Here is an 86936-nt window from a genome sequence, read left to right on the forward strand (position 1 = left end):
AATAACTAAATAAACCAATGCCTTCCAACTCTATTGAGGAAGGTTATTTGATATACCCTTTTTTAAGTATAACAAGAAGTATTTCATGTTTCATTGAAAATTGTTGACAAACTATTAGCTGGTTTAGTTGAAGAAGAAAGTGAAGCTTTAACATTCGCACCCGATTGTTGAATCTCTAGCTATTTTTTAGAAAGTTTATATACGGAGAAAAAAAGAAAAATCGTTCCTAGCGAAAATAAAATTCCACCTATAATCATGTGCGATATCATATATTTGGACTGGATTGTATTAAATTCCGCCAAATTTATGCCATACGTCCCCTTAGATTTAAAATAAGCATATGCTGCCCTTGAGCCAAAATCCACACTAAACTTTAATGTCAGAAAACCTATTAACATGAAAATCATTGGTAGTATTAAAAAGCCATATTTCTTGATAAATTGCATCAAACTCCCCCATTCATTTTTTCGGATTGTTGAAAACAAGTCATACAACACACTTAAACTTAACTGTACCGTTAGTTCAATAAGAAATGAGCCCCCAGCAGCTCAACGTTCTTCAAGTAAAGCTACCCGTAAGTTGAAGAAGAATTTTCCAAGTAGGGACACCCTACTAATAACTACTTCTCTGATAACTCTTTGTACTTCTTATGTTCTTCCCTAACAAAGACAATAGCCTTTTCAACAGTCAATATATTTTCCTTATGCCAATTTTTACCCATTTCTCTTACCAACGGGTGAACCATTCCGATTCTACTAAAAATTTCAACATAATCAAGTAATACATTTATTACGCCATCTTTTAATCCCAATAACTGCAAATCCTTAACAAGCTCTATATCATCCTCGGAAACAGTACCATAGCGTTCTTTAATAAAATTAAAAGGTGTTGTAGTTTTAACCTGTTTTATATACCATTCATCGGGTGTCATTCCAGTTTTAGCTTTGAATTGTTGTTCGGTCCATTCCTCTATTGTCATCCCGTGTATTTCTTGAAATCTTTCTTCAGGTGTCGTCCCATGTATTACTTTACGGTGTACTTTTTTCCTTCCTTTTTTATCTTTGGTCATTTATTCCCTCCTTATTATTCCCATCTACTCTTTTTGTTCAACTAAATGCTCCGTTAGTTTAAGTGTAACACTTCACAAACTATAAAAAATCCCCATCATCTTTAACATAGCCTGTAATTATTGCACCTGTATCTGATCTTCCTGCACTGCAGAAAGCATAATTGTCCGAATGTCCTTTTTCGGTAACTTTTAAGAAAGAAGTCGTCGATGTTCTTGCACCACACGAAGTTAGTAGTATTAATATACATAGTAGTAAGAAACCAGACGTTTTTTCATTGTTCCTCCCTTCTCCCTTCTAATCCACATTACTTATTTAATTCAATAAGAAGAACCACTTCTCCTGTTCTCCTACACTCATCAATCAACTCATTGTTTGAATAGTCTTTCCTTTATAGGTTTAATATAATGGAGGGAGTTAATTATAGGTAACGAAGGCAAATTCAAATTATGAGGTGGAGAAACGTGGGAGCATTTGAGGAACTTACAGTAGAAGCAACTGTTCAGGCACCAGTGGAAAAGGTTTGGGATTATTGGACAGATCCAAATCATATAAAAAAATGGAACAGTCCATCGGATGATTGGCACACACCATTTGCTGAGAATGATCTTAGAGTCGGTGGGAAATTCGTTTCAAGAATGGAAGCAAAAGATGGTAGCATGGGTTTTGATTTTGGTGGAGTCTACGATGAAGTGAAATTACATGAGAAGATTTCTTATACAATGGGAGATGGAAGAAAAGTCAACATCACCTTTACAGGTCAAGGAAACGAGACTGAGGTCATTGAAACATTTGAGGCTGAAACTGAAAATCCAGTCGAATTTCAACGACAAGGTTGGCAAGCTATTTTGGATAATTTTAAACGATACGCAGAACAAACATATCAATCCTTCTAATACTAAATGGCGACATCTGTGTTAATTCCAATCCCACAGATGCCGCCATTTTATACTAACTTATTCATCCTTCTTTAATTCTGCAGACCACTTTTCTTTCCACGCTTCCACCTTCGCGTCGATCTCTTCCTTCGCCTGTCTCGCTTCTTCACTTTTCCGCTCTATTATTTCACTGAAATGTACTGATCTCATCTCGCCCATTTCCTTTGCGATCTCTATTACCTCGTTCGCTATTTCATCGTCAATGATCTTCTTTTTCTTCAATTCAGCGACTGCATTTGAGATTCGCACCGTCTCTCTGTCAGATAGATTTGTGAGTGGATCATGGATTGCAATGAGCGCTTCCTTTTGATGAACCAACTCATGGAGCTTGACACCTTGCTGGTTCATCACTTGCATCATGCTCGGCTTCCATTTCTTAATGAGAACTCCTTCAAACTCGGACGGGTTTCGCACTGTCGCATATTCACCACCGCCAGCTTCCGCCACTGTTTTCAGCTGATTTTGCCCTTCATCATCGACGTCGAAGCCGATAATATTCACCTTCGCCTCGATCTCGCTGTCATGCAGCTGTTTCGCAGCGGCAACAGGATTTCCGTCACACGTCTCAACGCCATCACTTACGATATAGACGATATTCCTGTACTCCTCTTTGTCATATGAGGAAAGGTACTCATGCGCCATTTCCATCGCACCGGCTAATGGCGTCCAACCGCTTGCCTCGAAAGAATCCATTGCTTTTCGGAATGAATCCGCGCTATACGCACCGAGCGGGTAAAGTTCGTCAATGGAACTGCAAGAAAGTTGTTTATCCGCCGCCGTCCCTGCACCTTTATGGCCGTACGCAAATAGGGAGACGTTGACATCTTCTGGCAACTGGCTAGTGAAATCCTCGATTGCCTGCTTCGCAAGAGACATACGCGACTCGCCACCAATTTCCGCCTTCATGCTTCCGCTCGCATCCATCAAGATGACGACATTTGTCTGTTGTCTCTTGGCAATCTCAATTTCATCCTCGCCTTCCGGCAACTCCGGCATGACATATCCATGTGCATATGCCGTTAACAGGTCATAGAATGTCGAATATTGCCCCGAACCCAATTGATAGACAAGATAATCATATATCTCGTCCGCGCTCAAATCCGGATGCTCCTCAAAATATGTAGGCAACTCTTTCTCCATAATCCCTTTGAACGTATCTTCATAGAACCGATGATAATAAACCCAATTGACAGTCCTTGCCGCTTCGATTTCGGGGTCCATATGCGCTTCCACTAACTTGCCGGCAGGTTGGGTAATCATATCCTCGACTGCGCGTGCCGCTTTTGGAATTTGCTCATCGGCGGCGACCGGCTTTGTTTCGCCTTCATCTGCTGCTACTGTGACCTCCGACTTTACTTCTGGCTCCGGCTTATCACTACATGCAGCTAGCATTAGACAACCAATCAACGCCAGTGCGAATTTATTGTTGTTATGCTTCATCTCACACACCCCTTTGCTTGATCTATCTTTTATACGAATACGAGTCACAACCGTTCCTATGTGTAAACGACTATATTTATAAAATAGGTGTAAAGACTGAAAACCAATAGAGGACGAAGCATAACAATTGGTAGCTTTATTATTGGGCGAATTTGTATAGCTCGCAAATAAAAAGGGCCGAATCCTATAGGCAGTTGAATAGTGTGCACCGAAATATCAACAACTCAATGATTTACTTTTATTCGGTAGTACCCCCTGCAAAACACAGAACTATTTGGTTTTATTAAAATCAAAAATGAATTAACTATATCGGAAGCAGAAATTATTAAATTAAACCAGCTGACAAATAAAATGAGTGCTTTGAAATCGCCCGATACATAGAACGACGTAATAGCTGGGATAATCGTTAATACGATAAAAGGCAAGCTCATAAAGATCCAAAATCTCTTTTTAGAAAGTACTGCATTTGTATTGAGCCAAAAATAGATTCCTTTGAACGTTAAGCTCATATCGCCTTTCTTGTTTATGACAAGTATATGAAGGGCTTCGTGACTAACAAAAACCAACATAACGATGAAAAGTATGGGGAAGTTTGTCATATGAGTAAAACTTCCTTTGAAGAACCAATATGGCCCAAGAAAAAAAGCAGCCATTAGCAGATAAACAAACTTCATATAATGCTTTCGAAACCATGCATTTTCAATGAAAGGTTTCCATTCTGTCAAATCCAGTCTTGGCTGTGGTAATTGCCGAAACCACAATATCATAACCGTTCCTGCCTTTCCTATCATCTAGTTTTGAACGAGTAACATTTTCAATTTTTACTTGGTTAGTTACAAAAGTTACTAATTTGTCAAACACAATATCAAACCAATCTGTTACGATAAAACATACAACAAGCACCTACAGATAACGGAGTTGATAGGAAATGATATGGACGATTATTGCTATAGTGATCGGAGCATTTATTATATTTATAACGAGTCCCACAAGCGCACTTGTAGGATGGTTTTTGAATAAATTTACAACTCATCCAAAACTTGACCCGAAAGATATAACTATCACATTTAACGGAACACACTTAGAAAAGGAAGAAAAAAATCGATTTAGTGAATTTTATAATGAAGCTCAATACGTAAAGAGAAATCACATATTCCCAGGTACTGAAAAATTGTTTCTATATCCAGAGACTGCTGTGATTCCATATGTCATTAACATAAAAAGAAGGAAAAAAGAAATGAATTTCTATCTTTACCATTACGATGACCACGTTGATGTAGTCAAGCAGTGGAAGAAAAAAGTTACTTCTTTTAGACTTAGTTCCAAACATCTACAAACCTTCACTATCGCCGAAAAGGCTTGATTCAGGTGCCTGTGTATCACACATTTATGACAATTCAATAAATAGTATATAAATACGAGAAGAAGTCAACCGGCATTCCATTTGGTTGGCTTCTTCATTTGTTTTATGCAATTGTAGTGTATTTACTGAATAGTGTGCTGCACAGGCACTCAAACAATTCCCAAACAATTCGTTTTTCAGAGAACGTTCGCTTGTCTCAACATGAAGGAGCGCAATACTTTCGCTCCAACCATCAGCTGTTCCATTGACGTATATTCGGCCGGGTTATGGCTGATGCCATCCTGCGATGGGACGAAAATCATGCCAGTCGGACAAAGCGATGCCATATTCATGGAGTCGTGCCCTGCGCCGCTTGGCATTTTGAGACAAGTCACTCCTTTTTCTTCGCAGATTGCTGTTAATTCGGCTACGATTTTGCTGTCCATCTGAACAGGTTCCTCACGGGACATCTCGTCCATCCAAATGTTCAGGCCTCGTTTTTTCGCGGTGTCGTTCACCGCTGTAGCGAGGGCATCGACGACACGCTGGCGTGACTCAAGGTTCGTGCCACGAATATCGACGTAGAGATCCGCGGCACCAGGCACTACATTCATAGCACCTGGCTCTATGGAGAAGACACCGACTGTGCCGACTGTACCGTACGCAAGCTCGGCGAGTGCTGCCTTCTCGACGGCAAGTGCGATTTCCGCGCCTCCTAGTAAAGCATCATGACGGTAATCCATCGGCGTAGTGCCGGAATGGTCAGCTGTGCCGCCAACATGCACATGAAAACGGATTGGAGCAGCAATAGCAGACACTATGCCGATTGCCGCCTCCTGCTTTTCGAGTACAGGGCCTTGTTCGATGTGGAGCTCGACAAATGCTTTGATTTCATCCCGAAAGCGCTCCGCCAAATGTACCTCGTCCAAATCTAGACCGTTTTCTTCAAAGGTCCGCATTAGCGTAATACCGTTTTTGTCAGTCAACGACCTCGTATACGCAGGATCTAGCCGGCCAGTCATTGCTTTGCTTCCAAGCGTCGATGCCCCGAAGCGTGCAGATTCCTCGCAAGCAAAGATGATGACTTCAAGCGGGTGCTCTGTCTCGACGCCTTCATCCGCCAAGGAACGCATGACTTCAAGTGCAACAAGGACACCCGCCGTCCCGTCAAATTCGCCCGCCGCATAGACGGAGTCGATATGCGAGCCAGTCGCGACAGCCGGCAGGTCAGGAGAACGTCCCTCCCGCCGGGCAATGACATTTCCTGCATAGTCGATCCGCACTGTCAGCCCCGCAAGTTCTAGCTGCTTCATCAGGAAGTCCCGTGCATTCCGCTCGGTCTCGGTGTAGGCCAGCCGATTGATGCCCTCCCCGTCATCTGTAAATCTTGCAAGCTCTTCAAATGACTGACGCAAACGTTCCAGCTTCATGGCGATCCCCCCGATTCATTTACTTATCATCTCTTCTACTAATCCGTCTTACAAATTCCTCAAACTTTCTTTACGAAAAAACTTTTCTTAATGCTTGTCAGTCCACTGACAAAATTGTTTTGCTCACTCTCAGAAGGCGTATGCGAGCCGTATCGAACAGCATTGTACACCGACAAGATATTTTCATTCTCCCAACCATTGCGTGAAAACCACTCCATGACTGTCTCCTCATGATACCGATGCAGTTTATACTTTTGCGCTTCCTTCTCGAATTGTTCGAAAGATTTTCTCACTTCATCTCTGGCTATTGAGTAATCATACAACATCTTTCCTTGCTCTTTTTCACGTTCCCTTTTTCCTTTAAATGAAAAGAAGTAAGCTTCCTGTCTGTCATTAAATCGTTTGTTGTTATTCAGCACAATCAGAGCGACAGTCAACATTATAAGAACAACTACAACAAATACGAGCAACGAGTATTCAAATATGGAGGAAGTGGCTTCCCGTTCTTCGAAATCGAAGAAACGAAACCCACTTTCTACAGTGTTGTCGTCGTTGATTCTTTCGGCACCTTTTCTAAAGAACTCCATTAGCGGATCGATTCCTTTTAAGAAGATCATGAATACCCCGCCAAATAGAAAGCCCGTTATCTTGATAACTAGTGCCCTCACAGGTTCCAGCCCAATCAGCACAATGAATAAGGCAGTGGCACCTAACCCAACGATGACGCTGAAAACTTTTCCAGCTTCCCTTACTTGAAAATTGCCTAACCGCCTACTATTTATCACTATTGTGACCAAGCGAATAAAATAAAACAGGAATGAGGTTAGCAAGTAGAGAATTAGCTGTTGTTGCAGTAATTCCTCATGATGATCATTGACAAAAAGCAGTCTTGCCAGGAAGCAGGAAGAGACGAAAACCGCTGTGTTACCAACAGTTATAAATGGCCAGCCATGAATTCGAGACCCGCTAAAGTTAGCTTGAATTCTCCAGTACACGTATACGAAAAAAATCAATGTATTCAACAACGGTGCTCCGAATAGAAACAAGGGCACCGTTACACCTGCTGCTAGTCCAACACCGAGTCCTACTGAATACTCGCGGGAATAAAATATAAAATAGGACACAACACCGCCTTCTATTGAGATAAGAAGCCAGATATACGGAATCGCCGAACCTGTTTTCCCTAGGATGAAAATGAAAATATAGGATAGAAGAAACATGTCTGCAACTAGATATTCAGAGAGGTTAAATCGGTTGCGGTCATATTCAAACCATTCTTGCCCCATCCATATCCTCTCCTAACACTTTCGCTGCATTAATTATACCAACATTCAGACATCAATTGGTATGCATTTTATTGGGTGCCTGTGTGACACACATTTATGACAATTCAAGATATGTAATAAAAATACTAATAAATGCCGACTCAATGTTGCAACTGTTGGCTTCTTCATTTATTTTATGCAATTGTAGTGTATTGTCAGAATTGATTGGGTGCCTGTGCGATACACATTTATGACTATTCAACAAAAAGTATAGTAATACAAAAAGAAGCCACCTCATCGTTAATTTGGTTAGCTTCTCATATTTCATTTATGCAATTGTAGTGTATTTACTGAATAGTGTGCTGCACAGGCACCAAAAAAACAACCTCACTCATTCAACTTCTCATAAATACGGAGCATTTGCTGTTGCTCTTCGAATGTTAGCTTTTCAAATAGATTTTTTCTCAATGCTTGGCCTTCGAGGTTTGCTCGTTGTAAAATTTCATTCCCCGCTTCTGTAATCGTCAAGTAAACAATACGTCTGTCTTCTTCATCAGTAGAGCGGACGGCAAGTTCCTTTTTCACAAGTTTCTCTGTTAAATGAGTAACAGTGGGAGGGGTCAGTCCAAGTACTTTCGCGATATCAGAAGGCCGGCTTTTCCCATTGGACGCTAGATGGCCGAGAAGGAGTATATGGGATACACCCAAATCTTCATTGAATAATTTATTCCATTGAATGATCAAGTTGTTCGTGAACTTGTCCATATTGTGTATGATGTCAAAGATTGTTTCTTCCTTCATTTTTTCTCCTACTTTCTAAATAAGCAATACCATTTTATCATATACGGCCCCTGTTATAGAAAAAGAACCTAAATTCGATGATTTAGGTTCTTTCAAAATTCCCTTATTCAATTACTGTGCAGAGAAGCCGCCGTCGATGACAATTTCTGCGCCTGTAATATAAGAAGAGTCATCACTTGCCAAGAAGAGCGCTGCATTGGCGATATCAGCCGGCTTGCCAAGACGTTGCAAAGGTGTTGCGCGAACGAGTTGGTCAAGCAACTCTTTAGATGCGCTTAGGTTTTGCGTCATTGGTGTTTCAATAATTCCAGGGAATAGCGCATTTACACGCACGCCTTGACGCCCGAATGTTGTCGCAGCTGCCTTTGAAATTGCGCGGACAGCCCCTTTGGATGCGGAGTAATGGTTGAACCCTTGTCCGATTTGCGCCGTGTACGATGAAATATTAACGATTGAACCGCTCTTTTGTTCAGCCATGATTGGCGCTATATGCTTCATTCCTGCAAAAGGACCGAAGCTGTTAATTGCCATCATTTTTTGCCAATCATCCATGCCGATTTCCATATACGCTTTCTCAGAGGAAATCCCTGCGTTGTTCACAAGAATATCAATGCGGCCAAATGTTTCTTTCACTTCTTTTGCGAACGCAGCCCACTCTTCGTCGGACGCTACATTCAACTTCATGCCATGCACATTTTTCTTTTCACTCGCTTGTTGTATTGCTACTTCGTTAATATCCGCTGCAATGACAATCGCGCCCTCCGATTGGAACAGATCGACCATTCCTTCTCCGATACCAGAAGCTCCACCTGTTACAATCGCTACTTTTCCGTCTAATTTACCCATGTTGAGCATCTCCTTAGCGTAATTTAATAGAACCGCCGTCAACCATAATTGTTTGTCCTGTAATGTAGTCCGCATCGTCGCTCGCCAAAAACACAGCTGTACGGCCGATATCACCTTCCGGATCGCCTAGACGGCGCAATGGAATGCGGTTGATCATCGCTTCATACATATCCGGCGCACTTTGAGCCCACGCTTCCACGCCTGGTGTCAAAGCGATCGGTGAAATCAGGTTCACATTGATGCCTTCCGGACCCCACTCATTCGCCGCCACACGTGAAATCGCGCGGATCGCTTCTTTCGCTGCTGCGTAAGATGCTTGTGTCGGCTGGCCATCCAAACCTGCGCCTGATGCGAAGTTGATCACTTTCCCCTTTGTCTTCTTCAACTCAGGATAAGCAGCTTGCATGAAATGGAATGTCGGATAAAAGCCTGTCCCGAAAGACAAGTCAATCATATCCATCGTCGTCTCCGCGAATAACGCTTGTCGGGATGCATGTGCGTTATTCACAAGGATGTCCAACTTACCGAACTTCGCTACGACAGCTTGTACAATTTCAGTAACGTTTTTAGGCTTTGAAATGTCTTTAATGAACAGCATGCTTTCCGTAAGCTCGGTCAATTCTTTTAACGTCTCTTGCCCTTTTTCTTCATTAATATCAATAACTGCAATATGTGCGCCTTCCTTCGCCATGGCAAGCGCGATTCCCCTGCCGATCCCTGATGCGCTTCCTGTAATGATAGCCACTTTTCCTTGTAATCTCATGCTAACCCTCTCCTTAATGATTAGAATGAACACATTCCTAATTGTTGGATAGCTCCCTGTCACATCGTCATTCATATAGTTAGACATCTAATTGTTTCTTAACTAAATATTAATACACAAGTAGGGAACAAGCAACTAAAAAGACTCAAATCAGGTGCCTGTGCAACACACATTTATGACTATTCATTAAAATTTATATAAATACCAAAAGAAGCCACCAGGGTATTGAAACGGTCAGCTTCGTCCTTTACTTTATGCAATTGTAGTGTATTGTCAGAATTGATCGGGTGCCTGTGCGCCACACATTTATGACTATTCGATAAAAAGTATATTCATACAAAAAGAAGCCAGCTGTTCGTTCACATAGCTGGCTTCTTAAAATATTTTATGCAATTGTAGTGTATTAACTGAATAGTGTGATGCACAGGCACCTACTTTACTACGGTTACTGGGCAGTTGACGTGTTTCATTACTTTGTGGCTGACGCTGCCGAGGATCATTTCTTGGAAGGTGCTTAGGCCTCGGCTGCCGATGATGAGTTGGTCAATGGATTCGGCGTTTACGTATTTTATGATTTCCAAGCTCGGATCGCCTTTTAGCATTGTCAATTTCGCTATCACGCCGGCATTACGTGCCAGCTCCAAAACTGGATCGACTTTCTGCTTTCGTTTCAGCAGGAGGCTCTCTTCACTTTGCGATAAGAGACGCTCGTCTTTCGCCTTATTATAGTCCGCTACAAAGATGAACTCCAATTGTGCTTCCGGGAAGTGCTGGGCGAGCGTAATGGCATGTTTTGCGGCGCGCAGCGCGTTTTCCGATCCGTCGATGGCTACAGCAATTTTCATAAACATTCCTCCCCTATAATAACTTTTCATACAGTTGTTCACTTGAAGAATTCAGCCCGCGGATGGTTACCGCCACACCTTCTTCCTCAAGCTTCCCCTTCACTTTACTGATTGCACCGACAGAAGATTCGTCCCATAGCTGGCTATCTCTAAAATCGATAATGATTTCTTTTTCCTGTACATCCTTGAATGACTCGATGAACTTTGTCGTGGATGCGAAAAACAGCGGTCCTTTCACCTTGTATATACCCGCGTCGTTCGTCACAGTCACCCGAGATATTTTGGAGACAAAAAATAATGAGCTTAAAACGACGCCAATGACAACGCCGATCGCAAGATTATGGGTGTACAGAATGATTGCGACGGTGATGAGCATGACGATTGATTCCGTTTTCGGCGCTTGCTTTAGGAACTTGAACGAGCCCCAGTTGAACGTTGTTGCAGCGACCATGATCATGACGCCTGCAAGCACGGGCATCGGAATTTTGACGACGATATCGCCCAACACAATGATCAGAAACATGAGGAAGACGCCCGCTGTAAATGTCGATAGACGTCCTCGCCCGCCTGATTTGATATTGATGATCGATTGCCCGATCAACGCGCACCCTGCCATTCCACCGAAAAAGCCTGTCAAGAAGTTCGCGCCCCCTTGTCCGCGCGCCTCCCGATTTTTATCGCTCGGCGTATCCGTCATATCATCGAGCACTTGGGAAGTGAGCAATGATTCGAGTAGACCGACAATCGCTAACGCCAATGAATACGGGAAGATGATCTTCAACGTTTCCAAATTCATTGGAATATCCGGAAGAAAAAACGTCGGCAGTGAACTTGGCATCCTTCCTAAATCGCCGATTGTTTGCAGCGATACACCGCTTATAAGTGCAATGCCCGTCATGACGACAATCGCAATGAGTGGTGCGGGGATTGCTTTAATAAAACGCGGAACCGCGTAAACCAATACCAGTGTCGCGATTGCAAAAATAAAGGTCATTGTGTCATGCCCTCGCAAGTATGGCAATTGGGTCATGAAGATCATGATGCCGAGCGCATTTACGAAGCCGAGCATGACTGAGTTCGGGATGAAGCGCATCAGATTCGCAACCCCGACCCCCCCGAGAATTAATTGAATGATCCCGGTTAACACGGTTGCTGCCAGCACGTACTGCAAGCCATGATCCGCCATCAAGTTGACGAGGACTAATGCCATCGCGCCGGTTGCCGCGGAAATGAGACCCGGACGGCCGCCGACAAATGAAGTGATGACAGCGATTGTAAATGAAGCGTAGAGTGCGACACGCGGGTCCACTCCTACGATGAACGCAAAGGCTAACGCTTCAGGAATGAGCGCTAGTCCTACGACGATTCCTGCTAATATATCGGCCCGGATATTCCCGAACCATTGTTGTTTCAATGTATGCATATGTTGTTCTCCTCTAGTTGCATTATAAATCGTTCCAATTATAACAGAAGGCACGGTTTAGGTGGTCTTCTATAACACATTGAATTATCGTTACCTTTACTAAAATCTAAATATATAGTACATTTACTTTTACACAATTCGAAACGGGGTGTTTTTCCGATGATTAAAATGGATGAAATTGAGTAAGATATATAACGCACACGAAACAAAGCAGCCAATTGGATTTATCCGCCATGATTATAAGTTGGACGAAGAGACCGCTTATTTCGTGCAGGAAGAACTCATTAAGAGAAAAATCGACTTACATAACGCTGAAATTGCCGGCTATAAAATCAGTATGACGAGTGCTGAAACGCAAGCAATCGCCAACACGGATGAACCGGCATACGGCACGCTGCTTTCAACACATATTCAATATAGCGGAGATACGATTGAGCTTTCCTCATTATTTGATCCGTTGATTGAACCGGAAATCATGTTTATTTTGCAGGAAGATTTGTCACCGAATGCTAGTGAAGAGGAAATCATTCGGAAAAGCAAAGTTTGTGCAGGCATCGAAATTCCGGATGCCCGTTATATCGACTGGTTCCCGAATTTCTCTTTAGCGGACTTGCTTTGCGATAATACCGCGACTGGACTTGTCGTTTTATCCGACCCGATTGAACCGTTGACATTCAACCAATTTGAAAACGTTGAAATGGAGCTGTTTCATGACGGTGAAAAGATTAGCGAAGGGTTTTCTTCAGCCGTACTCGGCAATCCCGTTTCCTCTGTCGCTTGGCTGTCTGGGAAACTAGCGAAGAAAGATATAGTGCTGCGGAAAGGCATGGTCATCTCTTCGGGGACGTTCATTTCGCCGCTCGTTGCAAAGGAAGGAACGTATAAAGTCACGTATTCGGCAATTGGCGAGGTTGAAATTACGTTCGTGTGAATGAGTTGCCGCAAATATCCCGTGACGATTGACTTAGTCAAATCTAATCATTATTCGGATGGCCTGAAACTATAACGCCCCTCCCCCGTATACTCAACTACTAATCAATTTTGTATACACAGAAAGGGGATGCATGATGAGATCAGCGAATCCGAGTTTAGGGGAAGATACGTTTAAGGGGTTGCGGGCAGACGATGGGATGTCGATGACCATTCAAGGGACTGTGAACAAGACGTTCATCCTGTTTTTATTGCTATGTGCGACTGCCGTTTTCACGTGGCATCAGTATTTTGCAGGGAACGATATTCAGGCGCTCGTCTGGATTGGCCTCGGTGGCGGGTTTGTCGTTGCGCTTATTACGATTTTCGTGAAAAAAGTGGCACCGTACACAGCTCCGCTTTATGCGCTTTTGGAAGGCTTGGCGATCGGCGGGATTTCAGCGATGTTCGAATCCCAGTTTGAGGGGATCACGACGCAGGCGATTCTGTTGACGCTCGGGACTCTGTTGTCACTGTTGCTCGCGTACCGGTCGGGGTTCATCAAGGTGACTGAGAACTTCAAGTTGGGAGTCGTCGCTGCGACAGGGGCCATTTTCTTTGTGTACTTGGCCGATTTCGTTCTCCGCTTCTTCGGCATGGAAGTTCCGTTCATTCATGAAACGGGGCTTGTCGGCATTCTGATTTCGGTCGCAATCGTTGTTGTTGCGGCATTGAATCTTGTGCTCGATTTTGATTTCATCGAAAAAGGAGCGGAGCAGCACGCACCCAAGTATATGGAGTGGTATGGCGCGTTCGGTCTGATGGTGACGCTAGTGTGGCTGTATTTTGAGATTTTGCGGCTGCTGTCGAAGTTGCGGAGTAATAAATAGGAGAGAACCCAGACCTTTGTGGTTTGGGTTCTTTGTTTGTTGTTTGTGGGATGGGGTTTGAGCGCGGATCCACTCGCTTTGGACGCTGAGCCTCACACTTTGGACGCGTAACCACTCGCTTTGGACGCACAGCGGCCTGCTTTGGACGCGAGAGACGGCTCTTTGGACGCATAGAACGACTCTTTGGACGCGGAGGACGACTCTTTGGACGCGGGATGCCTTACTTTGGACGCGAACCTCCTCGATACTAAAAAAGAACCGCCACCAAAAGTCATTTTCCGACTTTCAGCGACAGTTCCTACCTCTCTAATCAATCCAACGTCAACAGCGCGACGAGTTCCACGTGCACGGTGTGCGGGAAGAGATCGACCGGCTGCACGCTTTGGAGGGTGTAGCCGAATTGCAGCAATTCCGCTGTATCCGTTGCGAATGTGTCCGGGTTGCATGATACGTAGACGATCCGCTTCGGTTGGGCACGGCCGATCCGGCGCATCACTTTGCCGCCAGCACCGCTCCGAGGCGGGTCAATCAATAACATATCCGCCAAGCCCCAGCTTTCGTGTATTTCATCGATTCCTTTACGTGCATCGCGGGCAAGGAATGTCGTGTTATGCAAATCATTGTCTACCGCGTTCCGTTTTGCGGATTCAATCGACGTCTCGACAATTTCAATGCCGGCCAATTCCTTCACGCGCGCAGCAAACGGGAGTGAGAATGTCCCGACGCCGCAAAACAGGTCGATCATTTTTTCGTCTTCCTGCGGCTTGCCCATTTCCAGTGCAAGCTCAACTAGTTTCTGCGCTTGGACAGGGTTCGTCTGGAAGAATGTATCGAACCATAGACGATATCGATAACCAACCATTTCATCATAGATGAAGTCGCGGCCGGCCAATACGAATGTCTCTTCGGATTGTGTGCGGTCCGCCAAATCCGTGTTCACAAGCCACATCAGGCTCTTCACGTTCGGATAGTTCTTCGTGATCCGTTCAATCAAGTTTTCCGCCGCAGCCGCCAACTTACCTGCAGGCGCTTCCGTCGCAAACAATGCAAGCATAATTTCGCCCGTTTCAAACGACTCACGCACCATCAAGTGGCGCAGCAGCCCTTCACGAGTATCTTTGTTGTAGCCTGGCAAGCCAAACTCTTTCACCCACTCGCTCACTTCCATCGTCGCGTCGACCATATTCCTGCCTGCGATCAGGCATGTTTCGAGCGGGATGATGCTTCGGAAATTCCCTTGTTCATGCAGCCCGAGGTTCCCTTCAGGCGAAAAGGTGAATTCCATTTTATTTCGGTAGTGCCAATGGTCGTCCATGCCGATTGTGTCCTGGACAAGCTCCGGATTCATTCCCACGCTTTCCAACGCTTTCTTCACATGATCCGTCTTATGCTTCAGCTGGCCATCGTAGCTCCAATGCTGCCAGACACAGCCGCCACATAGCTCGAAATGCGGGCAAGGCGCCTCGATACGGTCCGGATTCGCGGCTAATATCTCTTCAGGCATAACCTTACTCCATCTCAAGGTCGGATCCTCCACAGTAACTTGCACGGTCTCTCCCGGCAATGTTTGCGGAACGACGAGCTTCAATTTTCTCTTGTTGCCCAATTCATTCTCACGCCAAATGGCTGCCTGCCCATTTCCTTTTCTGTCCAAATGGTCAATTTCCGCAACCATTTTTTCTCCTATGATAACGGTCAAGTGATGATTCCCCTTTCAAGATTTTCTTCATCTATAGTACGGCTGCCGTCAAACGGCTCGCCTGTTTCTTCAACTGTCCTATTATAACGGAATTTGAGCGGAATGAAAATGAATCTTCATTACTCGAAAATGAGGTGCCTGTGCACCACACATTTATGACAATTCATCTAAATCTATATACATGCATGATAACGTCATTGTTATGCCGATACGATCGGATTCTAAATTTATTTTATGCAATTGTAGTGTATTATCTGAATTGTGCGCTGCACAGGCACCCAAACAATTCCGGAACCTTTCCTCAAACCAGCCGTATAAATGGGTATGTCCATCAGCTTAATGAGAGGAGGTTTTTACTGTGGCATTATTGGATACATATTCCCAATACATAAGAGCAGTGCGCCTGAAGCAGGAAGAAATACCGCATGGCACATTTCCGTTCACCCTTCCCTTCGTCCGGAATTTGCACGAATTGGAGCTTCATCCGAGTATAACGTATGTGATTGGTGAAAATGGAATGGGAAAGTCGACGTTGCTGGAGGGGATTGCAATTGCATACGGGTTCAATCCGGAAGGGGGAACGTTGAATTTCAACTTTTCCAGTTTTGATTCCCACTCGGAGCTCGACGCGTATATTCGCCTCGTAAAGGGGACGGAACGCCCGCGGGATCATTTCTTTTTCCGGGCAGAGACGTTTTACAATATGGCGACGAACATCGAACAGCTTGACCAGGAGCCATACGGACCGAGGATCATCGATTCCTTCGGGGGCACATCCCTCCACGAACAATCGCATGGGGAATCCTTTTTCGCTGTATTCAGGGAGCGCTTCAGAGGGAACGGGCTGTATATTTTGGATGAACCCGAAGCCGCCCTGTCCCCTCTCCGTCAAATGTCGTTGCTAGCGCGTATTAACGAACTCGTCAAGGAAGGTTCCCAGTTCATCATCTCCACCCACTCGCCGGTCATCATGGCTCATCCGCACTCCAAAATAGTTCAGATCACGGAAGACGGAATCCATGAAACGACGTTGGAGGAAACGGACCATTACTCCATCATGAAACAGTTTTTCGACGATCGGGACAGGTTGTTGCATCATCTTTTTCTAGATGAGTAGTGGCGTACAAATAGAAAACGACCGGATTACCAGCATCCGGTCGTTTTCTATTCTACCACTAGACAACCTACCCGCCATAAACACTTTCACATGTCCCTGCGATCGGTTCATAAAAACAATGAAGTTTAAATTGGCCAGTAAAAGGTTGGTTGTACCACGTTGGAGGACAAGGACCAAATGGATTGAAGTACCAAAGGGCAAATTTTGCTGGATGTTGTCTCCAATTTTCCAAGTTCCGTCTTGCTAGTCTTCTTTCAGTTTCTCTCGCTCGTTGATAGAATAAATTCCCCTTTTGAACAGCTTCAAAAGAATAATTTCCTCCTTGCACCTGAAAAATGACGTCATTAATTGTTCTTACATCTCGAAAGTCCAAGCAATCTGCAACAGCGCGGTTCACAATTACGTTGCCGACGTATAACATCCCCTGCTGTCCTTCACCCTCGGCTTCAGCCCTCATCATCCTGGCCATTAAATCAACGTCTGTATCTCTGTATTTAACTCTTGGCATCTATTCACCTCAACTATATTGTATGAGAGAAGGCCTGGACTAATGTCATTTTTCACGAAATAAGAATGCAGGTGCAGCTCCGCAGTTTGCAAGAGCGAAAATACAAAAGTGCTCACTCGATCCCTCCCGTTTCCTTTAATAGTTTTGGGGGAATAGTCAGATATAGTGAGAGGTTATTTTGCAGTGCCGGGACATGCGTCATTACTGGGCACAATCGGACCGGCTTTAACATTCGGTTATTTGGCTGGGATGCATATTGGCAGCGCACCAGCGCGTACTATAAGCAGCGAAGAGATTGTTTTAGCACAATAAAGGAGGAATAAGAAAATGCCTAGCGGAACACATACGACGGAATTGGACATCCCGATTGAAAAGGTATGGGATTTTGTAAGTGACATGAACAGGTGGGCACCCCTCGTCCCAGGATATATTGAACATGAAATTTTGAATGACAAGCAAACCACGTGGACGTTTAAAGGCGACATCGGCATTATGCAAAAGACCGTGAAGCTGCAAATCGACATCACGGAATGGAGCGAGCCTTCACTCGTCACATTCGACTTAACGGGATTGAATGAAAACTTCGCGGGCAACGGTTATTTTAAAGCTGTCGCGATCTCGGACTCAAAAACGGAAATGGTCGGGAACTTGGACATCACCGCTAAAGGGGTAATGGGACCGATGGTAAATGCAATCCTGAAATCATTCGTCCCCAAAACAGCAGCAGACTTAACAAAAGCCATTGCGGAGGAAATTACGAGTATTGAGTTGAAGAGAATTTAAACGCAAAGAAGGCCGAAAGCTCTTTCTACAATGGAGCTTTCGGCCTTTATTGTGCACCATCTATCGTGTTACTTCCCTTCGGACCACTGCCCCCGATGACGTTGCAATCCTTCTTCTCCATAGAGGGTGACCACAAAATGTTCTTCAGCCCTTTGCGTCCGTATCTGAATGTCAGAATGGCCTTCGCACACATCACAGTTTCCGTACTCCGGGTCACTCTGAGATCTCAAGTAAAAATAATCATCTTTCACTTGTGAAAAGTCCCCTTGCAGCCATTTATCCAAGATCGCCTCTAACTTTGAATCCTTTTCTACAAAACGTTTCAAGTATAGGATGTTTTCCTTTGCCATTTGTCCGGATGAATGGCCAGCGGGGTAGCTATTCACTTCCGCCCACCCATGCTCCAACTTTTCTGTAATGAGATAATCGGCTGGATACCTCGTCACTTTCTGGGCAAGCATCGACAACATTGTTTGAGCCAGCGTCATGGAACTACTCTCCAGCCGTTGCGCAGAAATTCCTGCAAAATGCCCGGGTAGTCGCATCGCAGCTGCCGCTGGATCGATAGGATCATTCATATGCAGCAATCGATGCAGAAATACCGCATAATGCACTCTTGTAACGGGTTTATCGGGATTGTAGAATCCCCAATCTCCTGTTGTTATGCCATTCGAATAAAGCGCACGGATGTACTTGCTAGCCGGGTGATTTTTCGGCACATCTAAGAATTCCAATTCCACTTTCACTTCCAGGTCATAAGCGATGGACAGCACCTTCGCCATCTCCGCACGGGTAATCGGTTTATTCGGATAGAAGTTGCCTTTCGCATCCGGTTCAAAAATACCGGCTTGTTGTAATTTCTTTATGTCATTGAAGAAGGCGTTCTTTGTGGATACGTCCTTGAACGGAACAAAAGGCTTTCTTGCCGGTAATTTCGTCGCACGGTTGACGAGCGCTGCCGCATGTTTTCTTGTAATGACTTCAGTCGGTCTGAATTCCCCGTTTTCGTAACCGCTAATAATATGCCGGTCGCGCATTTCATGGACCATTTCATAATATGGGCTGTTCTTAGACACGTCTTTAAACGGACTCTTCACTGCCGCCTCTGCATGTACCTGCATCGGAGTAACGAAGGCAGGAATAGCAATCGCCGCTGCTAATGCCATGTTCAACATCTTGTTTTTCTTCACTGAAACTTCCTCCATTTTCTATGTACACTTTCATTCGCATCGTACAGACGGAGATTTTCGGGAAAAGTTTCAAGGTATTTTAAATTACTATTTAAAGTCCACTTCGGTTCAAGCGAATTGATGTTTAGCTAAGGAAGTCAACTGGTTTTATTTACTTGTGTTACTAGTTTGGTAAATAGACTAAAATTGTTTTTGTGTGAGAAAGAGGTTTATATGATTTTGAGGACAATTATTGTACTATTACATATTGTAAGATGGTTATTTATTGTTGGATTATGCAGTGCTGGTATCGTTGTAGGTGCTGTCATATTAGGTATTATGGGTATTGATGTGCCTCACATGGAATTAATCATAAATGCTGTAGCACTACCTCTGTTGTTTTTCGACCTTACAATTGTCAAAATAACAATCAGTATACTTTGCTTGATTATTTCTGTCTTCGTGTATTTTCAATTAAAATAGATGAAGGAATAGCAAGCAACTGAGCTGCTTAGACGGCTCTTTTTTCTTGTTCATCTAACTTAAGGCAACTGGCGGAAAGAGGTCATAAACTTGAATATATCTATTGGATATTTACCGAATAAATACTACGATTTCACACCGGATGCTGGAGGATGTTTTCCGTTTGCAGTAGATATAGAAGTTCCCTCTGTCGTATCGATTTGTGATATTTACTTACCAGAGTGTGATGAAAATTTTGTACCGAGTTGGATGGAAAATATAAAAGCATATCCTCTATATTTCTGTGCAGATGTACCTAATTATTTCAAGGATGAATATGAAGAGATTTTGAGTGCAGCGCAAATTGAATATCGCTATCTAACAGAGGGTAAAGTACAGCACAGATCCGTCGCAAAGATTCAAGATGAAAAGCAACTAGTAGCAGCTTTTCCTTTTTATATTACACTTGGTTGTGGAGGAGAAACTGTGGTTTGGGGTACAAAAAAGGATGTTTTTAGTGTGGAATCAAGAAAGTGGAAATGAAACTGGGATGGTTTAATTGAAAAAACAATAGTCATCAAACCGAAAGTAGATACGAGTATTTTTTGGATTGGCTACGATGGGAACAGTATTGACGTTCTTTCGAGCCAGAGATGCTTTTCAACTTACGACAATATAATAAAAACTCTTCCTGAATTTGTAACACCAAGCTTATGTGAATTCGGATAAGTGAACCATCTTGGCACTGAGGAGGTGTAGTTGGTGAGAAAGATTTACATCGGTGTACTACTGATGCTAGTGATTGCAACCAGTATGATTTTTTATCATCAACATCAAGTAATAAAAGATTATCGAGAGTCCATTTATGGGGAGTTAGCTATCATACAAAAGCCGATTGAACGAATTTTGGCATTCCAGGAAACTGCAGAGAAATATGATGATGAGCAAAGAGCTCAATTATTTGAGCCAATATTTAATGCGTTTGCAGATGTCTATAATTCTACAGGTGGAATTGTACGAGTAGAGCCACATATTGAGGAACAGTATCTTGACGAGTACTTGGATACAAAGAAACAATATATTCAAATTGTTATTGCTTATGAAGAGGCAACGACATCCCAAGAGCGTGCTCAGGCACATAAGCGTCTAATAGAGCAGTATAAAGTGTATGAAGGGTTTTTAAAGAAGGTGGAAACGGAGTTTGTTGAACCCTTCTAAGCAACGGAATTAATATTTGGGTCATTAACATCTCCAATTTGTTTATTGGGGGAGTTCCAAAATTGGACTAGGTTAATGGCAGATTGAGGATGAGTAAAATTGGCCCTTTTAAAAATAGGTGATGTCTTTGGGATTGAAACTTCAAATGGAATTGCATATTTTCAATACGTTCATAAGAACGAAGTTATGGGTTCGTTAATTCGAATCTTACCGAATTTATATCAGGACACTAACAAAGATCTATTAAACACATTAGTAAAACAGAAAGAATTATATCAAATTCATTTTCCTTTAGGTGCTGCATTTACACGGAAAATAGTTAGTAAAATGGGTAATTATCCGCTACCTAAGGATTTTGTATTACCGGAAAAATTTAGAGTTGACCATATAATAAAAGGTGAATTTATTTGCTGGCATATTGTTGATTATGCGAATTGGCAAAGAGAAAGAGTTGAAAGATTAAACGATTACCAAAAGCGACTATCACCTTGGGGAACGTGGAACGATACTCTTCTCAGGAAAGATTGGCTGAGGGCTGGACTTTAGATCAATGGAATTAAGCTATTCAAATAAGGTGCTGTACAGCGTAAGAGGAGAAGTAATGGATCAGGTAAAACTCTATTTAAAGTATCGAATAAAATCATATCTTTTATATACCGCCATTTTCATTTCAGGGTTTATTATTGCTATGTTTATATTTGGTCCACCGAAGCATTATGTCGTTCCTACTCTATCAATGATTACAGCTTATGGTTCTTTGGAATATGTAGGGTTTAGACGTTGGCAAAAAGATAAAAAGGGTGTTTTTTATTAATAAGAAAATTGCTTTGGCTTTAAAACGAATAGAAAAGGATATAGAAAATGATGATTTGGGAAAAGCGAGAGATCGATTGCACGGGTTAATCTCAGCCTATCCGAATGAATTGGAACTTCGTAAAATGTTGGGAGACATTTATTTTCAATTAAAATACCCTGCGATGGCTGGCCGATACTGGTATTTAGAAAAGATTAAGACTCCCCAAATGAAAAAAGCGTGTATGGAATTCGAAAACTCTATGGGGCATGACATGAATAAAATTGCGCAGGCATTAAAGTATAAAGGTGATATTGAGCTTTTAGAAGGACTGGACGTAGACCCCGAACTTTTATCTAGTCAATATAAAGTAAAAGATAAATTAGTAGAAGAACAAGATGTTCCAATAGGACCTACATACAAATTGATTATTTTTGGGTGTCTTTCAGTAATACTTTCAATAATTATCTTTGCATCAGTTGGAGTTTATACGTTTTTTAAGTGGATGTTTTAATGATTGGTGTGATAATGGTCGGAGTTTTATCCTTAGTTGCAGGAGTGATATGCATAGTCATTTCTTTGCTTATTTACATACGCGATATGAAGAAAGCCAATTCTGTTAAGGAGAAGTGGTTGGAGTTTTTAGATTTTGTTTTAGATCCTTTTACCGGAATAACAGCTTTATTTTATTTAGGGTTTCTTCTAATGTTATATGGCTTATTGAGGTTATTAAATTAACTTTGAGAATTATGCTAACGGAGATGAAAAATAGTGGAAATCTCATTTATTAATGTAAGCGAGGACTATGAAGAAGAAGTAAATTTCGGTATTAAAACAAAGGAAATACCTATAAGCATTTTCGAAATTAAGTGTGAGGACATCGAGCAGTACCACGATATTTTTAGAGGTGTCATATCCATTCTCGTTGATTATTCAACTAGGCTGATTACAATCATATCGGAACCTGTTCCATTGAAAATCCCTCTTCCTTATAAACAGACTGTTTTAAAAGGGAAAAAGATGATTCAAACTGACTTCATAGATTCCTCGGCAAGTGGTTTCCTTGAAATCTATTTTTCCGAAAGTGAGTATCGGAATTCTAATGATTTTCTTTGCATAGGTGAAGTTCAGTCTTGGGAAGTAAAACCTCGACCTGAATTTACCCCAATATCTTTTATCGATTTAAAAGGTCTGTTTGCCTTTTCTGAAGACCTGAAAATAATTCAGTGTGTAGTATATCAAGCAGGCTTTCACTCGGAATTTTTTGCAAAGTTAGAGGAGATTGAGTTCTAATCTTTATACTTCTCTTCTTCCATGTTTATACGAATGCCACCTGCCGGCCTCGGTGAACCGTATGATGAGGAATCCTTCTGGTTTGTTGTCCATAACCGACGACCGGGACTGTGTATCAACAGCAAAACCCCTTCAAGCCTTTTCACGGCTATGAAGGGGTTCTTCTTTGCTATTTCACCGATACAAGTCGTCTTATCTAAGCCCAACCGGCATTGATGCCATTACACTTTCCGTACAACAATCTCTTCATCCACAACGTCAACATGGACTTTTTCAATCTCGTCTTCTTCCAAAATGAGGTCTGTTAATGGGTCTTCGATTTTGTCTTGGATGACTCTACGAAGTGGTCGCGCTCCGAAACGTTTGTCGTAGCCGAGCTTCACCAATTCCCTTTTCGCTTCAGGAGAAATTGAAATCGCGATGTCGTTTTCTTCAATCGCTTCTTCCAAATCAACGAGCATCAGGTCGACGATTTCGAGCAGATTGTCTTCTGTCAATTCGTTGAACGACACGATTGCATCGAAACGGTTCAGGAATTCAGGTTTGAAGTAGTCTCCGAGTGACTCCAGCATGGAGACGGATTCATGTGCGGTTTGATTGAACCCGACATTTATCCTTTTCTCCCCTGTCCCGGCGTTGCTTGTCATAATGATGACCGTGTCTTTGAAGCTCACTGTCCGGCCGTGCGAATCAGTCAATCGACCATCTTCCATAATTTGAAGGAACATATGTTGAACGTCCGGATGCGCTTTTTCGATTTCGTCAAGCAGCAAAATCGAATAAGGTTTGCGGCGGACTTGTTCCGTTAATTGACCTGCTTCTTCGTGACCTACGTACCCTGGAGGGGAGCCTATGATTTTGGACACGGCATGTTTCTCCATGTATTCACTCATGTCGAGGCGAATTAACGTGTCACGGGAACCGAATAGCTCTTCCGCCAATACTTTCGTAATTTCGGTTTTACCGACACCCGTAGGACCGACGAATAGGAATGATCCGATTGGACGAGTCTTCGATTTCAATCCTGCACGGCTTCGGCGGATTGCTTTCGCGATTTTATCAACCGCTTCTTGTTGTCCAATTACTTTCGTACGTAGATTTTCTGCAAGGTCGTTCATTTTTGCTTGTTCGGATGCTTGCAGTTTCGTCACTGGAATGCCTGTCTTTTCTTCTACAATTTCCTGGATCTCTTCAACAGTCACTTCGATTAATGATTTTCCGCCTTGTTGGGCTTCTTCTAATCTTTGACGCAACTGAATTTCTTCTTCGCGTAACGCTGCCGCCTTTTCATAGTCTTCCGCTTCTGCAGCTTGTCCTTTTTCCAGGACGACTTCTTCCAACCGTTTTTCGATTGAATCTGCATCTGCAGAAGAGTGTTTAAGATTCAAGCGTGCCCCTACTTCATCCATTAAATCGATTGCTTTGTCCGGCAAGAACCGGTCTTGGATATAGCGCTGTGATAATGTGACAAATGCTCGGATCGCTTCATCCGAATAACGTACTTCATGGAACGCTTCATAGCGGTCTTTAATTCCGTTCAAGATGGTAATCGCGTCTTCCATGGAAGGCTCTTTTACGATGATAGGCTGGAAGCGGCGTTCGAGTGCAGCGTCTTTCTCGATTTGACGGTATTCTTTCAACGTTGTCGCCCCGATGAGCTGCATGCTGCCACGCGCCAATGCTGGTTTCAGGATATTCCCTGCATCCATCTTGGAGCCTTCGGTTGAACCCGCCCCGACGAGAAGATGGATTTCGTCAATGAACACGATGATATCTTTCCGATTTTCGATCTCCTCGATCAATTGTTTCATCCGCTCTTCGAATTGACCACGGATTCCGGTGTTCGTCACAAGTGAAGCGACGTCTAACACATAAACTTGTTTGTTCAACAGTTTTGCAGGGACATCGCCTTCATGAATTTTTACTGCAAGTCCTTCTGCAATCGCTGTTTTACCGACACCAGGCTCCCCGATGAGCACCGGATTATTTTTGTTTCTTCTATTTAATGTCTCAATAACACGTTTCACTTCTTGATCGCGGCCGATTACCGGGTCGATTTTACCTTCCTTCGCATCATTCGAAATGTTTTTGCCAAGTTGGTCCAACAACCCGTTGCCTTGATTTCCATCGACTTCCCTAACTTGCGTATGAGCTTGAGGGTTCCCATTCGCTTGGAAAAACTGATTTGCATCCTGACCAAAGGATGGCAACTTCATTTGCCCCTGAACTTCTTGGAAACATGTATGACATAAATTTATCTGCATTCGTTGATGATTCACTTGAAGGCGAAAGCTCATTGTCGCTTCGTTCTTACCACAATTTTGACATTTCATAAGCCATTTCCTCCTTTTAGTTCTCATTCGTTTATGTTATCTGACCTTGACTATCTTTGACTTATATACTTATTATACACTGACCTTCTTTGACTTTCAACATTTTTGTTTGATGTACAAAACATAAAACCGCAAATTCGGACAAGATGACAGCCTTCCCTTTTCCTATAATTAGGTGGAGGGGGATAATCATGAGTACTTATAACAGAAAAGATCCATATGTAGTTTACTTGTTCACTTGCTTCTTATCACAGCTGTTTTTCACTTTCATCTTCACGGTGAATTTGTTATACCACGTACAAGTCGTGAAGCTCGATCCGCTCCAGCTCGTTTTGGTAGGAACCGTCTTGGAGCTGACTGTTTTCCTATTCGAAATTCCGACCGGCGTATTAGCCGACCTGAAAAGCCGAAAGCTTTCACTCATCATCGGTTATTTCTTAATCGGATTCGGATTTATGATGGAAGGGATATTCCCTTTATTCGCCGCTGTCATCTTCTCGCAAATTGCATGGGGCATCGGGTATACGTTTACGAGCGGTGCGCAGCAGGCGTGGATTGCGGATGAAATCGGGGAAGAACGGGCGTCGCTCGCATTCATTAGAGGAGCAAAATTCGGGAAGCTTGGCCAGATCATTGCAATTCCGCTTAGCATCCTAACCGGTTATTTCATGATTAACCTACCGATCATCATCGGGGGCATCTGCATGCTTGGACTGGCGATCTACTTACTGTTTTTCATGGAAGAGAAAAATTTCAAACCATTGCGGACGGGTAAAAGGGTTTCTACGTGGGAAAGCATGAAAGGAAATATGCAGAAGATCATTGTTTATTCCAAAGCAAGTTTCGTCATGAGGATGCTGCTTCTGATTGCGTTATTCATCGGATTGTACAGCGAAGGCATCGACCGGTTATGGATGAGGCACTTCATTGACGTATCCGCTTTGGCTTCAATTTCGAATGAACAATTGGTTCTCTTCATGGGCGGACTTCAATTCATCGTCGTCATACTTTCCTTCACCGTGCTTCACTTTTTAAACCGAAGTTCAATCCATTCGAATTTGAGGCATATTTACGTTGCGCTATTCATAGGTGCCTCCCTTATCGTCATTTCACTCATCGGTTTCGCATTCTCAGGTCATGTCGTCAGCTTGCTCGTCTGTTATGTCGTAATCCAAGTGACAAGACAAGTCATGTACCCGTTGGAGGATATTTGGTTGAATAAAATCATTCCTGACTCCTCGACACGGGCAACCTTCTTTTCAGTCAAGGGCCAAGTCGATGCCATCGGTCAAATAGGCGGCGGTCCGATTATTGGTGTGATTGCTACACAATTCGCGGTGAAAACGGCCATCCTTGTAAGTGCTTGCTTCATCATGCCTGTATTGTTTTTATACACAGCCGTCATAAAAAAAGACAAAGCGTGAGTCTTTCACACTTTGTCTTTTTCTTTGATTGGCACATAAATTTCCATTGTGATTTTCTCATAAATCCAGTCATGGCAACGTTCATCGTAATACTCGAAATCATAGCCTTGCTCATCGACTTCGTATGACGACTGCGGCAGCCAATCTTCCAATATGAATTTCCACGTCCCTTTGATCGCCGGGACAAACCGTTCCACATCTACTGGGGGAATGGTAAACACTGCATACGTCGAGGGGTTTATATGCAGCTTCGTTAGTCCCTCAGGGAGTTGACCATCTTCATCATCACAATCGACTGCAAATAAATATGTGAACGTCCGATTCAATTCTCGATCGTTCAGATTTACACAGTACTCCCCATGTTTCTTCGGGGATAGCTTTTCATACAACATCGTTTCGATCGCCTCTTCCGGCGCGATGCGCTGATTCCAGAAAGCAGGGGCATCCCTCGTATAAAATACGTTATCGATCGTACTTTCATACGTTTTCCCTGCAATCGTAAAGCCTTCCCTCTGCACGATTTTCGGTTGCATGACAATGCCGCCAACTTCCTTTTGACGCAAGTTCAGCAAATCCAATTTAGGTGGCAATGAAGTCGGGCAATGCAACCGGTATAGACTTGGTGGACTTCCAAAAACCCGTTTAAACGCTTTAGTAAAACCGGAATGGGTTTCAAATCCATAGTCCAAAGCGATTTCAATCACTTTTTTCCCGTTCACCAACTCATATAACGCGTACTGCAACTTCCGTTTCACGACATAATCCATAACGGTATAGCCGATATGCTGATGAAACAGCCGATAGAAATGGAAGGGAGAATATCCGGTCGCTTTTGCCAGTTCCTCAGGTTTCATCTCTTCCTTTATATGTTCTTCTATATAGTCGATGACCTTTTGCAATAAATGGATCTGTTGAATTGAAAACGCCCGCCTTTATGATCTGTCTTTTAGTCAAGACTTCTTTTTCATTCGTTCCGCCACTTGTTGTGATTGTGGATTTCCTGCCTTTCGAAGCTGCTCAATGATGTTTGCATAATCCTTTTCATTTCGGTTCTGGCTTAATTTATAGGCAGCTTGGGCCTCCTCCACCTTTATCTTGAATCCGACAATGCCTTTCAGTTCACTTTCCAAGAGTTCGGGAGAAAGTGTGTCCCATAACACTGGGTTTTCACGGTTTCCCTCGTATTTTTCCAGCATCCTCTTCAAGTCTTCTACTAATTCTTCTCTTGGTAGAATGCTCGCCTTCCCGTAAAGATGGACTGACTGGTAATTCCACGTCGGAACATTTTCACTGGAGTACCACGAAGAAGAAACATACGCATGCGGTCCCTGAAACATGACTAGGGCTTCCTCGCACGTTTCAAGCGTCCTCCACTGCGGATTGCCATAAGCCATATGCCCAGTAATATACCAATCATCGTCTTTTTTACGAAACCCGAAAGGCAAATGCGTCGCTATCGGTCTCCCCTTTTTTGTCGTAACAAGCGTTCCAAAGGAGTTTTCCCGAATGAACCCCCTGATTTCCTCGACATCAGTAACCTTAAAGTATTTTGGAATATACATAGAAAAATCCCCCATTTCTCATGTTAATTATTCCAAATTTCCGTCATTTGCACAAGGTATAATTGTTGGTGCCTGTGCGCCAACCAATTATGACTAATCACTACTACTTATACTAATGCAAGAAGAACTCAACCCATTAATGAATCGGTTGAGTTCTTCATTTATTTTATGCAATTGTAGTGTATAGTCTGAATTGTGTCATGCACAGGCACCGGAACTATTCAGAAAGTTCCTAGGATGGATTTGCCTTTCTTTCTACTATTCCCATGAAGTTTTTTCTGTAGGAGAACAAGAGATAGCTAATAGCAAGGACAAGTAGGACGGCTAGTGGAAGTAATGAATGATCGAGAAATAGATGGAGTAAAAGAATATTGGTGACAATCGGAGCTAATATTGCAATAGCCAATGGGACGAATCGATTTGATAAGAGTAGAATTCCACAGATGATTTCTAATGATTTTTCTGTAATCAATAGATACTTGAATTCAAATAATGCCATTGCTTCCGGACTTGTTGCGATAAACGGCTCCCACCCGAAGATCACGAAATAGCCATTGATGCCCGCGACTAAAAACATGACACCCAAAAAGATCCTGCTACAATGCAATGCCATCTTTGCCAAATCGCCCAGCTCCTTTTTCCTCATTCTCTTCTATCCTACGAAAAGTGAGCACGTAAAATGAAGTGAAATCCAGCATTACTTCATTTCTCCGCCAACGCCAAGGAACCGGATGGTGAGTATAAACCAATTACCCGTTAGCTCGGCATCCATGGTTCCATTCATTTTTTCAACGAGTTTCTTAGATAGATAAAGGCCTAACCCGCTTGCTTCGGTGTTCGTCCGACTCGACACTTCCGTATAGAAACGCGTGAATACTTTTTCCACGGCCACTTTACTATCAGCCTTCACGTCATTTTTTATGATGAAAACAAGATCGCCACCTTCATTCCGATAGCTGATCACCGCTTTGCTCTTCGCATATCGAAGGATGTTTTGAGCGATGTTTTGGAGGACGCGGATCAGCATGAACTTATCAGCAATGATGTGCGTGTCTTGCAGTTGTTCGGGAAATTGGAGTTCGATGTTCTGTTCCTCAAATTGTTCATAAAACGAAAGGAAGATTTCTTCGACGACTGTGGAGAGCGAAATGGAGGCTAATGCCATTTCCTTTTGATTCGTCTCAATTCGTGCCAAGTCATAGAAGTGGTCGGTCATGTCGATTAATCGTTTGACGGATTGCTCGATGATTTTCACATAATGCACCCTCTTTGTTTCATCCCGCGTCTCATTTAACAGCTGCACATAGCCGTTGATGGACGTGAGTGGCGTCCGCAAATCATGGGATAGCCCGGCAATGGATAACTTCACATTCTCTTCCATCTGCTTCGCTTGACGGTTTTTATCTTCAAATGCATCGATCATATGATTCAGTTCATCGACCAATTGCATTAATTCCTTCTCGCGGAAATCGAATGATAGCCGACTGCCAAAACTGGCGTGCTTCGGAATCTCCTTCACCTGCTGCCGCAATTTCCCCAGCTCCCGCTTTGTAAAATAACTATAAAAAAGAAGCGCGACTGTCAAGAAAGCAAATACGATTGCCCACATAACAAATCACGCCCCTTTTCGTTTAATCAAATTTGAAGCCTATGCCCCATATTGTTTTAATATAGTTTGTCTCATTACCATTAAGCTTATTTCTCAAATTGCTGATGTGCATATTAATCGTTTTATCGCCGTCAAAGTATGGTTCATTCCAGACGCTTTCATAAATATTAGCACGACTGAACACCTTCTTCGGATTCTCGAGGAATAGAAGGAGGATTGCATATTCACGCCCTGTTAAATGGAGCGTTTCGCCATTGACCTTCACTTCGCGTGTATCTACATTCACACTGATTTCATTATAATGGATCTCTTTCATTCCACTGAAGGAAGCTTTTGCTGCATGGCGCAATTGGATGTTAACCCGGACAAGCAGCTCCTGTACATCGAACGGTTTTGTAATATAATCATCCGCCCCATTCGACAAAAGTTCCAATTTCGATTGTTGGTCAGTTTTCGCTGAAATAACCATGACCGGAACGGTTGAATTCTGCCTGATTTCCTGAAGAAACTCTTCCCCGTTCATCCCTGGGAGCATCAGATCCAAGAGGACAACATCCACTTCGCTTTGTTCAAACAACAGTTTCCCTTCCGTTCCTGAGTACGCACTCAATGTGTCAAATCCATTCAACATCAATGCTTCCTTGATCAGCGAATGAATTGCCATATCATCTTCTATAATTAATATCGTCGCCATCGTTATCGACCTACTTTACATCTGATCGTGAAAACAAAAGAATTCCTACTGCTGATGATAGCACAATCGTAATGAGGCTGACTAAAATCATCTCAGGGTATTGGGCCACAGTCGCTGGTTGGGCAAAATCCCAGTAAAATAAAAACGTTTGCGAGAACCAGTTTGTCATATGCTTAAAATGTTCGGTTTGTTGGAACAGTGACGGAAGAAATCCTGTTGCGATCGTATAAAGAAAACTCCAGATCAATGAAAAACTGCTATTTTTCGTGAGAAAGCTAATCATCACGTAGATCGATACACTAGACAATAGTAATAAGGTGAGCGTACCGAATGTTTTTATAGCGTAACTCGTATAATTTGTAATCTCCGCGATGCCACCAAAGCCGAAAGCGATTGAATAGCTGATCATACCAATTAGCGTCAGCCCAATGACACTGACGATGGAAACGGATGCAGCGACAGCAAGTTTAGATAAATAATAATGTGTGCGGCTCCGACCTAACGACAACGCATTGCGGATTGTTCCATTATGGAACTCTTCACCAATTAAAAAACTTATAAAAGCGCTTAATACAAGCAAAATTGTGAGGCCGTTCTTTTTAATCATTAAAATTGCTGTCGCTCCATTGATAACTGTCTCAATGATTTGGACAGGCTCTTTTCCATTTAGCACCTCGAAATGAAAACTGACGGCTTGCATAATCGGCAGGAAAAATAGAATACCGAGGACAATATATAATTTTTTACTACGAAACAGCTTTATTCTTTCAGCTGCTAACAGATTAAGCATGAGGAATCCCTCCTGTTACTTGTAAGAAATAATCTTCAAGTTTTTGTCGTGACGTACCGATGCGTGAAACGTCCACATCCCCTGCGACCAAAGCCCGGTTAATGGCAGCTACATCGTCCAGCTTTTCATAAATATTGATTTCCGTTCCATTAATCACTTCGTAGTCTTTAATTCCAAGCTGATCGAGGATGACGACTGCTTTTTGCGCGTCATTCGTTTCCAATTCAATGAATTGGCGAGTTTCACGCGCTAACTCTTCCTTCGAAAGCTCATTAATGATTTTCCCGTCATGCAAAATACCATAGTGGGTCGCAATCTGTGATAGCTCATCCAATAAGTGACTTGATAGCAAGACGGTCATTCCGCGCTCTGTTACTAGTCGTTGAATAATTTCCCGCATTTCCACAATCCCTGAAGGATCGAGACCGTTCGTCGGCTCGTCCAAGATTAGGAATTCAGGGTTCGTAATAAGTGTGGAAGCAATCGCTAACCGTTGACGCATCCCTAAAGAGAAGTTCTTCGCTTTCTTATCATTCGTGTGACTGAGGTTCATTAAGTGAAGCAATTCTTCAATGTTCCGTTCACTGACCCCGCCATTGGCCGCTTGGACCCTTAAATTCTGACGGGCTGTCAATTCTGGATAAAGCGCCGGCGTTTCAATAGACTGGCCCATTTTACGGCGGGCTTGCTGCAATCCCTTCATGCTCGTTTCACCAAGTAGTTCGATATTCCCTTCGTCGATTGTAATCAATCCCATAATCGTACGCATGAATGTTGACTTCCCCGCACCGTTCTCCCCAATTAACCCATAAATCATCCCGCGTTTAATTTCAATCGAAACTTTGTCGAGCACTTTGTGTTTACCATATATCTTAGATACATTCGTCGCTTTTAAAATAGTTTCGGACATACACGATCATCCTTTCAATACTGATAATCTAAGAATAAACGGCAAGTATAAATAATTCGACCGGAAAAGTATAAAGAAAGCGTAAAGAACCTTTCACGGTGTCCTTTCACGGTGCCTGTGCACCACACATTTATGACAATTCAATAATAGTTATATAAATACACAAAGAAGCCAACTAAATGCTGATATTGTCGGCTTCTACTTATTTATTATGCAATTGTAGTGCATAATCTGAATAGTGTGCTGCACAGGCACCCACACAATTATCATTTCACGTACAGCTCTCCCTGTATAAGCTTCCGCTTTGTCCAGACTAACGATGTCAGCAAAATCAGTTCAAATAAGTTGGTAATCGCATTGCTTCCAACGTCAAGCGGGACGGCACTGCCGATTGTCATGATGACTACACCTATGAAAAACACGGCCCATCCTGTCTTCTTCCATAACACTCCACCGGCAATGAGCATAGCTATAGTGACGAAAAGAATCATAACGGGAGGACCACTTGGCGGGTCTACTGATCCATAACTGACAACCCCATATTCTTTTTCAGCTTGTAATCGTAGATCTGCAGTGACAAATATGATTTCGAGTATGATGGCGGCAATAGTGTAGAGGACAGAAAGAATCGTTACCCACGTTTTTCTAGCCCATGAAACGCCGCTTTCGCGCAACGTTCCTATCGAGTAAGTCACTAATAATGGGGTAACAATCGCATGCGTCCAAAACCTAACAGCATTTAAGCTTTCTAAAATTGCTCCTTCACCGATCCAATGACCGATCGCTAAAATCCCGTTGTCGTAAATTAGAGCCATGACGACAAGGTAGACAACACTCGTCCACTTTCTAACCTCTTGTGCATTGATACCTTTTAATCCCCAAATGAGTAACGCGATATAAGCGAAGGTGAATAGCATATAGAGTATCTGATCCATAGCTGGCTCCTCTCTTTGTTTACCTTGTTTTTCCCATATCAGTCAGTTGTTAACCTCATTCCATGACACCCCAATCTCGGTGCCTGTTTAAATAGTTACCGTAGAGGGAAAAATACTTCTACAATATGACCGAGGTGATGTGTAATGAAACAAGAAGAAATACAAACATTAAGAGAGTTAATAAAAGACATTGATACAGCAATGCTCACTACGCTATCTGAAGAAGGGCTTGTTTCTCGCCCTATGAAAACACAAGAAGTTGAGTTTGATGGTGACTTGTGGTTTTTCACGAAGAAAGAAACCAATAAATATGAAGAAATTTCACATGACCAAGATGTGAATGTGGCTTATGCAGGTAAGTCCTATGTTTCCGTACGCGGAAGAGCAGAAGTCGTTGAGGATATAAACAAGAAAAAGGAATTATGGAGCAAAGCTTACGAGAAAATAATGCAAACTTCTTATGATGATCCTAATCTTGTCTTGATAAAGGTGAAAGCGGAAGCTGCCGAATACTGGGAAACCGGCAATTTGACGAAGAAAATCGCCTTTTTCTATAAACGCATGACAGGGCAAAGTTCTAAATCAACAGATGTGAATGAAACGATTGAATTGAAGAAATGACAACAAAATGGATTGTCTCGTTCAAGGGACAGTCCATTTTGCTATGTTGATGTGGTATATATAAGTCGAAAATACGATCCGATATATTTTCAGATTGCATAAATGTACGGCGCAAAGACATTTACACATACTGATTAACAATAGCCAATAAACGCTCCCTGCTTTCCGAGACCACATTCTCAGCTAATCTTGCTCCCGCGATAATCGGTAACCATTGCAAAATATCTTCTTTCGCCAATCCGCTTTTTTCACAATACAACCGTAAATAGAGTTCTGCCACATCAATCGATCGTTCGGAATACAATAGATACGTCCGGCAAACATCAGCGCGGATATCTCCCGCACTCGCATCCACCCAATCGATAATTGTTACTACACCGCCTGACATTATTAAATTTAATAAATGAAAATCTCCATGGCAAAGCCTGTTTTCATATGTCATTAAATTTAACTTTTTCATCAATATTTCTTTTTGAAATTCATCCACAGAAGAATCCTCGAGTTGCCGTTGAATTTTTTCGGACATCAGCTCAAGTGATTCCGTGCGCATCTGGTGAATTTTCTGCTGGATGTCAATGGAAAGCCCGATGTAATACTCCGCCCGCTCCATGTCCTCAAAAAACAACTCCCCGAGTGTCTTCCCTTCGATAAACTCCATGATGATCGCCTGTTTCCCATCAATCTTTGTAACATCTAAAACGTTAGGAACAGGAAGTCCGCATGCATAAGCAAACCGTTGTTTATTTGCCTCGTAAGCAGATTCGGTATCCGGCAAGTGATCTTTAAATACTTTGACGATTTTATTATCGTAAAGATAAATTACAGCGGTATTCCCTTCTCCAATTGGATTCCCTAATATCATTTAATATCTCCTAAATACGTTAATGATTTCCCGTGATCACTTTATGAAATCATCTAACGTCTGTTTTTTGCGGTATAAGCCCTCGACCGATTGCGCTAGCGGAAACCGGCTTCTTCCCAATCTCCCTCGCCCACACCGACAACTGCCCGATATGATGAATTTCATGTGCAATGATATGCCGCATTACCTCGCCCCAGGCATCTGTTACAATCCTGCCATCGGGCAACTTACTCTGAATCAGATTATGCTCCATGCTCTCCTCCCAATCCCGGACAAACGCTTCCACTTCCGGTTTGAACCGTGCATCTAGCTCCCGAACTTTCCCCAGACTTTTAAAGTCTTCAAAGTTCTCTAGGGGAGCGGGCTTTCCTTCCAACACCCGGACCCAACTCCATTCTACGTCGATTACGTGGAACAGCGTCTCTAGAATGCAGCCAACTCCGCCAGTCCGCGTTCGAAGCAACTCTGCCTCCTCCACCTCTTCACACCAGCGATACCAATCCTCTCTAACTTGCCAGTTATACGCAAAAAATGTCTTCATAAGGCATCCTCCCGATTAGTTGATTCGTTTTTCAACACCGAGAACACCCGTGCATCATGCGATTGTCCGTTTTGGAAGAGATAGCTGCGCAGGATTCCCTCTTGTACAAATCCGTGCTTTTCTAACAGCCCAATGGAAGCTACATTATCCAAGAACGTGACAGCTCCCATTCGGTGCAGACCCAACTCTGTGAATGAATAGTGCAATACCGCCCTTAATGCCTCCGATGTCATTCCAGTTCGCCAAAAATCCGGGTGGATCTCAAAGCCGATTTCCGCCCGTTTCATTCCTTTCGAGAGGTTATTTAAGCCGATCGTACCAGCGAAACGGTTGTCCTCCTTCCGAATCATGGCCCACCTAATGCTGTGACTCGATAAAAAGGAATTCCTAAAATGCTCTACCAGCTTTTCCGCCTGCTTCAATTCAGTCATCGGATCCATTCCGTAATATTGGAGGACTGCAGGATTTGAGAAGTTATTGAATATCCCTTGGGCATGCTCCTTATTCACTTCTACCAGATGTAGCCGTTCTGTTGCTAGTTCAGAAAATATCATGTCGGCAACTCCTTTTGCTTTTATTTAGAATAGCACAACTCTTCCAATTGTCATTAAGAGATTCTGTGTGTGGTCCGGTGCCTGTGCACGTGTATTATCTGAATCCAACTTTCCGGCACCCATAACCCGCACGGAAAACAGCCGTTGTCAATAACATAGAGAAAGGCTTGCTTACCAAAGGAGAGAGACCATGCATATTACGACAACAATTCCGTCGCATCCACAGTACATCCACCGAGCTTTCAATAGATGGCATCCTACAAAAAAGCTATTATTCATGGCATTGATGGCTGCACTCACGGCCATTCTGCAATCAGCCGGTGGATTGCTGCCCCCAATTGGATTTGCTATCAGCCCCTTTGCCACTGCTTCTATAATGATCGCCACCCTACTGTCCTTACGCTCTGGCATCTTCGTCTACACAGTAACAATCCTCCTGTTGTTCTTACTGCAACCTAGCGAGTTAATCATCTTCCCCTTTACAACAGGATTACTTGGCCTCGGGTTAGGATGGACGCTCCGCAAACTGAATAAGCGTCCTCAAGTAATCCTGACGAATGGTCTTCTATTAACGATCGGCATCGGCGTCCCCCTGTACGCACTAGGCTTCCCTGTACTTGGCCCAACTGTCTCATCATCAATCAACCCGCTCACCTTGCTCCTAATTTTCACCTTCTCCCTGCTCTACAGCTGGATCTGGACGGAACTCAGCCTCTTCATCCTCCGCAAAATCAAGCCAATTCTCAAAGCGGTGCCCCCTCTTTAAACGGTGCCTTTTTAACGGTGCATTTTAACGGTGCCTGTGCATCACACATTTATGACAATTCAACATTTTTCATATAAATACAGAAAGAAGCCAACGAAATATTGATAACGTTGGCTTCTTGGTTTTACTTTATACAATTGTAGTGCATTGCCTGAATAGTGTGCCGCACAGGCACCGGAAAGACTCTGAAAACTCCACTCTAAAAGATTATGAAACCTTTATTCCACTACGCCACATGCGATGCGGTCACCGGAATCGCCGGATGGCTGGGTTTTTCCATCGTCAGCTTCTGCATGGATGATGAGGGCTGTACCGCCTTCATGGTATAGTGAGTTTTCCTCACCGGCCAATAGTGTGAGGTTGTCAACGAAGAATTCCTCCTTCACTGTTCCATCAGGACCGACTTCGAGGTTCGGTAAGTCGCCGGCATGCGGTCCATCCTCATGGTCGAGTCCATGGCTTGCTCCCGTCGGATTGAAATGCCCCCCTGCCGATTCAAAGTCAGGCGCTTCACAAATCCCTTTTTCATGGAAATGAAAACCGTGAGACCCCTCAGGTAAATTCTCTGCTTCCACCATGATCCGTAATGCGTCTTCTTCCTCGGTCAATTCTGCCGTTCCCATCGGTTTTCCGTTGCCATCCATCAGATTGACAGTAAGAGACGGCAATTTATTGTCTTCGACTAAATCCAAGTCAGCCGAGTCGTTATTATCTTCCTTATTGACTGAAGCGGCCGAGTCATCCTTCCCATCGGCGCATGCTGCGAAAACAAAAGCGCAGGTGAGAACCATCGTGATCCATATCCACTTTTTCATATCCACACGCTCCCTCTAGTAAAGTATTGACATCTATATAATTCACTATTTTCCGTGTAGTAAACGAAAATCAGGAAAAAGAGCCCTTACCGACCACCTTAAATAGGATGTATTGACAACAATCTAAGTAGGAATTCCCACTAAAAACATAAAAAAGGAACAGGTCCATACTAATGACCTGTTCCTCTTCAATCTATTGATGTTCCTCAATTAATTCCGAACGAGATAGTCAAACGTGCCTAATGAAGCAGTCGCGCCTGAACCCATGGAAATGATGATTTGCTTGAACGGGCTATCCGTGCAGTCTCCCGCAGCAAATACGCCAGGAACGTTCGTTGCGCCGCGCTTGTCGACGAGAATTTCGCCGAATCTATTGCGCTCAACCACGTCACCCAACCAGTCCGTATTCGGGACAAGACCAATCTGGACGAATACGCCGGCTAGTTCAACATGCTTTTCTTCGCCTGAATCACGATCAACGTAAGTGATGCCGTTCACTTTATCCGTACCGGTAATCTCTTTCGTTCGAGCATTTGTAACGACAGTGACATTCGGCAAGCTATGCAGACGCTTTTGCAAGACGGAATCAGCTTTCAACTCATCATTGAATTCAAGCACAGTCACATGGTTGACGATCCCTGCAAGGTCAATCGCCGCCTCGACACCGGAGTTCCCGCCGCCTACGACCGCAACGTCTTTTCCTTCAAATAAAGGACCATCACAGTGAGGGCAATACGCAACGCCTTTATTCCTGAATTCCGCCTCGCCAGGAACGCCGATATTACGCCAGCGTGCACCCGTTGAAAGGATGACGGATTTACTCTTCAGAACAGCACCGTTTTCCAATTCGATCTCAATAAGGTCTTTCTTCTCCAAACGCTTCGCACGCACCAAATTCATCACATCGATATTATACTCTTTCACGTGCTCCTCAAGGCTAGCAGCTAGTTTAGGACCTTCCGTGCGATTCACGCTAATGAAGTTCTCGATCGCAGCCGTATCCAAAATCTGACCGCCGAAGCGCTCCGCAACAATTCCTGTGCGGATCCCTTTACGAGCCGCGTAAATCGCCGCACTCGCACCCGCCGGACCGCCGCCGACTACGAGTACGTCATACGGATCTTTATCAGCAAACTCAGATGCATCAGGACCGCTTCCAAGTTCAGCAAGGATCTCTTCGATCGTCTTACGGCCGTTCGTGAACGGTTCACCATTCAAATAAACTGTCGGGACAGCAAGAATGTTTTTACTTTCCACTTCTTCTTTAAACGCCGCGCCGTCAATCATCGTGTGCGTAATATTCGGGTTCAACACGCTCATGAGGTTAAGTGCTTGTACAACTTCAGGGCAGTTTTGGCAGCTCAAGCTTATATAGGATTCAAAGTGAAGCTCGTCCTTGATTTTTTTCACTTGCTCGATCACTTTCTCATCCACTTTTGGAGCCCTGCCGCTCACTTGCAATAAAGCAAGGACCAATGAAGTGAATTCATGCCCAAGAGGAATGCCTGCGAAAGTGACGCCCGTATCCTCACCGATGCGATTGACGCTGAAGCTCGGCGTTCTTTCCAACTCCGCGTGCTCCACTTTAATGCGAGATGACATTGTCGCCAGTTCATCCACAAGTTCCGCCATTTCACGAGAAACTTTATCTTCCCCAACGCTCACTTTAAGTAGTACATCGCCTTCCATCAACTCTAGATATTGGGCTAATTGTTGTTTAATATCTGCATCTAAAATCATGTAATCTACTCCTTAACTTGTATTTTAACCATAGAAAACTCGGCATGATTGCCTTAAATTTTGAATCAAGAATGCGATGATTCACTTCAAAATCTAAGACAACTGCCGAAAACTTTTCAAAAATAAAGGGAGCCCCTATCCAAGAAAGGAAGGGGCCATCCCCGTTAGCCTGCTATTGGGTACTTAAATCTTACCTACAAGGTCAAGGCTAGGCTTAAGTGTTTCTTCGCCCTCTTTCCATTTTGCAGGGCAAACTTCGCCTGGATTGTTGCGTACGTATTGTGCAGCTTTGATTTTATCGACAAGCGTGCTCGCATCGCGACCAATTCCGCCAGCATTGATTTCAACTGTTTGAACAACGCCGTCTGGATCGATGATAAACGTACCGCGATCCGCTAGGCCGGACTCCTCGTCCAATACATCGAAGTTGCGGGAAATCGTTTGTGAAGGGTCACCAATCATAATATATTCAAGCTTACTGATTGTCTCAGAGTGATCGTGCCAAGCTTTATGCGTGAAGTGCGTGTCCGTAGAAACGGAATAAACTTCAGCACCCAGCTCTTTTAGAGTTGCATATTGGTCTTGAAGATCTCCAAGCTCAGTCGGGCAAACGAATGTGAAGTCTGCTGGGTAGAAGCAAACGATGCTCCATTTCCCTTTTAGGTTGTCATCAGTTACCTCGATGAATTCACCTGTACCGCTATGGTAAGCTTGCGCTCTGAATGGTAGTATTTCTTTTCCGATAAGTGACATAAAAAAATTCCTCCTAATGTGATTTTTCATAGTTAGTCTAGGTTAATTCATTAAAACCTAAACCGCAGCAAGAATTATGTTGTATTCTCAACTGCTTAACTATAATAATTCTAATTACATACTCATTATCATATAGAACTGTGCTTTTGTCAACAGATACACTTCTGTTTCCACAAACCCCTCTACATCAACCGTTACAGGGGTATTCCATCATTATTGATTCCATATTATTTACAACATAATAAGATTCTTATCCAAACCATCAATTCTCAATTACCTCTACAGGTTATCGTTTATTAATTATTTTAAAGATATTGAATACATATAATATAATAATCCCTTGCAAATTGTTTTTAACGGTGCTCTTTAACGGTGCCTGTGCACCACACATTTATGACAATTCAATAAGAACTATATATATACAGTGAGAAACCAACCGGATATTGATTTGGTTGGTTTCTTCAATTCTTTTATGCAATTGTAGTGCATTATCTGAATAGTGTGCTGCACAGGCACCCAAACAATTCCCAAACAATTCTCACCCACATATTATCTCTTCCTTATTGTTGGCGGAATCATAATAGTGTACGATGCATAGTATAAGAACACGAGGTGACAACTATGGAGCCATTGATGGAATCATTCACGACAGAATTACGGAGAGGAACGTTGACTCTTGCTGTATTGAGTCAATTGCGGACGCCTCAATATGGATATTCATTAGTCCAACGTCTTGAAAAGGCAGGCGTAACCATTGAGCAAAGTACATTGTACCCGCTCCTTCGCCGATTAGAGAAACAGGAACTCTTAACGAGCAATTGGGATACAACGGAAAGCAGACCCCGGAAGTATTACGTAATTAGTGAGTACGGCAGTGATATTTATGAGCAATTGAAAAAGGAATGGGAAACGATGACAGCGGAACTGAAAACATTATTGGAAGGAGATGAGAATGATGAAACTGATTGAAGCCTATATATATGAAGTAACGCGAAGACTGCCGGAAAAATTACGGGAAGATATCGCCCTGGAACTCAGATCCACGATCGAAGATATGCTGCCCGAGCATTTTTCAGAGGATGAAGTAAAGGAAGCCCTTTTGAAACTAGGCGATCCCGCTCGCCTCGCCGCAAGCTACCGCGACACACCGATGCATGTAATCGGCCCGAAAGTATACGATGCTTATATATGGACAATGAAAATGATCGTCCCATGGGCAATCTTAATTACCATATTAGTTCATGTCGTTGAAACGATTGTCCTCTTTTCTGGAGAAGAAAGCATACTCTCGGTTGTGATAAAAAGCATTGGAATCATCATCGCAAATATTATACATGTGCTGATCCAGACGTTCTTCTGGGTGACCATCGTATTTATTTTCATTGAAAGAATCGGTTTGGCAAAAAGTAACGGTGCAATCACAAAGTATGGAACCGAATGGACTCCCGAACAATTGAAACATGTTCATGTCATTTCGAAGAAAAAGTTGATTCCAAGAAGTGAGGTCATTTTCGGATTGGCCTGGACAGCGATTTGGATCGTTCTTTATTTCAATGCGGACCGTCTTGCAGGCGTCTATCGATCAATAAATGGTGACGGGCTGCAAATGGTAATGCCAGCCCTGAATCAATCGGTATTGCTGTCGTATTTGCCTATCGTTTTACCAATTGCCTTGCTCGAAATTGGATTGGCTCTCTTCAAATGGAAAGAACGACAATGGACAATGAAGCTCGTAACGATAAATGCGGTCATGAAAGTAGTCAGCTTGATCGTCTTCATTGTTATTGCCAGCAACCCCGCCCTCATCAACGAGGCGATGATTCCATACTTGGCAAATGTACTGGAAATCAATTCGTCCTCCGTCCAGAATTTCACCGATTGGGCGGTGTGGACGATCATCGCAACCATCATCGTAACCGTGGCCATCGAAATCTACGACAGCTACCGAAAAGCAAAAGCATAATTGTGTCGGTGCCATTTGTGTCGGTGCCTGTGCACCACGCATTTATGACAATTCATTATATGTCATATATATACAGAAAGAAGACGACCGGGTCTTGATTCGGTCGGCTTCTTCATTTCTTTTATTCAATTGTAGTGTATTGTCTGAATAGTTTGGTGCACAGGCACCCAAACAAGTCTGCATTGTTTCAGCTTGTTCACTTGCATATGATTTGTTGCTGTCCTCTTTCAGTCCTTGAACTCCTGTATCTTTTCATGGGCTTTCGCTTCGATCTTCTCGACATAATGATCTGCCAATTGTTCTCTAGGGTGTGGACGGAACCAATTAATTTCTCCGTCATTATACAATCCATGATAATCGTTGCCGTCAATGCTTACACTAAATCTGACATGCTCATGAATTTGCCCTTTAAACATTTCCTTAATTTTAATATCTTCCAACACACTCTCCTCCTCTTCATCCATACAGTACCCACTCTGCGAAGAACAACACTATTTCATCCACAAAACCTCAGAGAGGAGAATGGGTCAGGCGTGCCTCATCATCATCCGTGCACCAATAAAAATCGAAGTGCTCAAAGCGAACGGCATTGTCAAAGCCGGTAACCCATACGGTAACAGTATGGTATCGACACTGCCTATAATGACAACCGTCAAAACGCTCGCAATGACTGCGCTGAATACTGAAATCCGAGTTCCCCCGGCCTGGAAAACGACTCCGACAGCGAGTGCGGTCAAGATGGCATTATAGCCGTACAGCCCTGCATCGATGAGTGTATGTTCGCCGCCAAGTATGTAGGCAGTAATCATTCCAATGAAATTCCCGGCGAGCGCATAAACCCCCATCCTCCTATTCGCAATGAAAATTCCTAAAAAGAGCAGCAAGCCCGCAGCGAAGCCTTGCAGAAAGAAAATCTGGCCGGCCCCATCTAGAAAAGCACTGGACCAATGAATCTCGCCGGCACTCTCCAGCTTCCAGTGCGATAAGCTCTGCGGCACTATCTCTTCCGTCAATCCGAACGTTTCAAATCTATACGACGACAACATGAGCAGCCATGTTGTTACGATATACGGAAATGTCAATGTCGGCATACCGGCAGGCTGCAGAAACCTCATAACAGATGCGGTGAATGCAGCCGCAATGACCGCTCCAAATATAGCGACCAGCCAACTTGCAGGCCCTTCTAAATACAGAATGAGCGCCATACCTGTCAACATCGGATTATATCCATATAGCCCCCGTTCAACACTCAACGGATTCCCGCCGCCTACCCGACCGAAAAGTGTGCCGATCGCCGCTGAAAGGAATGCGATCAAACCAAGCTGTAGGGAGGTAATCGAGATCGCAGTCAATATGAGCAGCCCTGTCACCCAATTTTCGATGAGAAGCACCATGGAGATACCTTTCATCGTTGCCATTAGAAAAGGAAATCTCTTTCCGCTTCCTTCAGTTCCGCCACTTCCCATACCGACGCTCCCCTCTTGACCCTTTTTTGTTCTCATACCCTATGCCGAAACATAGTATTCCCAGCGGCATTGCTTTTTACTAACAACTTCTAAATTGTGTCGGTGCCTGTGCACCACACATTTATGACAATTCAACAATAAGCATATTCATGCAGAAAGGAGCCGACCAAAGATTGATCTGGTCGGCTCCTCCATTTATTTTATACAATTGTAGTGCATTGTCTGAATAGTGTCTCACACAGGCACCCGAAAGATTCTAATAACTTTGTATCCTTCTCCCCAATGGGATGGCTTGCAACCTGAGCGCAACGACGACCCCTATGACTGCCCCGCTTGCGCTGGAGACGAGGAAAGGCGGCATGAAGAAGAAGGCGGTTACGGTTGTTCCCATCAGGACGGCCGCATATGGGACCGCGAAGAGGGATGCCATCACTCCCGTCCCGATGATTTCCCCGAGTGCCGCCAACCACACCTTCCCCGACTTCTTATAGAGCAGCCCGGCAAGCGCGGCGCCGATCATCCCTCCCGGAAAGGCGAGCAAGGACCCGGTGCCTGTCAGGATGCGCACTAAGCCGGTCAAGAATGCAATGATGACAGCAGGAACCGGCCCAAGCAGAATCGCCGCGATGACATTGACCGAGTGCTGGATTGGATATGCGCGGGCAATCCCCGCAGGAAACGAGACGAACGCGGATCCCGCCACCGCAATCGCCGTAAATACAGTCATCAGGACTAACTTTCGCGTACTCATCGCAGCACGCCCCTATCACGGCTCCATTTCAAAGACACTTCCGCCAGCCGTCTCGCCGCCAATTCAGGATCAGTAGATGAAGCAATCGCCGAAATGACCGATATTCCGCTTGCCCCTGCACGGAAGACAGGTTCGGCATTCTCTGCCGTAATGCCTCCGATTCCAACAATCGGCAAGTCAGGATACACCGCCGCGACTTCCTCAATCATCGCTGTACCCGCAACCGGTTTCGCATCAGCTTTCGTTATCGTCGGATAGACAGGCCCCATGCCGACATAATCCGCCCCATCCGCAATTGCCTTATTCGCTTCATCTACTGTATGAACGGAAACACCCACTATCTTTTCAGATCCAATTCTTTTTCTTACAAATCGCGCCTCCATATCGTCCTGGCCGACATGGACACCATCCGCGTCAATCTCAACAGCAAGATCCACATCATCATTAACGATAAACGGCACTCCATATTGCGCACACAACCGTTGACAGCTCACAGCAAATGCTCTCTTTTCCATTCCAACAAGTGCACGCTTCCCCTTCTCCCGCAACTGAAAGCAAGTGATCCCGCCTTTTAACGCATCCTCCAGAACGGATAGCGGCTTCTCGGCATTTGGCGATCCCATAATGAAATAAAGTGTAACATCAACGTTTTCCAATCAATTCAACATCCTTCCATTCCACACTGCCCCGATTCCGTAATGCCGCATGGTTTGTCGGTCCGTGTCCATTGCCAAGATAAAGCCCATCCTCAATCGCCGCATGGATAAAATGCTTCGCGGTAACGACGGCATCATGCATCGGAGCTCCTTTCGCAAGCTCTGCCGTAATGGCAGCGGCGAACGTACAGCCTGTACCATGCGTGTCTTTCGTGTCGATCCGCTTGCTTCTCATTAGAAAACACTCGCCATCCGCCGACAAGAATAAATCTTCCGCGTCAGGGGTATCCATCCGATGCCCACCTTTCAGCAAAACGGCCCCGGCTCCCATCCGAAGCAATTGATTAGCGGCATTCTCCATATCGTGCATTGACACAACCGTCATTCCGGTCAGCACTTCCGCTTCAGGTATATTGGGCGTCAGAAGGGTCGCCGACGAAATGAGGCGCTCTTTCAAAGCCGCAATCGCTGCCTCCTGAAGAAGTGAAGCTCCGCCTTTCGCAATCATTACGGGATCGACGACTAAAGGGATCCTTTCATATCGGCTCAATGTATCCGCGACCGCCTCGATAATTTCCACTGAAAACAGCATTCCCGTTTTAGCAGCACCAACTGTGAAATCATTCAGCACTGCATCAATCTGCGCGATGACGATGTCCGTCTCAATCGGTTGAACTGCATGAACGCCAAGCGTATTCTGTGCAGTTACTGCCGTCAATGCGGATGTTCCGAACGTGCCAAGCTCCTGGAATGTTTTCAGATCGGCTTGGATCCCTGCCCCGCCGCCACTATCCGAACCTGCAATCGTCAGAGCAACTGAAGTCATTTCACAACCCCCTCTTCAACAATGAATCGGTCGGCATCGATTGCTTCATCGCCCAATTGGTGTAAAGCATTCAGGAAATAAACCGCAAAATCCCCCGGACCCGAAGCTGATTCAGCCGCCAATTCACCCGCTCTTTTGTAAAAGGCGAGACTGTAAGCAACCGCGTCAATCGGCGAATGTGTACCGACGGACAGGAAAGCGGCGGAAACCGCACTTAACAGGCAGCCCATACCTGTAATTTTACTCATGAGCGGATGCCCTCCTGTGATCCTGATGATTTTTCCACCATCTGTCACGATGTCGGTCTCGCCGGTAACAGCGACGAGGCAACGGTGGCGGCGGGCCACATCTTTCGCCGCCTCCTCAATATTTGCCGATCCGTCTCCTGCATCGACACCTTTCACTTCCCATTCAACACCTGCAATGGATGCAATCTCACCGGCATTTCCACGTATGAGCGTAATCTCCAGTTCCCCCAGAAGTCTCGTGACCGTCTGTTTTCGGAAAGCGGTCGCCCCAGCTCCGACCGGATCCAATACGAGCGGCCGCCCTTTAATAGAAGAAACTTTTCCAGCAGCAATCATTGATTCAACAGCCGAAGGATCCAACGTCCCGATGTTGAGCAATGTACAGGAGGAAACGGCAGCAACTTCCGCGGCCTCCTCGATCGCATCCGCCATAATCGGAGAAGCACCCAATGCCAGCAGACCGTTCGCTTGAAAGTTTGCGACGACGATATTCGTGATGCAATGGACTAACGGGTTTTGCGTACGCAGTTCTTTCAGCAATGAAGATTGAGCCATTTATGCATGCACCTCGCTTGTTTCAAGAGACCATGATTGCTGCGTCCAAGCCATTTCCCAAAACTGCAATTCATAGTGGACGCTTTTAATGAAATGAGCTTTTAATTGTCCGCGTCTTTTATCCGAAAGATCTTCCGTCAATTTATTCAAACGGTCGATCTGTTCACGGGTTGCCTGTTCGAACCATTCAGAACTGTACGTGGCAATCCATTTGTCGTAAATCGGGTGGTCCGGTTTCGCGTCCTTCAACCTCTCGCCGATTTCGTAATACAACCAATAACATGGAAGCAATGCAGACAACGTCGTGGCCAAGTCACCTTCCAACGCCGCCCGGTATAAATGCGAAGTGTACGCATACGCTGTCGGCGCCGGCTCAAAGTTTTCAATGTCCTCATCGGTAACTCCCAACAATCCAAAAAAGCCTTCATGCAATGAAATCTCCGCCCCGCATGTTCCATCCGCATGTTGAGCAAACCGCTGCACCGTCAATAAATCCGTTGCCTGGACTGCTGCCATTGCATGCACTTTCGCAAAGTGCTTCAAATAGTACGAGTCTTGCAGGACATACTGTTTGAACACATCCTCTGGCAAAGTCCCTTCAGCAAGCGCTGCGATAAACGGATGATGGAAGCTTGCCTCCCAAACATCGTCACATTCCTTCCGTACCTCTTCACAAAACGTCATTCCGACCACTCCTTCAAAGTTTTGGAAAACCAAAAAAGCCGCTTCACTCAACACAATCGTTGAAGAAGCGGCTCGCATATCGGCGTAAGATAACCTTTGGAAGACGTGCGACCCACTTCCCTACGCTGGTATGAGCCAGATCAGGTTCGAAGGGTCCGCATATCGATACACGTCTCAGTCTTTCACAAAGACTCCCCAGTGGTTAACTCTTTTCAGTTTTCTACTACACTATAACATAGATTACTAGTCACGCAAGGTCTATGTAATATTTAGTAACATATAACGTTAGACCATTCAGACCATTCATTTTACGTGTTAATAAAGTAACGGGGCATATACGGTGAGCACGATTTACGCATTTTATCAATTGGAATAAAATGGTTTATAAGGGACGAACCGATTAGTTTTTACCCTCTTTTTAGTCTTTCTTACGCTTTTTTATTATTACAAAGGTTAATATTTCCATGAATACTTGTTAATTGGTTGTCACACTACTGTTATTTACTTTTGTTATTGTTGGTAATGTGCAGATGGGGCGCTGCCAACCAATCCGAGTGAAACTATTGCTTGGATAATAAAAAACGCTCCTACATGCTTGAGAAGGAGGCGGATGTACATAACAACTTACTAAACTGAGTGTTATTTTTCGCTTCATGATCTGGTAGTCGAGTTAAAAAAATCAAAAAAAGGGAGTTTGATCATTCTTGGTTAACGAAACGAATCGTAATGAGAAGAACACGAAAAAGAAAATTTTGCCGTTTGTCATGTCGACGTCAATGCTAACTGCAGCTATTTTTGGAGCTGGCGGTTCAGCTTTAGCAGCTGAAAATGGTGAAAAAGAGTTCAAAAACCACGGTGAAAAAGTTTCCTATTATGCAACAAGCATTCCGGGTTCACCTGAAAAAGGGAAATTCATGCGTACGATTGCAAATAAAAACTTCGTAGCTGCAGAGCCGGGTGAAGATGATACAACAGATGAAGATGACACAGACACACCTAATAACGATGACGAAGATACAGATGCACCTGTAGATGAAGAAGGTACAGACGCACCAGCTGATGAACAGGAAGAAGTAGAAACTCCAGCTGATGAAGAAGAAGTTGAAGAAACACCAGCTGACGAAGAAGAAGCTGAAGAAACTCCAGCTGATGAAGAAGAAGCTGAAGAAACTCCAGCTGACGAAGAAGAAGCTGAAGAAACTCCAGCTGACGAAGAAGAAGTTGAAGAAACACCAGCCGAAGAAGAAGTAGATGCTGAAGTGCCTGCTGAAGATGAAGTAGATGCTGAAGTACCTGCTGAAGAAGAAGTAGACGCAGAAGCGCCTGCTGACGAAGAAGTAGATGCTGAAGTGCCTGCTGACGAAGAAGTAGATGCTGAAGTACCTGCTGAAGAAGAAGTAGACGCAGAAGCGCCTGCTGAAGAAGAAGTAGACGCAGAAGTGCCTGCTGAAGATGAAGTAGATGCTGAAGTACCTGCTGAAGAAGAAGTAGACGCAGAAGCGCCTGCTGACGAAGAAGTAGATGCTGAAGTACCTGCTGAAGAAGAAGTAGACGCAGAAGCGCCTGCTGAAGAAGAAGAAGAAGCTGTCGACGGAGATGAAGCTGTAGAGTCACCTGCTGACGAAGAAGATTCTAATGAAGCACCTGTAAATGAAGATGATGCTACAGACGCACCAGCTGAAGAAAATGCTGAAGAAGATGCTGAAGTAGATGCTGAAGAAACAGAAAAGCCAGCTGACGAGAATATCACTGAAGATACGTCGTCAACTGACCAAGCCGATTCAATTATAACAGATGACCAAATTAATGAGTACAAATCTATCTTACAAAATTATGTAAGTTTGATTGACTACTATAACCTTGCAATCCAAGATCACCTCGGAATTGTCTTGCCAGGTGAAGAAGCAGAAGAACTACCAGTCGAAGGTGACGATGTAGTAGAATTACCTGCTGGCGATGACGCTGTTGAAGGCGACGACGCTGTTGAAGGTGACGACGCTGTTGAAGGCGATGACGCTGTCGAAGGTGACGACGCTGTTGAAGGCGACGACGTAGTTGAAGGCGACGACGCTGTTGAAGGCGACGACGCTGTTGAAGGCGACGACGCTGTTGAAGGCGATGACGTTGTTGAAGGCGATGACGCTGTTGAAGGCGATGACGCTGTTGAAGGTGACGACGCTGTTGAAGACGAAGAAGTTACTGAGCAACCAACTACAGACGCTGTTCAAACAACAGTTTGGGACAAGCTAGTCGGATATTACAACCAAGTTGTTACAGCTTACAGCTCATTCTTCGGATTGCTCAAAAAGTAAAATAGCAACAAAATAAAACTGAATAACTGCATCCCATACTAACAGGAAATGTTATCATTGCCTGCCCTGAACCGTATGCCTTACGGTTGATCAAAATAAGATATCAATAAACTATACAGCCCTTGAGAACTCCGATTGGAGTTTTCAAGGGCTTTATTCTTTTCGGTGCCTGTGCACCACACATTTATGACAATTCAACAAATTTTATAATAATGCAGAAAGAAGCCGATCAAACGTTAACTTGATCGGCTTCTTTAATTATTTTATACAATTGTAGTGTATTGTCTGAATTGTACGCCGCACAGGCACCCAAACAATTCCCAAACAATTCACTCGCCTTTTACTTCATGGCCCAGCGCTTTCAAGTCACTGCCCGTCGGATTTTGAAATACGCTAAGTCCAAATTCCCCGGCAACGGCAAAAAGATGATCGAAAATATCAGCTTGTACAGTTTCATATACGGTCCATTTAACACTATTTGCAAAGGCGTAAATTTCAATTGGCAGTCCATGCTCCCCCGGTGCCAATTGCCGCACCATCAATGTCTTTTCCTGATGGATGCCTGGATGGCGTCGAAGGTATTCATTAATGTATGCCCGGAAGACCCCGATATTCGTCATCGCCCTTCCGTTCACATGATTATTCCGATCAATCTTGTTTGAAACATTGTACTCCTCAATCTCCCGTTCCCGTTCAACAATATACTCCGAGAGAAAATGAATCTGTTTATAATGCTCAATCATGTCCTCCGTGCAAAACTGGATACTGGACATATCGATATACAACGCACGCTTGATTCGCCTGCCGCCGGATTCCTGCATTCCGCGCCAGTTAATGAAATGATCCGAAATGAGCGCATAGCTCGGAATCATCGTCACCGTCTGATCGAAGTTCCGCACCGCCACCGTATTCAAGGAAATATCGATGATATCCCCGTTTGCGCCATAATTCGGCACTTCAATCCAATCGCCCATTCGAACCATTTCGGTTGCCGACAACTGGATTCCCGCCACTAATCCTAATAAAGAATCCTTAAAAACCAACATAAATACTGCAGAAAGAGCACCAATCCCACTCAGCAGGATAATCGGACTTTCGCCCATCAGATTGGCAGTCACCAAAATGGCACCAACAACTACAACAGTGATTTTAGCAACTTGCACGTATCCCTTAATCGGCTTCGTTTTTGCGATCTCGTATGTCTGATAAATGTCATTGAACACGCTTAGTAGTCGATTGATAACACTAAACGCCACAATCATAATATACGTCAGCGCCAACGTTTCGATCACCTTTTGATACGTCGGAAAAGTTGCAGCGAAATAATAAATGATAAGTGCAGGCACAAAATGGGATAATCTGCGAAGCACTTTCCGTTCCAACAGAATACTGCCCCACTGGATTTTATGCTTTTTCACAATATGAGCGATGAATCGGATAATCAAATGTTTCGTAATAAAATTTGCGATGATGCAAAGAAGTGTGATGACAGTAACCAGGATGACAAAGGACAGCGGGTCAACCAAGGTATCATCCACTCCGTAACCTAATAGCCGATTACGAATAAAGTTCATTTGTCTCCTCCACTATGCGTAGTCCTTCCCATTATACCAGAACCAAGAGGTCCCCACTTTCTTCAGCCTCCTGTGCAGGCAACGATACGATTTAGTGGAATATGATACAATCGAGAAAATACCAAACAAATGAGGTAAATGATATGTGCCGAAACATTAAAACACTGTTTAATTTTTGCCCTCCAGCTACTACGGATGAAATTTATTCCGCTTCGCTCCAGTATGTGCGGAAGATTTCTGGTTACAACAAGCCATCGAAGGCAAACGAGGATGCTATTAATCTTGCTGTTGAGGAAGTCGCGATTGCTACACAAAAATTACTCAACACATTGGTAACAAATGCCGAACCTCGTAATCGGGAAATTGAAGCTGAACGGGCTCGGGCCCGCAATGCAAAAAGATTTGGATTGAAAAATCAGGAGTAGGTGCTACGGAAAATGACTAATTCCAAGGGGGAATTCTATGTCTATGAAAAAAATACATATTCAAATTGTTTTATTGCTATGCCTGCTTTTAGTAGGCGCATGCACAAATGATTCTGCTCCTATCAAAGAGTCCCAGCATAAGACAGAGCAGCCACAAGAGCAAAAAGTTGATTATCAAGCGGCAGTTGAATCAAAAAATACAGAACTTGAAATGACTCCTTTGGAATTAACATCCTACAGCGAGGAAGTCGGCGCTGCATTACTCGAACCAACCCACACAAACTTCGCGGTAAATGAAATTGTCACCGTTGAAGGAACGGTCGAAAATACGGACCAATTACAAGAAGACTATGTATGGATCAAAATCAGATATACAGGAGAAGCGCTTTCTGCTGACTCGATGGAATACTATGCGCCAATAAAAGATGGTAAATTCAAACAGGACGTAAGGCTGTTCAATGGAGAGGGAGAATACCAAGTAACTGTGATGCTCCCAAGTACGAAACAGAAAAATTATTACTATGACCTTGCAAAATTCACTGTCTTCAACGTCAACCCTGCGATCAAGAGGGACCTTACATACACCCCCTTTGCCCAGGAAGCTGGATTGACACTTGAGGCACCGGCTAGCGGATATGTGAATGAAAACGAGATTTTCACCCTCAAAGGGGAAATCCCTTCCATCAAGGGACCAAACGAACAACTGATGCTTGAACTCAAAAAAGACGGGGAAACGTGGAAGCACATAATAACAGTTAAGAACGGCAAATTCGCGTATGATGTCCCTTTATTTTACGGAAAAGGTGTCCATCAATTAAAAGTCTACGTTCCTGACGAGGAGAGAAACAATTATTTTCAAGAGGGAACGATTCTTTATATCGATAATGAATCCGACCTTGTCACTGAACCGATCAAGTACATGACGACATATGAGGAACGAGGCGTCAAACTCACCTATCCGACAGCCGGCGGCGAAGAAACCAATTTAACGTATCGCGTAAAAGGCAGTATCGACAAAGATGCCCCATTTGCAAAAGAGACGACACATCTATATATTACGACGAAAAAAGATGGAGACGAGGCACTATCCGTTATTCCAGTCGATAATTACAAATTCGACGATGAATTCTATTTACGCTTCGGACCGGGAACCTACGACGTAACCGTTAGTGTTCCGAAAATAAAAGAGAAAAACAGTGCTAAGTTTTATTATTATGATGTAGCCAAATTCACAGTCAAAAGTACAGCCACGGAGGACCAACGTGATCTATTGCCATCACGGGGAGTTCAATCCGATGCCCCTGAAATCATCGCGATTGTGAAAGAGCTCATAACTGAGGATATGTCAGATCGCGAGAAAGCGAAGGCCGTCTATGAATTTACGGCTAAGTCAATTGCCTATGACGTACAAAAACAGAAAAACAGCGAGTTTGAATGGGATGATAGCGCGTTAAAAGTGCTGCAGCTTGAAAAAGGGATCTGCCAGGACTACACATATCTCGCCCTCGCCTTGCTCCGCGCGTCCGGCATGGAAGCAAGATATATAGCAGGAACGGCCGGAGCGGGCTTCAACTGGTCCCGCCACGCCTGGGTTGAAGTGAAAGTCGACGGCGAATGGCTCACAATGGACCCGACATGGGGCGCAGGCCACATTGCCAATGGTGAATTCGTAGCGAAATACACGGAAGATTACTTCGAGCCGGATGAAGAAGCATTCAAGACACACTCCCGGCATGGCGTGCAGTATTGATCAGCCCTCGTCGTGAATGGACCTTGGACTCGAAAGAATGGACCCTTGCTAAAAATGAATGGACCCTGGAACATGAAACAGCGAAAAATCCCCTTCCACTTCTATTAAAAGAAGCGGAAGGGGATTTTTTATTGGCGTTCAGCCTGTGTATTGAATCAGTTGAGCGACCACTAATGTGACAATCCCAATTGCTGAAAACACAAGGAATAGAGGCATATAGAAACGAATCCATTTTTGCCAAGATACACCGGCGATAACGAGTGCAGCCATAAAGTAACCAGATGTCGGGAATAGAATATGGGCAAAGCCGTCTCCGAACTGGAACGCAAGTACAGCTGTCTGTCTTGTTACGCCGAGCAGGTCTGAAAGTGGCCCCATGATCGGCATCGTGACTAAGGCCTGTCCACTTCCGGACGGGATAATAAAGTTAATGGCCAACTGGACCAGATACATCCCTACTGCACCGAGAACAGATGGCATCTCACCGACCATTGAACCGAGGCTGTAAACGATCGTATCCATAATTTGTCCGTCTTCAAGCACAACAGCGACAGATCGGGCAAGCCCAATAATAATGGCTCCCATAAGCACATCTCGGAATCCTTCCGTGAAAGCGTTTGAAATCTGGGTAGCGTTCAGTCCGGCAATCACGCCAACAACAATCCCCATAAAGATGAATAATCCTGCCATCTCAACCATGAACCAACCGTGCTGAAGCACACCATACACTAAGAAGCCAAGGAAGAGGAGTGCAGCAACTGAAGCATATTGCTGTCTTTTGTTCATGCTTTTCGCTTCAATTTTATCTCTCTGCTTGTAAAGTTGCCTTTTTTCTTGGTCATCTTCATACACGTAACTGTGTAAAGGATTCTGCTGAACCTTTTTTGCATAGCGCATGATGAAGAAGATTCCCACCGATACACAAACAATAAATAGAGCTAAACGAAGCGGCAATCCTGAAAACACCGGGATACCGACAATCTTTTGCGATAATCCTACGTTAATCGGGTTTAAAACCCCAGTAGTAAACCCGACGACCGTACCGACAAGAGCAATCGATGCAGCCACTATGGAATCATACCCCAAAGCGATGATTAACGGCATGATCACAGGGATATAAACGAGCGATAGCTCAGGGGTTCCAATTAATGTTGCCCCAATCGCAAACACTGTTGTTAAAATCGGTATGAGCAAAATACTGTTTTTCGCAAAACGGTTTGCCATCCTGTCCACGACCACTTCAATGATTCCAGTCGTCTTCAGCACCGCGAACATACCACCGATAATAAACGTGAAAAAGACAATTTCACCCGCATCAATCAGTCCCCGCGGAATAACAGTAAGGAAATCAGCTATGCCAATTGGTGCAGCGTCGACTTCTGTAAATGAGTTCGGGTCAATCGATGTTCTTCCGTCAGGACCTGGCACACGGTCAAACTGACCTGCAGGAATAAAGTACGTCGAAATGGCTGCAAGCGCACTGAATGTAAAAAGAATGACATAAATATGGGGAAGTTGAAACTTCTTTTTATTACCCTTTTCCTTTGTCATATTGAAACCTCCAAACTTAGTTTGTGTTTTACAGACTACTAATGAATCTACTAGTATCCCGTAGTTTTGTTGTTTCATGTATCTCAGCCTTATTATACAAGCTCCTTACGTAAGAGTCGTTAGACCTTGTAGCCAATAAAATACAATTACATTGTTGAAGTAACACAACAGAAATTTCCGATTTGTCAACACTGCACAAATGCTTGTGCATGAATTACGCAAAATTACGTTAATTTATGTAAAATACATACTTGAGAATAAAAAAAGAAGCTCCTCAAAAGTCAATATGACTAAAGAGAAGCTTCTTCATATTTGATAAAGCTAATTTGGAAAGTGGATTATCTCTTCCCTTTATCATAAATTTCGCCCAACGCTCTTGGAGCTCGATTTGATTTAGAGAAAAAGATCAATAACAATAACGTTACTACATACGGTAAAATCATGAATAAATCTGTGAAGCTACTTGGTAATGCCATCGACTGAGCAATAAACATGCCACCCGATTTAGCAAAGCCAAATAACAGACAGGCTCCTAAAGTAGGGAGAATCCTCCAGTTGCCAAAGATTAAAGCTGCAATCGCCAAGAATCCATATCCCATATAAATACCTGAAGAAAATTGGGCTGAAATGGAATAGGCAAAACACATGCCGGCTAGACCTGATAACAGTCCTGATATAAGGACCGCAGAAAACCGTATTTTCGATACACTTACACCTGCTGCATCAACGGATTGAGGATTTTCCCCACTCGCTCGTAGACGCAATCCAAACTTTGTTTTATATAATACATACCAAGCAAAAATGGCAATCACAATGATGATTACTTGGAACGGATACACATTCGTAAATACCGCACCAATCACAGGTATATTGGCTAAACCGTCAATCGTAAATCGCTCCGATACACCTAATCGGAACTTGTCCGAAGCCGCTCCGAATACGAGGGCATTGATCTGTGTTGTTAAGAATGTCGTTAGCGCTAACGCCAAAATATTAATGACGACACCGCTGATGACTTGATTTGCCTTAAATTTAATACTTAGTACAGCATGAATAATGGAAAAGCCCATTCCGCCAATCATCGCAAACAGTAACGCCACGTAGAACATATCCTCAATAGCTGCTCCTGAAGCATTTGCGATCAAAACAGCTGACATGGCTCCGATGAATGCACCGAACCCTTGAAAACCTTCAAGCGCTAAGTTGGTAATTCCGCTTTTCTCACTATAAATACCGCCTATTGCCATGATAAAAAGTGGCAGAGCAAAGGATAATCCATCAATAATAATCGTATCCATTTATGATTCACTGTCCTTTCGATCCACTTCTTTATCCTTCAAGCGGCTGACTTTATATTTCACGTACGCACTACATGCACTAAACAATAAGATTAACCCGATGATCACAGAAGCAATTTCTTGTCTGATGCCAGCCTGTGAACTCATATACGTGCTTCCTTGGTCAATAATTGATATTAAGAAGGATGAAAAAATAATCCCGACTGGATGAGCGTTTCCTAATAGTGCCACCGCAATGGAGTCAAAACCGATATTTGTTAACACTTTTGGCTGTATGGAACCAAAATAGCCTAAATAATACGTCACACCTGCAAGACCAGCCAATCCGCCTGAAATGACCATGGCTAAGACCGTATTGCTTCCGACCTTTATTCCTGTATACTTCGCCGCATTCCGGTTGGATCCTACTGCTTTAATTTCAAAACCAACGACTGTTTTATCCATCAGAAACTTGATGAAAACCGCGATTGCGATGGCCAAAATAAAGCCCAATGGAATATTCATTTTCATGTTTGCGATTTCAACATTAACTAACGTCAATCGCGCTGCTTCCGTAATATATTTAGACTGTCTTGAAATCGGGTCAATATAATACATATGAATAAAGAAGCTGATAACGTATTGGGAAATGTAATTCAGCATAATCGTAGTTACGACTTCATGGATGTTGAATTTATATTTTAGCCACCCGACTAATCCGCCCATCAAGCCGCCGGCAACCATTCCGACAAGTAATACAAGCGGTTTTGCAATAAAAGCATCTAACCCACTGTAACCAACAATAATGGTCGCTAAAAACCCGGAGGCGAGCATTTGACCGGAAACCCCAATGTTGAATAGTCCTGCTCTAAGGGCAACGGCCACCGCTAGACTGGCAAATACCATTGGCGTCATGGCGTTCAGCAATTGCAAAAAGTCGGTCAGCATGCTCTTGTAGCCGGCGTACGTTGGCTTCGGCAAGATTCCCGCTCCTTGGAACAAGTTGTAAAATGCTTGGAACGGATTTTTGCCGAGCAAAAGGATGATAATCGCCGCAGCTATGAAACTGACTAGTATAGAGGCAACCGGAATGCTGATTGGTTGCCATTTTTCATTTCTTAGTGGCCAAATCAGACGATAACGTAGACTTGTTTTCTTTTTATCCTTACTCATGCTTTGCCCCCATCATATATTCGCCGACTTCATTCGTCGTTAATGATTCACTGCTTGCGATCTTTTGAAATTGGCCATTATAGATAACACCGATTGTATCCGCTACATTCATAATTTCGTCCAGCTCTAACGAAACAAGTAAGATCGCTTTTCCTTGATCGCGTTGTTCGATGATCATCTTATGAATGTTTTCGATTGCACCAATATCTACTCCCCGTGTTGGCTGAACGAAAATCATTAGCGGCGATTGCAATTCGATCTCACGGGCAATTATTGCTTTTTGCTGGTTGCCGCCACTCATCGAACGAACTTGCGTCTTAATCCCTTGTCCACTTCGAATATCATATTTATCAATCAACTGACTGCCAAATTGGTCGAATTCCTGTTTATTCAGAATTCCTTTATTCGAAAACGGCTCTTTGTAATACTGCTTTGAAGCTAAATTCGTCGCTACATCAAAATCCAAAAACAGTCCAAATCGTTGACGATCTTCAGGTACATACGAGATTCCGGATTCAGTTCTGTTTCGTATACTGTCATTCGTAATGTCCTGTCCATTGAGGAAGATATTTCCGCCGCTCGCCTTTACTAAACCGGCAATGGCATCCGCTATTTCAACTTGGCCATTATCTGCGACCCCTGCAATCGCGAATATTTCGCCACTGCGTATCGTAAAGGAAACGTCTTTGACTACTTCAAATCCGTCCTCATTTTTCACGGTTAACTGTTCTACTTTCAATACTTCTTCTTTAAATTGAGCAGGTGCTTTTTCAGATTCAAAGCTTACTTCCCTACCGATCATTAATTGAGCCATAAGATTCGTCGATGTTGTCTTCACATCCAACACATCAATCAATTTACCTTTGTTCAATACGGCACATCGGTCGGCCACTTTCTTAATCTCTTCTAACTTATGTGTGATGAGGATGATTGTTTTTCCACTGTTTCGGAGACCTTCGATAATACCGAGGAGAAAATCAATTTCTTGTGGCGTTAGGACTGCCGTTGGTTCATCAAAAATAAGGATTTCAGCTTCACGGTAAAGTACTTTTAAAATTTCAACACGTTGTTGCATGGATACTGTTAGATCGGCGATTCTTTTCGTAGGATCCACTTCTAAACCAAAGTTCTTGGACAGTTCTTCAATTTTACGATTGGCATTTCGAATACCGACATATGGAAAGAGACCGGCAAATTTGCTGATGGGCTCAACCCCTAAAATGATATTCTCTGTAATCGTATAATCCTCCACTAGCTTAAAATGCTGATGGACCATTCCGATGTTAAGGTTAGCCGCATGGTTCGGCGAACTGATTTGTACCTTCTCTCCCCGAATATAGATTTCTCCTTCATCGGGTTCGTACATCCCGCACAGAATACTCATCAATGTTGATTTTCCTGCTCCATTTTCACCAAGCAAGGCAAAAATTTCACCTTTCTTAATGCCAATGGATACGTCATCATTTGCTACGATTCCAGGGAAACGTTTCGTAATATGTTTCATTTCAACGATATAATCAGACATCATTCATTCTCCTCCCTCGGAAATCGGAAAAATAATAGAAGTTCATCATTCCCTAAACATTTAGTAGGGAACTGATAAACTTCTATTGTCATTGTGTCTTTACTTACTTTTATAGTCCTGGAAACTTTTCTGGAGTATGTTCATTAAAATTGGATGCAGGTACGATTGTGCCATCTTTCACTAACTCATACGCCTCATTCAATTTGCTTAGCGTATCCTCAGATAATTGATGACGACCTTCTTCTTTAATAAAACCTGTGGAATCTGTATCTGCATGAAGAACTACATTTCCGCCTGTAAAGGATCCATCAGCAACAGAATTCAATGCCTTTTCAATATTCATCGCCATGAATTTCACGCCGGATGTTAACACGATATTTTTAGAGCCAGTTGCACCGTCATCATATTGGTCAACATCCACCCCAACTACTTTCACGTCGCCCTTCGCTTCCTTAACTGCTGTGAAGACACCATTACCAGTGCCGCCTGCAGCAACGAAAATAATATCAGCACCTTGTTTAATCAATGCATTGCCGATTACTTTACCAGTCGCTTCATCCGCAAAGGATCCTGCGTAGTTACCGCCAACATTAGCACCCGTTACATCAGTTCCTGCATAACCAGATAGTTCAACAAGTTCAACATTTTTTCCATAAACCTTGTTCGCGTAATTTACGCCTGATTCAAAACCGAATTGATAGTTTACATTCGAAGGATAAGCGATCCCATTTACAACCGCTACTTTGTTTGTCTTCGTTTCAAGTGCTGCAGCCATTCCTGCAAAGAAACCACTCTCTTGCTCGGCGAAATTCATTGCATAAATATTGTCGAAATCAGTTTGGCCATCTACAGGAGCTGGCTCAGTGTCATTCATGATAAAGATCTTATCCGGATTTTCTACAGCGATGCTGGAAACCCCAGCAAATTGGAAACCAGGTGTAACAATTACATCATAATCCGCCACGATATCGGCAACTGCTTGTACAGCAGCTGCTGGATCGCCTGTTGGCTCTTTAACAGACTTTACTGTTGCTGTTGGATTGTTTTTAATAAAGTTCAAAATACCGTTATAGTTATCTTCATTGAAGCTGCCATCATCAACACCAGAAGGACTTGTTACGATGGCAATTTTCAAGCCTTCACCATCAGTTCCCGCCTTGTCTTCTTTTTTATTAGCCGTGTTATTTCCGCACGCGGCCATAACAACAGTCATGAAAGCAAGGAATAATACCATTGCTATTTTCTTTGTGCTGTTCGTCATTTGAATGATCCTCCCTGTGGTGTATTGTCTTGTAAAAATTAAAAAAGCACCGTGTAGATACCGGTGCTTGACTTCAGGAAGGTAGACAATAGAAATAAATAAGTCATTTATCTCTATCGTTATATATACTACCTCGTAGTCAAGCTATTTACGGCAGCTTGGTAGAAACTTTTGGGCCTATCCCCAATATTATACGAGAATATTATTCAATTTTTACTACCCAATAATAACACCTGAAAATCAAGGTGTCAATAAAAAACCGAATGATTAATTTAAAAAACGTTATATCGTTCGCTAATTGTGCGAACGACTAGAATTATCAGCCAAAAGTATAGGTAATATTCGCCTTCTTAATGTTTTAAATGTTTGCAACTAGCCAACTGAATTTGTACAATTAGAGAATGCTTCAGAGTAGAGGTAGCAATGAAGTAGTAAATTGGTATTGTCAGAATAACAATTGGAGGTAGTTAAAAGTGAATAGCCATAATGCACAATTTTTCATATCCAACCTTGGATTAACTCCACATCGAGAGGGCGGTTATTATAAACAATCATTCCATTCGACCGAAACGATTTCCGATCAGGAAGTAACGATGAATTTCGAGGGGAAACGCATGCTATATACGAGTATTTACTTTCTCTTAACTTCGAAAGACATCTCCCATTTCCATCGTTTGAAATCGGATGAAGTATGGTATTATCATGCGGGAAGTCCTCTAACCATTCATGTGATTGAGGAAAATGGGGAGTATAAAGAAATTAAATTAGGATTGAATTTGGATAAAGGAGAAGTCCCACAGGCGTTAGTTCCAAAAAACACTATTTTCGGATCATCAGTGATGGATCCGGATACTTTCTCTTTAGTCGGATGTATGGTTTCGCCTGGTTTTGAGTACAAGGACTTTGAGTTGTTTACACAGGAAGAGCTTTTACTGAAATATCCTCAATATGAAGACGTCATCTTAAAGATGGCTTATGAGAAAATTCCAGATTAATGAATCGAATGAAAAAGAAGCTCCCCACAGGTCTGGGAAGCTTCTTTTTATTTGGTAAAGCGTATCTAAGTTCAATTATTTTTGCTTAGATAGGAACGATTCATATCTCTGAATAAACGCTGAAATATGAGCACGCGTTAAAATTTGGTCAGGTTTATACTCAACGCTTGAAGTCATTGTAGTAAGCCCATTATCTATGAAAAATTGAATCGCTGTCTCTTCACTTACTGTTTCCCCATAGTGGTAAGACGCCATTAGTTGTGCCAATTTACCACGTTTAATGCCTATCTCCGCTTTAGCTCTAGAAGCTTTCGAACTTTCATTTGCTAGTACCGGCATTTCATACTTTTTCGCCATGTTGTATATGCCACTTCTACTCCAAGATGATGTAGGTTTTACATTAGCCAATTCATCTTTTTCAGCGTAACGGAAAAAGATTGTCAGGAAGTGGTATTCAGTTAATTGACTGTTTGGTTTTAGATGCGTTTCGGCTTTCTTTGTTTTTGAATTCCACACTGTTCTGTCACCTTGTATTAAACCCTTGTCGATTGCCCAAATCATATCATCTGTCCACCAATCTATCCTGAAGTCTGCAAACTTCTTAGCGTAAGCTGAGTAGTCCACTGGAGGTGTTGGTGTTGGTGTTGGCGTTGGTGTTGGCGTTGAAGCTGAGTCGGTTAAGTAACTTGATGCTACATACCCCTCTGTCCCGTCACTTCTTTTCACAGGATACCAAACAAAATGGTTTTTCTTTGTTGATACTTCATCATATACAAATGGTCCCGTTATGGTAACAATTTCGCCCTTACTTAACGTACTGATTGAAGTATCACTACCCGTAGTTGGTCTTGACCTGAATGTTGGATTATTTGTAGCACTAACTTTTTGATTTCTTTCAAAAAAATGCTTTGATTTTGTTAATGGTAAACTAAAATCATAGTTCATCGTTGAAAATTTAATATTTTCTGTGCTGTTAGAGTCATATTGAAAATGTTCGCTTGAAAAAGGCAGCTCTGTTAAGTCTATCAATCCCAACTTCTCAATAATCCGGAGAATTCTTTCTTGATAGGCAGTTGCATTTCTTTCACCAGTTGCTTGGAAAATTGGACTATTAACTGGCTTCGTACCGTTATAAGCCATGATAGCGAAGTACCAATGTTCCAGTACATCTCTTTCCCCACCGTTGATGCTAGGCAAATCCTTTCGCTTAAACATCGCATCTAGAATCTCTACACCAGCTTGAATATTGTAGAGGATATCGCTCTTTAGGCGATCTTGATTGTAGCCAGCCTGATTTGTAATCTGCATAATGCCAATTCCATTATCAGCTGTTACAATCGCTTCACCGTTCGAATCAAAATGACGCCAATTTCCGCTTTCACCTTCCGCTATTGCCTTCACAATTTCAGGAGGAACATCGTAACTCAGTGCTGTTTCTGTTAACAAACAGTTCATTGTGGAATAATCAGGATTTACTTTCGATGCCGAATCATACTCACATGTATTTGCAATATTATTAGCTAATACATTTTCATCTATATTTAAAGATAGAGAGAGGGCACCAATGGCAATAACACTAATCAATGGTTTCAATATCTTCTTCATATCTGATTATTACACTTCCTTTCATATTTTCTAAAGTTAAAAGATTCATATATATGTTATCACAAACCATCTTCTTTATGTAACTTAACTCTACGAGTTGTCAGCTAAGAAATCTTGATATGCAAATTTCATAATCAAAAAAATAACCACCTCTCCAATTTTCTGAGAAGTGGTTATTCCTATACTAACTAATTATGAATGAGACAGCTTCACAAAATAGCCTGTGAAGTGATTACATCATACCGCCCATACCGCCCATGTCAGGCATGCCGCCGCCCATTCCAGCTGGTTCTGGGATATCTGCAACGACTGCTTCTGTAGATAGGAGCATTGCCGCCACGGATGCTGCATTTTGAAGTGCAGAACGAGTAACTTTTGTCGGGTCCACGATACCGGCTTGCATCATGTTGACCCACTCGCCGTTCGCTGCGTTGAAGCCGATGCCGACTTCTTCGCGTTTCAAGCGGTCAACAACGATGGAGCCTTCAAGGCCTGCGTTGTTCGCGATTTGGCGAACTGGCTCTTCAAGTGCACGAAGAACGATTTTCACGCCTGTTGCGACATCGCCTTCTGTGCTTTCAAGAAGTGTTTCAACTTTTGAATAGACGTTCACAAGCGCTGTACCGCCGCCGGATACGATTCCTTCTTCAACAGCCGCACGCGTTGAGTTCAATGCGTCTTCGTATTTTTCCTTCCTTCAACCGATTATGAATAAAATTAATGTGTGGCTACGTGATGGACTGCTTTTCCTGGCGAGTAAATATCCATGATGTTCCAATGCCCTGCTGTCGGCACTGGGTTGTTTAACATTGCGACATCAATGACGACTGGCTTATTAGCTTTAATCGCCTGTTCAAGAGCTGGTTTGAATTCTTCCGCACTCTCAATTTTAATTCCCTCAACGCCATATGCACGTGCAATTGCTGCAAAGTCAGGCGAATAGGGTTCGCCATCTCTTTTGAACAATGTACCAAGCGTTGTATCAAAATGTGCTTTTTGAAGACCGGCGATTGTTCCATACGCAAAGTTGTTCATGATAACCCATATAACTGGGATATTCTCTTCAGCTGCTGTCGCTAGAAGTGCAGGATTTTGACCAAATCCACCATCCCCTACAAGTGAAACAACAACACGATCTGGATACGCGATTTTCACGCCGAGTGCTGCGGGGGCACCAAAGCCCATTGTTGCGAACCCTCCCGGTGTGAGAATAGTACCTGGCTCCAAAACATCGAATTGTTGTCCAACACCATTTTTATTCCATCCAACGTCTGTTGTGATAAACGCATCACGAGGCAATACGTCACGTACATCTGCCAATATACGTTGTGGTTGCATTGGAAAGCATGTGTCTTCAACAAATGCTTTGTTGCTCTCCTTAAATTCTTGTTTATTCATTCTAATTTCCTGTTTCAATACTTCATTACGACGACCTTCGGGAACGACCCTCTTCGCCACACGGTTTAAGACTTTCAATGCTTGTTTTAAATCGGCAACTGCACCAATTTCAACTGGATAGTTGCGACCAATTTCACTTGCTTCAATATCTATTTGAATTAGTTTAGTTGTCGGAAAGTTAAACGTATATTCATTTTCCCAAGAGCTACTGTCTGCTTCTGCAAACCGTGTACCAAGGCCTAGAATGTAATCTGCTTCTCTGCATTTATCATTAATAAATTGAGTCCCCCAGAAACCAGTCATTCCGAGTACTAGTGGATTATCATCCGCAACTGCACCCTTCCCCATAATCGTGTGCGCCACAGGGAAATCAAAGTGGTTCACAAATTCAGCCAGTTCTTCTGCCGCATCTGCAAGTAAAATACCACCTCCTGCATAAACGATTGGGTTTCTCGCCTGTAATAAAGTAGAAATTATTCTCTCAGCCGTTTCATCATCAAGTGATGGTTTTTGAATGGATTTTGTATGATGTTTTTGTCTCTCAAATAATTTCGTGTCGATTTCTTTCGAGAATATATCCATTGGAACTGATATTAGTACTGGCCCAGGTGTACCACTTTCAGCTAGTTGAAACGCCTTTTCTAATATTTCTGGGAAAAGGTGATCGCTATCCACGCGCCAAGCTCGTTTCACAAATGGTCGAAAAATCTCATATTGGGTTGCATCAGCGTGCATATTTACTTCCTGATGTGGATGTTTTCCATAGTAATGACTTGGAATATCACCTGCGATAACAACCATTGGAATGCAGTCAAGTGCTGCATTCGCTACGCCTGTAGTTGCATTTGTAAGTCCTGGTCCCAAATGACTTAGAACTACAGCCGTTTCTTTTTTCGCACGTGCATAACCATCAGCTGCATGTGTTGCAATTTGCTCATGGCGCACGTTAATGAATTTAATTGTACTCTTCTCAAGTTCAGATAAAACTGCAATATTTGTATGTCCGCATAGACCAAAGATATGTTGAACTCCACGATCCTCGAGATATTCTACTAATTGACGAGCTATTGTTTTTTTCATGATCTGATCTCCCTTATTATTTCCGTCATCGCACACTAATCTTATATACAGTGCACGGCAACGATATATTGTATGTCCTTAAACATTTACTTCCCAATCAGTACGGCAATTGAAGAACAATCATTTTTGTTTCTGTCATTTCTTCAATCGCAAAGCGTGGACCTTCTCGACCAATTCCACTATTTTTCACGCCGCCGTATGGCCAGTGATCGAGTCGATAGTTGGATGTTCCGTTAATGACAACACCACCGACTTCCAGTGTTTTTGCTGCTTTGTAGGCGAGATCAAGCTGATTTGTAAAAATACCCGCCTGTAATCCAAAATCAGAATCATTCGCTTCCGCAATAGCTTCTTCAATATCTTCATACGGCAAGATACTTACGATTGGACCGAACACTTCTTGGCAAACAACATTCGCTGTTTTCGGTGGGTTAAACAAAATAGTCGGCTGTACATTTGCGCCATTTTTCTTTCCGCCTGTGACAAGTTCTGTACCCGATTCAACGGATAGATCGATCCAATTCATAATCCGATCTGCTGCATTTTCATCGACAAGTGTTCCAATATCCGTATCCGGTAAAAGTGGGTCCCCAACTTTTAATTTTTCAACTTCAGTTTTGAGTAATTCTTTAAACTCTGATACAACTGCTTGATGAACATAAATACGTTGTACAGAAATACAGCTCTGACCGGAGTTGCTAAAACCTGTTCTTGCACACAATAATGCTGCGCGAGCAAGGTTCGCATCATCATGAATAATTGTTGCTGCATTACCGCCAAGTTCTAGCAAGACTTTTTTCATCCCGGCGAGTGCAGTAATATTACGCGCTGCAACCGTTCCCCCGGTAAATGAGATGACATTTACCCGATCATCTTTTACTATTGCCTGCCCGATTTCAACACCACCAAGAACCATATTTATTGCATTTTGAGGCATTCCTGCTTCGTGGAAAAGTTCCAACAAGGCAGTAGCTATAAGTGTTGTCTGCGGGGCCGGCTTTAATATAACAGTGTTTCCAGCAGCAAAAGCAGGACCTATTTTATGACATACAAGATTAAGCGGCGCATTAAAAGGTGTAATTGCAGCAACTACACCAACTGGAATACGGAACGTCGTTGCAATCGCACCTGTACCCCTTTCTGAAGCATCTCCAGGGATACTTTCGCCTGTTAAACGTTTCGCTTCCTCACCAGACAATTGCAATGTTTCAATAGATCGGGCTACTTCATCTAATGTATTTTTCAGTGGTTTTCCTAGCTCCATTGATATGAGTCTAGCAAACGACATTTTCTTTTCTTCGAGAAGATCAGCTGCTCTTTTTAAAATAGATGCCCGTTTGTAGGCAGGAATTTCATCAATTTCTTTTTTTGATTGGAATGCAGTTTGAAGTGCCCTATCTACATCTTCCAGTGTCGCTAAATATTGTTCACCGATCACTTCGCCCGTATATGGGTTTTTCACTAGTAGCATTTCTTTTCCATCTGCTAACCACGTACCATTCACAAACGACTTTGCCTTTTTAATTATTGTTCGCCCTTGGACTTTTCCCGTCATGGATCTCACCTTCCTATTCATACTTTAAAACTTAACATTATTAGATCGATCTAACTAAAAGTTTAAAATAAAACACCTATGGAAGTGTTACCTACTATATTACATAACTCTTTAAAATAGTGCAATATTTTTAAATTGAAATAAAACAATAGACTGAAAAATAAAGATATGCTAGTATTCGGTTTATTAGATCGATCTAAGGAGTTGTATTAATTAATGAGAATATGGATTTATACTCTAGTCATTGCTCTTTATTTACTCTCTACCTTTACGAACTTACAAGTCATTAATTATTTAACTGGCGCAATTGCTATTGTAGCTATATGCGTATCTATTAAATACGCTACTGGTCTATACTTTTATTTCGGGCTATTTTTCTTAGCTACCGGTGTCATTTTATTTTTATTGACAGATAATTCATTGCTTGATTTTCTGCTTTATTTTGATTCGATGCTAGGGATGTTGGCACTTTTTCTCGTCTTACCTTTTTTAAACTCCATTATTCGCATTGGACAGTATGATACAAATCTAAATCTATTACTTCAACGCGGAGCTGACAGGCTCGATATTTTGTATTGGAGAAGTTTTTCAGTCACTCATATGCTAGGGCTATTTTTAAATATAGCGACAATACCGCTATTGCGGAGCTCTCTCGATCGTACGTTAAAGTCCTTGTCTACTGAAATGTCTAATAAGTTTTTAACGCAAAGTTTATTGCGAGGCTATGCCCTCTGCCTCATGTGGAGTCCATTGGAAGTTATGGTCATTACATCACTAGATATGACAGGCATCCACTACTATCAAGTTTTCCTACCTCTCGTCTCCCTTGTCATTCTGATCATCGGAGTTAACTGGACATTATCATATTTCAAGTTTCGTCAAATTAAACTACAAATAGGAGATCATGCACACCTACCACCTCTATCAAAAGTAAGCAGAAAACTAATAGAAATGATTAGCATGTTACTTATTCTCGTTTCTATTACTTCTGCACTTCAACATTTTTTAGACAAAGGGTTCTTACTAGCAGTAGTATTAACGATTATTCCATTATCTTTTGTATGGGCATTTTTCATAAAAAAGCTGAAAAGATATATTACATTTACGATCCCACACTGGAAGGAGCGGACAAACGGACTCGGCAATTTCTTCTTTATGTTTTTAAGTGCAGGGCTGTTTGTAGATATGCTTTCTGATTCTGGTGTCCTATCTTTTTTACAAGTATGGTTTAGTGCTTTGTCAGACCGAACACTTCTGTTATATTTCATGATTGGTTTTTATTTCTTAGTTACATCCTTGATAGGTTTTCATCCACTTGTATCGATTACTTTGCTTGCCCAATTACTGTCACCTATTCTTTCAGAAGGAGCTTCTATTTCACTTGCCATTGTGCTAATTACATGTAGTCTTTCAACGGTAATGTATAGTCCGTTTAATATGTCTGTGTCTATATTAGCCAACTTATTACGAATCAATCCTCTTAAGATAGTGAAATGGAATTTGCCATTTGCAATTTTCCATATGACAATTAGCATTTTTTTCGCTTTACTAATAAACAAGCTATTCACATGACTTATAAATGAGTCAAACAAAAGCACCTTTCGTTCAAAACGGGTTTGGATAACCTTATCAGACAACGTGAAGGTGTTTTTTCTGCCTTGTAATTAGGAAGCTTCATTTGTCGGTACTTCTATATATCTATTTTTTCCTGCGCTTTTGGTTCTGGACTTAACGCCGAACACGGACCAGCTTGCAGCATATAACTCCCTCCGTCATGTCCAATACTTCTTTTAACTTCTTTAGCCGTTGAAACTAACCGGTCAAGGTCCATTCCCGTACTGATACCCATTTCCTCAAAGGCATGCACAAGATCTTCTGTAGCTATGTTGCCGCTAGCACCAGGCGCATATGGACAACCACCGAGTCCAGCGATAGAACTGTCAAATAGAGTAACCCCCTGTTGAAGTGCAGCGAAAGCGTTTGCTAGTGCCATGCCTCTTGTATTGTGCAGGTGCATCGAAAATACTGTATTTGGGAACTCTGCCTTCAATTTGCCAAGGAAATGATATACCTGTATAGGATTTGCCATACCTGTTGTATCAGCGAGTGATACTTCTTCAATTCCCATTCCTTTATATCGATCTACTATATCTATAATTCGCTCTAAAGATACTTTGCCTTCATATGGACAACCGAACGCAACGGAAATGGAACCACCTACCGTTACGTTACTTTTTGTCGCCATTTCAATAATTGGTTCAAAACCATTTTGCACTTTTTCAACTAGGCTATTGGCATTTGATAGACTGTGTGAATCCGTAGCTGATAGCATAAGCTTTAATTTTGTTATACCTGCATTAATCGCCCGCTCTGCACCTTTTACGTTCGGAACGAGTGCACGGAACTTTAGGTTCGTCAGATCTTCTGTTCCCCGAACAACTTCTTCCGCATCTTTTAATTGCGGGATTGCTTTAGGATGTACAAAAGATGTAATCTCCATCGATTGTACCCCCGTATCAGCTAGAGCCCGGATAATCCTTATTTTCTCTTCTGTTGGAATCCAATTCGTTTCAGCTTGAAATCCATCACGCGGCGCCACCTCACAAATCGTTACTTTCGATGGCAATACTAATTCAGGCATTTAAATAACCCCCTTCTCTTTTAGTGAAGCTAATTCTTCTGTAGACAGTCCTAGTTGTCCGCCTAAGATTTCTTCATTATGCTCTCCTAGTTCAGGCGCTCGATAACGAATTGCTCCTGGTGTTTTGGAGAACTTCGGAACAATGCCAGGTACTTTCACTTTTCCAAGTCGCGGATGTTCGACTTCTACAATATTTTCTCGTGCTTTATAATGGGCATCTTCGAAAATATCAGCAATACTCAATATCGGACTAACAGGTACACCGAATGAATCGAGCTTCTCTTGCAAATCTTTTAGCGTAAATTCTCGAATCCAGTTAGATACAATCTCCTGAACTTCATCATCATTTTTCAAGCGTTCTGAGTTCTTAGAGTAACGGTCGTCTGTAAGCATATCTGTTCTTTCCATTGCTTCCGCAAGCCTGTCAAACGTGGGATCTGTGCTACAAACAAGGACAACGTATTTTCCGTCTTTCGTTTCATACGTGCCGGCAGGACTTGAGTGTCCAGCAAGGCCTGGACTTCTTCCTCTCACTTTCCCTGTCTGGTCATATTCTGCTATTAAAAACTCTAGCATCCGAAAAAGTGATTCATACAGACCCATTTCGACTACTTGCCCTTCTGTATCCTCCTCAGCAGTATCACGATGGTACAGAGCACTCACAGCTGCAAATGCCGTGTAAACACCTGTAATATAATCAAGCAAAGAGTAGGATGGGCTAACCGGTGGACGATCTGGATATCCTTGAATGTACGTATGGCCACTGAAAGCAGTGCCTGGTGTACCGAACCCTGCCCTTGAACTATATGGCCCCGTTTGTCCAAACCCAGAAATACGTACTAGTATTAATTGAGGATTTACTATTTTTAATTCCTCATAACCAAGTCCCCATTTTTCAAGTGTGCCTGGCCGGAAGTTTTCAATCAAAATATCCGTCTTGCTAATTAGTTTTTTAAAAATTTCTTTTCCCTCTGCAGAACGAATGTCCAACGTTATAGACTTCTTATTTCGGGCGAGTCCCGGCCATCTTAGTGATTCTTCATTTTTCCACGGGCCGACCGTACGTAAGGTATCTCCTTTGTTCGGTAGTTCAACCTTCGTAACGTTTGCCCCTAGATCTGCAAGTAGTGTAGCTCCAAATGGAGCAGCGATCATCGTCGAAATATCTAAAACACTGACATCAGTCAGTGGTCCGAAGTTTTTCATTACAATTCCCCCCATTCTATTTAAGCAACCTAATTACATTGCCTCGCACTGCTAGTCATACATATTGGCTCACCCTTTAGATTGTCCCCATCAATTCCCTAGAAGTTTTGCTATTCTTGATTTTCTGTACTATCATTTTAAATAGCATATCGTTTTTATATCTATCATTAATAATCAGTATATGGAGTGAGAAAATGGAATCGCAAAAAAGACGTCGTGTTACTTTACAAGATGTTGCAAAACACTCCGGTGTTTCACGAGCAACTGCTTCACTTGTCGTTCGCAATAGTCCCAGCATCTCCCATGCCACTAGAGAAAAAGTACTCACCTCCATGAAGGAACTCGGCTATGTGTACGATCGTATTGCTGCTAATTTACGCTCTCAAAGCTCTTCCACAATAGGCATCATTATTACGGATGTAGCAAATACTTTTTACTCGGAACTATTAATAGGTGTTAACCAAGAATTAGAGAAGTATGGATTTACTGTTTTATTAGGCACAACTTTTGATGTGCTTGATAAGCAAGAGAAACTCTTGTCAACGATGCTTGAACACCGAGTAGGCGGAATAATCTTATGTCCTGTTTCAAGCAGCGGAGAGGAGACAGTTACACGTATAAGCGCTTTAGATATCCCCGTTGTTCTTGCAATGAGAGAACTCCCCGAAATGACTTGTGACTACGTCGGAATTGATTATAAGTCTGGGGCACAAATGGCTGTAAATCACTTGCTCAAGAAAGGGCATAAACGAATCGCTTTTATAGGCGGACGTTCTGAAGCATCTACGTGGAAACAACGAATGGAAGGATACAGTTTAGCCCTCCAAGAGAGTAATATAGATATTGATCAATCAATCATTATGCCAGGCGCTCCGACACAAGAAGGTGGAATGGAAGCTATCAAAAAAATTCTTCAAATTCCTGAACCTGAGAGGCCTACTGCAATCTTTTGTTTCAATGACTTAACCGCCTTTGGTATTAATTACGGATTAAGAAAAGCTGGAATAACCCCAGGGAAAGTCTTCGATCTTGTAGGTTTCGATAATACTCCCGAGTCTGAGATCTTTCATCCTCCTTTGACAACTGTATCGTCTTTTGCTAAATTAATCGGAAAAAAAGCAGCTGAACTTCTTCACGGACGCCTGACAGACAAAACCGAAGAGCAACAAAAAATCATTGTACAACCGGAGCTAATTGTGCGAGATTAATAGTAATAGTGGTTGTCTTATGCATTCCTAAGACAGCCTCTTTTTTATCTATGTACTTTGAGACCTTGACAAAAAACGAAATAAAGAAGGGTACAAATAACTGATATTTATACCCTTACTTTTTTACATACTTTTTAAATGAATTAGGATATTCTTCAGTTAAAAATGTTATGCTCAATATGAGGTCAAAGCAACTGCCATGTTAAGAGGATTTTTAATTTGCTGCCTTAATTAATTCATTTACTAGTTCTTCCCCAATTAACTTGGAGTATTTTTCGTAAATCGGCTGTACTTTGTCTTTAAATGCTTGTTTTTCATCTTCAGTGAGCTCTGTAATTTTCATGCCTTTCTCTTTCAATAAAGCTAAAAACTCCCCAGCTTGTTCTTGTTCTACTACCCGCTGATATTCCTTTGCCTCTTCTCCAGCTTTGGTAATGATCTCCTTTTCTTCATCGGAAAGTGTATCCCAGAACTTTTCACTAATTAAAAACATGTTGGCACCATATACATGCTGAGTTACTGTTAAATAGTCTTGTACCTCATAAAACCGATTTGTTGCAGAAACCACGTAAGGGTTTTCCTGGCCATCTACAATTCCTTGTTGTAAAGCTGAAAACAATTCAGGGAAGGCCATTGGAGTAGGCTGAGCACCCAACTCTTTCCACATATCAAGATGGATTGGGCTTTCCATCGTTCTTATTTTCAGACCTTTTAAATCATCTGGACTTCTAACTTCTTTTGTGCTGGTTGTTAAATATCTGTAACCATTTTCCCAAAAATTCATCCCAATAACACCTTGTTCCGTTAACTGATCTAGTAATTTTTCACCAATTTCTCCGTCAAGTACATCATAGGCAGTCTGATTGTCTTTAAATAGAAACGGTAGGTCTAAAATACCTAAATCAGGAGAAAATGATGAAGCTACTGCTGTCGATATAATTGAGGCTTGTAGAGAACCCAATTGAAGTCCCTCAAAGTTATCCCTTTCCCCACCTAATTGACTGTCCGGGAAAACTTCTACTTTAATTCCTCCGTTTGTTTCTTTTTCAACTTGTTCAGCAAATTTATTCATTGCTAATGTGATCGATCTATCACTAGTATTAATAGATCCAAATTTCATTATCTTAGTTTCGCCAGACTTCTTGTTGTTTTGATTGCTTTTGCTTGTGTCCGTTGCGCTATCGACTTCTTGTGAACAAGCCACCAAAACCAACGCTAAACAAAATAGAAATAATAAATTCACTACTTTTTTCATTGTTAAGTCTCCCCATTTCTAAATAAGTTATTTTATGCAACAACTTAATCTCTTACTTTAGTAAGATGATCCCCCTTGTATTCCCACGTGTTGAATATGCAAAATTATTGCGCTTTCCACCCATTACTTCCTTTCTAACGATCTAATTTAGTATAAATAACCTCCCTCCATATACACTTTATTATCAAAAGATTCGCCGGATAAATATTACCAGAAAATCTTTTTCAACCATTCAATCTACTGCTTATAATGCTCCCAAGAATTATATGGAAAATCACAGACTCATAATCTTCTCCAAAACGGAAAAACATCTAGTTAAAAACATGACAAACTTATAGGTGTTTTCTATTATTTAATTAGTGAACAACTCAGGCAACCACATTGAAATTGACGGTATATAACTTAAAACAATTATATTTCCTATCATTACGAGCACAAATAGAGTTGTATATTTTAATAATCGTTCCATTCTAATATTCGCTACTTGACTTACCATAAATAGATTGACACCAAATGGTGGTGTAATCATGCCCATTGCTAGGTTAACAATCATAACAATTCCAAAGTGTACTGGATCGATACCATAAGAGATCGCAACTGGTACCAAAATTGGTGCTAAGATAAGAATAGCTGCTCCAGAATCAAAAAACATACCAACAACAAATAACAGTAAATTAATCATAAGCAGGAAAACAATTGGATTGTTAGAAACACCACCAAACCAATTAGCCACAGTCTGCGGAACTCCTTCACTTGTAAGAACCCATCCAAATAGACCTGCATTTGCAATTATGACTAATATAACCGAACTTGTTAAAGCAGAGCTATAGAAGATTTTCGGGAGATCCTTCCATTTAAGCTCTTTATAAATGAACAAACCGACTATTAATGCATACACACAAGCAATTGCGGCCGATTCTGTTGGTGTAAAGAAACCACTATAAATCCCACCTAATATTATTACCGGCATAATAATTGCCAAAATTGAGTCTTTTAACGAAACAATTTTATCTTTCCAAGAATATGCTCTTTCTCCTGAATAGTTTTTCACTTTTGATACAAAGAAAACAAGTATCATAAAGGAAATTCCGATCATAATTCCAGGGAATATTCCAGCAAAAAACAAATCCTTAATGGAGACGCCCGCGGCAACGCCATATAATATGAGCGGTATACTTGGTGGAAGAATAACACCTAATTCACCAGATGCAGCTATGGTTGAAGCTGCAAAACCTTTATCATATCCCTTTGCAACCATCGAAGGTATCATGATTGCCCCAACGGCTGCTACAGTTGCAACACCTGAACCTGAAATCGAAGCAAAAAACATACAGGCTAAAACAGCAACCATACCTAATCCACCTGTTCTTGCTCCTACGATAGAATATGCCAAACTAACTAACCTTTTTGACATACCTCCTTTTTCCATTAGAGATCCCGCTAGAATAAAAAAGGGGACCGCTAACAATGTAAAAGAATCCATTGTTGTAAAAAGTCTTTGGATTACAACAGTTGGCGGAGTGCCATCTTCAAAAACCATGATTGCTGATGATAATCCGACGGAGACTGCTACAGGAACGCTTAAAATTAAAAACGCAAGAAATGAAACAAATAATATAACTGAACCCATTACACTTGTTCCCCCCCATTGGTATCCCATTCACCCTCGATCCAGGCTACCAATGTATTGAACAACATAACTAGAGTACCTAAGGGAATCGCTAAATAAGGAATAGACATTGGTATGTGCAAGGCTACTGATTTTTGCATATGCACAATTTCTAGTAACTGAATACTGTACATCAAAATAATGACACAAAAAATCATTGTTATCATCATTGCTATTCCCCTAATCCCTTTTTCAACTTTTCGAGGGAATTTTATCATTGAAAATAAAAACTCGAGACGGATTAACTTTGAATACCTAATAGCTAAACCTGCTCCTAAAAATGTGATCCAGACTAATAGATATCTCAATAATTCAGATGACCAACTAAGTGGCTCATTAAATATAGAACGGGCAATTATTTGCCACGTTAACACAATTAATGACACTGCTAAAAAGGTCCCGAGAAGAATCTTCAAAACAAAGTTTATTTTATCCATTGTTAATATATATGTTTTCACCTGTAACACTCCCATCAAAATAAACCCTTTCATTTATAACTAACATTTAGCAATTCATATTATTAACTCTTGTGTCTACTTCATCTGACAACGCTTACAGTTTCCTGTATGCATAAATCCTTAAATGTAAGTAAAACCATCTCCTTCTTTGTATTAAAGCAGCACTTCAATATAGTAGTGTACATAACACCATCAAGATATTGAAGTTTAACTTAAAGCGAATGATTGTATTTAGATCGATCTAGTAATAACTTTTTAGATCGATCTAATATTGCTAATTGAGATTATTATACATTAACTTTAAACTATTATCAATGTTTTTAAAATTAATACTAATATAACTAATAAAAGATTATTATTTTGTACAGTGGGTAAATTTGAGTGCCCCCTTAAAAATAAAATTTTCATGTTCTCTTTAGCAAAATCTAAAGAGATTGTGAAAAAGTAGTTTGTTTCAAATTAACCTAGTATGTTCTTTGATTTCTTTGGTTACTGAAAATACCTTTAAGATTCTTGAGGAGAATTGATCAATTCCCTAATATGACCATCTTTTAAAACATTCATTTTTTTTGATGATTGAAAGTGTGTTAAGCTAAGTCGTTTCTGGGCACTCTTCATGTTCTTGCTTCCTAACGCCAGGCTTACCTTGCCATGAAACAGCATTAGATTACTTAAATTCTTCTTTATATGAATAAGAAAAACAATCCGACCTTTACTAAAACCTAGGTAAAAGTCGGATTGTTTCTATAAATCAAATATGGTCTCATGTTCCTTTTTCAAACTCTAAAACACGAGGGATGTTTTTATTACATCATGCCGCCCATTCCGCCCATGTCAGGCATGCCGCCGCCCATTCCAGCTGGTTCTGGGATATCTGCAACGACTGCTTCTGTAGATAGGAGCATTGCCGCCACGGATGCTGCATTTTGAAGTGCAGAACGAGTAACTTTTGTCGGGTCCACGATTCCTGCTTGCATCATGTTGACCCATTCGCCGTTCGCTGCGTTGAAGCCGATGCCGACTTCTTCGCGTTTCAAGCGGTCAACAACGATGGAGCCTTCAAGGCCTGCGTTGTTCGCGATTTGGCGAACTGGCTCTTCAAGTGCACGAAGAACGATTTTCACGCCTGTTGCGACATCGCCTTCTGTGCTTTCAAGAAGTGTTTCAACTTTTGAATAGACGTTCACAAGCGCTGTACCGCCGCCGGATACGATTCCTTCTTCAACAGCCGCACGCGTTGAGTTCAATGCGTCTTCGATGCGAAGTTTGCGCTCTTTCAATTCTGTTTCAGTTGCCGCTCCGACTTTGATGACCGCTACGCCGCCAGCAAGTTTCGCAAGGCGCTCTTGCAGCTTCTCTTTGTCGAACTCGGAAGTGGATTCTTCAAGTTGCGTACGGATTTGGCCGACACGTGAAGCGATTTGCTGTGTATCTCCATTTCCTTCAACGATTGTCGTATGGTCTTTTGTGACAACGACTTTCGCAGCGCGTCCAAGCTGATTGATGTCAGCGGATTTAAGATCTAGGCCAAGGTCTTCCGTGATGACTTCCCCGCCTGTAAGGATTGCGATATCTTCAAGCATCGCTTTACGGCGGTCGCCGAATCCAGGTGCTTTAACAGCAACTGCGTTGAAAGTACCACGAAGTTTATTCACAACAAGCGTTGCAAGTGCTTCGCCTTCCACGTCTTCCGCGATCATCAACAACGGCTTGCCTTGTTGAACGACTTGCTCAAGAACCGGCAGGATTTCTTGGATGTTAGAAATCTTCTTATCTGTAATCAAGATATAAGGGTTATCGAGAACAGCTTCCATCTTATCCGTGTCTGTCGCCATGTAAGCAGACGCATAGCCACGGTCGAATTGCATACCTTCCACAACATCCAGCTCAGTCGTGAAGCCTTTTGATTCTTCGATTGTGATGACGCCATCGTTGCCTACGCGCTCCATCGCTTCAGCGATCAATTCGCCGACTTCTTCATCACCTGAAGAAATAGCTGCAACTTGAGCGATTTCCTGCTTGCTTTCGATTTCATCGGAAATGCCTTTCAACTCTTCAATTGCCTTAGCAACCGCTTTTTCGATCCCTTTACGGATACCGACAGGGTTTGCGCCAGCTGTTACGTTTTTCAAGCCTTCACGGATCATCGCCTGCGCAAGAACAGTTGCAGTCGTCGTACCGTCACCAGCGATTTCGTTCGTTTTGGAAGCGACTTCCGCAACGAGTTTTGCACCCATGTTTTCGAATGCGTCTTCAAGCTCGATTTCCTTAGCAATCGTCACACCGTCGTTCGTGATGAGAGGTGAACCGAATTTTCTTTCAAGAACGACGTTGCGTCCTTTTGGTCCAAGCGTCACTTTTACAGCGTCCGCTAATGTATCTACACCGCGAAGCATTGCGCCGCGCGCGTCTTCATTAAATTTGATTTCTTTAGCCATTTATGAATTCCTCCTGTTTTTTCGTGTACTTATTTATAAGGGCGACTTAACCGATGATAGCCAAAACGTCGCTTTCACGCAGGATCAAATATTCATTGCCTTCATATTTCACTTCAGTTCCAGCATATTTTGAGAAGATGATGCGGTCGCCTTCTTTTACTTCCAGGTCAACACGCTGGCCGTTTTCAAGAACTCGTCCGGTACCTGCCGCTACAACTTTTCCTTCTTGCGGTTTCTCTTTAGCAGAATCCGGTAATACAATACCGCTAGACGTCTTTTCTTCTGCTTCGATCAGTTCGATTACGATACGGTCACCTAATGGTTTCAACAAGTGAAACAACCTCCTCGACAAATTATCTTCTTTTTAGCACTCATCAATCAAGAGTGCTAATACATTTCTAATCATAATAAAGTTGCCCACAAATTGCAAGCAAAATACTCGCCTCAAGGCAGGATATTATAAAATGGCAACTGCCTCCTATCTAAGCGTACAGACAGTCTCAAACGGTATATCCTTTTCCCTTTGCTTGTCTTCATAGAAAGGCTAAAATGGACAATAGAAGAAAGGAAGTTGGCAATGAAAAACTGGAAAATCTCTATTTCAATCGTACTTCTTTACATAGCAATGCAGTTCGGAAGCATTTCTGTCTCGAAAGGATTCTTCAATTACTTTCAAAACACCGGCGGCATGGAAAAGGAAGACGCGGCATTTTACGGCTTCGCCTGGGCGCTGTTCATTACCAACATGATCGCTGCACCGCTCATCCTGTTCATGACAACGCGCAACAAACGGTTTTGGGATATCTTCAAAGGGAAGAAAGCGACGCCTTTGATGACAATCCTATGGGGAGTATTAGGATTTTTCATGGCGATGGCTGGGCAAATGATTGCCGGCATCATCGAAATTGCTCTCGGCATCGAGCCAGGCTCTGAAAATACCGCTTTACTGAGCGAAGTCGCCAAACTATCGCCGATCATCATCTTTTCGATCGTCATCTTCGCACCGCTCTTGGAAGAGATCATTTTTAGAAGGGTCCTATTCGGAGGCATTTACACGAAGACGAATTTCTGGATCGCGGCGATTGTAAGCGGTATTGTATTCGCGGCCGTCCACGGAGAACTTCAGCATATGCTCATCTATATGGCGCCCGGCTTCGTATTCGCTTTCATTTACCACCATACGAAGCGCATATGGGCACCGATGATCGCCCACTTCCTCATGAACGGCTTCGTCATGATTGTCCAACTGAATTACGAAAAGCTCGAGCAATGGCAAAAGATGAAGCAAGCGTTCATCTTCTTTCTCCAGTAAAAAAACGGCCTCCCCATCGCGGGAAGCCGTTTTTAATTCATCCTAAAGCCATAAAAAATGAAAAGAGAGCAAGACCGATAATTAGTGAGAAAACAATCGCAAGAATTATACCAAACCCCATAAGTATTGCAACGACACCCAATCCCCGCCATGCCGAAAAGCCATGTACAAGGCCGATTGCCTTACAGGAAATCACCGTACCGTAAATTCCCACACCGAATGAAATCAAATTCATTAAGATATAAACTCCAAGCGGCAGGTTGGTGAGTCCGAAATTCTCTGTCGGCGTTTCGAATAAACGGGATCCATAGATCGCAAGAATAAGAAAGTTCATCGGCGCAAGCCAGATCATCGGAATTGTTGAGGCTGGCGTCACATGGATCATGTCGGAAAATATTCCAGTCCCCCCGAGCCATTTCCCAATCCACGTATACAGCGCAGACACGATTACCCATCCGAGCAATGCTCCGGCATATGACGTTACAATTGACATGAAAACAACTATAAACAATGGCAGTCCATTAAACCAACCTGTTGTTGCCGTAGAGATAACACCCGTGCTAATTGATCCTAATAAAAAAATGAGAAATCCGTATCCAACCGACTTTTTCTCCAACATATATTGCAGCGTCTTCGTCGGCTGGGTCCATATGGATAGCAATGGATTCATATTTATTTCCCCCTTCACTTCTTATGTATATGTAAATGCTCCTCTACCTATCATACGGGAATTTTTCTGGAATTTCATTACAAAAAATCCCGCCACCCGAAAACTAACCCGGGAAGCGGGACAGCTCTATTATTTCTCCAAGTTCCCCATCACTTCGTCAATCTGACGTTGCTGCTCAGCCTTTATTTCTTCGATCTTCCGCTTTTCTTCGGCTTTCAGGAATTTACGATAGCCGACACGGCAGATGATAATGCTCAGTTCGTAAAGCAAGAACAAGGGGACAGTCACCAATAAATGCGACATGATGTCCGGCGGCGTGATGAAAGCTGCAATGACGAACAGGACAAAATATGCTACCTTTCGGATTTTCACCAGTTTCACAGGATCCAATATGCCGAGTCTCGACAGAAATAACAAGACGATCGGAAGCTGGAATATAACGCCGAACGGAATCAGAATTTGAAACAGGAATGTGAAGTATTCATTGATGCCTACCGTCTGCGTTATGCCGAGCTCCGCAGACAGTTCCTTCATGAAGTTCATGACGAACGGCACGAGGACGAAATAGGAAAACGCAATTCCAACGAGCATTAGCATAAAAGCGAATGGTATATAGCTCAACGTCACTTTTCGCTCCGTCTCATGCAACCCCGGTGAAATGAACGACCAGAACTGGTACATGATGACCGGCGAAATGATTACGACCGCTAAAAAGATGATTACTTTCAAGTACAGGGCAATCGGATCGACTACGTTGAACGCATGGAATTCCTCATACCCCGCCTCTGATTGCAGGAACTTGATGATCGGCTTCGCGATGAAAAAGCTCCCAATTACCGCAATAACAAAGAAAACGACGATTACCATCAGTCGTTTTCTAATTTCATCTATATGTTCAATGACTGTTAAATTTTTCTCTTTCATCGGACAGACATCCTTACTTATTGCACATCATTTTTCTTGTCTTCGACTTTTTTGACTGTGTCATCATCATCGGACACAAGTCCTTTCGTCGCTGATTTGAATTCACGCAATGAAGAGCCGAACGCTTTTCCGATCTCTGGCAACTTCTTCGGTCCAAAAATGAGCAATGCAATGATTGCGATAAGAATTAAACTAGTTACTCCTGGAGCCATTTCGGACACCTCCTTCGTATGTAATCCATTTTACATGAAAACAACTTCTATTACTATTGAACAGGTCACTCTATTTGTGAATCTTTTTCGTCATTTTTTATAAAATAAATCAACGTCTGCAGCTCCACCGACAAATCGATCGTATGGATGCGCATCCAGTCAGGCACTGTAAGACGGACGGGGGTGAAATTGAGGATCCCTTTCACACCGATATCGACCATCCGATCTGCAATTTCCTGCGCCGCCCTCGTCGGAACGGTGAGAATGACAAGATTAATGCCCAATTCCTTAATCTTCTCTTCCATCATGTCCGGATGAAACACCGGGATGTTGCTGATCGTCTTCCCTTCTTTCGGAGCCTTCGGATCGAACGCGACAACAATGCGCGTATTATGGTTCTTCTGAAAATTATATTTCAGAAATGCGTTTCCCAAGCTTCCTACGCCGATCAACGCAACATCCGTCTCTTCATCCTGATTCAATGCCCTGCGGAAGAACTGGAGGAGATCGTTTACATCATAACCATAGCCTTTGCGCCCGAGCGCTCCAAAATGGGAGAAGTCACGGCGGATCGTAGCGGCATCGATTTTCATCGCCTCGCTCAATTCGCTGGAGGATACTCGCTTCTTGCCGGCATTCGCGAAGTTTTGTAGGAATCTATAATATAAAGGAAGGCGTTTTGACGTCGCCTGTGGAACTCTTGGAGTCGATCCAGCCATTTCTTACCTCCTGTACGTACGTGCAATGTCATTTTATCGTACTCCAGATACGTGCTGAAGTAAAGCCAACGATTGCACCGGCACGCCCATTCGATTACACTAAAAGTGGAATAGAGGTGTGCTGAATGATCGTATTACAAGTGAATGGAATAACGAAATCGTTCTCAGGAACTGACATATTAAATAATGTCCGACTCGAAGTGCAGCACCGCGACCGGGTTGCGCTCGTCGGACGGAATGGCGCCGGCAAATCGACATTGCTGAAAATCATAGCGGGAGAGATGTCCGCGAATTCCGGCGATATCATCATGCCGAAAGATGTACAGGTCGGCTATCTTGAACAGCACGCGGGCATTGATTCCCCCCTCAACATCTGGGATGAGATGCTGACCGTTTTCGGGCCGCTGCTTGAAATGGAAAAAAGGCTCCGCAACCTGGAAGCGCAAATGGCGGACCCTTCCGTTTACGGGAATCCGCAAGAATACGAGCGGGTCATGAAGGATTATGACGCATTGCAAATTGATTTCAAGGATTCAGGCGGGTATCAGTATGAATCAGATATGCGTTCAGTCCTGCACGGCATGCGCTTTTATCCCGAAGACTACGAGAAGAATGTCAATCTGTTGTCAGGCGGACAGAAAACGCGGCTGGCGCTCGCGAAAATGCTCCTCAGCAAGCCGGATCTCCTCATCTTGGACGAGCCGACGAACCATTTGGACATCGAGACACTCGGCTGGCTCGAAAAATATCTTGTCTCGTATGAAGGGGCAATCCTCATCGTTTCCCATGACCGTTATTTCCTCGATCAGATCGTGACGATCACGTATGAAGTGTCGAGGCGGAAAGTGACGAAGTATGTCGGCAACTATAGTGCCTATTTAGTCGAAAAGGCGAAGAACTATGAGCGGGACAAGAAGTTATTCGAGCGCGAGACGAGCGAAAAAGCGAAGCTCGAGGATTTCATCCAACGGAATATCGCACGCGCATCGACTTCCAAGATGGCGAAGAGCCGACGGAAGCAGCTTGAACGGACGGAATGGATGGATGCACCCGACGGAGATGAGAAGTCCGCAAGCTTTTCGTTCTCAATCGATCGGCCAAGCGGCAACGATGTGCTTACATTGGAAAACATCGCTGTCGGCTATGAAGGCAAACCTGTTTCCAAGCATATTAACATGCATGCATACAAAGGCGATCGGATCGCGATCATCGGACCAAACGGGATCGGCAAGTCGACATTGCTGAAAACGATCGTCAAAAGGCAGGAGCCGATTGACGGGACGATCCGCTACGGAACGAATGTCCAGTTCGGCTATTATGACCAGAACCAGGCGACAATCCTCGGTACGGGGACAGTCCTCCATGAGCTATGGGATGAATGGCCGATGATGAATGAAAAGGATGTCCGCTCCGTACTCGGGCGTTTCCTGTTCACTGGAGAAGATGTCGAAAAGCCAGTCGCTTCATTATCGGGCGGCGAGAAGGCGCGTCTTTCATTAGCGAAACTCATGCTTCAAAAATCGAACACGCTCGTGCTTGACGAGCCGACGAACCATCTCGACCTCGACAGCAAGGAAGTGTTGGAAAATGCATTGGATGACTTCCCAGGCACGATCCTTTTCGTCTCCCATGACCGCTACTTCATCAACCGGATCGCTACGAAAGTGATCGACGTCGGTCCTATTGGCGTTACGGAGTATCTCGGCGATTACGATTACTTCATTGAAAAGAAAAATGAGCTTGAGGAACTGCAGGCAGAACAAGCAGCTTCAGATCAAAAAGCCCAGCCGAAGAACAGGCGGAATGAAGAGGATAAAGAAGTTAAACGGCAAGAGCGCCGATTGACAAGGGCGATTACGGAAATCGAAGACTCGCTCGGAAAATTGGATGCCGGAATCTCCGTTCTGCAGGAAGAGTTGCTGAATCCTGTCTATGCTGACGACCATGTGAAGCTGATGGAGCTGCAGGAACAGATCGACGAACTCCAGCTGCAGCACGACAACCATTCCGAGGAATGGCTGAATTTGCAGGAAGAGCTCGAAAAATTGAATATGGAAGCCTAAAAATAGCTGTCGACTGGAATGAACACCATTCGACAGCTTTTTTCCGTTTTCGACATTCCATCCATTTGATTTCCACAATCTTATCAACAGCCCACACGTTGATATAATAGGATATGAACATAGTTATCCACGTTATCCACATTTTTTATGGCGATTACCAACATAGTTATCCAAAACATGAATCGGTCATACACACGAATCTTTGAACTATCCACAACTTATCAACAATTGTGCATAAGTACGAATGTTCCCTCTTGACAAGTCGGATTCATTTCGGGACAAATAAAAACGGAAATCGTCAGAACTCGACGATTTCCTTCATTCATTTTCTCATTTATTCTCACTATTCCATGAAGCAAGCTCCATACCCGGTCGCCCGTTCATTTCCATCGTACTGCGTTTTCCGCTTTCGAACATCGAAGTACCTGCAGCTGCAATCATTGCCGCATTGTCCGTACATAAGGAGATTGGAGGTACATAAAAAGGAATCCCCTCTTTCTCAAAAACTTCATCCAATGAAGCCCGCAAGCCTTTATTCGCAGCTACGCCTCCCGCAGCGATGACTTGCTTCACGCCATATTCCTTCGCTGCCCTCAACGTTTTCTCCGTCAACACCTCAACGACACTTTGCTGGAAGCCCGCCGCCACATGAGCAGGCACGACCTCTTCGCCTTTTTGCTCAAGATTATGCTTATAATTAATGACTGCGGATTTCAACCCGCTGAAGCTGAAATCATACGAATCCGGCTCCAGCCAGGCTCTCGGAAAGTCGACCGCTTCATCGCTCTCAAGCGCAAGCTTATCGATATGCGGCCCTCCCGGATACGGCAGCCCAAGGACTCGTGCCACTTTGTCATACGCTTCCCCCGCTGCATCATCCCGCGTTTCGCCAATCAATTTGAACGCCCCATGCTTCTCCATAAGGACCAATTCCGTATGCCCTCCGGAGACGATAAGCGCTAACAATGGAAACTCCATCGGCTGCATCAACTGATTCGCATAAATATGTCCCGCAATATGGTGGACTCCGATAATCGGTAACCCATTGGCAAACGCGAATGCCTTCGCAGCATTGATGCCGATCAATAAAGCGCCGACAAGTCCAGGTCCCTCCGTCACAGCGACTGCATCCAAATCAGAAGGCTCAAGGTCTGCCACAGCCAATGCTTCCTCTATGACAAGCGTAATCTGTTCAACATGATGCCTTGAAGCGATTTCTGGCACGACGCCGCCGAACCGTTGCTGACTCTGGATTTGAGAAGCAACAACGTTCGAGACAATCTCATGTCCGTTCTTCACGATCGAAGCCGCCGTCTCATCACAGCTCGTTTCAATTCCTAGTATATACATGTCTTTATCCATTACAATTCCACCCACATGACGAGCGCATCTTCATGGTCGTCCGTATAATAGTTTTTCCGTATGCCGCCATCCTGAAAGCCGAGCTTGCGATACAAGTTCTGCGCCGTATGATTGCTCACGCGCACTTCAAGCGTCATCAGCCTCACTTCATTCGCCTTGCACAACTCCATCGCCTTCCGCATAAGCGCCTCGCCGATCCCATGGCCCCTCATATGCTTCCTCACCGCCACATTCGTAATATGGCTTTCATCCAGCACAACCCACATCCCACAATGCCCAATCACCTCGTCATCTGAAACTGCGACAATGTAATGAGCATAATCATTTCCCGTCATCTCATGTTCGAAGACTTCCTGCGTCCATGGCGTCGCAAATGCCTCCTGCTCGATTTCCACGACCGCCGGTATATCTTCCAACGTCATCTTCCGATATTCTATCGTCTTATTCACGGCCCTTATCCTTCCGTTGCTGCATCAGCCAATTCGCCTCCGCCTCAGCGATACGGCGGTATTCCGGCGTAAATGCATGTGTATTCTCTTCCTGTCCGTCTTGCTGCGCAATGAAAACCAACGAAGACGCCCGCGGCAGCTGTATCGGGAACGGAGCAATGACGGCATTCTCCCGTATTCTTTCCTTTATGAGCTCTTCATGCATCGCAACATCCTTGCCGACAAATAGGACAGGCCGTTCCTTGCTTGCCAAAACATCCATCAGATTTTCAATCGCAAAATGCCCGTCCTCCGCGATGGCGGTCAATCCGCCATTCGCGAATTCATATACCCCTGCGTACACATTATTTCTGCGTGCATCCACAATCGGGCAGATCAATCCGTCAAAATAAAAAGCATTCGCGGCAAGCACCTTCAAGGTTGAGACACCAAACAGAGGCTTCTTCAACGTCCAAGCCAATGTCTTCGCAATTGTTACACCGATGCGGACCCCTGTATAAGATCCGGGTCCTTCCGACACTGCGATCGCATCGATATCTTTAGGCTGCAGCTGCACCGTCGCAAACAATTCCTCAATGACCGGCATCGCACGCAGCGAATGATTGACAGCCATCGAAGAATTCACCTCAGCCAAAATCGCTCCATCCTTTACAATCGCAACGGACAAAGGCGTGTTCGCCGTATCTATTCCTAACCATATCATAACGTCATCGCCTCACAAATCTTTTCAAAACGTTCCCCTTTAGGAATGAATACAATCTTTCTCGAAGTTTCCCCCGTATGCTGAATCCGGATTTCCAAGCGTTCTTCCGGCAAGTCGGCTTCTATTAAATGTGCCCATTCAACTACGGAAACCGCATCCCCATAAAACAGCTCGTCCCAACCAAGATCCTCATCACTGTCCGCCAATCGATAGACGTCCAGGTGATTAAAAGGGACATTGCCTTCGTATTGTTTCAAAATCGTAAATGTCGGACTGTTCACCGTCCGTGTGATGCCGAGGCTACGCGCCAGCGCTTTTGTAAACGTTGTCTTTCCAGCACCAAGATCGCCTTCCAACGTCACAACGTCCGGAGGGGATAACAAGCCTGCCAATCTATTCGCAATGTGTTCAGTCTCCTCTAAGGAATGAACATTGAATTCTATAGTCATCGTATGTTCCTTTCATTCTCCACTTTGCTTTAGTGTACCGAAAATACGCCGATTGCGAAAGCTATGAGGTTTGGAGGATTTTTTATAAATAAAAATAATAAAAAACCGACTCTGGAATAAATCCATAATCGGTTGACAAGGTTAAATTAAAATGGCGGTCCCGACCGGGATCGAACCGGCGATCTCCTGCGTGACAGGCAGGCATGTTAACCGCTACACCACGGGACCATTAATATGTATACTTTCCGATAGAATGCAAGGTTTGTTAACTGCAAATTTGTTGTAATTGATCAATTCTAACCTGAAAACATTCTTATCGAAAAGTGATGGGTTGCCCGGCGACGTCTTACTCTCACAGGGGGAAGCCCCCTACTACCATCAGCGCTGAAGAGCTTAACTTCCGTGTTCGGTATGGGAACGGGTGTGACCTCTTCGCCTTCGTCACCAGACAATTGAACGACTCTTGTTCGTTCAAAACCGGATAAAACCAACATTGTCGCTGAACTTCAAGTTCAACCGTACTTTATAACTTAAGGTTAAGTCCTCGATCGATTAGTATCCGTCAGCTGCACGTGTCGCCACGCTTCCACCCCGGACCTATCCACCTCATCTTCTTTGAGGGATCTTACTTACTTGCGTAATGGGAAATCTCATCTTG

Annotated in this window: 86 protein-coding genes, 1 tRNA gene, 2 rRNA genes, 1 pseudogene and 2 riboswitches; of the genes and pseudogenes, 27 read left to right on the plus strand and 63 right to left on the minus strand. The window is 43.2% G+C overall.

What is annotated here, in order from left to right:
- Positions 1-619: 619 nt before the first annotated feature.
- A complete protein-coding gene (locus M3191_RS14930) occupies positions 620-1069 on the minus strand; it encodes a DnaD domain protein (protein ID WP_251701175.1) in 450 nt (149 codons plus the stop codon).
- Between the two features lie 462 nt (positions 1070-1531).
- Between M3191_RS14930 and M3191_RS14935 the strand changes: the two genes are divergently transcribed.
- Positions 1532-1963, plus strand: coding sequence for an SRPBCC family protein (locus M3191_RS14935; RefSeq protein WP_251701176.1), 432 nt, complete (start codon positions 1532-1534; stop codon positions 1961-1963).
- Positions 1964-2023: 60 nt separating this feature from the next.
- Here M3191_RS14935 and M3191_RS14940 read toward each other — a convergent pair whose 3' ends face one another.
- Positions 2024-3445, minus strand: a complete 1422-nt coding sequence (locus M3191_RS14940; RefSeq protein ID WP_251701177.1) for a vWA domain-containing protein — start codon at positions 3443-3445, stop codon at positions 2024-2026.
- A 224-nt stretch (positions 3446-3669) separates the two neighbouring features.
- Entirely contained in the window at positions 3670-4212 is a 543-nt protein-coding gene (locus tag M3191_RS14945) for a DUF3267 domain-containing protein (RefSeq protein WP_251701178.1), read from the minus strand.
- A 161-nt stretch (positions 4213-4373) separates the two neighbouring features.
- On the opposite strand from M3191_RS14945, the gene M3191_RS14950 reads away from it, so the two are divergent.
- Positions 4374-4808 (plus strand): YfmQ family protein, encoded by a 435-nt coding sequence (locus M3191_RS14950; RefSeq protein WP_251701179.1) that lies wholly within the window; start codon positions 4374-4376, stop codon positions 4806-4808.
- Between the two features lie 176 nt (positions 4809-4984).
- Here the strand turns inward: M3191_RS14950 and M3191_RS14955 are convergent, their stop codons facing one another.
- The 7 genes from M3191_RS14955 to M3191_RS14985 all read right to left on the minus strand — a co-directional run bounded on the left by M3191_RS14955 (position 4985) and on the right by M3191_RS14985 (position 12160).
- Positions 4985-6217 carry a Zn-dependent hydrolase gene (locus M3191_RS14955; RefSeq protein ID WP_251701180.1) on the minus strand — a complete coding sequence of 411 codons (1233 nt, stop codon included), beginning with the start codon at positions 6215-6217 and terminating at the stop codon, positions 4985-4987.
- Between the two features lie 59 nt (positions 6218-6276).
- A complete protein-coding gene (locus tag M3191_RS14960; RefSeq protein WP_251701181.1) occupies positions 6277-7503 on the minus strand; it encodes a hypothetical protein in 1227 nt (408 codons plus the stop codon).
- Between the two features lie 366 nt (positions 7504-7869).
- The gene (locus M3191_RS14965) at positions 7870-8283 is read right to left on the minus strand and encodes a MarR family winged helix-turn-helix transcriptional regulator (protein ID WP_251701182.1); all 414 of its coding nucleotides are present in this window, start codon (positions 8281-8283) and stop codon (positions 7870-7872) included.
- A 111-nt stretch (positions 8284-8394) separates the two neighbouring features.
- The gene (locus tag M3191_RS14970) at positions 8395-9129 is read right to left on the minus strand and encodes an SDR family NAD(P)-dependent oxidoreductase (RefSeq protein WP_251701183.1); all 735 of its coding nucleotides are present in this window, start codon (positions 9127-9129) and stop codon (positions 8395-8397) included.
- 13 nt (positions 9130-9142) lie between these two features.
- The gene (locus M3191_RS14975) at positions 9143-9892 is read right to left on the minus strand and encodes an SDR family NAD(P)-dependent oxidoreductase (protein ID WP_251701184.1); all 750 of its coding nucleotides are present in this window, start codon (positions 9890-9892) and stop codon (positions 9143-9145) included.
- Positions 9893-10323: 431 nt separating this feature from the next.
- Positions 10324-10737, minus strand: coding sequence for a universal stress protein (locus M3191_RS14980; RefSeq protein ID WP_251701185.1), 414 nt, complete (start codon positions 10735-10737; stop codon positions 10324-10326).
- Positions 10738-10750: 13 nt separating this feature from the next.
- Positions 10751-12160, minus strand: coding sequence for a SulP family inorganic anion transporter (locus tag M3191_RS14985; protein ID WP_251701186.1), 1410 nt, complete (start codon positions 12158-12160; stop codon positions 10751-10753).
- 178 nt (positions 12161-12338) lie between these two features.
- Between M3191_RS14985 and M3191_RS14990 the strand changes: the two genes are divergently transcribed.
- Both M3191_RS14990 and M3191_RS14995 read left to right on the plus strand, forming a co-directional pair.
- The gene (locus M3191_RS14990) at positions 12339-13091 is read left to right on the plus strand and encodes a 2-keto-4-pentenoate hydratase (protein WP_435368169.1); all 753 of its coding nucleotides are present in this window, start codon (positions 12339-12341) and stop codon (positions 13089-13091) included.
- Positions 13092-13227: 136 nt separating this feature from the next.
- On the plus strand, positions 13228-13959 hold the full coding sequence (locus M3191_RS14995) for a Bax inhibitor-1/YccA family protein (protein WP_251701188.1): 732 nt from the start codon (positions 13228-13230) through the stop codon (positions 13957-13959).
- Positions 13960-14269: 310 nt separating this feature from the next.
- On the opposite strand, the gene rlmD is transcribed toward M3191_RS14995, so the two are convergent.
- Positions 14270-15634 (minus strand): 23S rRNA (uracil(1939)-C(5))-methyltransferase RlmD, encoded by a 1365-nt coding sequence (gene rlmD, locus M3191_RS15000; protein ID WP_435368170.1) that lies wholly within the window; start codon positions 15632-15634, stop codon positions 14270-14272.
- Between the two features lie 382 nt (positions 15635-16016).
- Here rlmD and M3191_RS15005 point away from each other — a divergent pair, with 382 nt between their 5' ends.
- Positions 16017-16775 carry an AAA family ATPase gene (locus tag M3191_RS15005; RefSeq protein WP_251701190.1) on the plus strand — a complete coding sequence of 253 codons (759 nt, stop codon included), beginning with the start codon at positions 16017-16019 and terminating at the stop codon, positions 16773-16775.
- A gap of 67 nt (positions 16776-16842) precedes the next feature.
- On the opposite strand, the gene M3191_RS15010 is transcribed toward M3191_RS15005, so the two are convergent.
- Positions 16843-17283: a cell wall hydrolase gene (locus tag M3191_RS15010; protein ID WP_251701191.1), complete on the minus strand. Its 441-nt coding sequence runs from the start codon at positions 17281-17283 to the stop codon at positions 16843-16845.
- Positions 17284-17448: 165 nt separating this feature from the next.
- Here M3191_RS15010 and M3191_RS15015 point away from each other — a divergent pair, with 165 nt between their 5' ends.
- Both M3191_RS15015 and M3191_RS15020 read left to right on the plus strand, forming a co-directional pair.
- Positions 17449-17595: a hypothetical protein gene (locus M3191_RS15015; RefSeq protein ID WP_251701192.1), complete on the plus strand. Its 147-nt coding sequence runs from the start codon at positions 17449-17451 to the stop codon at positions 17593-17595.
- 15 nt (positions 17596-17610) lie between these two features.
- Positions 17611-18066 (plus strand): CoxG family protein, encoded by a 456-nt coding sequence (locus tag M3191_RS15020; RefSeq protein ID WP_251701193.1) that lies wholly within the window; start codon positions 17611-17613, stop codon positions 18064-18066.
- Between the two features lie 68 nt (positions 18067-18134).
- Here the strand turns inward: M3191_RS15020 and M3191_RS15025 are convergent, their stop codons facing one another.
- Positions 18135-19256 carry an S-layer homology domain-containing protein gene (locus M3191_RS15025; protein WP_251701194.1) on the minus strand — a complete coding sequence of 374 codons (1122 nt, stop codon included), beginning with the start codon at positions 19254-19256 and terminating at the stop codon, positions 18135-18137.
- 552 nt (positions 19257-19808) lie between these two features.
- Here M3191_RS15025 and M3191_RS15030 point away from each other — a divergent pair.
- The 7 genes from M3191_RS15030 to M3191_RS15060 all read left to right on the plus strand — a co-directional run bounded on the left by M3191_RS15030 (position 19809) and on the right by M3191_RS15060 (position 23001).
- Positions 19809-20240 (plus strand): hypothetical protein, encoded by a 432-nt coding sequence (locus M3191_RS15030; RefSeq protein WP_251701195.1) that lies wholly within the window; start codon positions 19809-19811, stop codon positions 20238-20240.
- A 219-nt stretch (positions 20241-20459) separates the two neighbouring features.
- Complete coding sequence (locus M3191_RS15035) at positions 20460-20915, plus strand: hypothetical protein (protein ID WP_251701196.1); 456 nt, start codon at positions 20460-20462, stop codon at positions 20913-20915.
- A 99-nt stretch (positions 20916-21014) separates the two neighbouring features.
- Positions 21015-21461, plus strand: a complete 447-nt coding sequence (locus M3191_RS15040; protein WP_251701197.1) for a hypothetical protein — start codon at positions 21015-21017, stop codon at positions 21459-21461.
- Between the two features lie 55 nt (positions 21462-21516).
- Complete coding sequence (locus tag M3191_RS15045) at positions 21517-21729, plus strand: hypothetical protein (protein ID WP_251701198.1); 213 nt, start codon at positions 21517-21519, stop codon at positions 21727-21729.
- A complete protein-coding gene (locus M3191_RS15050) occupies positions 21725-22222 on the plus strand; it encodes a DUF6584 family protein (protein WP_251701254.1) in 498 nt (165 codons plus the stop codon). Before M3191_RS15045 ends, M3191_RS15050 begins: the two co-directional genes overlap by 5 nt.
- Positions 22222-22446, plus strand: a complete 225-nt coding sequence (locus M3191_RS15055) for a hypothetical protein (RefSeq protein WP_251701199.1) — start codon at positions 22222-22224, stop codon at positions 22444-22446. The genes M3191_RS15050 and M3191_RS15055 overlap by 1 nt, the downstream gene beginning before the upstream one ends.
- A 33-nt stretch (positions 22447-22479) precedes the next feature.
- A complete protein-coding gene (locus tag M3191_RS15060; protein WP_251701200.1) occupies positions 22480-23001 on the plus strand; it encodes a hypothetical protein in 522 nt (173 codons plus the stop codon).
- 221 nt (positions 23002-23222) lie between these two features.
- On the opposite strand, the gene M3191_RS15065 is transcribed toward M3191_RS15060, so the two are convergent.
- Positions 23223-25334 carry an ATP-dependent Clp protease ATP-binding subunit gene (locus tag M3191_RS15065; protein ID WP_251701201.1) on the minus strand — a complete coding sequence of 704 codons (2112 nt, stop codon included), beginning with the start codon at positions 25332-25334 and terminating at the stop codon, positions 23223-23225.
- Positions 25335-25525: 191 nt separating this feature from the next.
- Between M3191_RS15065 and M3191_RS15070 the strand changes: the two genes are divergently transcribed.
- On the plus strand, positions 25526-26758 hold the full coding sequence (locus M3191_RS15070; protein ID WP_251701202.1) for an MFS transporter: 1233 nt from the start codon (positions 25526-25528) through the stop codon (positions 26756-26758).
- Between the two features lie 5 nt (positions 26759-26763).
- Here the strand turns inward: M3191_RS15070 and M3191_RS15075 are convergent, their stop codons facing one another.
- From M3191_RS15075 to M3191_RS15110, 8 genes are all read right to left on the minus strand, one after another.
- The gene (locus M3191_RS15075; RefSeq protein WP_251701203.1) at positions 26764-27657 is read right to left on the minus strand and encodes an AraC family transcriptional regulator; all 894 of its coding nucleotides are present in this window, start codon (positions 27655-27657) and stop codon (positions 26764-26766) included.
- Between the two features lie 51 nt (positions 27658-27708).
- The gene (locus M3191_RS15080; protein ID WP_251701204.1) at positions 27709-28320 is read right to left on the minus strand and encodes an FMN-binding negative transcriptional regulator; all 612 of its coding nucleotides are present in this window, start codon (positions 28318-28320) and stop codon (positions 27709-27711) included.
- 232 nt (positions 28321-28552) lie between these two features.
- Complete coding sequence (locus M3191_RS15085) at positions 28553-28966, minus strand: hypothetical protein (RefSeq protein WP_251701205.1); 414 nt, start codon at positions 28964-28966, stop codon at positions 28553-28555.
- Positions 28967-29017: 51 nt separating this feature from the next.
- Positions 29018-29929, minus strand: coding sequence for a sensor histidine kinase (locus M3191_RS15090; protein ID WP_251701206.1), 912 nt, complete (start codon positions 29927-29929; stop codon positions 29018-29020).
- Between the two features lie 22 nt (positions 29930-29951).
- On the minus strand, positions 29952-30623 hold the full coding sequence (locus M3191_RS15095; RefSeq protein ID WP_251701207.1) for a response regulator transcription factor: 672 nt from the start codon (positions 30621-30623) through the stop codon (positions 29952-29954).
- Between the two features lie 10 nt (positions 30624-30633).
- Positions 30634-31413, minus strand: coding sequence for an ABC transporter permease (locus M3191_RS15100; protein ID WP_251701208.1), 780 nt, complete (start codon positions 31411-31413; stop codon positions 30634-30636).
- Positions 31406-32323, minus strand: a complete 918-nt coding sequence (locus M3191_RS15105) for an ABC transporter ATP-binding protein (RefSeq protein ID WP_251701209.1) — start codon at positions 32321-32323, stop codon at positions 31406-31408. The genes M3191_RS15100 and M3191_RS15105 overlap by 8 nt, the downstream gene beginning before the upstream one ends.
- 266 nt (positions 32324-32589) lie before the next feature.
- Positions 32590-33258: a phospholipid phosphatase gene (locus tag M3191_RS15110; RefSeq protein WP_251701210.1), complete on the minus strand. Its 669-nt coding sequence runs from the start codon at positions 33256-33258 to the stop codon at positions 32590-32592.
- A gap of 144 nt (positions 33259-33402) precedes the next feature.
- Between M3191_RS15110 and M3191_RS15115 the strand changes: the two genes are divergently transcribed.
- Positions 33403-33879, plus strand: a complete 477-nt coding sequence (locus M3191_RS15115) for a pyridoxamine 5'-phosphate oxidase family protein (protein WP_251696008.1) — start codon at positions 33403-33405, stop codon at positions 33877-33879.
- A gap of 121 nt (positions 33880-34000) precedes the next feature.
- Here the strand turns inward: M3191_RS15115 and M3191_RS15120 are convergent, their stop codons facing one another.
- Genes M3191_RS15120 through M3191_RS15130 form a run of 3 tightly spaced genes read right to left on the minus strand, consistent with a single transcriptional unit; the run spans position 34001 to position 35836 of the window.
- Positions 34001-34741 carry a phosphotransferase family protein gene (locus M3191_RS15120; RefSeq protein WP_251701211.1) on the minus strand — a complete coding sequence of 247 codons (741 nt, stop codon included), beginning with the start codon at positions 34739-34741 and terminating at the stop codon, positions 34001-34003.
- A gap of 49 nt (positions 34742-34790) precedes the next feature.
- Positions 34791-35282, minus strand: coding sequence for a DinB family protein (locus tag M3191_RS15125; RefSeq protein WP_251701212.1), 492 nt, complete (start codon positions 35280-35282; stop codon positions 34791-34793).
- Positions 35279-35836 (minus strand): GNAT family N-acetyltransferase, encoded by a 558-nt coding sequence (locus tag M3191_RS15130; protein WP_251701213.1) that lies wholly within the window; start codon positions 35834-35836, stop codon positions 35279-35281. The genes M3191_RS15125 and M3191_RS15130 overlap by 4 nt, the downstream gene beginning before the upstream one ends.
- A gap of 190 nt (positions 35837-36026) precedes the next feature.
- On the opposite strand from M3191_RS15130, the gene M3191_RS15135 reads away from it, so the two are divergent.
- On the plus strand, positions 36027-36602 hold the full coding sequence (locus M3191_RS15135) for a hypothetical protein (protein ID WP_251701214.1): 576 nt from the start codon (positions 36027-36029) through the stop codon (positions 36600-36602).
- A gap of 218 nt (positions 36603-36820) precedes the next feature.
- Here the strand turns inward: M3191_RS15135 and M3191_RS15140 are convergent, their stop codons facing one another.
- The 3 genes from M3191_RS15140 to ahpC all read right to left on the minus strand — a co-directional run bounded on the left by M3191_RS15140 (position 36821) and on the right by ahpC (position 39910).
- The gene (locus M3191_RS15140; protein ID WP_251701215.1) at positions 36821-37417 is read right to left on the minus strand and encodes a superoxide dismutase family protein; all 597 of its coding nucleotides are present in this window, start codon (positions 37415-37417) and stop codon (positions 36821-36823) included.
- 210 nt (positions 37418-37627) lie between these two features.
- Positions 37628-39157: an alkyl hydroperoxide reductase subunit F gene (gene ahpF / locus M3191_RS15145; protein ID WP_251701216.1), complete on the minus strand. Its 1530-nt coding sequence runs from the start codon at positions 39155-39157 to the stop codon at positions 37628-37630.
- Between the two features lie 183 nt (positions 39158-39340).
- Positions 39341-39910: an alkyl hydroperoxide reductase subunit C gene (ahpC, locus tag M3191_RS15150; RefSeq protein WP_251695994.1), complete on the minus strand. Its 570-nt coding sequence runs from the start codon at positions 39908-39910 to the stop codon at positions 39341-39343.
- 621 nt (positions 39911-40531) lie between these two features.
- On the opposite strand from ahpC, the gene M3191_RS15155 reads away from it, so the two are divergent.
- Together M3191_RS15155 and M3191_RS15160 are read left to right on the plus strand one after the other, a co-directional pair.
- Entirely contained in the window at positions 40532-40879 is a 348-nt protein-coding gene (locus tag M3191_RS15155; RefSeq protein WP_251701217.1) for a PadR family transcriptional regulator, read from the plus strand.
- On the plus strand, positions 40866-41873 hold the full coding sequence (locus tag M3191_RS15160; RefSeq protein WP_251701218.1) for an HAAS signaling domain-containing protein: 1008 nt from the start codon (positions 40866-40868) through the stop codon (positions 41871-41873). Before M3191_RS15155 ends, M3191_RS15160 begins: the two co-directional genes overlap by 14 nt.
- Positions 41874-42100: 227 nt before the next feature.
- On the opposite strand, the gene M3191_RS15165 is transcribed toward M3191_RS15160, so the two are convergent.
- From M3191_RS15165 to tenA, 7 genes are all read right to left on the minus strand, one after another.
- Positions 42101-42313, minus strand: coding sequence for a hypothetical protein (locus M3191_RS15165; protein ID WP_251701219.1), 213 nt, complete (start codon positions 42311-42313; stop codon positions 42101-42103).
- An 87-nt stretch (positions 42314-42400) separates the two neighbouring features.
- Positions 42401-43339 carry an urea transporter gene (locus tag M3191_RS15170; protein WP_251701220.1) on the minus strand — a complete coding sequence of 313 codons (939 nt, stop codon included), beginning with the start codon at positions 43337-43339 and terminating at the stop codon, positions 42401-42403.
- 256 nt (positions 43340-43595) lie between these two features.
- Positions 43596-44090, minus strand: a complete 495-nt coding sequence (gene thiW / locus M3191_RS15175) for an energy coupling factor transporter S component ThiW (protein WP_251701221.1) — start codon at positions 44088-44090, stop codon at positions 43596-43598.
- Positions 44087-44713, minus strand: a complete 627-nt coding sequence (gene thiE, locus M3191_RS15180; protein ID WP_251701255.1) for a thiamine phosphate synthase — start codon at positions 44711-44713, stop codon at positions 44087-44089. Before thiE ends, thiW begins: the two co-directional genes overlap by 4 nt.
- 19 nt (positions 44714-44732) lie before the next feature.
- Positions 44733-45572 (minus strand): bifunctional hydroxymethylpyrimidine kinase/phosphomethylpyrimidine kinase, encoded by an 840-nt coding sequence (gene thiD, locus M3191_RS15185; RefSeq protein ID WP_251701222.1) that lies wholly within the window; start codon positions 45570-45572, stop codon positions 44733-44735.
- On the minus strand, positions 45569-46375 hold the full coding sequence (gene thiM, locus M3191_RS15190; RefSeq protein ID WP_251701223.1) for a hydroxyethylthiazole kinase: 807 nt from the start codon (positions 46373-46375) through the stop codon (positions 45569-45571). The genes thiD and thiM overlap by 4 nt, the downstream gene beginning before the upstream one ends.
- Positions 46376-47059: a thiaminase II gene (gene tenA, locus M3191_RS15195; protein WP_251701224.1), complete on the minus strand. Its 684-nt coding sequence runs from the start codon at positions 47057-47059 to the stop codon at positions 46376-46378.
- A 100-nt stretch (positions 47060-47159) separates the two neighbouring features.
- Positions 47160-47266: riboswitch (TPP riboswitch) on the minus strand.
- A gap of 497 nt (positions 47267-47763) precedes the next feature.
- Between tenA and M3191_RS15200 the strand changes: the two genes are divergently transcribed.
- Entirely contained in the window at positions 47764-49371 is a 1608-nt protein-coding gene (locus M3191_RS15200) for a hypothetical protein (protein WP_251701225.1), read from the plus strand.
- A gap of 329 nt (positions 49372-49700) precedes the next feature.
- On the opposite strand, the gene M3191_RS15205 is transcribed toward M3191_RS15200, so the two are convergent.
- Positions 49701-50945: a mechanosensitive ion channel family protein gene (locus M3191_RS15205; RefSeq protein WP_251701226.1), complete on the minus strand. Its 1245-nt coding sequence runs from the start codon at positions 50943-50945 to the stop codon at positions 49701-49703.
- Between the two features lie 143 nt (positions 50946-51088).
- Between M3191_RS15205 and M3191_RS15210 the strand changes: the two genes are divergently transcribed.
- Both M3191_RS15210 and M3191_RS15215 read left to right on the plus strand, forming a co-directional pair.
- Entirely contained in the window at positions 51089-51370 is a 282-nt protein-coding gene (locus tag M3191_RS15210) for a DUF2277 domain-containing protein (RefSeq protein WP_251701227.1), read from the plus strand.
- A 37-nt stretch (positions 51371-51407) separates the two neighbouring features.
- Positions 51408-53120 carry a transglutaminase domain-containing protein gene (locus M3191_RS15215; RefSeq protein WP_251701228.1) on the plus strand — a complete coding sequence of 571 codons (1713 nt, stop codon included), beginning with the start codon at positions 51408-51410 and terminating at the stop codon, positions 53118-53120.
- A 138-nt stretch (positions 53121-53258) separates the two neighbouring features.
- On the opposite strand, the gene M3191_RS15220 is transcribed toward M3191_RS15215, so the two are convergent.
- From M3191_RS15220 to M3191_RS15240, 5 genes are all read right to left on the minus strand, one after another.
- The gene (locus M3191_RS15220; RefSeq protein WP_251701229.1) at positions 53259-54671 is read right to left on the minus strand and encodes a YfcC family protein; all 1413 of its coding nucleotides are present in this window, start codon (positions 54669-54671) and stop codon (positions 53259-53261) included.
- 338 nt (positions 54672-55009) lie between these two features.
- The gene (locus M3191_RS15225; RefSeq protein WP_251701230.1) at positions 55010-55969 is read right to left on the minus strand and encodes an ABC transporter permease; all 960 of its coding nucleotides are present in this window, start codon (positions 55967-55969) and stop codon (positions 55010-55012) included.
- Entirely contained in the window at positions 55970-57121 is a 1152-nt protein-coding gene (locus tag M3191_RS15230) for an ABC transporter permease (protein WP_251701231.1), read from the minus strand.
- Positions 57114-58646: an ABC transporter ATP-binding protein gene (locus M3191_RS15235; protein WP_435368171.1), complete on the minus strand. Its 1533-nt coding sequence runs from the start codon at positions 58644-58646 to the stop codon at positions 57114-57116. The genes M3191_RS15230 and M3191_RS15235 overlap by 8 nt, the downstream gene beginning before the upstream one ends.
- Before the next feature lie 109 nt (positions 58647-58755).
- A complete protein-coding gene (locus M3191_RS15240; protein ID WP_251701233.1) occupies positions 58756-59907 on the minus strand; it encodes a BMP family lipoprotein in 1152 nt (383 codons plus the stop codon).
- Between the two features lie 116 nt (positions 59908-60023).
- Positions 60024-60124: riboswitch (purine riboswitch) on the minus strand.
- 256 nt (positions 60125-60380) lie between these two features.
- Here M3191_RS15240 and M3191_RS15245 point away from each other — a divergent pair.
- Positions 60381-60902, plus strand: coding sequence for a cupin domain-containing protein (locus tag M3191_RS15245; RefSeq protein ID WP_251701234.1), 522 nt, complete (start codon positions 60381-60383; stop codon positions 60900-60902).
- A gap of 75 nt (positions 60903-60977) precedes the next feature.
- On the opposite strand, the gene M3191_RS15250 is transcribed toward M3191_RS15245, so the two are convergent.
- The 4 genes and pseudogenes from M3191_RS15250 to M3191_RS15265 form a co-directional block, all read right to left on the minus strand.
- Positions 60978-62507, minus strand: a complete 1530-nt coding sequence (locus M3191_RS15250; RefSeq protein ID WP_251701235.1) for an SH3 domain-containing protein — start codon at positions 62505-62507, stop codon at positions 60978-60980.
- Positions 62508-62739: 232 nt separating this feature from the next.
- Positions 62740-63204, minus strand: a pseudogene (locus M3191_RS15255) (TCP-1/cpn60 chaperonin family protein); the annotation flags it as partial.
- Between the two features lie 20 nt (positions 63205-63224).
- A complete protein-coding gene (locus M3191_RS15260; protein WP_251701236.1) occupies positions 63225-64985 on the minus strand; it encodes a thiamine pyrophosphate-binding protein in 1761 nt (586 codons plus the stop codon).
- Positions 64986-65082: 97 nt separating this feature from the next.
- Positions 65083-66540, minus strand: a complete 1458-nt coding sequence (locus M3191_RS15265; RefSeq protein ID WP_251701237.1) for an aldehyde dehydrogenase family protein — start codon at positions 66538-66540, stop codon at positions 65083-65085.
- Between the two features lie 216 nt (positions 66541-66756).
- On the opposite strand from M3191_RS15265, the gene M3191_RS15270 reads away from it, so the two are divergent.
- Positions 66757-68112 (plus strand): hypothetical protein, encoded by a 1356-nt coding sequence (locus M3191_RS15270; protein ID WP_251701238.1) that lies wholly within the window; start codon positions 66757-66759, stop codon positions 68110-68112.
- Between the two features lie 118 nt (positions 68113-68230).
- On the opposite strand, the gene M3191_RS15275 is transcribed toward M3191_RS15270, so the two are convergent.
- Positions 68231-69181: a hydroxymethylglutaryl-CoA lyase gene (locus M3191_RS15275; RefSeq protein WP_251701239.1), complete on the minus strand. Its 951-nt coding sequence runs from the start codon at positions 69179-69181 to the stop codon at positions 68231-68233.
- Complete coding sequence (locus M3191_RS15280; RefSeq protein ID WP_251701256.1) at positions 69182-70393, minus strand: CaiB/BaiF CoA transferase family protein; 1212 nt, start codon at positions 70391-70393, stop codon at positions 69182-69184. It abuts the gene before it with no gap.
- 188 nt (positions 70394-70581) lie between these two features.
- On the opposite strand from M3191_RS15280, the gene M3191_RS15285 reads away from it, so the two are divergent.
- Positions 70582-71595 (plus strand): LacI family DNA-binding transcriptional regulator, encoded by a 1014-nt coding sequence (locus M3191_RS15285; RefSeq protein WP_251701240.1) that lies wholly within the window; start codon positions 70582-70584, stop codon positions 71593-71595.
- Positions 71596-71809: 214 nt separating this feature from the next.
- On the opposite strand, the gene M3191_RS15290 is transcribed toward M3191_RS15285, so the two are convergent.
- The 5 genes from M3191_RS15290 to groES all read right to left on the minus strand — a co-directional run bounded on the left by M3191_RS15290 (position 71810) and on the right by groES (position 77746).
- A complete protein-coding gene (locus tag M3191_RS15290; RefSeq protein WP_251701241.1) occupies positions 71810-72850 on the minus strand; it encodes a TRAP transporter substrate-binding protein in 1041 nt (346 codons plus the stop codon).
- Positions 72851-73202: 352 nt separating this feature from the next.
- Positions 73203-74480: a TRAP transporter large permease gene (locus M3191_RS15295; RefSeq protein WP_251701242.1), complete on the minus strand. Its 1278-nt coding sequence runs from the start codon at positions 74478-74480 to the stop codon at positions 73203-73205.
- Positions 74480-74977: a TRAP transporter small permease gene (locus M3191_RS15300; RefSeq protein WP_251701243.1), complete on the minus strand. Its 498-nt coding sequence runs from the start codon at positions 74975-74977 to the stop codon at positions 74480-74482. The genes M3191_RS15295 and M3191_RS15300 overlap by 1 nt, the downstream gene beginning before the upstream one ends.
- Positions 74978-75783: 806 nt before the next feature.
- Positions 75784-77415 (minus strand): chaperonin GroEL, encoded by a 1632-nt coding sequence (gene groL, locus M3191_RS15305; protein WP_251701244.1) that lies wholly within the window; start codon positions 77413-77415, stop codon positions 75784-75786.
- Between the two features lie 46 nt (positions 77416-77461).
- Positions 77462-77746, minus strand: coding sequence for a co-chaperone GroES (gene groES / locus M3191_RS15310; RefSeq protein WP_147059641.1), 285 nt, complete (start codon positions 77744-77746; stop codon positions 77462-77464).
- A 246-nt stretch (positions 77747-77992) separates the two neighbouring features.
- On the opposite strand from groES, the gene M3191_RS15315 reads away from it, so the two are divergent.
- Positions 77993-78727, plus strand: coding sequence for a CPBP family intramembrane glutamic endopeptidase (locus M3191_RS15315; protein WP_251701245.1), 735 nt, complete (start codon positions 77993-77995; stop codon positions 78725-78727).
- Between the two features lie 37 nt (positions 78728-78764).
- On the opposite strand, the gene M3191_RS15320 is transcribed toward M3191_RS15315, so the two are convergent.
- The 4 genes from M3191_RS15320 to M3191_RS15335 all read right to left on the minus strand — a co-directional run bounded on the left by M3191_RS15320 (position 78765) and on the right by M3191_RS15335 (position 81252).
- On the minus strand, positions 78765-79397 hold the full coding sequence (locus M3191_RS15320; protein WP_251701246.1) for a Yip1 family protein: 633 nt from the start codon (positions 79395-79397) through the stop codon (positions 78765-78767).
- Positions 79398-79526: 129 nt separating this feature from the next.
- Entirely contained in the window at positions 79527-80321 is a 795-nt protein-coding gene (gene tatC, locus M3191_RS15325; protein WP_251701247.1) for a twin-arginine translocase subunit TatC, read from the minus strand.
- Positions 80322-80338: 17 nt separating this feature from the next.
- Positions 80339-80533 carry a twin-arginine translocase TatA/TatE family subunit gene (locus M3191_RS15330; protein WP_060205182.1) on the minus strand — a complete coding sequence of 65 codons (195 nt, stop codon included), beginning with the start codon at positions 80531-80533 and terminating at the stop codon, positions 80339-80341.
- Positions 80534-80598: 65 nt separating this feature from the next.
- Positions 80599-81252: a redox-sensing transcriptional repressor Rex gene (locus M3191_RS15335; RefSeq protein WP_251701248.1), complete on the minus strand. Its 654-nt coding sequence runs from the start codon at positions 81250-81252 to the stop codon at positions 80599-80601.
- Between the two features lie 125 nt (positions 81253-81377).
- On the opposite strand from M3191_RS15335, the gene abc-f reads away from it, so the two are divergent.
- The gene (abc-f, locus tag M3191_RS15340) at positions 81378-83315 is read left to right on the plus strand and encodes a ribosomal protection-like ABC-F family protein (RefSeq protein WP_251701249.1); all 1938 of its coding nucleotides are present in this window, start codon (positions 81378-81380) and stop codon (positions 83313-83315) included.
- 330 nt (positions 83316-83645) lie between these two features.
- Here abc-f and tsaD read toward each other — a convergent pair whose 3' ends face one another.
- From tsaD to M3191_RS15375, 7 genes are all read right to left on the minus strand, one after another.
- Positions 83646-84677: a tRNA (adenosine(37)-N6)-threonylcarbamoyltransferase complex transferase subunit TsaD gene (tsaD, locus tag M3191_RS15345; protein ID WP_251701250.1), complete on the minus strand. Its 1032-nt coding sequence runs from the start codon at positions 84675-84677 to the stop codon at positions 83646-83648.
- Complete coding sequence (gene rimI / locus M3191_RS15350; protein ID WP_251701251.1) at positions 84677-85126, minus strand: ribosomal protein S18-alanine N-acetyltransferase; 450 nt, start codon at positions 85124-85126, stop codon at positions 84677-84679. Before rimI ends, tsaD begins: the two co-directional genes overlap by 1 nt.
- Positions 85119-85829, minus strand: a complete 711-nt coding sequence (gene tsaB, locus M3191_RS15355) for a tRNA (adenosine(37)-N6)-threonylcarbamoyltransferase complex dimerization subunit type 1 TsaB (protein WP_251701252.1) — start codon at positions 85827-85829, stop codon at positions 85119-85121. Before tsaB ends, rimI begins: the two co-directional genes overlap by 8 nt.
- On the minus strand, positions 85826-86278 hold the full coding sequence (gene tsaE, locus M3191_RS15360; protein ID WP_251701253.1) for a tRNA (adenosine(37)-N6)-threonylcarbamoyltransferase complex ATPase subunit type 1 TsaE: 453 nt from the start codon (positions 86276-86278) through the stop codon (positions 85826-85828). The genes tsaB and tsaE overlap by 4 nt, the downstream gene beginning before the upstream one ends.
- A gap of 152 nt (positions 86279-86430) precedes the next feature.
- Positions 86431-86506 (minus strand) — tRNA-Asp (locus tag M3191_RS15365).
- Between the two features lie 105 nt (positions 86507-86611).
- Positions 86612-86727: ribosomal RNA gene (gene rrf, locus M3191_RS15370) — 5S ribosomal RNA — on the minus strand.
- 83 nt (positions 86728-86810) lie between these two features.
- Positions 86811-86936 (minus strand): 23S ribosomal RNA (locus tag M3191_RS15375); the annotation flags it as partial.

This window comes from Sporosarcina luteola (assembly GCF_023715535.1).
GTDB lineage: Bacteria > Bacillota > Bacilli > Bacillales_A > Planococcaceae > Sporosarcina > Sporosarcina luteola_B.

Bases quoted from the DNA above. Each gene is read 5' to 3' on its own strand.
- M3191_RS14930 (WP_251701175.1), bottom strand. From the start codon at position 1,069: ATGACCAAAGATAAAAAAGGAAGGAAAAAAGTACACCGTAAAGTAATA.
- M3191_RS14940 (WP_251701177.1), bottom strand. From the start codon at position 3,445: ATGAAGCATAACAACAATAAATTCGCACTGGCGTTGATTGGTTGTCTA.
- M3191_RS14945 (WP_251701178.1), bottom strand. From the start codon at position 4,212: ATGATATTGTGGTTTCGGCAATTACCACAGCCAAGACTGGATTTGACA.
- M3191_RS14950 (WP_251701179.1), top strand. From the start codon at position 4,374: ATGATATGGACGATTATTGCTATAGTGATCGGAGCATTTATTATATTT.
- M3191_RS14955 (WP_251701180.1), bottom strand. From the start codon at position 6,217: ATGAAGCTGGAACGTTTGCGTCAGTCATTTGAAGAGCTTGCAAGATTT.
- M3191_RS14960 (WP_251701181.1), bottom strand. From the start codon at position 7,503: ATGGGGCAAGAATGGTTTGAATATGACCGCAACCGATTTAACCTCTCT.
- M3191_RS14965 (WP_251701182.1), bottom strand. From the start codon at position 8,283: ATGAAGGAAGAAACAATCTTTGACATCATACACAATATGGACAAGTTC.
- M3191_RS14970 (WP_251701183.1), bottom strand. From the start codon at position 9,129: ATGGGTAAATTAGACGGAAAAGTAGCGATTGTAACAGGTGGAGCTTCT.
- M3191_RS14975 (WP_251701184.1), bottom strand. From the start codon at position 9,892: ATGAGATTACAAGGAAAAGTGGCTATCATTACAGGAAGCGCATCAGGG.
- M3191_RS14980 (WP_251701185.1), bottom strand. From the start codon at position 10,737: ATGAAAATTGCTGTAGCCATCGACGGATCGGAAAACGCGCTGCGCGCC.
- M3191_RS14985 (WP_251701186.1), bottom strand. From the start codon at position 12,160: ATGCATACATTGAAACAACAATGGTTCGGGAATATCCGGGCCGATATA.
- M3191_RS14995 (WP_251701188.1), top strand. From the start codon at position 13,228: ATGAGATCAGCGAATCCGAGTTTAGGGGAAGATACGTTTAAGGGGTTG.
- rlmD (WP_435368170.1), bottom strand. From the start codon at position 15,634: ATGGTTGCGGAAATTGACCATTTGGACAGAAAAGGAAATGGGCAGGCA.
- M3191_RS15010 (WP_251701191.1), bottom strand. From the start codon at position 17,283: ATGCCAAGAGTTAAATACAGAGATACAGACGTTGATTTAATGGCCAGG.
- M3191_RS15020 (WP_251701193.1), top strand. From the start codon at position 17,611: ATGCCTAGCGGAACACATACGACGGAATTGGACATCCCGATTGAAAAG.
- M3191_RS15045 (WP_251701198.1), top strand. From the start codon at position 21,517: ATGGATCAGGTAAAACTCTATTTAAAGTATCGAATAAAATCATATCTT.
- M3191_RS15055 (WP_251701199.1), top strand. From the start codon at position 22,222: ATGATTGGTGTGATAATGGTCGGAGTTTTATCCTTAGTTGCAGGAGTG.
- M3191_RS15065 (WP_251701201.1), bottom strand. From the start codon at position 25,334: ATGAAATGTCAAAATTGTGGTAAGAACGAAGCGACAATGAGCTTTCGC.
- M3191_RS15070 (WP_251701202.1), top strand. From the start codon at position 25,526: ATGAGTACTTATAACAGAAAAGATCCATATGTAGTTTACTTGTTCACT.
- M3191_RS15080 (WP_251701204.1), bottom strand. From the start codon at position 28,320: ATGTATATTCCAAAATACTTTAAGGTTACTGATGTCGAGGAAATCAGG.
- M3191_RS15085 (WP_251701205.1), bottom strand. From the start codon at position 28,966: ATGAGGAAAAAGGAGCTGGGCGATTTGGCAAAGATGGCATTGCATTGT.
- M3191_RS15090 (WP_251701206.1), bottom strand. From the start codon at position 29,929: ATGTGGGCAATCGTATTTGCTTTCTTGACAGTCGCGCTTCTTTTTTAT.
- M3191_RS15095 (WP_251701207.1), bottom strand. From the start codon at position 30,623: ATGGCGACGATATTAATTATAGAAGATGATATGGCAATTCATTCGCTG.
- M3191_RS15100 (WP_251701208.1), bottom strand. From the start codon at position 31,413: ATGCTTAATCTGTTAGCAGCTGAAAGAATAAAGCTGTTTCGTAGTAAA.
- M3191_RS15105 (WP_251701209.1), bottom strand. From the start codon at position 32,323: ATGTCCGAAACTATTTTAAAAGCGACGAATGTATCTAAGATATATGGT.
- M3191_RS15110 (WP_251701210.1), bottom strand. From the start codon at position 33,258: ATGGATCAGATACTCTATATGCTATTCACCTTCGCTTATATCGCGTTA.
- M3191_RS15115 (WP_251696008.1), top strand. From the start codon at position 33,403: ATGAAACAAGAAGAAATACAAACATTAAGAGAGTTAATAAAAGACATT.
- M3191_RS15120 (WP_251701211.1), bottom strand. From the start codon at position 34,741: ATGATATTAGGGAATCCAATTGGAGAAGGGAATACCGCTGTAATTTAT.
- M3191_RS15125 (WP_251701212.1), bottom strand. From the start codon at position 35,282: ATGAAGACATTTTTTGCGTATAACTGGCAAGTTAGAGAGGATTGGTAT.
- M3191_RS15130 (WP_251701213.1), bottom strand. From the start codon at position 35,836: ATGATATTTTCTGAACTAGCAACAGAACGGCTACATCTGGTAGAAGTG.
- M3191_RS15135 (WP_251701214.1), top strand. From the start codon at position 36,027: ATGCATATTACGACAACAATTCCGTCGCATCCACAGTACATCCACCGA.
- M3191_RS15140 (WP_251701215.1), bottom strand. From the start codon at position 37,417: ATGAAAAAGTGGATATGGATCACGATGGTTCTCACCTGCGCTTTTGTT.
- ahpF (WP_251701216.1), bottom strand. From the start codon at position 39,157: ATGATTTTAGATGCAGATATTAAACAACAATTAGCCCAATATCTAGAG.
- ahpC (WP_251695994.1), bottom strand. From the start codon at position 39,910: ATGTCACTTATCGGAAAAGAAATACTACCATTCAGAGCGCAAGCTTAC.
- M3191_RS15155 (WP_251701217.1), top strand. From the start codon at position 40,532: ATGGAGCCATTGATGGAATCATTCACGACAGAATTACGGAGAGGAACG.
- M3191_RS15160 (WP_251701218.1), top strand. From the start codon at position 40,866: ATGAAACTGATTGAAGCCTATATATATGAAGTAACGCGAAGACTGCCG.
- M3191_RS15170 (WP_251701220.1), bottom strand. From the start codon at position 43,339: ATGGGAAGTGGCGGAACTGAAGGAAGCGGAAAGAGATTTCCTTTTCTA.
- thiW (WP_251701221.1), bottom strand. From the start codon at position 44,090: ATGAGTACGCGAAAGTTAGTCCTGATGACTGTATTTACGGCGATTGCG.
- thiE (WP_251701255.1), bottom strand. From the start codon at position 44,713: ATGGGATCGCCAAATGCCGAGAAGCCGCTATCCGTTCTGGAGGATGCG.
- thiD (WP_251701222.1), bottom strand. From the start codon at position 45,572: ATGACTTCAGTTGCTCTGACGATTGCAGGTTCGGATAGTGGCGGCGGG.
- thiM (WP_251701223.1), bottom strand. From the start codon at position 46,375: ATGGCTCAATCTTCATTGCTGAAAGAACTGCGTACGCAAAACCCGTTA.
- tenA (WP_251701224.1), bottom strand. From the start codon at position 47,059: ATGACGTTTTGTGAAGAGGTACGGAAGGAATGTGACGATGTTTGGGAG.
- M3191_RS15205 (WP_251701226.1), bottom strand. From the start codon at position 50,945: ATGAACTTTATTCGTAATCGGCTATTAGGTTACGGAGTGGATGATACC.
- M3191_RS15210 (WP_251701227.1), top strand. From the start codon at position 51,089: ATGTGCCGAAACATTAAAACACTGTTTAATTTTTGCCCTCCAGCTACT.
- M3191_RS15215 (WP_251701228.1), top strand. From the start codon at position 51,408: ATGTCTATGAAAAAAATACATATTCAAATTGTTTTATTGCTATGCCTG.
- M3191_RS15220 (WP_251701229.1), bottom strand. From the start codon at position 54,671: ATGACAAAGGAAAAGGGTAATAAAAAGAAGTTTCAACTTCCCCATATT.
- M3191_RS15225 (WP_251701230.1), bottom strand. From the start codon at position 55,969: ATGGATACGATTATTATTGATGGATTATCCTTTGCTCTGCCACTTTTT.
- M3191_RS15230 (WP_251701231.1), bottom strand. From the start codon at position 57,121: ATGAGTAAGGATAAAAAGAAAACAAGTCTACGTTATCGTCTGATTTGG.
- M3191_RS15235 (WP_435368171.1), bottom strand. From the start codon at position 58,646: ATGTCTGATTATATCGTTGAAATGAAACATATTACGAAACGTTTCCCT.
- M3191_RS15240 (WP_251701233.1), bottom strand. From the start codon at position 59,907: ATGACGAACAGCACAAAGAAAATAGCAATGGTATTATTCCTTGCTTTC.
- M3191_RS15250 (WP_251701235.1), bottom strand. From the start codon at position 62,507: ATGAAGAAGATATTGAAACCATTGATTAGTGTTATTGCCATTGGTGCC.
- M3191_RS15260 (WP_251701236.1), bottom strand. From the start codon at position 64,985: ATGAAAAAAACAATAGCTCGTCAATTAGTAGAATATCTCGAGGATCGT.
- M3191_RS15265 (WP_251701237.1), bottom strand. From the start codon at position 66,540: ATGACGGGAAAAGTCCAAGGGCGAACAATAATTAAAAAGGCAAAGTCG.
- M3191_RS15270 (WP_251701238.1), top strand. From the start codon at position 66,757: ATGAGAATATGGATTTATACTCTAGTCATTGCTCTTTATTTACTCTCT.
- M3191_RS15275 (WP_251701239.1), bottom strand. From the start codon at position 69,181: ATGCCTGAATTAGTATTGCCATCGAAAGTAACGATTTGTGAGGTGGCG.
- M3191_RS15285 (WP_251701240.1), top strand. From the start codon at position 70,582: ATGGAATCGCAAAAAAGACGTCGTGTTACTTTACAAGATGTTGCAAAA.
- M3191_RS15290 (WP_251701241.1), bottom strand. From the start codon at position 72,850: ATGAAAAAAGTAGTGAATTTATTATTTCTATTTTGTTTAGCGTTGGTT.
- M3191_RS15295 (WP_251701242.1), bottom strand. From the start codon at position 74,480: ATGGGTTCAGTTATATTATTTGTTTCATTTCTTGCGTTTTTAATTTTA.
- groL (WP_251701244.1), bottom strand. From the start codon at position 77,415: ATGGCTAAAGAAATCAAATTTAATGAAGACGCGCGCGGCGCAATGCTT.
- M3191_RS15315 (WP_251701245.1), top strand. From the start codon at position 77,993: ATGAAAAACTGGAAAATCTCTATTTCAATCGTACTTCTTTACATAGCA.
- M3191_RS15320 (WP_251701246.1), bottom strand. From the start codon at position 79,397: ATGAATCCATTGCTATCCATATGGACCCAGCCGACGAAGACGCTGCAA.
- tatC (WP_251701247.1), bottom strand. From the start codon at position 80,321: ATGAAAGAGAAAAATTTAACAGTCATTGAACATATAGATGAAATTAGA.
- M3191_RS15330 (WP_060205182.1), bottom strand. From the start codon at position 80,533: ATGGCTCCAGGAGTAACTAGTTTAATTCTTATCGCAATCATTGCATTG.
- M3191_RS15335 (WP_251701248.1), bottom strand. From the start codon at position 81,252: ATGGCTGGATCGACTCCAAGAGTTCCACAGGCGACGTCAAAACGCCTT.
- abc-f (WP_251701249.1), top strand. From the start codon at position 81,378: ATGATCGTATTACAAGTGAATGGAATAACGAAATCGTTCTCAGGAACT.
- tsaD (WP_251701250.1), bottom strand. From the start codon at position 84,677: ATGGATAAAGACATGTATATACTAGGAATTGAAACGAGCTGTGATGAG.
- tsaB (WP_251701252.1), bottom strand. From the start codon at position 85,829: ATGATATGGTTAGGAATAGATACGGCGAACACGCCTTTGTCCGTTGCG.
- tsaE (WP_251701253.1), bottom strand. From the start codon at position 86,278: ATGACTATAGAATTCAATGTTCATTCCTTAGAGGAGACTGAACACATT.